104 protein-coding genes (1 of these 104 running past the window's edge) are annotated in these 111,599 nt (G+C 68.0%); 48 read left to right on the top strand and 56 right to left on the bottom strand.

Annotated features, from left to right (window positions below; all coding sequences use genetic code 11):
- Both AC1DW3_RS13485 and AC1DW3_RS13490 read right to left on the bottom strand, forming a co-directional pair.
- The coding region (locus AC1DW3_RS13485; protein ID WP_477931830.1) for a hypothetical protein at positions 1-615 on the bottom strand (615 nt) is incomplete at its 3' end.
- Positions 616-967: 352 nt separating this feature from the next.
- The gene (locus tag AC1DW3_RS13490) at positions 968-1,435 is read right to left on the bottom strand and encodes a hypothetical protein (RefSeq protein ID WP_477931831.1); all 468 of its coding nucleotides are present in this window, start codon (positions 1,433-1,435) and stop codon (positions 968-970) included.
- Between the two features lie 131 nt (positions 1,436-1,566).
- Between AC1DW3_RS13490 and AC1DW3_RS13495 the strand changes: the two genes are divergently transcribed.
- A complete protein-coding gene (locus tag AC1DW3_RS13495; protein ID WP_477931832.1) occupies positions 1,567-2,517 on the top strand; it encodes an ABC transporter substrate binding protein in 951 nt (316 codons plus the stop codon).
- A complete protein-coding gene (locus tag AC1DW3_RS13500) occupies positions 2,514-4,868 on the top strand; it encodes a hybrid sensor histidine kinase/response regulator (protein ID WP_477931833.1) in 2,355 nt (784 codons plus the stop codon). The genes AC1DW3_RS13495 and AC1DW3_RS13500 overlap by 4 nt, the downstream gene beginning before the upstream one ends.
- Before the next feature lie 2 nt (positions 4,869-4,870).
- Here AC1DW3_RS13500 and AC1DW3_RS13505 read toward each other — a convergent pair whose 3' ends face one another.
- Positions 4,871-5,605, bottom strand: coding sequence for a response regulator (locus AC1DW3_RS13505; RefSeq protein ID WP_477931834.1), 735 nt, complete (start codon positions 5,603-5,605; stop codon positions 4,871-4,873).
- 288 nt (positions 5,606-5,893) lie between these two features.
- Between AC1DW3_RS13505 and AC1DW3_RS13510 the strand changes: the two genes are divergently transcribed.
- Positions 5,894-6,538, top strand: a complete 645-nt coding sequence (locus AC1DW3_RS13510) for a helix-turn-helix transcriptional regulator (protein ID WP_477931835.1) — start codon at positions 5,894-5,896, stop codon at positions 6,536-6,538.
- A 96-nt stretch (positions 6,539-6,634) separates the two neighbouring features.
- Here the strand turns inward: AC1DW3_RS13510 and hslU are convergent, their stop codons facing one another.
- The 5 genes from hslU to AC1DW3_RS13535 form a co-directional block, all read right to left on the bottom strand.
- Complete coding sequence (gene hslU, locus AC1DW3_RS13515; RefSeq protein WP_477931836.1) at positions 6,635-7,948, bottom strand: ATP-dependent protease ATPase subunit HslU; 1,314 nt, start codon at positions 7,946-7,948, stop codon at positions 6,635-6,637.
- The gene (hslV, locus tag AC1DW3_RS13520; protein ID WP_477931837.1) at positions 7,945-8,511 is read right to left on the bottom strand and encodes an ATP-dependent protease subunit HslV; all 567 of its coding nucleotides are present in this window, start codon (positions 8,509-8,511) and stop codon (positions 7,945-7,947) included. Before hslV ends, hslU begins: the two co-directional genes overlap by 4 nt.
- Before the next feature lie 42 nt (positions 8,512-8,553).
- A complete protein-coding gene (locus AC1DW3_RS13525) occupies positions 8,554-10,305 on the bottom strand; it encodes a hypothetical protein (protein ID WP_477931838.1) in 1,752 nt (583 codons plus the stop codon).
- An 18-nt stretch (positions 10,306-10,323) separates the two neighbouring features.
- Positions 10,324-10,989: an RNA polymerase-binding protein DksA gene (gene dksA, locus AC1DW3_RS13530; RefSeq protein WP_477931839.1), complete on the bottom strand. Its 666-nt coding sequence runs from the start codon at positions 10,987-10,989 to the stop codon at positions 10,324-10,326.
- Between the two features lie 130 nt (positions 10,990-11,119).
- Positions 11,120-12,175 carry a CobW family GTP-binding protein gene (locus AC1DW3_RS13535; protein WP_477931840.1) on the bottom strand — a complete coding sequence of 352 codons (1,056 nt, stop codon included), beginning with the start codon at positions 12,173-12,175 and terminating at the stop codon, positions 11,120-11,122.
- A 115-nt stretch (positions 12,176-12,290) separates the two neighbouring features.
- Here AC1DW3_RS13535 and AC1DW3_RS13540 point away from each other — a divergent pair, with 115 nt between their 5' ends.
- From AC1DW3_RS13540 to AC1DW3_RS13570, 7 genes are read left to right on the top strand one after another with little or no spacing between them, the layout of a single operon-like run.
- Positions 12,291-13,172: an HlyC/CorC family transporter gene (locus AC1DW3_RS13540; protein ID WP_477931841.1), complete on the top strand. Its 882-nt coding sequence runs from the start codon at positions 12,291-12,293 to the stop codon at positions 13,170-13,172.
- Complete coding sequence (gene lnt, locus AC1DW3_RS13545) at positions 13,169-14,611, top strand: apolipoprotein N-acyltransferase (RefSeq protein WP_477931842.1); 1,443 nt, start codon at positions 13,169-13,171, stop codon at positions 14,609-14,611. The genes AC1DW3_RS13540 and lnt overlap by 4 nt, the downstream gene beginning before the upstream one ends.
- 29 nt (positions 14,612-14,640) lie before the next feature.
- Complete coding sequence (gene glyQ / locus AC1DW3_RS13550; protein ID WP_477931843.1) at positions 14,641-15,573, top strand: glycine--tRNA ligase subunit alpha; 933 nt, start codon at positions 14,641-14,643, stop codon at positions 15,571-15,573.
- Complete coding sequence (glyS, locus tag AC1DW3_RS13555; RefSeq protein ID WP_477931844.1) at positions 15,573-17,705, top strand: glycine--tRNA ligase subunit beta; 2,133 nt, start codon at positions 15,573-15,575, stop codon at positions 17,703-17,705. Before glyQ ends, glyS begins: the two co-directional genes overlap by 1 nt.
- Positions 17,706-17,712: 7 nt before the next feature.
- Positions 17,713-18,357, top strand: a complete 645-nt coding sequence (gene gmhB / locus AC1DW3_RS13560; RefSeq protein WP_477931845.1) for a D-glycero-beta-D-manno-heptose 1,7-bisphosphate 7-phosphatase — start codon at positions 17,713-17,715, stop codon at positions 18,355-18,357.
- Entirely contained in the window at positions 18,357-19,160 is an 804-nt protein-coding gene (locus AC1DW3_RS13565) for a lysophospholipid acyltransferase family protein (RefSeq protein WP_477931846.1), read from the top strand. The genes gmhB and AC1DW3_RS13565 overlap by 1 nt, the downstream gene beginning before the upstream one ends.
- A 5-nt stretch (positions 19,161-19,165) precedes the next feature.
- Complete coding sequence (locus AC1DW3_RS13570; RefSeq protein ID WP_477931847.1) at positions 19,166-19,975, top strand: M48 family metallopeptidase; 810 nt, start codon at positions 19,166-19,168, stop codon at positions 19,973-19,975.
- A gap of 220 nt (positions 19,976-20,195) precedes the next feature.
- Here AC1DW3_RS13570 and AC1DW3_RS13575 read toward each other — a convergent pair whose 3' ends face one another.
- Complete coding sequence (locus tag AC1DW3_RS13575) at positions 20,196-21,266, bottom strand: MBL fold metallo-hydrolase (RefSeq protein WP_477931848.1); 1,071 nt, start codon at positions 21,264-21,266, stop codon at positions 20,196-20,198.
- 40 nt (positions 21,267-21,306) lie between these two features.
- Between AC1DW3_RS13575 and AC1DW3_RS13580 the strand changes: the two genes are divergently transcribed.
- The 3 genes from AC1DW3_RS13580 (at position 21,307) to AC1DW3_RS13590 (ending at position 23,718) form a co-directional block, all read left to right on the top strand.
- On the top strand, positions 21,307-21,720 hold the full coding sequence (locus tag AC1DW3_RS13580; protein ID WP_477931849.1) for a MerR family transcriptional regulator: 414 nt from the start codon (positions 21,307-21,309) through the stop codon (positions 21,718-21,720).
- A 136-nt stretch (positions 21,721-21,856) separates the two neighbouring features.
- Positions 21,857-22,612, top strand: a complete 756-nt coding sequence (locus AC1DW3_RS13585; RefSeq protein WP_477931850.1) for a TonB family protein — start codon at positions 21,857-21,859, stop codon at positions 22,610-22,612.
- 98 nt (positions 22,613-22,710) lie between these two features.
- Entirely contained in the window at positions 22,711-23,718 is a 1,008-nt protein-coding gene (locus AC1DW3_RS13590; RefSeq protein WP_477931851.1) for an SGNH/GDSL hydrolase family protein, read from the top strand.
- On the opposite strand, the gene AC1DW3_RS13595 is transcribed toward AC1DW3_RS13590, so the two are convergent.
- Entirely contained in the window at positions 23,680-24,594 is a 915-nt protein-coding gene (locus AC1DW3_RS13595) for a LysR family transcriptional regulator (protein ID WP_477931852.1), read from the bottom strand. The two genes, AC1DW3_RS13590 and AC1DW3_RS13595, sit on opposite strands and share 39 nt — an antisense overlap.
- A 116-nt stretch (positions 24,595-24,710) precedes the next feature.
- Between AC1DW3_RS13595 and AC1DW3_RS13600 the strand changes: the two genes are divergently transcribed.
- The 3 genes from AC1DW3_RS13600 to AC1DW3_RS13610 are packed head-to-tail and all read left to right on the top strand — an operon-like array spanning position 24,711 to position 27,126.
- Positions 24,711-25,316: an FMN-dependent NADH-azoreductase gene (locus tag AC1DW3_RS13600; RefSeq protein ID WP_477931853.1), complete on the top strand. Its 606-nt coding sequence runs from the start codon at positions 24,711-24,713 to the stop codon at positions 25,314-25,316.
- Between the two features lie 9 nt (positions 25,317-25,325).
- Positions 25,326-26,195, top strand: coding sequence for a pirin family protein (locus tag AC1DW3_RS13605; protein ID WP_477931854.1), 870 nt, complete (start codon positions 25,326-25,328; stop codon positions 26,193-26,195).
- A gap of 31 nt (positions 26,196-26,226) precedes the next feature.
- Complete coding sequence (locus AC1DW3_RS13610; RefSeq protein WP_477931855.1) at positions 26,227-27,126, top strand: LysR family transcriptional regulator; 900 nt, start codon at positions 26,227-26,229, stop codon at positions 27,124-27,126.
- Here AC1DW3_RS13610 and AC1DW3_RS13615 read toward each other — a convergent pair.
- Positions 27,123-28,034, bottom strand: a complete 912-nt coding sequence (locus tag AC1DW3_RS13615) for a pyridoxamine 5'-phosphate oxidase family protein (protein WP_477931856.1) — start codon at positions 28,032-28,034, stop codon at positions 27,123-27,125. The genes AC1DW3_RS13610 and AC1DW3_RS13615 overlap by 4 nt on opposite strands.
- Positions 28,035-28,039: 5 nt before the next feature.
- Entirely contained in the window at positions 28,040-28,666 is a 627-nt protein-coding gene (locus AC1DW3_RS13620) for a glutathione S-transferase family protein (RefSeq protein WP_477931857.1), read from the bottom strand.
- A 103-nt stretch (positions 28,667-28,769) separates the two neighbouring features.
- Here AC1DW3_RS13620 and AC1DW3_RS13625 point away from each other — a divergent pair, with 103 nt between their 5' ends.
- From AC1DW3_RS13625 to AC1DW3_RS13635, 3 genes are all read left to right on the top strand, one after another.
- Positions 28,770-29,372 (top strand): DUF938 domain-containing protein, encoded by a 603-nt coding sequence (locus tag AC1DW3_RS13625; protein WP_477931858.1) that lies wholly within the window; start codon positions 28,770-28,772, stop codon positions 29,370-29,372.
- A gap of 19 nt (positions 29,373-29,391) precedes the next feature.
- On the top strand, positions 29,392-30,132 hold the full coding sequence (locus tag AC1DW3_RS13630; protein WP_477931859.1) for a sulfite exporter TauE/SafE family protein: 741 nt from the start codon (positions 29,392-29,394) through the stop codon (positions 30,130-30,132).
- Positions 30,133-31,072: 940 nt separating this feature from the next.
- Complete coding sequence (locus AC1DW3_RS13635; protein ID WP_477931860.1) at positions 31,073-31,846, top strand: helix-turn-helix transcriptional regulator; 774 nt, start codon at positions 31,073-31,075, stop codon at positions 31,844-31,846.
- Positions 31,847-31,849: 3 nt separating this feature from the next.
- Here AC1DW3_RS13635 and AC1DW3_RS13640 read toward each other — a convergent pair whose 3' ends face one another.
- The 15 genes from AC1DW3_RS13640 to AC1DW3_RS13710 all read right to left on the bottom strand — a co-directional run bounded on the left by AC1DW3_RS13640 (position 31,850) and on the right by AC1DW3_RS13710 (position 48,768).
- The gene (locus AC1DW3_RS13640; RefSeq protein WP_477931861.1) at positions 31,850-32,209 is read right to left on the bottom strand and encodes a hypothetical protein; all 360 of its coding nucleotides are present in this window, start codon (positions 32,207-32,209) and stop codon (positions 31,850-31,852) included.
- An 8-nt stretch (positions 32,210-32,217) separates the two neighbouring features.
- Positions 32,218-32,949, bottom strand: coding sequence for an ABC transporter ATP-binding protein (locus AC1DW3_RS13645; RefSeq protein ID WP_477931862.1), 732 nt, complete (start codon positions 32,947-32,949; stop codon positions 32,218-32,220).
- Complete coding sequence (locus AC1DW3_RS13650) at positions 32,946-34,721, bottom strand: branched-chain amino acid ABC transporter ATP-binding protein/permease (RefSeq protein WP_477931863.1); 1,776 nt, start codon at positions 34,719-34,721, stop codon at positions 32,946-32,948. Before AC1DW3_RS13650 ends, AC1DW3_RS13645 begins: the two co-directional genes overlap by 4 nt.
- A 184-nt stretch (positions 34,722-34,905) precedes the next feature.
- Positions 34,906-35,943 (bottom strand): branched-chain amino acid ABC transporter permease, encoded by a 1,038-nt coding sequence (locus tag AC1DW3_RS13655; RefSeq protein WP_477931864.1) that lies wholly within the window; start codon positions 35,941-35,943, stop codon positions 34,906-34,908.
- A gap of 490 nt (positions 35,944-36,433) precedes the next feature.
- On the bottom strand, positions 36,434-38,311 hold the full coding sequence (locus tag AC1DW3_RS13660; RefSeq protein ID WP_477931865.1) for a potassium transporter Kup: 1,878 nt from the start codon (positions 38,309-38,311) through the stop codon (positions 36,434-36,436).
- A 151-nt stretch (positions 38,312-38,462) separates the two neighbouring features.
- Entirely contained in the window at positions 38,463-38,711 is a 249-nt protein-coding gene (locus AC1DW3_RS13665; RefSeq protein WP_477931866.1) for a hypothetical protein, read from the bottom strand.
- A gap of 147 nt (positions 38,712-38,858) precedes the next feature.
- Positions 38,859-39,590, bottom strand: a complete 732-nt coding sequence (locus AC1DW3_RS13670; protein ID WP_477931867.1) for a type 1 glutamine amidotransferase — start codon at positions 39,588-39,590, stop codon at positions 38,859-38,861.
- A gap of 146 nt (positions 39,591-39,736) precedes the next feature.
- Positions 39,737-40,429, bottom strand: a complete 693-nt coding sequence (locus AC1DW3_RS13675) for a response regulator (RefSeq protein WP_477931868.1) — start codon at positions 40,427-40,429, stop codon at positions 39,737-39,739.
- Positions 40,430-43,120 carry a DUF4118 domain-containing protein gene (locus tag AC1DW3_RS13680; RefSeq protein WP_477931869.1) on the bottom strand — a complete coding sequence of 897 codons (2,691 nt, stop codon included), beginning with the start codon at positions 43,118-43,120 and terminating at the stop codon, positions 40,430-40,432.
- A 58-nt stretch (positions 43,121-43,178) separates the two neighbouring features.
- The gene (locus AC1DW3_RS13685) at positions 43,179-43,310 is read right to left on the bottom strand and encodes a hypothetical protein (RefSeq protein ID WP_477931870.1); all 132 of its coding nucleotides are present in this window, start codon (positions 43,308-43,310) and stop codon (positions 43,179-43,181) included.
- 9 nt (positions 43,311-43,319) lie between these two features.
- The gene (gene kdpC, locus AC1DW3_RS13690; RefSeq protein ID WP_477931871.1) at positions 43,320-43,955 is read right to left on the bottom strand and encodes a potassium-transporting ATPase subunit KdpC; all 636 of its coding nucleotides are present in this window, start codon (positions 43,953-43,955) and stop codon (positions 43,320-43,322) included.
- A 14-nt stretch (positions 43,956-43,969) separates the two neighbouring features.
- Positions 43,970-44,725 carry a TorF family putative porin gene (locus tag AC1DW3_RS13695; protein WP_477931872.1) on the bottom strand — a complete coding sequence of 252 codons (756 nt, stop codon included), beginning with the start codon at positions 44,723-44,725 and terminating at the stop codon, positions 43,970-43,972.
- A 25-nt stretch (positions 44,726-44,750) separates the two neighbouring features.
- Positions 44,751-46,886 carry a potassium-transporting ATPase subunit KdpB gene (kdpB, locus tag AC1DW3_RS13700; protein ID WP_477931873.1) on the bottom strand — a complete coding sequence of 712 codons (2,136 nt, stop codon included), beginning with the start codon at positions 46,884-46,886 and terminating at the stop codon, positions 44,751-44,753.
- Positions 46,883-48,679 carry a potassium-transporting ATPase subunit KdpA gene (kdpA, locus tag AC1DW3_RS13705; RefSeq protein ID WP_477931874.1) on the bottom strand — a complete coding sequence of 599 codons (1,797 nt, stop codon included), beginning with the start codon at positions 48,677-48,679 and terminating at the stop codon, positions 46,883-46,885. Before kdpA ends, kdpB begins: the two co-directional genes overlap by 4 nt.
- The gene (locus AC1DW3_RS13710; RefSeq protein WP_477931875.1) at positions 48,676-48,768 is read right to left on the bottom strand and encodes a potassium-transporting ATPase subunit F; all 93 of its coding nucleotides are present in this window, start codon (positions 48,766-48,768) and stop codon (positions 48,676-48,678) included. Before AC1DW3_RS13710 ends, kdpA begins: the two co-directional genes overlap by 4 nt.
- Positions 48,769-49,173: 405 nt before the next feature.
- Here AC1DW3_RS13710 and AC1DW3_RS13715 point away from each other — a divergent pair, with 405 nt between their 5' ends.
- Entirely contained in the window at positions 49,174-49,713 is a 540-nt protein-coding gene (locus tag AC1DW3_RS13715) for a GNAT family N-acetyltransferase (RefSeq protein WP_477931876.1), read from the top strand.
- 395 nt (positions 49,714-50,108) lie between these two features.
- Here the strand turns inward: AC1DW3_RS13715 and AC1DW3_RS13720 are convergent, their stop codons facing one another.
- Positions 50,109-51,806 (bottom strand): ABC transporter ATP-binding protein/permease, encoded by a 1,698-nt coding sequence (locus AC1DW3_RS13720; RefSeq protein ID WP_477931877.1) that lies wholly within the window; start codon positions 51,804-51,806, stop codon positions 50,109-50,111.
- A gap of 151 nt (positions 51,807-51,957) precedes the next feature.
- Positions 51,958-52,392, bottom strand: coding sequence for a BON domain-containing protein (locus AC1DW3_RS13725; RefSeq protein ID WP_477931878.1), 435 nt, complete (start codon positions 52,390-52,392; stop codon positions 51,958-51,960).
- A 194-nt stretch (positions 52,393-52,586) separates the two neighbouring features.
- Between AC1DW3_RS13725 and AC1DW3_RS13730 the strand changes: the two genes are divergently transcribed.
- Together AC1DW3_RS13730 and AC1DW3_RS13735 are read left to right on the top strand one after the other, a co-directional pair.
- Entirely contained in the window at positions 52,587-54,554 is a 1,968-nt protein-coding gene (locus AC1DW3_RS13730; protein ID WP_477931879.1) for an AsmA family protein, read from the top strand.
- A 33-nt stretch (positions 54,555-54,587) separates the two neighbouring features.
- The gene (locus tag AC1DW3_RS13735; protein WP_310264112.1) at positions 54,588-54,749 is read left to right on the top strand and encodes a DUF1328 domain-containing protein; all 162 of its coding nucleotides are present in this window, start codon (positions 54,588-54,590) and stop codon (positions 54,747-54,749) included.
- Between the two features lie 57 nt (positions 54,750-54,806).
- Here the strand turns inward: AC1DW3_RS13735 and AC1DW3_RS13740 are convergent, their stop codons facing one another.
- Entirely contained in the window at positions 54,807-55,277 is a 471-nt protein-coding gene (locus AC1DW3_RS13740; protein WP_477931880.1) for a hypothetical protein, read from the bottom strand.
- A 92-nt stretch (positions 55,278-55,369) separates the two neighbouring features.
- Positions 55,370-55,825, bottom strand: coding sequence for a MarR family winged helix-turn-helix transcriptional regulator (locus AC1DW3_RS13745; RefSeq protein ID WP_477931881.1), 456 nt, complete (start codon positions 55,823-55,825; stop codon positions 55,370-55,372).
- A 193-nt stretch (positions 55,826-56,018) separates the two neighbouring features.
- On the opposite strand from AC1DW3_RS13745, the gene AC1DW3_RS13750 reads away from it, so the two are divergent.
- Complete coding sequence (locus AC1DW3_RS13750; protein ID WP_477931882.1) at positions 56,019-57,269, top strand: MFS transporter; 1,251 nt, start codon at positions 56,019-56,021, stop codon at positions 57,267-57,269.
- Here the strand turns inward: AC1DW3_RS13750 and AC1DW3_RS13755 are convergent.
- Both AC1DW3_RS13755 and AC1DW3_RS13760 read right to left on the bottom strand, forming a co-directional pair.
- On the bottom strand, positions 57,250-58,617 hold the full coding sequence (locus tag AC1DW3_RS13755) for an ATP-binding protein (protein ID WP_477931883.1): 1,368 nt from the start codon (positions 58,615-58,617) through the stop codon (positions 57,250-57,252). The genes AC1DW3_RS13750 and AC1DW3_RS13755 overlap by 20 nt on opposite strands.
- Positions 58,607-59,272: a response regulator transcription factor gene (locus AC1DW3_RS13760; protein WP_477931884.1), complete on the bottom strand. Its 666-nt coding sequence runs from the start codon at positions 59,270-59,272 to the stop codon at positions 58,607-58,609. The genes AC1DW3_RS13755 and AC1DW3_RS13760 overlap by 11 nt, the downstream gene beginning before the upstream one ends.
- A 290-nt stretch (positions 59,273-59,562) precedes the next feature.
- Between AC1DW3_RS13760 and AC1DW3_RS13765 the strand changes: the two genes are divergently transcribed.
- From AC1DW3_RS13765 to AC1DW3_RS13790, 6 genes are all read left to right on the top strand, one after another.
- Positions 59,563-62,409 (top strand): TonB-dependent receptor, encoded by a 2,847-nt coding sequence (locus tag AC1DW3_RS13765; protein ID WP_477931885.1) that lies wholly within the window; start codon positions 59,563-59,565, stop codon positions 62,407-62,409.
- Positions 62,410-62,475: 66 nt separating this feature from the next.
- On the top strand, positions 62,476-63,849 hold the full coding sequence (locus AC1DW3_RS13770) for an alpha-amylase family glycosyl hydrolase (protein WP_477931886.1): 1,374 nt from the start codon (positions 62,476-62,478) through the stop codon (positions 63,847-63,849).
- Positions 63,850-63,858: 9 nt separating this feature from the next.
- Positions 63,859-65,379 (top strand): tryptophan halogenase family protein, encoded by a 1,521-nt coding sequence (locus AC1DW3_RS13775; RefSeq protein ID WP_477931887.1) that lies wholly within the window; start codon positions 63,859-63,861, stop codon positions 65,377-65,379.
- Positions 65,373-67,415 carry a glycoside hydrolase family 97 protein gene (locus tag AC1DW3_RS13780; RefSeq protein ID WP_477931888.1) on the top strand — a complete coding sequence of 681 codons (2,043 nt, stop codon included), beginning with the start codon at positions 65,373-65,375 and terminating at the stop codon, positions 67,413-67,415. Before AC1DW3_RS13775 ends, AC1DW3_RS13780 begins: the two co-directional genes overlap by 7 nt.
- A gap of 4 nt (positions 67,416-67,419) precedes the next feature.
- Complete coding sequence (locus AC1DW3_RS13785) at positions 67,420-68,622, top strand: sugar MFS transporter (protein ID WP_477931889.1); 1,203 nt, start codon at positions 67,420-67,422, stop codon at positions 68,620-68,622.
- Positions 68,622-69,728: a MurR/RpiR family transcriptional regulator gene (locus AC1DW3_RS13790; protein WP_477931890.1), complete on the top strand. Its 1,107-nt coding sequence runs from the start codon at positions 68,622-68,624 to the stop codon at positions 69,726-69,728. The genes AC1DW3_RS13785 and AC1DW3_RS13790 overlap by 1 nt, the downstream gene beginning before the upstream one ends.
- Here the strand turns inward: AC1DW3_RS13790 and AC1DW3_RS13795 are convergent.
- The gene (locus AC1DW3_RS13795; protein ID WP_477931891.1) at positions 69,624-70,718 is read right to left on the bottom strand and encodes an alpha/beta hydrolase family protein; all 1,095 of its coding nucleotides are present in this window, start codon (positions 70,716-70,718) and stop codon (positions 69,624-69,626) included. The two genes, AC1DW3_RS13790 and AC1DW3_RS13795, sit on opposite strands and share 105 nt — an antisense overlap.
- 211 nt (positions 70,719-70,929) lie before the next feature.
- Here AC1DW3_RS13795 and AC1DW3_RS13800 point away from each other — a divergent pair, with 211 nt between their 5' ends.
- Genes AC1DW3_RS13800 through AC1DW3_RS13810 form a run of 3 tightly spaced genes read left to right on the top strand, consistent with a single transcriptional unit; the run spans position 70,930 to position 75,302 of the window.
- Positions 70,930-72,804 (top strand): TOL_0244 family TonB-dependent receptor, encoded by a 1,875-nt coding sequence (locus AC1DW3_RS13800; protein WP_477931892.1) that lies wholly within the window; start codon positions 70,930-70,932, stop codon positions 72,802-72,804.
- Positions 72,804-73,355, top strand: a complete 552-nt coding sequence (locus AC1DW3_RS13805; RefSeq protein ID WP_477931893.1) for a TOL_0243 family YfiR-like periplasmic protein — start codon at positions 72,804-72,806, stop codon at positions 73,353-73,355. The genes AC1DW3_RS13800 and AC1DW3_RS13805 overlap by 1 nt, the downstream gene beginning before the upstream one ends.
- On the top strand, positions 73,356-75,302 hold the full coding sequence (locus tag AC1DW3_RS13810; RefSeq protein WP_477931894.1) for a sensor histidine kinase, YfiR-like protein-associated: 1,947 nt from the start codon (positions 73,356-73,358) through the stop codon (positions 75,300-75,302).
- Here AC1DW3_RS13810 and AC1DW3_RS13815 read toward each other — a convergent pair.
- From AC1DW3_RS13815 to AC1DW3_RS13825, 3 genes are read right to left on the bottom strand one after another with little or no spacing between them, the layout of a single operon-like run.
- A complete protein-coding gene (locus tag AC1DW3_RS13815; protein WP_477931895.1) occupies positions 75,299-75,442 on the bottom strand; it encodes a hypothetical protein in 144 nt (47 codons plus the stop codon). The genes AC1DW3_RS13810 and AC1DW3_RS13815 overlap by 4 nt on opposite strands.
- A gap of 18 nt (positions 75,443-75,460) precedes the next feature.
- Entirely contained in the window at positions 75,461-76,450 is a 990-nt protein-coding gene (locus tag AC1DW3_RS13820) for a thioredoxin family protein (RefSeq protein ID WP_477931896.1), read from the bottom strand.
- 2 nt (positions 76,451-76,452) lie between these two features.
- The gene (locus tag AC1DW3_RS13825) at positions 76,453-77,436 is read right to left on the bottom strand and encodes an alpha/beta fold hydrolase (protein WP_477931897.1); all 984 of its coding nucleotides are present in this window, start codon (positions 77,434-77,436) and stop codon (positions 76,453-76,455) included.
- A gap of 127 nt (positions 77,437-77,563) precedes the next feature.
- Between AC1DW3_RS13825 and AC1DW3_RS13830 the strand changes: the two genes are divergently transcribed.
- A complete protein-coding gene (locus tag AC1DW3_RS13830) occupies positions 77,564-78,112 on the top strand; it encodes a TetR/AcrR family transcriptional regulator (protein WP_477931898.1) in 549 nt (182 codons plus the stop codon).
- Positions 78,113-78,117: 5 nt separating this feature from the next.
- Positions 78,118-78,537: an organic hydroperoxide resistance protein gene (locus AC1DW3_RS13835; RefSeq protein ID WP_477931899.1), complete on the top strand. Its 420-nt coding sequence runs from the start codon at positions 78,118-78,120 to the stop codon at positions 78,535-78,537.
- Here AC1DW3_RS13835 and AC1DW3_RS13840 read toward each other — a convergent pair.
- Positions 78,534-79,439 (bottom strand): substrate binding domain-containing protein, encoded by a 906-nt coding sequence (locus AC1DW3_RS13840; protein WP_477931900.1) that lies wholly within the window; start codon positions 79,437-79,439, stop codon positions 78,534-78,536. The genes AC1DW3_RS13835 and AC1DW3_RS13840 overlap by 4 nt on opposite strands.
- A gap of 98 nt (positions 79,440-79,537) precedes the next feature.
- On the opposite strand from AC1DW3_RS13840, the gene AC1DW3_RS13845 reads away from it, so the two are divergent.
- The 3 genes from AC1DW3_RS13845 to AC1DW3_RS13855 are packed head-to-tail and all read left to right on the top strand — an operon-like array spanning position 79,538 to position 80,863.
- Positions 79,538-80,275: an SDR family NAD(P)-dependent oxidoreductase gene (locus AC1DW3_RS13845; RefSeq protein WP_477931901.1), complete on the top strand. Its 738-nt coding sequence runs from the start codon at positions 79,538-79,540 to the stop codon at positions 80,273-80,275.
- A 10-nt stretch (positions 80,276-80,285) separates the two neighbouring features.
- Complete coding sequence (locus AC1DW3_RS13850; protein ID WP_477931902.1) at positions 80,286-80,651, top strand: nuclear transport factor 2 family protein; 366 nt, start codon at positions 80,286-80,288, stop codon at positions 80,649-80,651.
- Positions 80,652-80,653: 2 nt separating this feature from the next.
- Positions 80,654-80,863: a tautomerase family protein gene (locus tag AC1DW3_RS13855; RefSeq protein WP_477931903.1), complete on the top strand. Its 210-nt coding sequence runs from the start codon at positions 80,654-80,656 to the stop codon at positions 80,861-80,863.
- A gap of 83 nt (positions 80,864-80,946) precedes the next feature.
- Here AC1DW3_RS13855 and AC1DW3_RS13860 read toward each other — a convergent pair whose 3' ends face one another.
- Complete coding sequence (locus AC1DW3_RS13860) at positions 80,947-81,069, bottom strand: hypothetical protein (RefSeq protein WP_477931904.1); 123 nt, start codon at positions 81,067-81,069, stop codon at positions 80,947-80,949.
- A gap of 13 nt (positions 81,070-81,082) precedes the next feature.
- Positions 81,083-84,199, bottom strand: coding sequence for a TonB-dependent receptor (locus AC1DW3_RS13865; RefSeq protein WP_477931905.1), 3,117 nt, complete (start codon positions 84,197-84,199; stop codon positions 81,083-81,085).
- A gap of 326 nt (positions 84,200-84,525) precedes the next feature.
- Here AC1DW3_RS13865 and AC1DW3_RS13870 point away from each other — a divergent pair, with 326 nt between their 5' ends.
- From AC1DW3_RS13870 to AC1DW3_RS13880, 3 genes are all read left to right on the top strand, one after another.
- Complete coding sequence (locus tag AC1DW3_RS13870; RefSeq protein ID WP_477931906.1) at positions 84,526-85,284, top strand: GntR family transcriptional regulator; 759 nt, start codon at positions 84,526-84,528, stop codon at positions 85,282-85,284.
- A 93-nt stretch (positions 85,285-85,377) separates the two neighbouring features.
- Positions 85,378-86,538, top strand: coding sequence for a fumarylacetoacetate hydrolase family protein (locus tag AC1DW3_RS13875; protein ID WP_477931907.1), 1,161 nt, complete (start codon positions 85,378-85,380; stop codon positions 86,536-86,538).
- On the top strand, positions 86,535-88,286 hold the full coding sequence (locus AC1DW3_RS13880) for an IlvD/Edd family dehydratase (protein ID WP_477931908.1): 1,752 nt from the start codon (positions 86,535-86,537) through the stop codon (positions 88,284-88,286). Before AC1DW3_RS13875 ends, AC1DW3_RS13880 begins: the two co-directional genes overlap by 4 nt.
- A gap of 11 nt (positions 88,287-88,297) precedes the next feature.
- On the opposite strand, the gene AC1DW3_RS13885 is transcribed toward AC1DW3_RS13880, so the two are convergent.
- Both AC1DW3_RS13885 and AC1DW3_RS13890 read right to left on the bottom strand, forming a co-directional pair.
- Positions 88,298-90,982, bottom strand: a complete 2,685-nt coding sequence (locus AC1DW3_RS13885; RefSeq protein ID WP_477931909.1) for a serine/threonine-protein kinase — start codon at positions 90,980-90,982, stop codon at positions 88,298-88,300.
- An 82-nt stretch (positions 90,983-91,064) separates the two neighbouring features.
- Positions 91,065-92,660, bottom strand: a complete 1,596-nt coding sequence (locus AC1DW3_RS13890; RefSeq protein ID WP_477931910.1) for a hypothetical protein — start codon at positions 92,658-92,660, stop codon at positions 91,065-91,067.
- 166 nt (positions 92,661-92,826) lie between these two features.
- On the opposite strand from AC1DW3_RS13890, the gene AC1DW3_RS13895 reads away from it, so the two are divergent.
- Positions 92,827-93,420 (top strand): ECF-type sigma factor, encoded by a 594-nt coding sequence (locus AC1DW3_RS13895; RefSeq protein ID WP_477931911.1) that lies wholly within the window; start codon positions 92,827-92,829, stop codon positions 93,418-93,420.
- A 344-nt stretch (positions 93,421-93,764) separates the two neighbouring features.
- Positions 93,765-94,205 (top strand): hypothetical protein, encoded by a 441-nt coding sequence (locus AC1DW3_RS13900; protein WP_477931912.1) that lies wholly within the window; start codon positions 93,765-93,767, stop codon positions 94,203-94,205.
- Positions 94,206-94,461: 256 nt separating this feature from the next.
- Here AC1DW3_RS13900 and AC1DW3_RS13905 read toward each other — a convergent pair whose 3' ends face one another.
- The 8 genes from AC1DW3_RS13905 to AC1DW3_RS13940 form a co-directional block, all read right to left on the bottom strand.
- Positions 94,462-94,803 (bottom strand): hypothetical protein, encoded by a 342-nt coding sequence (locus AC1DW3_RS13905; protein ID WP_477931913.1) that lies wholly within the window; start codon positions 94,801-94,803, stop codon positions 94,462-94,464.
- Positions 94,804-94,970: 167 nt separating this feature from the next.
- Positions 94,971-95,933: a YncE family protein gene (locus AC1DW3_RS13910; RefSeq protein ID WP_477931914.1), complete on the bottom strand. Its 963-nt coding sequence runs from the start codon at positions 95,931-95,933 to the stop codon at positions 94,971-94,973.
- A gap of 7 nt (positions 95,934-95,940) precedes the next feature.
- Entirely contained in the window at positions 95,941-96,318 is a 378-nt protein-coding gene (locus AC1DW3_RS13915; RefSeq protein WP_477931915.1) for a hypothetical protein, read from the bottom strand.
- A 61-nt stretch (positions 96,319-96,379) separates the two neighbouring features.
- Complete coding sequence (locus tag AC1DW3_RS13920) at positions 96,380-97,507, bottom strand: Gfo/Idh/MocA family protein (RefSeq protein WP_477931916.1); 1,128 nt, start codon at positions 97,505-97,507, stop codon at positions 96,380-96,382.
- A complete protein-coding gene (locus AC1DW3_RS13925; protein ID WP_477931917.1) occupies positions 97,504-98,514 on the bottom strand; it encodes a sugar phosphate isomerase/epimerase family protein in 1,011 nt (336 codons plus the stop codon). Before AC1DW3_RS13925 ends, AC1DW3_RS13920 begins: the two co-directional genes overlap by 4 nt.
- A 2-nt stretch (positions 98,515-98,516) precedes the next feature.
- A complete protein-coding gene (locus AC1DW3_RS13930; RefSeq protein ID WP_477931918.1) occupies positions 98,517-99,464 on the bottom strand; it encodes a substrate-binding domain-containing protein in 948 nt (315 codons plus the stop codon).
- Positions 99,465-99,476: 12 nt separating this feature from the next.
- Positions 99,477-100,454, bottom strand: coding sequence for an ABC transporter permease (locus AC1DW3_RS13935; protein ID WP_477931919.1), 978 nt, complete (start codon positions 100,452-100,454; stop codon positions 99,477-99,479).
- A complete protein-coding gene (locus tag AC1DW3_RS13940) occupies positions 100,435-101,925 on the bottom strand; it encodes a sugar ABC transporter ATP-binding protein (RefSeq protein ID WP_477931920.1) in 1,491 nt (496 codons plus the stop codon). The genes AC1DW3_RS13935 and AC1DW3_RS13940 overlap by 20 nt, the downstream gene beginning before the upstream one ends.
- Positions 101,926-102,107: 182 nt before the next feature.
- Here AC1DW3_RS13940 and AC1DW3_RS13945 point away from each other — a divergent pair, with 182 nt between their 5' ends.
- Genes AC1DW3_RS13945 through AC1DW3_RS13960 form a run of 4 tightly spaced genes read left to right on the top strand, consistent with a single transcriptional unit; the run spans position 102,108 to position 104,335 of the window.
- Entirely contained in the window at positions 102,108-102,557 is a 450-nt protein-coding gene (locus AC1DW3_RS13945) for a hypothetical protein (protein ID WP_477931921.1), read from the top strand.
- On the top strand, positions 102,554-102,967 hold the full coding sequence (locus tag AC1DW3_RS13950; RefSeq protein ID WP_477931922.1) for a VOC family protein: 414 nt from the start codon (positions 102,554-102,556) through the stop codon (positions 102,965-102,967). The genes AC1DW3_RS13945 and AC1DW3_RS13950 overlap by 4 nt, the downstream gene beginning before the upstream one ends.
- Positions 102,964-103,908, top strand: coding sequence for a 2-hydroxyacid dehydrogenase (locus AC1DW3_RS13955; protein ID WP_477931923.1), 945 nt, complete (start codon positions 102,964-102,966; stop codon positions 103,906-103,908). The genes AC1DW3_RS13950 and AC1DW3_RS13955 overlap by 4 nt, the downstream gene beginning before the upstream one ends.
- A 46-nt stretch (positions 103,909-103,954) precedes the next feature.
- Complete coding sequence (locus AC1DW3_RS13960; protein ID WP_477931924.1) at positions 103,955-104,335, top strand: GFA family protein; 381 nt, start codon at positions 103,955-103,957, stop codon at positions 104,333-104,335.
- Between the two features lie 135 nt (positions 104,336-104,470).
- Here the strand turns inward: AC1DW3_RS13960 and AC1DW3_RS13965 are convergent, their stop codons facing one another.
- Both AC1DW3_RS13965 and AC1DW3_RS13970 read right to left on the bottom strand, forming a co-directional pair.
- On the bottom strand, positions 104,471-104,953 hold the full coding sequence (locus tag AC1DW3_RS13965; RefSeq protein WP_477931925.1) for a hypothetical protein: 483 nt from the start codon (positions 104,951-104,953) through the stop codon (positions 104,471-104,473).
- Between the two features lie 87 nt (positions 104,954-105,040).
- Positions 105,041-105,712 carry a Type 1 glutamine amidotransferase-like domain-containing protein gene (locus AC1DW3_RS13970; RefSeq protein WP_477931926.1) on the bottom strand — a complete coding sequence of 224 codons (672 nt, stop codon included), beginning with the start codon at positions 105,710-105,712 and terminating at the stop codon, positions 105,041-105,043.
- 206 nt (positions 105,713-105,918) lie between these two features.
- On the opposite strand from AC1DW3_RS13970, the gene AC1DW3_RS13975 reads away from it, so the two are divergent.
- Both AC1DW3_RS13975 and AC1DW3_RS13980 read left to right on the top strand, forming a co-directional pair.
- Positions 105,919-106,350 (top strand): ExbD/TolR family protein, encoded by a 432-nt coding sequence (locus AC1DW3_RS13975; RefSeq protein WP_477931927.1) that lies wholly within the window; start codon positions 105,919-105,921, stop codon positions 106,348-106,350.
- Positions 106,351-106,522: 172 nt separating this feature from the next.
- A complete protein-coding gene (locus AC1DW3_RS13980; RefSeq protein ID WP_477931928.1) occupies positions 106,523-107,035 on the top strand; it encodes an FxDxF family PEP-CTERM protein in 513 nt (170 codons plus the stop codon).
- A gap of 116 nt (positions 107,036-107,151) precedes the next feature.
- Here AC1DW3_RS13980 and AC1DW3_RS13985 read toward each other — a convergent pair whose 3' ends face one another.
- The 4 genes in view from AC1DW3_RS13985 to AC1DW3_RS14000 are tightly spaced (at most 57 nt apart) and all read right to left on the bottom strand, a layout consistent with a single transcriptional unit that may run on beyond the window.
- Positions 107,152-108,114, bottom strand: a complete 963-nt coding sequence (locus AC1DW3_RS13985; RefSeq protein WP_477931929.1) for an SMP-30/gluconolactonase/LRE family protein — start codon at positions 108,112-108,114, stop codon at positions 107,152-107,154.
- The gene (locus AC1DW3_RS13990; protein ID WP_477931930.1) at positions 108,111-108,941 is read right to left on the bottom strand and encodes an NAD-dependent epimerase/dehydratase family protein; all 831 of its coding nucleotides are present in this window, start codon (positions 108,939-108,941) and stop codon (positions 108,111-108,113) included. The genes AC1DW3_RS13985 and AC1DW3_RS13990 overlap by 4 nt, the downstream gene beginning before the upstream one ends.
- Positions 108,942-108,975: 34 nt before the next feature.
- Complete coding sequence (locus AC1DW3_RS13995) at positions 108,976-110,058, bottom strand: LacI family DNA-binding transcriptional regulator (RefSeq protein ID WP_477931931.1); 1,083 nt, start codon at positions 110,056-110,058, stop codon at positions 108,976-108,978.
- Positions 110,059-110,115: 57 nt separating this feature from the next.
- Positions 110,116-111,599, bottom strand: the 3' portion of a protein-coding gene (locus tag AC1DW3_RS14000; RefSeq protein ID WP_477931932.1) for an alpha-glucuronidase family glycosyl hydrolase. The gene runs 628 nt beyond the window's last position; the window shows 1,484 of its 2,112 coding nt (coding positions 629-2,112); its start codon lies beyond the right edge, outside the window; its stop codon occupies positions 110,116-110,118.

Raw genomic sequence — 111,599 nt, forward strand, 5'->3', positions numbered from 1 at the left:
GGCGTGGCCCAGGCGGCCCGCCTCGTCCAGCAGCAGCACCTCGGCGGGCTCTGGCGCGGCCTCCCAGCGCTCGGGCTCGCAGCGCGGCGCGACGTCGCGCGACAGGGCCTGGGCCAGGTGGGGCAGCAGCGACAGCAGCCGGGTCTCTTCGGCGGCCGTGAAGCAGGGCTCACCCGGCCCGCGGTAGAGCACCAATGAGCCCAGGGGCTGGCCGCCGCGCGAGCGCACGATGAGCTCGACGCGGTAGCGGAAGCCCTGGGGCCGCCAGATCTCGGCATACAGGGCCGAGCCGAGGAAGCGCGCCGTGTCCAGCTGCGTGGCGCTGTTGAGCACGGCTCCGGAGCCGAGTGCCTGGGCGAAGGAGGGCATGGCCTCGGCCTCGCGCTTGTTGTGGAACTCGTCGAAATAGAGCCTGGCGACGGCCTCATCCACCGGCCCCTCGATGCAGTAGCGCGTCAGGGCGCCATCGCCGTCACACCAGTCGAACAGGTTGCGGCTGGACGGCACGAAGGCGTGCAGCTCCGCGAGCAGCGTCGGCATGACGAGAGGTGTGGGCAGGCCCAATGCACACAGCTCGCGCAGGCGGATCAGCTCGCGGGACTTCTTCGGCGTCATGCGTCGATTCTCGTGAGCCAGCGGCGCAAGCGGCTCACCAGTCTTGGGGATGCCGCGCGAGGACCGGCCCGGCATCGTGCGCCCTCGCCAAGGCACGCGAGCTATTCGGCCAGCGGTGGGGCAGCCTGGTTCGACGCGTTCAGCTTCTCGGCGGATGGCGACGCGGTGTTTCAGGCGCAGGTGGTGCCGGAGTCGGCGGGCGGGGACGGGGGTGCTATTGGCGATGGGACTCTGAGGATTCGGGACGGCTACACAGAAAACGCGGCCCAGCAACTAAGCCCCAGAAATAGCTAACGCCCGCGACACGATCGAGGTCGATGTTTGCAGGCGTGAAAACCAACCGGTGGGCTAGTCAGGTGATGTGCCCGATCAGCCAAAGCCCCATCGCGTCGTTGGTCCAATCAACGCCTTCGTCGGTTGCAGTGCTGGCCAGCCATGCCAACGCATCGGCACGGGAAGCGAATTGCTTGGACAGCGTCAACGAGTGGTCAGGATCGTTTGTCTGCCCTCGACGTGAAGGTCCTTCGAGCCGCCATCCGGTCGCCCCCGACACATTTGCGAGCGCGCCAAGGAGTGGCGATGGCGCAGGATCTGCAAAGCGGCAAGCCCAGGCAGTGGAGCCATTGCTATCAGGCGAACAACAAGGGCACTGGCCCAGCACACCAACAGACGCTGTTGGACTCGGCGTGGGCGGCGTGGGGACGTTGGCGATCGTCGCAAACGCATATTGATTGGAGCTGGTTCCAGACGGTTCCGTTGCCAATTCCGCCAGGCGAGCGAACGGCCCCACCAAATCGGCCTGCACGTCCTTGAGTTTCATCCAGCAATAGCTCTCAGCCATGTTCTAGACCTCCACAAAATTGTGTTTACTCTCCATACGAGAGGATGGCTAGGATGTCAGCGATGAGGAGGCCAAGCAATAGAACTTTGGTACTAGTCCTTGCTGCGTTTGTGGTGGTTTCGATCTGCGCGGGCTTGTCCGTATTGCGAAGCCCGTCAGACGGCGAGGCGCGTTTTCCGATTCTCCTCATGGGCAGTGCCGGCGAGCCTGACTATTCGTTCTTTCAGGCGTTTCGACAGGAGCTGACTAGCCGGCATCCACAATTGGCGGCGCGAATTCAGTGGAACGCGCTGGTCGCCGTTGACGCCGACGATGAGTACATCCGTGAACTGCAACGAGCGGCACTACAGCGACCAGCCCTGATAGTGGCGCGCAACGGATTTCAGGCCGAGCTCGCGCACCGCTTTGCACCTGAGATCAGCCTTGTTTTTTCGTCGTACACCGACCCACGCAAACTCGGTGTCGTCTCTAGTTTGACCAGTCGAAATGAGCGTGCCACCGGCTTGTGGATCGACGACGAAATGGACGCCAAGCGGATCGAGGTCTTGCTGGACGCTTACCCAACCTTGCGACACGTGGGCTTGATTGCCGACCAGTACTGGTGGCAAGGTGTAGGCGATGGCACAAACCGCCTGCAGTCAATGGCGCTGGAACGCGGGGTGGAGCTGTCGCTGGTGCAAGTCGAGTCGGTGGAAGAAGCTTTGCGCAGCATCGACTCGCCTCAAGCGCGACACATCCAGGCCTGGTGCCTGCCGCGAACGCTACTGAGCGTAGACGGCAGACTGGTGCGTCATCTCGCAGCGCAGGGGAAGCCTGTAATGGTCGCCCATACGCCAGACATTCACATCGGGGCACATCTGTCCTACGCGCAAGACAAGCGCTTCGCCATGCCAGCCCTGGTCGACCTTGCAGCCAGGATTGCCTATGGTGAGCCCGCCGAATCCATTCCGATCCAAACGCCTCAGCGCTATCAGTTGGCCGTGCGCATCTCCGCAGATCGAAGACTGCCACCATTGGATGCTGACGTGATCCGCCGTGCAGACGTAGTGATCCGCCCATGAATACCGACCTCGACGCTCCGCGCTGGTTGTCGCCACTGGCGCGTCGTTACGCGCTGCGACTTTGTGGCTTGACCTTGCTGATGCTGCTGGCGTCAGGCGCTATCGAAATGGTCTTCAGCTATCGCGAATCGCGCGAGCACATCACCCAGATTCAGGCGGTGCAGGCGGAGAGCGCCGCGCGCGAGATTCGTGTGTACTTGGAAACCATCGAAGCTGGGTTGCGAGACGTTGCCAAGATGCCCTGGGGCCAACCGGACTTTGGCCCTCGACAGCGTCGTGAGGAGTTCTATCGGCTGATGCAACTGGTACCCGCCATCGTTGAGCTGCAGGCCGTCGATGCCGACGGCAAAGAACGCATCTGGGTGTCACGCAGCGAGCCTGTGCGTCAGGACTCGGACCGGCGCATCGAGGAGCCCGATCTCGCCATCGTCTCCGAGCGCGAACCGGTGCGGCACGGCCGGACATTCTTCTCAGCTGGTCAAGCACCCCAGTTGCGGATCTCGGCCTTTGATGGCGCGGGAGCAATCATCGGCTTGGTCGACTTGCGCCTGCTTGGCGAGATCGTCAGTCGCATGGGCACGACAAACAGCGGGCAGGCCTACATCGTGGATGAAGGCGGGCATCTAGTTGCTCATACTCACCCAACGGAAGTGTTGCATCGCGTCAATCTAGCGCAGACTGAGCCAGTTCGAATGGCCCGCGACGCATTGAAGACTGGAGCCCGTCTGTCCGGTTTTGCCAGCACAGGCTCTGCGGGGCGACCGGTCATTGTGTCAGCCGCTGCAGTACCAGACACGGGCTGGCTGGTGTTCATGGAGCAACAGCGCCGAGAAGCACTGGAGCCTGCATTCGCTACGCTGGCTCGCACCCTGCTGCTTATGCTCGTTGGCGGGGGCGCGACAGCAGTGATCGGCCTGCTGTTTGCACGCAGCATGGCGGCACCCATCGTGGCACTGAAGCAGGCCACAGCCCGGATCGTGTCCGGCCAGCTCGATGCCGAGGTGGTGGCACCCTATGCTTCGAGGAGGCGCGATGAGGTCGAGGATCTGGCGGTCGATCTGAATCAGTTGACTCGGCGGCTGCGCGAGTTTTACGCCAGCCTCGAAGCCAAGGTCGCCGAACGCACACAAGAGCTGTCCGACGCCCGCGACGTGCTCGAAGACCGCGCCCACGAGATCGACCTGCTGAACCAGCGCCTGATGACCCAGCTCGACGAGCTGTCCCTGCGCAAGGAAGAAGCCGAACGCGCCAACACCGCCAAGACCCGCTTCCTGGCCGCGGCCAGCCACGACCTGCGCCAGCCCATGCATTCCATCAGCCTGCTGATCGGTGTGCTGCGCACCCGCCTGGCCGACCCGGCGCAGATCGACCTCGCCGACAAGGTGCAGTCCTCGGTCACCACGATGGAAAACCTGTTCGGCAACCTGCTGGACATTTCAAAACTCGACGCCGGCGCCGTGCATCCCCACATCGAGGACGTGGACCTGGGCTGGCTGCTGGAGCGCGCCGTCGAGACCTGGTTGCCGCAGGCCCAGGAGAAGGGGCTCAGCCTGCGATTGCGGCACGGCCGCTGGGTAGTACGCGGCGACGCGACGCTGCTGGAGCGCATCGTCGGCAACCTGCTCGCCAACGCCATCCGCTACACGCGCAGCGGTGGCGTGCTGGTTGGCTGCCGGCGCCGCGGCGAGCAGTGCGAACTGCAGATCTGGGACACCGGGCCGGGCATCGCGGAAGAGCACCGCGAGGCCATCTTCGAGGAGTTCTTCCGCATCGGCGCGCCCGGCACCGGCCAGGAGAAGGGCCTGGGGCTGGGCCTGTCCATCGTGCAGCGCTGCGTGCACATGCTGGGCTATTCGATCGCCGTGCAGAGCCGCGAGGGGCGGGGCTCGGTGTTCAAGGTGACGTTGCCGCTGGCGGCCGGCACCATGGCGCCGCATGCCACCAACAGCACCATGGACTCGCCGCCGCAGGCGCTGGAAGGGAATTTCATCGTCGTCATCGACGATGAAGCCACCAACCGCGAGGCCGTGCGGGACGGCCTGCTGGGCGCAGGTTGCCACGTGGTGATCGCGTCCAGCGGCGACGACGCGCTGACGCAGTTGCAGGCCCATCTGCGCACGCCCGACCTCATCCTGACCGACTTCCAGCTCGGCGCCTCGGGCGACGGCCTGGACGTGATCCGCCGGCTGCGCGCCCACTACGACGAGGAGATCCCCGCGCTGGTGGTGACTGCCAATACGGATACCCGCCTGGTGGCCGAGGCTACGGCCCTGGGCGCCGGCCTGTTGCACAAGCCGGTTGGGCTTCAGCGCCTGCTGATGGCACTCAAGGACTCGCTGGAAACGGCCTGAGGCTAGGCGTCGAAACGCAGGCCGATGCGGCCCGCAGCCACGATGGCCTGGGTGCGGGTGGTGACGTTCAGGGCCCGCAGCACGGCCGAGGTGTGGGCCTTCACGGTGCTGAGCGACAGGTCGAGCTCGCGGCCGATCAGCTTGGCGGGCTTGCCCTGCAGCAGCAGATGCAGCACTTCGGCCTGGCGGGGTGTGAGGCCCAGATCGGCAGGGCGGCGCGGCGCTATGCCCGCCGCCGGGGATTCGGGCCCCGCTGGCGAGGCGCTGAGCATGGGCGTGACGGCGGCCGAAGGCGTCGTCATCATCGTGGCCGGCGGCGTGGCCGGGGCCGGGTTGCGCGCCGCGAGGAAGACGCTCGGCGGCAGATAGATGCCCTTGGCGAGGATGAGCTTGAGCGCGCCGATCATGACGGCCGACGTCGAGCTCTTGGGGATGAAGCCCATGGCGCCAGCATCCAGGGCCGCGAGGACGGTGTCCTTGTCGTCGGCCGACGACATGACGACCACCGGCATCTCCGGATGGGCCTCGCGCAACTGCCGCACGCCCTCCAGGCCCGAGGCGCCCGGCAGGCCGAGATCGATGAGCACGAGATCGGCGGCGCCACGCTCCGCGATCACAGCGACGGCCTCCTCGCAGCTGCCGGCTTCCCAGGTTTCCAAAGGCTGCACGAGGGGGCGCAGCAGCAGGGCAATGCCCTCCCTGAACAAGGTGTGGTCGTCGACGAGCAGGACTCTCATGGGGCGCAGAAGGTTCGAGCCGATGTTAGCGAGCAATGGGCTTCTCCAACCCGATCCGGCATTGGGCTTTGGGATAGGCCTTAGTGGCAAGCCATGCTCACAAACCCTCACAACCGAGCCGCCTCTTTCACGGGCATGACGCTTTCTTCCAGCGGCAGCGCCACGGCCTCGCGATGGCGACGACCGGGCCATTTGGCCGGGCCGTGTAGATGATGTGTGAGCGGGGCTGGGCCATCAAACTTGTCAGCAAATCAACCGCTGTCATCGCCACTGCTCGGGGAGATCTTCATGCTGACCGCCCTTCAAACCAACACCACCAATCCTCGCATTCAGGCGGGCTACACGCCGCCGGTCAACACCTGCCAGGTGCTGGCCGCCCTGCCCCAGCCGATGTTGGTCGTGCGGCCGGACCGGCGCCTGCTGTTCCGCAATCGCAGTGCCGAGGGCTTGCTGCGTGACCGGCGCGTCGACGTGAGCGCCGACCACCTGATGCAGGTCGGCCAGCTCGACGCCCAGCGGCTGGAATCGCCACTGCGCCTGGCCCAGRCGGGCTCGGCCTCCCATGTCGGCCTTTGGTTTGCACCGCAGATCAGCACCGGCTGGCTGCACTGCATGCCCCTGCCCGAAGATTTCACCGCCAGCACCGGCTGGCCGATGGAGGCCGTCCTGCTGGTCATCCACCTCGACCAGCCCGCCCTGACCCAGGCCGCCCGCATCGACGCGCTGGCGCGCCACAGCCGGCTCAGCGCCACCGAACGCCATGTGCTGATGCTGCTGGGCGACGGCATGACGGTCGAGATCGCCGCGACTCATCTCGGCCTGTGCCTGTCGACGCTGCGCAGCCATGTGCGCAACCTGCTCGGCAAGACGCAGGCGTCCACGCTGATGCAACTGCTGCGCTGGGTGGGCAGCGGCCAGGCGCTGCCGCATTAGCCCACCCCCTACGGCCTAACGGCCGCCCCCTCAAGGAGGCACTGCCAGTGGCCCGGCAAAGCCGGTTCCACGGCAGTCACTCGGTAATCCCAATCCCTAAAGAATGAAGCGCGACAGGTCTTCGTTCGCCGCCAACGCCTCCAGCTTGGCGTTCACCGCCGCCGCGTCGATCGTCACCGTCTGACCCGCGTTGTGCGGCGCATCGAAGCTGATCTCGTCGAGCAGCCTCTCCATCACCGTCGCCAGGCGCCGTGCACCGATGTTCTCGGTGCGCTCGTTGACCTCGAAGGCGATCTCGGCCAGGCGGCGGATGGCACCGGGCTGCAGGTCCAGCGTGACGCCTTCGGTGGCCAGCAAGGCCTGGTACTGCTTGACCAGGCTGGCGTGGGTGCTCGTCAGGATGGCCTCGAAGTCGGCCACGGACAGCGAATCCAGCTCGACGCGGATGGGCAGGCGGCCCTGCAGTTCGGGGATGAGGTCGCTGGGCTTGGCGAGATGGAAGGCACCGCTGGCGATGAAGAGGATGTGATCGGTCCGCACCATGCCGTACTTGGTCGACACCGTCGTGCCCTCCACCAGGGGCAGCAGGTCGCGCTGCACGCCCTGGCGCGACACCTCCGCGCCGCCGTGCTCATTGCGCGAGGCGACCTTGTCGATCTCGTCGATGAAGACGATGCCCATCTCCTGGGCATTGGTCAGCGCCGCCGCGCGGATCTCTTCCTCGTTGACGAGCTTGGCCGCCTCTTCGTCGACCAGCAGCTTCATCGCCTCGGCGATCTTGAGCTTGCGCGTCTTCTTCTGGTTGCCGCCGAACTGGCTGAACATGCCCTTGAGTTGCTCGGCCATGTCCTCCATGCCCGGCTGGTTGCCGAAGGGGCCCAGCACTTCCATCGTCGGCTTGGGGGCAAGCAGGTCGAGCTCGATGTCCCTGTCGTCGAGCTGGCCTTCACGCAGGCGCTTGCGCATGGTCTGGCGCGTGGCGTTGTCGGCGTCAGTGCCGGGCAGCAGCACGCCAAGGATGCGGTCCTCCGCAGCATCCTCGGCGCGGGTCTGGCAGCGGCGCATGGCCACCTCGCGCTCCTGCTTGACGGCGACTTCGACGAGATCGCGCACGATCGAGTCCACGTCCTTGCCGACATAGCCCACCTCGGTGAACTTGGTGGCCTCGACCTTGATGAAGGGCGCGCCAGCCAGCCGGGCCAGGCGGCGTGCAATCTCGGTCTTGCCGACGCCGGTCGGCCCGATCATCAGGATGTTCTTGGGCGTGATCTCGCCGCGCAGCTTCTCGTCGACCTGCTGGCGGCGCCAGCGGTTGCGCATCGCGATGGCGACGGCGCGCTTGGCAGCGTTCTGGCCGACGATGTGGCGGTCCAGCTCAGAGACGATCTCTTGTGGCGTCATGGAACTCATTCCAGAACCTCCAGCGTGTGGTTCTGGTTGGTGTAGATGCAGATCTCGCCGGCGATCTCCAGCGACTTCTTGACGATGTCCGCGGCGCTCAACTCGGTGTGCGCCAGCAGCGCCTTGGCCGCGGCCTGGGCATAGGCGCCGCCGGAGCCGATGGCGACGATGCCCTGCTCGGGCTCCAGCACGTCGCCATTGCCGGTGATGATGAGGGAGGCCGTCTTGTCGGCCACGGCCAGCATGGCTTCCAGGCGGCGCAGCACGCGGTCGGTGCGCCAGTCGCGCGTCAGCTCGACGGCGGCGCGCACGAGATGCCCCTGGTGCTTCTCGAGCTTGGCTTCGAAGCGCTCGAACAGCGTGAAGGCGTCGGACGTCGCACCGGCAAAGCCTGCCAGGACCTGGTCGCGATAGAGCTTGCGCACCTTGCGCGCGCTGGCCTTGACGATGGTGTTGCCCAGCGTCACCTGGCCGTCGCCACCGATGGCGACCTGCCAGCCGGTGGGTGTCTGGCGACGCACGGAAACGATGGTGGTGCCGTGATAGACGGCGGAAGAGGAATCAGAAGACATAGCCGTTCCAGTTGAGGTCCGGCCCGAGTTTCGCAAGGCCGGTCAGTTGATTCTGACCTTCACCTTGGCGTGCTCGTTGATCCCCATGGCGCCGAAGAACAGCGCGACGAGCCGGTGGGCGTCGTTGAAGACGACCATGCGGTTCTCGCTGCGGCGCTGCAGCACCCAGTTCAGCAGATCGCCGGCGGCCATGAAGTCCAGGCGGATCAGCTTGGTGCAGGAGATGTTGATGATGCTCGCGTCTCCGACCTCGCCGGACAGCGCGCGCAGGTTGTCGGAAATGTCGCCGCTCATCTGGCCCATCAGCTCGAGCATGGCCAGGCTGACCTCGGAGACGCTGGTGTCGAGGAAGGTCGACTGCGCCTCGCTCTGCATCGTGCTCGTGGCCGGGCTGTTCGTCGACGAGCCTTCGCCGCCGATGCGCACGCGGCATTTGGCGCGCTCCCACGACGGTGGCGAGACCTCGTAGGTCACGCAGTAGTCGATGGCGGCCTCGTCGAACTGGTCGGGCCGGTTGGCCAGGCGCAGGGCTTCCAGGCGCAGCATCCACATTGCCGGGTCGGTGTCGCGCTCGCCGACCGGGGCCAGTTCCTTGAGCTGGTTCAGGAAGCGGTCGCCCCCCACCCAGCGCTGGTCGACCTGCTGCTGGGCCCAGGCGCGGAACAGCTGGCGCATCTGGATGGCCGCCTCGATCTCGATGTCTTCCAGCGTGCCCCAGTCGAAGACCCAGGGCATGGGCAGGGTCTCGCTGCGCTTTTGCAGCAGGGCCACGTCCTCGGCCCTCACCGTCGAGGGCGCCGTCCAGCTCACCTGGCTGGCCTTGGCCATGGGCGAGCGGTTGGCCTGGCGCGTCGATTCGGCCACCAGCTTGGGCATGGAGAACCACTGCGGCGCCGACAGGCCGAACTGCTGGGCGTACTCGACGGCCAGCGCCTCGAACTTGCCCTGGGCACCGGTGGCGCGGTAGTGGTCGAACAGCACCAGCCAGGTTTCGCCGTGCAGATTGCGGCTGCCGCCCGGGCGCACCAGTTCGGTCAGCGCGCGCTCGCTGTTCTCGTAGTCGGCGTTGGCGAAGGCGATGACGGCCTCATCGAGCTCGGGGTCGTGCACGACCTCCTGCACCTCGACATCGGGCGTGGACTCGGCCAGCGTGAAGGACAGCGGCATGTCCAGCGGCGGCAGGTCGGGCAGGCGGCTGGGCGGCGAGTCGGACAGCGGCGGGATGGCCGCGCCCATGGTCACCGCGGCGGGTGGCGTCGGGGCCTGCAGCCGCTCCACCTCGCGTGCCGTGGAGAACTCGCTGACGCGGCCGCCATCGGCAGGCGGCGGCGCGGCCACGGTGGACGAGAAGGCCACGGGCCGCGTGCTGGTGTCGAAAAAACCGGGCTGCTGCTTGGGCACGGCCTGCGTCGTCGCAAAGCTCTCGCCCACCATCTGCTGCTCGATCTCGTCGATCTTGGCCTTCACGCCGAGATCGATCTTGGAGTTGGGCTCGCTGATGCGCTCGTCGTCGCCCAGTCGCGACGGCGACGCCGCCAGGGCTGCGAGCTGCTCGGGCGTCAGGCCCTCGCGGCGGATGCGGCGCAGCATGTCGAGCTCGCGCTTGCGCACGAAGTCATTGCGGCGCTTGCGCTCCACCATCGCGCGCAGTTCGGCCTTGGCGAGGTCGCCCTCGGGGTCGTCCTGGCGCGAATTGATCTCGGACCAGTCCGTCGTGGGGTTGGCCACGAAGCGCGCAACCTTGCGGAAGAAGCTGTCGCCTTCCTTCGGGTCTGCGGGCTTGGATTCGGACATGGTCACTTGGCTAGGGTATCAGTCCCCGAACATCTTTTGCTTGAGCTCGCGGCGCTGCTGCGCTTCGAGCGACAGCGTGGCGGTCGGGCGGGCGATCAGTCGGCCGAGGCCGATGGGTTCGCCAGTCTCGTCGCAATAGCCGTACTCGCCACTGTCCAAACGTGCGATGGATTGCACGATCTTCTTGAGAAGCTTGCGCTCGCGGTCGCGGGTGCGCAGTTCCAGGGCGTGCTCTTCCTCGATCGTGGCGCGGTCGGCCGGATCGGGGACGATGGTCGTGTCCTCGCGCAGATGCTCGGTCGTCTCGCCCGCGTTGGACAACACGCCGTCCTTCAGCTCGGTGAGCTTGGCGCGGAAGAACTCGATCTGCTTGGCATTCATGTACTCCGAGTCCGGCATGGCCAGAACCTCGGCGTCACTCAGCTCGGCGCCCGATTTGCTCTTCCAGGCGTTCACCAACTTGGGGTCGCCCTTGGCGGCCACGCGCGGCGCGGCCTCGTCGACCTGGTTGGCGCTGCGCGAGGGCGGTTTTGGCGGGGCGAAGCGATCGGCAAAGCGATTCGCAGGTGCGGGCGCTTCCAACATCGCCACGTCGGCGCCGATATCGGTCTTCTTTGCACCCTTGGATGCGGTTTTTGGGGCCGGGGTCTTGCTCACTGTCTTCTCCTCGCTCAGGGCGTGCATCGGCGCGGTGTCAGACCTTGATCCCACTGCTTTTCAGCCGGCTGCCCAATTTTGAGCGCGGCGGATTGTAGCCACAGGGATTCGTCGGTCCTCACCCCCCGGAAACGGTGCTCCGGGGGACAAAAAAACATCACGCCAAACAGCCTTCCAAGCCTTGCATCAAAACCTCTTTGGGCAGGTCGATACCAATGAACACCATCTTGCTCTGCTTTTTCTCGCCGGGCATCCAACGCGGGCCGAGATCGGAGCCCATCATCTGATGGACACCCTGGAAGATGACCTTCTTCTCCGTGCCTTTCATGTGTAGGACACCCTTGTATCTGAGCATCTTGGGGCCATAAACCTGCACGATGGCACCAAGGAAATCCTCCAGCTTGGCCGGATTGAAGGGCTTGTCCGAGCGGAAGACGAAGCTCTTCACGTCGTCGTCGTGGGCATGGTGGTGGGGGTGGTCGCAGTGCTCGCCATGTTCATGATCGTGGTGATCGTGATCATGATGATGGTGGCCATGGTCGTCCGCCTTGAGGAAATCGGGGTCGATCTCCAGCTTGGCGTTCAGATTGAAGCCGCGCAGGTCGAACACCTTGGACAGGGCCACCTCGCCGAAATGGGCGGTCTGGATGGGCGCCCGCGGGTTCATGTGCTTGATGCGGTGCACCAGGGCCTCGACGGCCGCCGGCTCGGCCAGGTCGCTCTTGCTGATGAAGATCTGGTCGGCAAAACCGACCTGCATGCGGGCTTCCTGGCGGGAATTGAGCTGCTCGTCGGCGTGCTTGGCGTCCACCAGCGTCAGCACCGAGTCCAGCAGATAGCTCTCGGCGATCTCGTCGTCCATGAAGAAGGTCTGGGCGACCGGGCCGGGGTCGGCCAGGCCGGTGGTCTCGATGACGACGCGCTCGAAGTCCAGCTCGCCCTTGCGGCGCTTGGCCGCCAGGTCGCTCAGCGTCGTGCGCAGATCCTCGCGGATGGTGCAGCAGACGCAGCCATTGTTCATCTGGATGATCTGCTCGTTGGTGTCCGACACCAGGATGTCGTTGTCGATGTTCTCTTCGCCGAACTCGTTCTCGATGACGGCGATCTTCTGGCCGTGGGCCTCGGTCAGCACGCGCTTGAGCAGCGTGGTTTTGCCGGCGCCGAGGAAGCCGGTCAGGATGGTGGCGGGAATGAGGCCTTGGGGCTTGGACATGATGGAGGACCGTTTTCTCGAAGGCAGCAGATATGGGGGCTAGGGGGCCCGAAACAAGGGGCTTGTCAAACCAATCGGCTATTCTGTCCCTTCCGCAATATCCTGACAGCTCCCCTTGAGCGAACCGCATTCAGGCAGGCCCCCAGTTCGCGGGGCCGCCAAACACCCGCCCGAGGCCCGTGGCCTGCTGGAGCGCATGCTGGAGTTCCTGCACCCCGGCCCCGACTCCAAGAGCGAACTGATCGATACCCTGGCCGACGCCGAGCAGCGCGAGCTGATCGAGCCCGAGTCGCGCCAGATGCTGGAGGGCGTGCTGCGCATGGCCGAGCTGTCGGCCGGCGACGCCATGGTGGCCGCGCCGCGCATGGACCTGCTGGACATCGACGCGCCCTACGACGAACTGCTGGGCCTGGTCATCGACAGCGGTCATTCGCGCTTCCCCGTCTTTGAGGGCAGCCGCGACAACATCATGGGCATCCTGCTTGCCAAGGACCTGCTGAAGATGCAGCGTGCCCCGGAGCTGAATCTGCGCGCCTTGCTGCGCCCGCCTGTTTTCGTGCCCGAGAGCAAGGGCTTGAACGAACTGCTGCGCGACTTCCGTTCCAACCGCAACCACCTGGCCATCGTCATCGACGAGTTCGGCAACACCGCCGGCCTCATCACCATCGAAGACGTGCTGGAGGAGATCGTCGGCGAGATCGAGGACGAGTTCGACGACAAGGATGGCGAGTCCGGCATCTACACGCTGGCCGACGGCAGCCAGCGCATCGCCGGCGACGCGACCATCGCTGCCGTCAACGGCAGCTTCGGCCTGGCCTTGCCGGACAACGACTTCGACACCATCGGCGGTCTCGTCGCCCATGAGCACGGCCGCGTGCCGCGCCGCGGCGAGGTCGTGACGGTTTCGGGCCTGAACTTCGCCGTCATGCTGACCCGGGGCGGCGCCGTGCGCTGGTTCAAGGTCACGCGCGCACCCGAAGACGAGACCGAAGCGTGAAGGGCGCCAGAGCCGCGGCCATCGCGCTGGTCGCGGGCCTGCTGCACACCTGCGCCTTCGCCCCCACCGGGGCCTGGTATCTGCAGCTCATCGCGCTGGCGCTGCTGTTCGCCGTCCTCGAGAGCGCCACGCCCCGGCTGGCGGCGCGGGTCGGCGCCCTGTTCGGCTTCGGCTGGTTCGCCTCGGGCCTGTGGTGGCTGCACATCAGCATGCATCAGTTCGGCGGCATCCCCTGGCTGCTGGCCGCCTTGGCGGTGGCGCTGCTGGCGGCCATTCTGAGCGCCTATTACGCGTTGGCCCTGGGCCTGACGGCCAGGCTGGTCGCAGCGGGCCGCTGGCGGCTGCTGGCCTTGGTGCCGGCCTGGCTGCTGGCCGAGCTGGCAAGGGCGACCTGGTTCAGCGGCTTCCCGTGGATCGCCTCCGGCTATGCGCACACGGTCGGCCCGCTGGCCGGCTGGGCGCCCTGGGTGGGCGTCTACGGCATTTCCGCGCTGGCGGCACTGGCGGCGACGGGCCTCGTGCTGCTCAAGCGCGGCGCCACGGCCTGGGCCGCCGCCGCGATAGCCGTCCCCTTGGCCGGCCTGCTGCTGCCGCAGGACTTCACGACCTCCACGGGGCGCTTGGCCCTGTCCCTCGTGCAGCCCAGCATCCCGCAGGACCAGAAGTTCGACGCCGCCCGCTTCGCCACCAACCTGGAGGTGCTGGCCCGGCTCATCGAATCGGCGCGCGGCCAGGTCGTCATCACGCCCGAATCCGTCGTGCCCCTGCCGCTGGCCGAGCTGGACCGCGCGACGCTCGTGCGCCTGTCCCGCCCCGACCACCCGGCGCTGCTCGGCGCCTTCCTGGGCAATGCCGACGAAGGCTTCGTCAACTCCGTCGTCGCCCTGGGCAGCGACTACCACTACGGCAAGCGCCACCTGCTGCCCTTCGGCGAATTCATCCCGCCCGGCCTGGGCTGGTTCGTGCACGCCATGAACATCCCGCTGGACGACCAGGCCCGTGGCGACCACCAGCGGCCCTGGGCTGTCGCCGGCCAGCGCCTGCGGCCGCTGATCTGCTACGAGGATCTGTTCGGCGAGGACGTCGTTCAAAGCGCCGTCGGGCCTGACGCGGCCACCGTCTTTGTCAACGTCAGCAACCTGGCCTGGTTCGGCACCGTCATGATCCAGGACCAGCATCTGCAGTTCTCCCAGATGCGGGCGCTGGAATTCCAGCGTCCCGTCGCCCGCTCGACCAACACCGGCGCCACCGCCGTCGTCGACCATCAAGGCCACATCACGGCGCGCCTGCCGGCCCTGGCGCGCGGCGTGCTGGAGGCCGAGGTCGAAGGCCGGAGCGGCAGCACGCCCTACGCCCGCTGGCTGGCGGCGCTGGGCCTCTGGCCCCTCTGGGCCGTCGCCCTGCTTACCCTGATCGGGTTGCAGAGGGCGGCCCAATAGAATCGACCACCCCTCTTCTGCCCGAGCCCATGCTGACCTTCCAGCAAATCATCCTGACGCTTCAGGACTATTGGTCCCAACAAGGCTGCGCCCTGCTGCAGCCCTACGACATGGAAGTCGGCGCCGGCACCAGCCACACCGCCACCTTCCTGCGCGCCCTCGGCCCCGAGCCCTGGAAGGCCGGCTATGTGCAGCCCAGCCGCCGCCCCAAGGACGGCCGCTACGGCGACAACCCGAATCGCCTGCAGCACTACTACCAGTACCAGGTCGTGTTGAAGCCCGCGCCGGCCAACATCCTCGAGCTCTATCTCGGCTCGCTGGAGGCGCTGGGCTTCGACCTGAAGAAGAACGATGTGCGCTTCGTCGAGGACGATTGGGAGAACCCCACGCTCGGCTGCTGGGGCCTGGGCTGGGAGGTCTGGCTCAACGGCATGGAAGTGACGCAGTTCACCTACTTCCAGCAGGTCGGCGGCATCGACTGCAAGCCCATTACCGGCGAGATCACCTACGGGCTGGAGCGCCTGGCCATGTATCTGCAGGGCAAGGAATCGGTCTACGACCTCGTCTACACCGACGGTCTGACTTACGGCGACGTGTTCCACCAGAACGAGGTTGAGCAGTCGACCTACAACTTCGAGCACAGCGACGTGGACTTCCTGCTCGGCGCCTTTGCCGCGCACGAAAAGCAGTCCAAGCACCTGATGGAGCAGCAACTGGCCCTGCCCGCCTACGAGCAGTTGCTGAAGGCCGGCCACAGCTTCAACCTGCTGGACGCCCGCGGCGCCATCTCGGTCACCGAGCGTGCCGCCTACATCGGCCGCATCCGCAACCTGGCCCGTGCCGTGGCACAGAGCTATCTCGACAGCCGCGCGCGCCTCGGTTTCCCGATGGCGCCCAAAGCCTGGGCTGACGAAGTCGTCGCGCAGATCGAACTGAAGAACAGCAAGAAGGCGGCCGCTTGATGAATCTGCTCGTTGAACTGTTTGTCGAAGAGCTGCCTCCCAAGGCGCTGAAGAAGCTGGGCGAGTCCTTCGCCGGCGTGCTGGCCGACAGCCTGAAGGCGCAAGGCCTGGCTGGCGCCGATGCCGCCGTCACGTCCTTCGCGTCGCCGCGCCGTCTCGGCGTGCACGTCACCGGCGTCGCCAGCAAGGCCGCCGACAAGGCCGTGCAGCAGAAGCTGATGCCCGTCGCCGTCGCATTGACCGCCGACGGCCAGGCCACGCCGGCCCTGCTGAAGAAGCTGGCCTCCATCGGCGCCGGTCCCGAGGTCGTGCCGCAACTCAAGCGCCAACCCGATGGCAAGGCTGAAGCGCTGTTCTGGGACAGCCTGCAACCCGGCGCCACGCTCGCTCAAGGTTTGCAGAAGGCGCTGGACGAGACGCTCGCCAAGCTGCCCATCCCCAAGGTCATGAGCTACCAGCTCGCCGATGGCTGGACCGACGTGAAGTTCGTGCGCCCGGCCCACGGCCTGATCGCGCTGCACGGCACGGACGTCGTGCCCGTCCAGGCCCTGGGCCTGACGTCCGGCCGCACGACCAGCGGCCACCGCTTCGAGTCGGCCCAGGCCACGGTCAGCATCGAATCCGCCGACAGCTACGCGACGCAGTTGCGCGACCAGGGCGCCGTCATCGCCAGCGTCGCCGAGCGCCGCGCCGAGATCTCGCGCCAGCTCAAGGGCGCCGCCGATGCGCTGAGCCTGACGCCCATTGACGACGAAGCCCTGCTCGACGAAGTGACCGCCCTGGTCGAGCGCCCGAATGTGCTGACCTGCGCCTTCGAGGCCGAGTTCCTCACCGTGCCGCAGGAATGCCTCATCCTGACGATGAAGGCCAACCAGAAGTACTTCCCGCTGCTGGACTCGCATGGCAAGCTGACGCGCCACTTCCTGGTGGTGAGCAACATCGCCCCGGCCGACGCCAGCGCCGTCACGCAGGGCAACGAGCGCGTCGTGCGCCCGCGCCTGGCCGATGCCAAGTTTTTCTTCGACCAGGACCGCAAGAAGAAGCTCGCCGACCGCCTGCCCGGCTTGGCCAAGGTCGTCTATCACGGCAAGCTGGGCTCGCAGGGTGAGCGCGCCGAGCGCGTGCGGGCGATTGCCCACGCCATCGTCAACCAGCTCAGCATGGCGACCCTGCCCTACACCGTCGACGCCGACGACGAGTTCAAGGTGCTGGACAGCAAGGTGCAGCAGGCGGCGCAGCTCGCCAAATGCGACCTGCTGACCGACATGGTCGGCGAGTTCCCCGAGCTGCAGGGCATCATGGGCGGTTACTACGCCCGCCACGAGGGCCTGCGCGACGGCGTCGCCATCGCGATTGAAGACCACTACAAGCCGCGCTTCGCCGGCGACGCGCTGCCGCGCAACCACACCGGCACCGTCGTGGCCCTGGCCGACAAGCTGGAGACGCTGGTCGGCCTGTTCGGCATCGGCCAACTGCCCACCGGCGACAAGGACCCCTTCGCGCTGCGCCGCCATGCGCTGGGCGTCATCCGCATCCTGGTCGAGAAGAACCTGCCGCTGGACCTGCCGGCGCTGGTCGATGCCGCCGTGCCGGCTTTCGGCGAGCTCATCGACAACCCACGCGAAGCGCTGCTGTCCTTCTTTGCCGACCGCCTGGCCGTCAATCTGCGCGACCAGGGCTACAGCGCCCAGGAAGTGGACGCCGTGCTGGCCCTGAACCCCACGCGGCTTGGCGATGTGCCCAAGCGCCTGGTGGCCGTGCGTGCCTTCGCCGCGCTGGCCGAGGCCGCGTCGCTGGCCGCTGCCAACAAGCGCGTCGGCAACATCCTGAAGAAGGTCGAAGGCGAGCTGCCAACGGCCCTCAGCCAAGACCTGCTGAAGGAAGCCGCCGAACAGGCCCTGGCCCAGGCGATTGCCGAGGTCCAGCCGGCTGCTGACCTGCTGTTCGAGCAGCATGACTACACCGGCTCGCTGCAACGCCTGGCGGCGCTCAGAGGCCCGGTCGACGCCTTCTTCGACGGCGTGATGGTCAACGCCGAAGACCCGGCCTTGCGCGCCAACCGCCTGGCGCTGCTGGGCCGCCTGCACGCCGCCATGAACCGGGTCGCCGACCTGTCCCGCCTTGCCGCATAAGAGCTCCATGCGCGCCGACCACGCCCACGGCATGAAGCTCGTCATCCTCGGGCGTGACGGCACGATCAATCGCTACCGCGACGATCACGTCAAGGCCCCCGAGGAACTCGACCCGCTGCCCGGTGCGCTGGAGGCCGTCGCCCGCCTCAACCATGCCGGCTGGCATACCGTGCTGGCCACCAACCAGGCCGGCATCGGCCGCGGCCTGCTCGACATGGCCTCGCTGAATGCCGTGCACATCCGCCTGAACCAGCTGCTGGCCGAAAAGGGCGGGCGCCTCGACGCCGCCTTCTTCTGCCCGCACACGCCCGAGGAAGGCTGCGACTGCCGCAAGCCGCTGCCGGGGCTGATCCAGCAGATCGGCGAGCGCTTCGATGTCGAGCTGAAGTCTGTCCATATGGTCGGTGCATCGCTGACCGACCTGCTGACGGCCCAGAACGCCGGCTGCATGCCGCATCTGGTGCTGACCGGCCCCTTTGGCAGCCTCAGCACCGAGGAGCTCGCCAACCTGCTGGTGCAGGTGCCCCAGGCCCGTGTGCACGACGACCTGATGAGCTTTGCCGAAACCATCGTCCAGGAAGAGCGCCGCCGCGTCGCCGAGCAGCGCGGCCAGGTCTTGACCCCCGACACCCAGGCCGGAGACCTGAACTGATGTCCACCTTGCTGAGCGCCATCCGCTCGCTGATCTTCGTCATCGTCCTCATCGTGACGGTCATCCCCTGGGCGACCGGCGTGCTCATCCTGTCCATCTTCCGCCGCGGCGACCCCATCTATTGGGCCTGCGCCAACTGGCTGAAGATCGCCATCTGGAGCGCACGCTGGATCTGCGGCATCCGCTGGCGCATCCATGGCATGGAGAACCTGCCGCCCGCGTCGGACCGCCGCGCCGGCGTCGTGCTGCTGTCCAAGCACCAGAGCACCTGGGAGACCTTTGCCTACCCGGCGCTGCTCAGCCATCCGCTGGCCTATGTGTTCAAGCGCGAGCTGCTCTATGTGCCCTTCTTCGGCTGGGCGATGGCGCGCATGGACATGATCCACATCGACCGCGGCCGCCGCACCGAGGCCTGGAACAAGGTGCTGGCCCAGGGCAAGCGCCTGGGCGGCCAGGGCAACTGGGTCATCATGTTCCCGGAGGGCACGCGCATCCCGCGCGGCGAGGTGGGCGACTACAAGACCGGCGGCACCCGCCTGGCCCTCGAGGCCGGCCTGCCCGTCGTGCCCATTGCCGTGACGGCGGCGCGCTGCTGGCCGCGCAAGAGCTTCCTGCTGCGCCCCGGCGTCGTGGACGTCTCCATCGGCCGGCAGATCCGCCCCGAAGGCCGCGAGCCGGCCGAACTGATGCGCGAGGTCAAGGACTGGATCGAGAGCGAGATGCGCCGCCTCGACCCCGAGGCCTATACCCACCACCCTTCGCCCGCCGGCGCCGCCGGCGACGCGTCTGCGACCCAACGCTGAGCCCCATGCCCGCCAAGCGCCCGGCCCCCCTCCTGCAGGACAGCCAGCTGTCGCTGTTCGATGTGGAGCCGGCAATCACGCCGGCCGAGCCGGGTGCACCGCGTGCGCGGCGCGAGCTGCTGCTGGGCCAGCACCGCATCGGCTACGAGCTCAAGCGGGCGCGCCGGCGCAGCATCGGCTTCGTCGTCGGGCCGCAGGGCCTGCGCGTCAGTGCGCCGCGCTGGGTACCGGTGGCCGAGATCGAGCGCGCCCTGCATCACAAGGGCGAGTGGATCCTGCGCAAGCTCGTCGAGCAGCGCGAACGCCAGCAGCGCATCCAGGCCTCGCGCATCGAATGGCTGGACGGCGGCCGTCTGCCCTACCTCGGCGAAGCCCTGAGCCTGGTGATCGCCCCTGCCGAGCGCGAGGTCGTCTGGGACGCCGCGTCCCGCCAGCTGCGCCTGCCCCTGCCCCACGGCGCCTCGGCCGAGCAGATCCGCGACCTGGCCCAATCCTGGCTCCAGGCCCGTGCGAAGGAAGACTTCCTGCCGCGCTGTCACCAGTTCGCCGACCTGCTCGGCGTGTCGATGAAGACGCTGCGCCTGTCCTCGGCGCAGACGCGTTGGGGCAGCGCCAGCGCCGACGGCTCCATCCGCCTCAACTGGCGCCTCATCCATTTCGCGCCGGCCATCATCGACTACGTCGTTGCCCACGAACTGGCCCATCTGCGCGAGATGAACCACAGCCCGGCCTTCTGGGACACCGTGCGCTCCGTGCTGCCCGACTTCGAGCGCTCGCGCGATGCGCTGCGCGAGGAATCCATCGTGGTCCAGTAGGCCCCTCGTCCGGAGCCCCGATACCCGCCGCAATGGTTTGCATGTGAATACTACCGAGCGACAGTCACCCTGCCGCCTTCACAAAGCGCAACACTTCGTCTGACGCTGTCACACAGGTACCCCAGAGCCGGCACAGTCCGGAGGGAGCGAAGGTACCGAGCTAAGCCGGACCGCCGCCGCACGATTCACCTCGTCGGCGGCGTTTCTCTTTGTGCCGGCGTCAGGCGGGCAGGAAGCGGTAGACGCCGTCGGCGCCCAGTTCGCGCCTGAGCTCGCCCTTCAGCCACAGCGCATGCAGGTGCGCAATCGCCTCGCCCATCGCGAAGGTGGTCTGGTGCAGGTCGAGCTTGCGCTTGAACAGCACGGGCAGCAGGCCGGCCGCATGCGTCGGCTCGGCGCGGCAGGCGGCGGCGACCTCGGCGAGGCGCTCGACATGGTGCTCCTGCAGTTGGTCGATGCGCTCATGCAGGCCCGTGAAGGGCTTGCCGTGCGAGGGCAGCACCAGCGTGTCGGCCGGCAGTTCCAGGTAGCGCTTGAGCGAGTCCAGATAGAGCGTCAGCGGGTCGGCCTCGGGCTCGACGTCGACGACGGAGACATTCGTCGAGATGCGTGGCAGCACCATGTCGCCGCTGATCAGCAGCTTGGCTTCCGCGCAGAACAGGCTGATGTGCTCGGGCGCATGACCGTAGCCGGCGATGCAGCGCCAGCTGCGCCCGCCGATGTCGACCACGCTGCCATCCATCAGCCGGCGGTAGCTGGACGGCACGACCGGCACCATCTTGGGGTAGTAGTCGGCGCGGGCGCGGATCTTCTCCAGCGACTCGGGGTCGGTCAGGCCATGGCTGCCGAAGAAGGCGGCGGCCGACGCGCCCCCCATGCCCACCGTCGAACTGCTGGCCAGGCGGGCCAGGTTGAAGTCGGTCGCGCTCATCCACAGCCTGCAGCCCCATTTCTCGGTCAGCCAGTGGGCCAGGCCGAGGTGGTCGGGGTGGAAGTGGGTGGCGATGACGCGCAGCACCGGCAAACCGTCCAGATGAGCGGCAAACACCTGCTCCCAGTTGGCGCGCGTGTCGTCGCTGGCGATGCCGCAGTCGACGATGGTCCAGCCCTGGATCTCACCCTCAGGGCCGTCCTGCCGATCGCGCAGCAGCCACAGGTTGATGTGGTCCAGCGCAAAGGGCAGGCCCATGCGCACCCAGCGCACGCCAGGCGCCAGGTCCAGCGCCTCGCCGGCTTGGGGCAGGGTATCGCCCAGGGGGTAATGGAGTTCGGATTCGCGTGGATTGCCCATGGCCGACTTAGACTGACGTTTACGTCAACTGAGTGTAGCCATGCCCCCTCGCCGTCCTGTCGCCGCCGCGACCGAAGCAGTGCAGCCGACCTTCACGATCACCGAACTCGCCGCCGAGTTCGACATCACGCCGCGCGCCATCCGCTTCTACGAGGACATGGGCCTGCTGGAGCCCGGCCGCAAGGGCCGCAACCGCATCTATACGCCGCGCGACCGCACGCGGCTGAAGCTGACGCTGCGCGGCAAGCGCCTGGGCCTGGCCCTGCAGGAGATCAAGCAGCTCGTCGACATGTACGACAGCCAGGCCAGCGCCGCGCCCCAGTTGCGTGCCTTCCTCACCATCCTGGCCCAGCACCGCGATCAGCTCGAGCAGCAGCGCCATGACATCGAAGTCACGCTGGCCGAGATCCAGCAGCACGAGAAGCGCTGCCGCGCGTTGCTCGGTCAAGCGTGACGCTTTGCCGGGAGCGGCCTCTAATTGCGTCGCATGGAGGACAAACCCCGCTGACGCCATCCCACACTCTGACTAGAGTCCGCCCCTCGACCGAGGTGGTATTGGCCACCGGCCGGAACGTCTTTGTGGAGCCGTCATGACACTCGGACCGCGCCCTGCCCTGGCGCTTGCCCTGCCCGCTATCGCGGGCGCCCTGCTGATGCTGGCTCAAACTGCCAGCGCCCAACAAGAAGCGCCCAAGGCCGAGAGCCTCGAGCGCGCACAGAAGGCTGCCGACGCGGTCTTCCACTGGATCAAGCTGAACGCCGACAAGGGCGCGAGCCGCGACAAGCCTGCCGCGGCCCCGGCCCCGGCGCCGGCCCCCGCACGCAAGCCCACCCCCGCGCCCGTGGCTGCAGCGCCCAGGCCCGCGCCGTCGGCCGCACCCAGTGCCGCACCGACCGCCACGGCCGCCGCTGTCCCCACCGCGATCGCCGCCGCGCCTCAGGCCGCACCGGAGCCCGAACCCGAGATCGATCGCACGCCCGTGGTGCTGGCCTCGGCCGCACCCACGCCCGCGCCGGCCGCCCCGCTGGCCACCGCCGCGCGCGCGGCCGAGCCGCCGCCCAAGCCGGCCGAGGAAGAGATCGAGGAGCCGCTGAAGCTGCTCGCCAAGGTCGAACCGGCCATCCCGCGCCAGATGCAGCAGCAGGGCAACTTCCGCAATGGCTTTGCCCAGGTGCAATTCACGGTCGGCCCCGACGGCTCGGTGCAGCAGGCCGCGGTCATCAAGGCCAGCCACTCGCGGCTGGGAACGGCGGCCGTCGAGGCCGTGAAGCAATGGCGCTTCGCGCCCATCCGCAAAGCACGAGAGGCGGCCGTCGAAGTCGCCTTCAAGAGCGACACGGACTGATATCAGGCTCGGGCGTCTACGGGTTGACGCTGAGCCGAGGGGCAGGGATGCTGCGCTCGAGCCGTTAGAAGTCCTGCGGCCGAAATCAGGGAGTCTCCATGTCCATCCGTCTGCTCGCCCGCACCATTGCGGGCATTGGTCTTTGTGCCGCCGCATTCGCGGCCTCGGCCGCCCCCTATTCCAGGCTCGTCGTCTTCGGTGACAGCATCTCCGACAGCGGCAACAATTTCCTGCTGCTGTCCCAGGCCGGCCAACTCCAGCCCGTCAACATCACCGGTGACAGCTACTACAGCAAGATGCCTTCGGCGGCCGGCACCTATTCCAATGGCGCCGTCTGGACCCAGTACTTCGCCCAATCGCTGGGCCTTGCACCGCTGACGCCTTCGTTGGCGGGCGGCTCCAACTTCGCCTTCGGTGGCGCCCAAACCGGCCTGGACGGCACCGAGACGCCGCAAGGCTTCCCGTTCAGCATGAAGACCCAGCTGAATATGTACTTCGGCGCCACAGGTGGCGTTGCCGACCCCAATGCCCTCTATGTCGTGGCCGGCGGCGGCAACAACATCCGTGAGGCCCTCGAGGCCATCGGCAAGGGCGCCGACCCCAACGCGACGGCCGCTGCCACGGTGGCCGGCTATGCCGCCGACATGGCCGGCATCGTCGGCAACCTCAAGCTGGCCGGCGCCCAGCATGTGCTGGTGCTGAACACGCCCAACTTCGGCCTCACGCCGTTGGCCAATGCCATGGGCGTCAGTGCCCAGGCCTCGGGGCTGAGCTTCGCCATGGACGCCGCCCTCAACGGCGCGCTGGCCGGCAGCGGCGCGCAGATCTTCGACATGTATGGCTTCATGACGGCCGCGGTGGGCAACGCCGCACAGCTGGGTTTCAGCAACTGGACCCACGCCTGCGGTGCCGCCGTCAACGCCTGCGACGTCAACACCTCGCTGTTCTGGGACGGCATCCACCCGACCGCGCTGGCCCACCAGCAACTGGCCGCCGCGGTGCTCGCCGTGGCCGTGCCCGAGCCCGACGTGGCCGCGCTGTTCGTGCTGGGCCTGGGGGTCGTGGCGCTAAGGGCCAGGCGCCGGGCAGGTGTCCAGCAGGGCTGACATCGCTTCGAGAAACACCCGGGTGCGCAGCGGCATCAGCCGCCGCTCCGGGAACACCGCCCAGCAGCTCGAGCCGGGCAGATGCCAGTCCGGCAGCAAGCGCTGCAGGCGGCCCAGTTCCAGCGCCTGCCTGACGATGAGGCGGTCGATGCCGGCGATGCCGACGCCGCCCTCCGCCAGTTGCGCCAGCAGGCTGGGTGCGTTGGCCAGCGTGCGCTGGGCCGGCCGGGCCAGATAGGGTTCGGCACCCTCGCGCAGCAGCCGCCAGGGCACGGACTCGCCGGTGCGGGTCAGCAGCATCAAGCCGTGCATCGAATCCAGTGCCTGCGGCAGCAGCGGTTCGCCGACGCGGGCCACGTAGGCCGGTGAGGCATACAGGCCCCAATGCGTCGTCGCCAGCTTGCGCGCGGCGAGCTGGCTGTCCTCGTCCAGCTGGCCCATGCGGATGACGAGGTCGAAACCCTCGCCGATCAGGTCCACGCGCCGTGGCGTCAGGTCCAGTTCCAGCTGCACCTCGGGGTAGGCCAGCGCGAATTCGGCCAGCATGCCGGCAGCCACCTGCTGGGCGAAGTCCGCCGGCATGCTCACGCGCAGCCGGCCGCTGGGCTTGCGCTGGCGATGCAGGGCCAGGGCCAGCGCGCCATCCACCTCGGACGCGACGGTGCGGGCATGCTCCAGCACGCCCGCGCCGAAGTCGGTCAGCGTCAGTTTGCGCGTCGTGCGCTGCAGCAGCTTCTCGCCCAGGCGGGTCTCCAGCGCGCCGATGCGCCGCGACACGGTGCTCTTGGGCCAGTGCACCCGCTCGGCGGCGCGGCTGAAGCTGCCGGCCTCCATGACGCGGGCAAACAGCAGCAGGTCGTCGGCATCGGATTCCATTGTTTGACCTTAATTGATCCACCAGCGGAACAATCTTATGCAATTCGACGACTTCTGGACTTGATTGGCGACTCCTAGAGTTCAACCCATCGCAACCCCTCCTCTCGGAGCCCCAGATGAACATCCTGCAAATCAACGCCAGCGCCCGCCGTGCCACCGATGACCAAGGCTCGGTCTCCACCCGCCTGGCCAATGAACTGACCGCCGGCCTGCGTGCTGGCAACGCCGCCGCCACGGTCACCGTGCGCGACCTGACGCTGACGCCCCAGCCGGTGCTCGACGAAGTCGCCCTCGGCGCCCTGTTCACGCCGGCCGACCAGCGCACGCCCGAGCAGGCCGCCCGCGTCGCGCTGGACGACGCCCTGATCGCCGAGCTGCAAGCCGCCGACACCGTCGTCATCGGCGTGCCCATGTACAACTTCAACGTCACGGCCCAGTTCAAGAACTGGATCGACGCGGTCGCCCGCGCCGGCGTCACCTTCAAGTACAGCGAGAAGGGCCCCGTCGGCCTGCTGACCGGCAAGAAGGTCTTCATCGTCACCAGCCGCGGCGGCATCCACCGTGACCAGCCCAGCGACCAGATGACGCCCTATCTGCGCACCGTGCTGGCCTTCCTGGGCATGACCGACGTCGAGTTCGTCTACGCTGAAGGCATGGCCTTTGCCGCCGAACAAGGCCTGGCCGCCGCCCGTACTCAAATCACGCAACTGCTTGCCGCTTAAGGAACCATCATGAGCACCGTCGTCACTTCCCTGTTGACCCAACCGCGTGAGGTCGAGCGCCTCGTCGCCGGTCAGCCGACCAGCGACGGTGCCGGTGTCAAGCTCAACCGCGTGCTGACGCAGAACCTGCAGCGCCGGCTGGACCCCTTCCTGATGCTGGACGCCTTCGGCACGGACAACCCCGACGACTACATCGCCGGCTTCCCCGACCATCCGCACCGCGGCTTCGAGACCATCACCTACATGCTCAATGGCCGCATGCGCCACCGCGATTCGGCCGGCAATGAAGGCCTGATCAGCGACGGCGGCGTGCAATGGATGACCGCCGGCCGTGGCGTCATCCACAGCGAGACGCCCGAGCAGAACGCGGGCCGCATGGCCGGCTTCCAGCTCTGGCTCAACCTGGCGGGCAAGGACAAGATGAACGCGCCCTGGTATCGCGACATCGCCAGCGCCGAGGTGCCCGAGTTCGAGAGCGACGGCGTGAAGGCGCGCGTCATCGCCGGCGAGAGCCATGGCGTGACCGGCGCCGTGCAGCGCGACAACACCGAGCCGCTGTATCTGGACCTGCACTTCGCGCCCGGCGCCCGCTTCGAGCAGCTGCTGCCGCCCGAGTTCAACGCCTTCGTCTACGTCTACGAAGGCGCGTTGAAGTTCGACAGCGGCTGCCTGCAGCCCGAAGGCCGCATGGCCATCCTGGCCAACACGCCCGGCAGCGACGGCGTGCGTTTGAAGGCCGGCGACAAGCCGACCAAGGCCTTGCTGATCGCCGGCAAGCCGCTGGGCGAACCGATCGCGCAATACGGCCCCTTCGTCATGAACACGGAAGCGGAGCTGGTACAGGCGGTACGCGACTTCCAGGCCGGAAGACTCGCCTGAGCGCGGATCCTGCCGGGCCAAAATGCCCGGCATGGATCGTCTGCAAGCCATGGAAGTGTTCGTCGCTGTCGTCGACAGCGGCGGCTTTGCGAGTGCGGCGCGCAAGCTGGACCTGTCGGCCCCTGTCGTCACCCGCGCCGTCGCCGAACTGGAGGCGCGCCTCGGCCTGCGCCTGCTGACGCGCACGACCCGCAGCGTGCGCGTGACCGAGGCGGGCGCCCGCTACGCCGACGACTGCCGGCGCATCCTGGCCGACGTCAGCGAATCCGAAAGCGCCACCAGCGACAGCCGCAGCCAGCTCAAGGGCCTGCTCAGCGTCACGGCGCCGGTATTGTTCGGCAACCTGCATGTGACCCCCATCGTCACCGACTACCTGCGGCGCTACCCCGACGTCGACGCGCAATGCGTCTTCGTCGACCGCGTCGTCAACCTCGTCGATGAAGGCCTGGACGTGGCCGTGCGCATCGGCGAACTGCCCGACTCCTCGCTGCGAGCCGTCGGTGTCGGCCAGGTGCGGCGCATGCTGCTGGCCTCGCCGGACTATCTCGCCGCGCACGGCCGGCCACAGCGCCCCGAGGAGCTGTCCCGGCACACGCTGATCCAACCCACCCAGGTGGCGCCCTACCCTGAATGGCGCTTTGCCGAAGGCGGCAAGCCGCTGGTGCAGCGCATCCGGCCGCGGCTGCGCACGACGACGAATGATGCGGCGCGCTCTTTCGCGATGGCCGGTCTCGGCATTGCGCGCCTGCTCAGCTACCAGGCTGCCGATGCGCTGGCCCGCGGAGAGCTGCTGCCGCTGCTCGAGGAGTTCGAGCCGCCGCCCATCCCGGTGCACGTCGTGCATCACGAGGGCCGGCACATGATGCAGAAGGTGCGCGCCTTCGTGGACCTCGCGGTGGACAACCTCCGAGCCAACCCCGCTCTGCGCTAGACGTTCTGCGGCGCCCAGTCGCGAAAGCGCCAGCGCAGCGGCAGCGCGTCGCGCAGCCACCAGCCCTCGTCGAGGTGGAAGCGCCAGGCACGCTCGGCCTTGTCGAGCGCGGCCAGCTCCGGCCCTTCCCAGACGATCTCCGCACGGCCCGTCAGCGTCAGCAGATCACCGCGCTCGAAGTCGATGAAGAGCAGGCCGGCGCGGCCGTCGAGCTGCAGATTGCCCAGCGTCATGTACATGCGGTTGCCGGAATAGTCGGGCACCAGCAGCGTGCGGGCGTCCTCCTGCATGACGAAGCCGGCGGGACCGCCACGATGCGACACGTCCGCCCCCGCCGGGCCCGCATGCGTTGCGACGAACAAGGTGTCGGCGGCGGCGATCAGCCAGGCCGCGTCGCCGTCCAGACTGTCCACGCGCTCGATGGCGCGCGGCCGCGTGTCGCTCGCATCGCGTGCCCACTCGAACTCGCGGCCCTGGATGTATTGCGGGCAATTGCCCACCGTCTGGCTGACGCGCAGGCGCAGGCCTTCCGGGCCGGCCGCCACCAGCTCGCCGTTGACGCGGTTGCGCCGCCGCGTGTGCAGCTCGATGCCCAGCAGCCCCAATGGCGCACCCGGGGTCATGCCGGTCGCGGCCGGGTCGCCCGGCATGGGCGTGGCCGCGAAGGTCAGATGCCAGGCATCCGGCGCCTGCACAAAGCCCGGCTGCCCGACCAGCACCGTGGCCCAAGGGCGGCCGGCTGGATCGACGCTGCCGGCCAGCATCAGCGGCAGCTGCTCGTAGAAGCGCTGGTGCTGCTCGGGCATGTGGTCGCGCACAACGCGGCGGCCGATCTCGTCCATGCGCTCGGCGACACCGAGGCGGGTCTGCACGGCGACTTCGCCGGCATGGAAGGGGGCTGCATTCATGGCGATCAGGCCGCGGCGCGCAGGCCGGCCGCGGTGGCCTTGAAGGGGACGAAACCCGGCAGCGCCTCGATGCGAGCCAGCCACGCGCGCAGCGCCGGATACGGCGCCAGGTCCACATTGCCCTCGGGCGCATTGACGATATAGCTGTAGCCGGCAATGTCGGCCAGCGTGGCGGCGTCGCCCACCAGGAAGGAGCGCTGCGCCAGCTCGTTTTCCATCACCTTGAACAGCGCATGCGCGCGACCTATGACTTCATCGACATCGAAGCGCGCACCGAACACGGTGACCAGGCGCGCCGCGGCGGGGCCGAAGGCGATCAGGCTCGACGCGACCGACAACCAGGCCTGCACGGCGGCACGGCCGGCGGCATCCTGGGGCAGCCAGCGGCCGGTGCTGTCGTACTTGGTGGCCAGGTAGACCAAGATGGCCGTGCTGTCCCAGACGCAATGGCCATCGTCCTCCAGCAGCGGCAATTGGCCGAAGGGATGGCGGGCGATGAACTCGGGCGTCTTGTGGGCGCGAGCCGCGAGGTCCACGTCGATCAGCTCGTGCGGCAGCCCCAGCAGGGACAGGGCGAGCTCGGCGCGGTGGGCGTGGCCGGACAGGGCGTGGCGGTACAGCTTGAGGGTCATGCGGCCTCCTTGAAACAATGGAGCTCACTGTGCCCAGCTTCAGGCCGCCGAGAAACGGCGCGCGCCGCAAGTCATTCTTTCCGCGGCTGGCAAGATTAGGGCGATGAACGCACGCCGCCACAGCCCCGCCGCCGAACGCAACGGCCCGCCCATCCTCGCGGCCCTGCAGCGCCTGCTGCCGGCGCAAGGCGTCATGCTGGAGATTGCCAGCGGCACAGGCCAGCACGCCGCCTTCTGCAGCGAGGGCCTGCCCGGCTGGCAGTGGCAGCCGAGTGATTTCGACGCGGCTGCCCTGCCGTCGATTGCCGCCTGGTGCGAAGGCCTGGCCCGGGTGCGCCCGCCGATCACGCTGAATGTGCTGGATGAGGTCTGGGCCGGTGTGCCGGCCCAGGTCGACGCGATCTACTGCGCCAACATGATCCACATCGCGCCCTGGGCCTGCACGGCGGGGCTGATGCAGGGCGCCGCCCGGCATCTGGCGCCCGGCGGCCTGCTCATCACCTACGGCCCCTACATCCTCGACGACATGCCGACGGCTCCGAGCAATCTCGCCTTCGACGCCGACCTGCGCCAGCGCAACCCCGCCTGGGGCCTGCGCCGCTTGGCGGACGTGGCCACGCAGGCTGCGGCCGCCGGCCTTTGCCTGCGCGAAACCCTGGCCATGCCGGCCAACAATATGCTGCTGACCTGGGCGCGCGCCATTTGACGGCCGCGCCCGTTCAAACATGCTCCTTGGACTCCTCGTGCTCGCCGGCCTCTGGGCCGGCCTGCAGAACTCGCTGGCCGGTGGTGGCTCCTTCGTCACGCTGCCGGCGCTGATCCTGTCGGGCATGTCGCCGCTGGCGGCCAACATCACGTCGACCGTGGCCTTGTTTCCCGGCCAGCTCAGCTCGGGGTGGGCGGGCCGGCGCCTGGTCGTCGGCACCGCGACGCTGTCCTTCCGCGCCCTCGTCATCACCAGCCTGCTGGGCGGCGCGGTCGGCGCCTGGCTGCTGCTGAACACGCCGTCGTCGGTGTTCGCGCGCCTGGTGCCCTGGCTGGTGCTGTTTGCCACCAGCGTGTTCGCCTGGGGCAGCTTTTTGCGCAAGCCGGTGGCGGAGGGCCATCACTTCAGCGCCCGCGCGACCGCCGCGATGCAGTTCCTCATCGCCATCTACGGTGGCTACTTCGGTGGCGGCATCGGCTTCCTGATGCTGGCCGCGCTGACGGTGGCGGGCATGCCCACGCGCAATGCCGGCGCGACGAAGAACGTGCTGGCCGGCATCATGAACGCATCGGCGGTGGCCTTGTTCGTGCTGTCGCCCGAGGTGCACTGGCTGCAGGCCATCGTGCTCGGCAGCAGCGCCGTCGTGGGTGGCCTGGCCGGCGCCTGGGCCCTGCATCACGTCAACGAGAAGGCGCTGCGCATCGCCATCGTCGCGCTCGGTGTGGCGCTGACGGTTGGTCTGTTCCTGCGACCGCTTTGAGCGGTCCGTTTGCGAAGCTCGCGCCTCATCGATGCATTGCCGGGGGTCCGTCCCGGCGGCCGGGTAACTTTCTTCTGCGGGGCCACAAGAAAGTCACCAAAGAAGAGGCCCTGAACCGCACACCACCGCGACGCCGCCATCAGCGGCGCGCGAAAACGACCACCGGCATTGAGGCAAGAAGCGAGCCGCGGCGCTCTCGCACACGACTTGTGACGAGCCGGATTCATCGCACCAGCACCCCGTTCGACGCGCGGCTGCACGCCGGGCTCATCGGGAAATACGAACAGCCGCGTCGCTCGGGCGACGCCGCATTGGGCTGTTCTGATGAGCCCGGCGTGCAGCCGGCGTTAACTGGCCTGACGGTCCGATCGCTGGCGCTCTTCACAAGTCGTGTGCGAGAGCGCCGCGGTTCGCTTGTGGGCACGGCCCACGCCGAGCTTGCGAGCGCATGACGCCACTCGAGTGCGGATTGCATTGAGCGCTCCTCTTTTGGTGACTTTTCTCTGGCGCGTCAGAGAAAGCCGAAGGCTTCGCCAAAAGTTACCCGCCCTCGCGGGGCGGACTCCCGCGGCACTGCATCGGGTCGAGAGGCTCTTCACAGAGTTCTCAAGTGCATTTGCGAGCGGTGCGGGTGTTAGCCTGCACCGCAGGGCCTGAACTCAGACGCAACGGCAGACGGGCTGGCAGGCACAGTTCGGCCCGCAGGCACAGCCGGCAGAGGCTGCCGCAGCGGCCAGTTGGGTCGCAAGCGACTGGCAGCCGCAGGTGCAGGAAGCGCCGGGGCAGTTGGCGCAATGGCAGGTGGGAATGGTGGGGTTTTGCATGGATAACTCCGTGAGGTGACAAGAATGCGGACCGATCGGCCCGTGAAGAGAATTCTGTTCATCGCAGGCCTTGCCCGCTTGAACGAAAGGGCTGATCTGCAAGGACGGAGAACGCCTTGAGCAACAGGCCCATCGTCGGCATCGGCCGCGTGCTGCTATGGAGCGGTGGCAGCCTGTGGATCGGCCGCGCCACGGGCCAGGCGCAGGCCCATGCCCATCACGCCATTCAGATTTCCATGGCCCTCACCGGGCGGCTGCGCTTGTGCAGCGACGAGCAGCCATGGCAGGCGCACGCCGTCGCCATGGTCAGCCCGCACCAGCGCCATCAATTCGATGGTGGCGGCGAAACGGTGGCGCAGATCTTTGTGGAGCCCGAGACCGCGCAAGGTCGTGCCCTGCTGCAGTTGTACGGCGCAGCGCCCATCGTTGACCTGCCCATCGACTCGATCGAGCCGCTACTCGCCGCCTTGCTCGACGCATTCACCGCCGACGCGCCGGACGAAGCCCTCGTCGCCATCAGCCACCGCCTCGTCGACACGCTTTGCGGCCAGGCACTGCCTGCACTCAGCGTGGACCCGCGCATCAGCCGCGCCATCGAGTTCATGCGGGGCCGCCTGAACGAGCCGGTGACACTCGCTCAGGCCGCCGCCGCGGCGCACCTGTCACCCAGCCGCTTTCGCCACCTCTTCGTCGCGCAGACCGGCATGTCGCTGCGGGCCTATCTGCTGTGGGCCCGCGTCGAAGCCGCGGTCGGCGCGGCGATGGGCGGGGTGTCGTGGACTGAAGCGGCGCAGGACTGGGGCTTTGCGGATTCGGCCCACCTCAGCCGGACGTGCCGGCGCATGTTCGGCATTGCGCCGACGATGTTGGTTAGGCCTGAGCAGCGGTAAGGGCTAGCGGGCGCCTGCCTGCGCGCGATGAAGCACCGACGAATAGCAGGTATCGCTGAAACCAGGATGCAAGGTTCGAATCACTTCGGATGCGTTCTGACCTTGGCCGCGATGGAAGAGCTCAGCGAAGTGCGTGTCGGAAGACTCCAAGCGCTCGCCCCCCCGCAACGCTTGAGCGAGCTGCGCCTCGCTAGCCTCCGGGAACAACTCGCTGAGGTCTATCGGCGGCGGCGGGCAAACGAAACCCGAACGTAATCGGCTCTGATTGAAGACAAGCGAATGAAATGCAGCATCCAACAGCGAGGGCTTGCACATCTCAACGATGCGCTCACGCCATTCAATGCCTTCCGGTTCTCGGTCCATTTGAAGAGCTAATCCTTCCGCCCCGCCCCCAGATAGGTCTCAATCACCCTCGGATCCGCCGCCAACTGATCCGCCGGCCCGCTGAGCCCGAACTCCCCCGTCTCCAGCACATGCCCATGATCGGCCACGCGCAGCGCCGCGCGGGCGTTCTGTTCGACGAGCAGGATGCTGACGCCACTGGCGCGCAGGTCGTCCACGATGGTGAAGATCTCGCGCACGATGAGCGGCGCGAGGCCCAGGCTGGGCTCGTCCAGCATCAAGAGCTTGGGCTGACCCATCAGCGCGCGGCCCAGGGCCAGCATCTGGCGTTCGCCGCCGGACAAGGTGCCCGCGGCCTGCTTGCTGCGCTCCTTCAAGCGCGGGAAGCGCGCGTAGACGCTTTCCATGCCGTCGCGCCACTTGCGGTCGCCCAGCTTCTTGGGCCGCCAGCCGCCGAGCAGCAGGTTGTCTTCGACCGTCATGGTGCCGAACAGCTCGCGCTTCTCGGGCACCAGGGCCAGGCCGGCGAGCACGCGCTCTTCCAGCGTCAGCCTGGCGATGTCTTCGCCGGCAAAGCGCAGCGTGCTGCTGCGCGACGGGATCAGCCCCATCAGCGCGCCCAGCAGCGTCGACTTGCCCGCGCCGTTGGGGCCGATGACGGTGACGACGCTCTTCTCGGGCGCGGAGAAGCTCAGGCCATGCAGCACCTCGGCGCGGCCATAGCCGGCGTGCAGGTCGGCGACTTCGAGGAGGGCGCTCATTCATCCGCTCCCAGATAGGCCGCGCGCACGGCCGGGCTGGCCTGCACTTCGGCCGGCGTGCCGTCTATCAGATAGCGGCCGAACTCCATGACGACGATGCGGTCGGTCAGCTTCATGACGAAGTCCATGTCGTGCTCGACGAGCAGCAGCGACAGGCCCTCGGCCTTCAACTGCTTCAGCACCTCGGCGAGCGCTTCCTTTTCCTTGTGGCGCAGGCCGGCGGCGGGTTCGTCCAGCAGCAGCAGCGAGGGGTCGCTGGCGAGTGCCCGGGCGATCTCGACCAGGCGCTGCGGGCCCAGGGCCAGGTTGCCGGCCAGCTCGTGCGCCTGCTCGGCCAGGCCGATGCGGCGCAGCTGGCGCATGGCCTCGGCGCGCGCCTGCGCCTCCTCGGCCCTGTTCAGGCCGAGCATCGCGCGGACGGTGCCACTCCTGGTGCGCAGATAGGTGCCGAGGGCGACGTTCTCCAGCACCGTCATGTCGGGCACCAGCTTCACGTGCTGGAAGGTGCGGGAGAGGCCCGCGCGGGCGATGTCGCGGCTCTCGCGGCCGTCGACGCGCTGGCCCAGCAACTCGACCTCGCCGCTGGTCAGCGGCAGCACGCCGGAGACGAGGTTGAAGGTGGTGCTCTTGCCGGCGCCGTTGGGGCCGATGAGACCGACGATGTCGCCGGCGCGGATGGTGAAGCTGATGTCGTTGACGGCAACGAGGCCACCAAAGGTCTTCCTGATCTTGCGCACGTCCAACAGCGGCGCGCCGGGCTGCGGGTGGCTGCGCGCGCTCAGGGCCGGCACGCTCTCATCGACGGCGCGCGCGGCGCGAGCCGGCAGCCAGCGTGCGATCAGCGGCCACAGGCCATCCGGCGCGAAGCGCAGCACCAGCACCAGCACGACGCCGAAGACGATGATCTCGTAGTTGCCCGAGCCGCCAAACACCAGCGGCAGCACGACCTTGAGCTGATCCTCCGCCAGCTTCACCAGCGCCGCGCCGGTGAAGGCGCCGCCCACGGTGCCGATGCCGCCCAGCACGGCCATGAAGAGGTATTCGATGCCGAACTTGATGCCGAAGGGCGAGGGGTTCACGCTGCGCTGCATGTGGGCATACAGCCAGCCCGACACCGAAGCCAGCAGGGCCGCGACGACGAACATGATGAGCTTGTAGCGAAAGGTCGAGGCGCCCATGGCCTCGGGCATCGTCGAGCCGCCGCCGCGGTTGGTGTTGAGCGCGCGCATGATGCGGCCGGGCCGCGAGTCCAGCAGCCGCGTCACGCCCAGGGCCGCGAGCAGGGCCGCCAACCAGATCAGCAGGTAGATGCGGCGTTCGCTCTGGAAGCTGAAGTCACCGAGGGTGATGGCGGGCAGGCCCAGCAGGCCGTCGTACTTGCCCAGCTCTTCCAGGTTGCCAACGAGGTAGTACAGCGCCAGGCACCAGCAGATGGTGGCCAGCGGCAGGTAGTGGCCCGACATGCGCAAGGTCAGCGCACCGATGACCAGGGCCAGCACCAGCGTGACGGCGAGTCCCGCCACCAGGCCCAACCAGGGCGACATGCCCAGCGCATTGCACAGATAGCCGGTCGCATAGGCACCCACGCCGGCAAACGCGGCCTGGCCGAAGGAGGTCAAGCCGCCGACGCCGGTCAGCAGCACGAGGCCGAGCACAACCAGCGAAAACAGGCCGATGTAGTTGAGCTGGGTGATCCAGAAGTCCGGCACCGGCGCGAAGGGCAGGACCAGCAGCACGACGGCGGCGGCGATGGACAGATGTGTGCGGTTCATGTCAGCTATCCGCTCCGCACTCGCGGCCGGGTATTGCGGGCCGAGCGCCGGGCCRCTCCCTAGCCGGCCCGCGCTGGCGATGTGCTCGCGGCTCGACGCCGCGAGCATCGCCGTCCCCTCGGGGGACCGACCAGGCTTGCCCGCGTTCAGCGGCGCAGGAGTGGGCGAGAGGCGCACGTTTCATTCAATGCTCCTCATGGTGCGGGTCCACGAAGGACCGCCAGAGGAGGATGGGCAGGATCACCGTGAAGACGATGACCTCCTTGAAGGCGCTGGCCCAGAAGGAACCGAAGCTTTCGATCAGGCCCACGCCGATCGCGCCCGCCAGCGCCATCGGGAAGCTGGCCAAGCCACCGAACACCGCCGCGACAAAGCCCTTCAGGCCGATCAGGAAGCCGGTGTCGTAATAGATGGTCGTCGACGGCGAGATCAGCAGACCCGACAGCGCGCCGATGAAGGCCGCCATCGTGAAGCTCAAGGAGCCGGCGGCATCACCCGAGATGCCCATCAGCCGCGCGCCGGTGCGGTTGATCGACGTGGCGCGCAGGGCCTTGCCCATCAGCGTGCGCTCGAAGAAGACGAACATCGCGACCAGCAGCGCGATGGAGGCGCCGAAGATGATCAGCGTCTGCCCCGTGAAGGAGAGCGGCCCGACGTCGTAACGAGCCTCCCAGAAGGCCGGCGTGCGATAGCCCTCGGCGCCGAAGAAGACCAGGCCCACGCCGGTCAGCGCGAAGTGCACGCCGACGGAGACGATCAGCAGGGTCAGCACACTGGCACCCGACAGCGCGCGATAGGCCAGGCGGTAGAGCAGCGGGCCCATGGCGGTGACGATGGCCAGCGTCAGCAGTACCTGCACGATGAGCGGTGGCTGTTGCGGCGCCATCCAACGCGCAAAGGCGGCAATCAGCAAGGGCGGATTCAGGGAGGTGAACACTCGCATGACGATGCGCCGCATCGACCAGCGCTCGCGCACCGCCTGAATCCCGTCTAGCACTGCGCCCGCCACAGCCAGTATCACCAGCAGCCAGACCGTGCCCGGCACGCGCCCCATCTGCAGCGCCGCCAGCGTCAGCGCCCCAAAGGCGACGAACTCGCCCTGCGGAATGAAGATGACGCGGGTGACCGAGAACACCAGCACGAGGGCGAGGGCGACGAGGGCGTAGATGGCCCCGTTGGTCAGGCCGTCGAGGCCGAGGATGGCGGCAATCGTGAGGTCCATGGCGGCGCGTGGTGAATGCCTGCCCATGGTATCGGCGATTTACCGACCGAACGGTCGGGAAATCACTCAGTGACGGCACCGGCGGTCTCAGTCGCCGGGTGGAAGCTGATACCAAAGCTTCGAACTGAAGGTCAATGTATCGAACCGGACCCTCGAGCTTCAGCGAATGCGCATGGCAAAGTTTCGAAGGCCGTGGGCCGCAAGAGGCACATGAATCGGAGGCGAAGACAAGAGTTGCCGGAGGCAGCTTTGCGGCGGAAGGCACCGCTTAGCTTCTCGCTGGGCGTCCACTGCCGGCCAGGACCTGACATCGAGCCTGTCAGGCGCCCAAGAGCTTCTGGCCAACTCCGTCACCCACGACGAAGAAGCAGGAGATTGCCGCGAACATGCCGGCGTAAACAAGCCAACCCTGCCAGGTCAACGGCCAGGACCAGCCCAAGCCACTTTCCTTGGCTTTGAACCAATATTTCCGTTCTGGATTCATGACGTCCTAGATCTGGATGCGTGTTCCCAGTTCGACGACGGCGTTGTCCGGCAGTCGGAAGAACTTGGCGACGCCGCTGGAGTTGCGGCTCAGCGCGGAGAAAAGGCGTTCGCGCCAGTTCGCCATGCCGCCGCCGGGCGTCGGCACCACGGTCTCGCGGCTGAGGAAGTAGCTGGTCTCGAAGGGCTCGACACGCAGACCCTTGGGCTCGCACAAGGCCAATGCGGCGGGGACGTCGGGCTCTTCCATGAAGCCGTAGTGGACAAGGACACGCCAGAAGCCGGGGGCGAGCTGGGCCAGCTCCACGCGGCCGGCCTCGTCGACGCTGGGGCGGTCGTGAAACTGCACGTTGAGGATGACGTTGGTCTCGTGCAGCACCTGGTTGTGCTTGAGGTTGTGCAGCAGGGCCTGCGGCACAAGCGTGGGGTCGGCCACGGTGTAGACGGCCGTGCGCTGGGCGCGGTGGGCACCGCCGTGGGCGAGGCTTTCGATGAAGGGCTCCAGTTCCAGGCCTTCGTTGCGCAGGCTGTCCATCAGCAGCTGACGGCCACGGGCCCAGGTGCTCATCATGACGAAGAGCATCAGCCCCAGCGCGAGCGGGAACCAGCCACCATCGAAGAACTTGATGGCGCAGCCGGCTACGAGCAGCGCGTCCACGGCCAGGAAGAACACGGTAGCGCCGATGGCCAGCGGTGCGGGCAACTTCCAACCGTCGCGGATGACGAAGAAGGTCAGCACGGTGGTGATGAGCATGGTCAGCGTCACGGCGATGCCGTAGGCGCCGGCCAGGGCCGAAGAGCTTCCGAACATGAACACGGCGCCCAGCACGCCGGCCAGCAGCGCCCAGTTGACGGCGGGCACATAGATCTGGCCCGACTCGCTGGCGGAGGTGTGGCGCATCGTGAGGCGAGGCAGGAAGCCGAGCAGGATGGCCTGCTTGGTCATGGAATAGGCGCCGGAGATGACCGCCTGCGAGGCGATGACGGCGGCCAATGCGGCGAGGCCCACCATGGGCAGCACCAGCGAGGCCGGGAAGAGGCGAAAGAAGGGGTTCTCGATGGCCGTGGGGTCACCGATCAGCAGCGCGCCTTGGCCGAGGTAGTTCAGCGCCAGCGCGGGGAATACGAGGCCCGTCCAGGCCAGGCGGATGGGCTTGACGCCGAAGTGGCCCATGTCGGCATACAGGGCCTCGGCGCCGGTCAGCGCGAGGACGATGGCGCCGATGGCCGCGAACAGATGCCAGCCGCGCTGACTGAGGAAGGCCCAGGCCTCCAGCGGGTTGAGCGCCGCGAGGATCTGCGGCTGCTGGGCGATATGGACGACGCCAATGGCCGCCAGCACGCCGAACCACAGCACGATGACCGGGCCGAAAACCTTGCCGACTGCGGCCGTGCCGTAGCGCTGCACGACGAAGAGCCCCACGATGATGGCCGCCGAGATGGGCAGCACATAGGGCTTGAGCGTGGGCGTGACAACCTCCAGCCCCTCGATGGCGCCCATCACGGAGATGGCCGGCGTGATGACGCTGTCGCCATAGAACAGCGTGGCGCCGAACAGACCCAGCAGCAGCAGCGCGCTGCGCAGCCGGGGCCGTTGCTGCACGGCGTGCGCTGCGAGCGCGGTCAGCGCCAGGGCGCCCCCTTCGCCGCGGTTGTCGGCGCGCAGGATGAGGATGACGTACTTCAGCGTGACGACGAACATCAGCGCCCAGACGATGACCGAGGTCGCGCCAATGAGGTTGTGATTGTTCAGCGCTACGCCCGTTGCAGGCAGGAAGACTTCCTTGAGCGTGTAGAGCGGGCTGGTGCCGATGTCGCCGTAGACGACGCCGATGGCACCGAGTGTCAAGGCGGCCAGGCCGCTGCGTTTGTTTTCAATGCTCATGCGGTATGGACCCGGAGGGGATGCCGCAGTTTCGAGGTTTTCGTATAAAGAACTTATAAAGACGATCGACAGCCAACAGCAAGCTCCGAGGATCGCCGCTGCCGAGGCGGGGCGGCTGGTCGATACGACTTTGTCACCCACCCCTGGTACGTCATTGACCGCCCCAGCGCCACCGTGGTGGTTCACCTTTGAGCCAGCAGACGACGATGAGCGCCAGGCTGATCAGTACGGTGTAGGCGATGAAACCGATCAGCCCCAACCGTCCCTGAAAGATCGCACCCACGGCGACGAGCACCGCGAAGACGGTCAGAACAACCCAGCCCTGCCAGGTTCGCGGAACGCCCCAGCCCCAGCCGTAGCGCTTGGCGGGGAACCAGTAGTCAGCTTCCTTGTTCGTCATGACTGTCTTTCTTTGCAGGATCTGGTGAGTGGATTCCTTGCGCCATCACTGGGCGAGTCTGCCGGCGCAGCGACACCAACCCTTCTGGCTCTGAACTGAAGGCAAGCCATTGCACGTCGGTGCTACCCCTCGGGATGCGATGCGGGTTCAGTGCCAGTTGACAGCCAGTGCTCGCCGCGAAGAAGGTCCGAGCAGCCTCGACGTCCACTCGCTGTAGACCCGCCTCGCGATGCGATGCAGTTCGGCCACGCGTTGCGGCAGATCCTTGAGGATGAGGGCCGGCGACTGCACGGCCGGACCCTGGACGCGCGACAACTCATCGGCGCTCTGGCTGCACCAGTCACGGACGATGCCCTCGTCCACCTCAAAGTGGCATTGGAAGGCCAGGGGGGGTCCGATCTCGAATCCCTTGTTGAGGCAGTGCGGCCCATAGAGCAGGCGCCGCGCTCGAGCAGGAATCTGAAACGTTTCGTAGTGCCAGTTGAAGGCAGTGACCTCCTGGGCCTGCAGCAGCGGCCGGCCGGCCGGAGTCACCTGCAGGCGGCTCCAGCCGATGTTGGCAAAGCCGGTGCGGCTCACGCGGGCTCCCATCGCGCGAGCCAGCATCTGGCCGCCGAAGCAATGGCCCAGCATCGGTACATCGGCGTCAAGCGCACGCCGCACCAGGTCCAGCTCGGCCTCGATCCAGCCGAGCGGCTCATTCACGCTGCGGTTGCTGCCCAGCAGGACGATGCCGCTGTAGTCGCTGGCCTGATGGGGCACGAAGTCACCGTGGTCGGGCATGACGATTCGGGTGTCGATGCCAGACTGCGTCAAATGATCGAGGAGCTGCCCGGGGCGTTGGGTGCTGTCGTGCTGAAGGATGAGTACCGGTCTCATGAAGCTGGCTCACGTGCGGGTGTGCCATCTGTGGATGGAGACGCCAATCTAGGACTTCCGGTATTAGGTTCTTATAAAGATTCGAAGCCAGGATAGAAAGAACGCCTCAAGGCCGATGGCGACCGCTCAGCCGCGGACTCGCCGGGTCAGGCCTTGGGATTCAACCGGTAGCCCACGCCTGCTTCGGTGATCAGCCAGCGGGGCCGGTTAGGGTCCGCCTCGACCTTCTTGCGCAGATTGGCCATGTGGACGCGCACATAGTGCAAATCCTCCATATGGTCTGGCCCCCAAACTGCCTTCAACAAGTGCTGGTAGGTCAGGACGCGGCCGGGTGCCGCACAGAACTCCTGCAGCAGCCGGTACTCGATGGGCGTGAGATGCAGGCGTTGTCCATCGCGGCTCACGTGTCGAAGGCTCCGATCCACCACGATGTCCCCGAAGCCGAACACCGGGTCTCCATCATTGCCCCCGCCACCATGCCGGCGCAGTTGCACCCTCACGCGCGCGAGCAGCTCGGCCACTCCGAAAGGCTTCACGAGGTAGTCGTCGGCGCCGGCGTCCAAGGCCTGAACCTTGCGCTCCTCGCCCTCGCGGGCCGAGAGCACGAGGATGGGCGCGCTCGACCAACCGCGGAACTCACGGATGAAGTCCAGGCCGTCTCCGTCGGGAAGGCCCAGGTCCAGCACAACCAACTCAGGCCGGCGGGTGGCCGAGTCGATGAGCCCGCGTTGCAGCGTCCCCGCCTCGAAGACCTCCAGGCCTTCGCTTTCCAGCGCCATGCGAACGAAACGCCGGATCTCCGGCTCGTCTTCGATCATCAACACGCGTGCCGCAGCCATTCATGCCTCCTTCACTGATGCCGGAGGCTGGCCGAGAGGAAGCTCGACCCGCACGCAGGCGCCGCCACGGGCGACATTGTGGGCAGTGATACGCCCGCCGTGTGCTTCGACAATGGCTTTGCAGATGGCCAGCCCCAGGCCCACGCCGGGCGTCGCGCTCTCGCGGTCGCCACGCTCGAACTTGTCGAAGAGCTGAGTCTCGCGGCCGGCAGGGAAGCCCGGACCGGAGTCCGCCACGTCGATTTCCAGTTGTCGGCCCGCGACGCGAGCGCCAATACGGATGGGGCTGCCCGGCGGTGTGTACTTGGCCGCGTTCTCCAGCAGGTTGACCAGGACGCGCTCGATCAGCACCGCATCCAACTGGACCAACGGAAGATCCGTCGGCAGATCAACTGCAACCTCACGACCCGCAAGCACTTCGTCCAAGCTCGCCAACGTCGTGCCGACGACTTCCTGCAGTGGCATCCACTGGCGATTCAACTGCACGCTGCCGGACTGGAGCCTGGCCATGTCGAGCAGGTTGCTGACCAGCGCACTCATGCGCAAGGATGAACGGCGCATGGCCTCGGCCACCTCGGCCTGGGCTGGGCTCAGGGTGGGCGGAGCGAGCTTGAGCGCGTCCGCGAGGCCCACCAGGGCGGCCAGTGGTGTGCGCAGGTCGTGGGAAATGGCAGTCAGCAGCGAATTGCGCAGCCGCTCGGATTCGATCTGCAGCGTGCTGTGCTGAGCCACCTCGATGTAGTGGATGCGCTCCAGAGAAATGGCCAACAGTGAGGCGCAGGTGTCCAACAACTCGCGCTCATCCGGCAACCAGCGCCGGCCCGTGCTTTCCACGGCAAGCACGCCACGCAGCCGCATCGGGGCCGTCAACGGCAGCATCAGGCAGGCGCTGGCGGGCAAGGTGTCCGTGCCCTGTCCCGCGGGCTGGCCATGATCAAAGGCCCATTGGGCAACGCCCAGATCCGGCTGAACGCTGGCGCCAGGCAGCACGGCCAGCACCTCGCGCCCGGTCGATGCCACCAGCGGTGGCGCCAGCACGGCCGAGGCGATGCCAAACTCCGCGCGCAGGAATCGCGCCGCGATCTCCGCCACCTGTTCGGGGACGAGGGCGGCGCCCAGGTCCCGCGACATGGCGTACAGCCCGCGCACACGGCGCTCGCGCTCCTGGGCCGCCTTGGCCTGGGCCTGCAGTCCAGCCGCCAGTTGACCGATGACCAGGCCGACGAGCAGCAGCACTGCGAAGGTGACCAGGTACTGTGCATCGGTCACGGCGAAAGACCAGCGGGGCTCGACGAAGACAAAGTCGAAGGCCGCCACGCCGAGAAGCGCCGACAGCGCGGCCGGCGCTCTACCGAACCTCAGTGCAACGCCAACGACGTTGAGCAGATACAGCATCGCGATGTTGGTCGGTGCGATGAACTCCAGCAACACCTGCACGATCAGCGTGGTCAAACCAACACCGACGAAGGACGCCGCATAGCCTCGCAGCGCGTGCGGTGCCAACCACCCACGCGCCTGCTGTACGGGTGCTTCACGCTCGCGCGTCGCGGTAGGCAGCGCCACCTGCAGCACGTCCATCTCTTGCGCTTGCCGATTCAAAGCCTCGGCCAACGAAGGCCGGCCGGGCCAGCGCCAGGCGTTCTCGCGCCGGCCAACGACCAGTCGCGACAGGTTGTGCTCGCGCGCATAGCCGACGAGGGCCGCCGCGACCTCGGGCGCCGAAAGCACGGCCGTGCGGGCACCGAGAGATTTGGCCAATTCGAGCGTCCGCTGCACCCTGAGCCGCGCCGCGTCGCCCAGCGCACGTGCCGTCTCCACATGCACGGCGTGCCAATCCAGCCCGAGCTGCTGGGCCAGCCGCGCGGCACTGCGCACGACCTTGTCGCTCGCGGCGCCGGGGCCGACACAGGCCAACAGCGATTCGCGATTGGGCCAGACCGCCGCGGCGCTGTGCTCGCGCCGATAGGCCTGCATCTGGTCGTCGACACGGTCGGCCGTGCGGCGCAAGGCCAGCTCTCGCAGCGCGAGCAGGTTGCCCTTGCGGAAGAAGTTCCTCGACGCGCGCTCGGCCTGGGCCGGCAGATAGACCTTGCCCTCCTTCAGCCGCTGCAACAGGTCGTCAGGCGGCAGGTCGACGACGACCACCTCATCGGCTTCGTCGAACACCTTGTCCGGCAAGGTCTCCCAGACGCGGATGCCGGTGATGCCGCCCACGACGTCGTTCAGGCTCTCGAGGTGCTGGACGTTCAGGGTGGTCCAGACCTCGACACCCGCCTCGCGCAGCTCCAGCGCGTCCTGCCAGCGCTTGGCATGGCGAGAGCCGGGTGCATTGCTGTGCGCGAGTTCGTCCAGCAGCAGCACGCCGCCGGGCTCCTCGTGCCCCCAGGCCAGAGCGGCGTCGAGGTCGAACTCGCGCAGCGTCTGGCCGCGGTGTTCAATCTCCTTCAGCGCCAGGCGCTGCAGATCCCGCGCGATGGCCTCGGTGTCGGCACGGCCATGCGTCTCCACGACGCCCACCCGCACCGGCCGGCCCTGCAGCTTGGCCGCGTGGGCCGCTGCCAGCATGGCAAACGTCTTGCCGACGCCCGCATTCGCCCCGAAGAAGATCTTCAGCCGGCCACGCTTCGCGGCGGCTTCATCGAGCTGAACTTTGGCCAGCAGGGCATCAGGGTCGGGGCGCGTATCGGTCACGGCAGGGTCACAGCCTTTTTGGCGGCTTGGGGCGCTCGAAGCCCCGGGAAATCGTTGTTCATGACGCGCGTGAAACGCGCTTCTTCCTGGCACGAACGTCGCGTCGTGCCATCCATTCCATCAGCCCCCAGACCGCTGCGAGCGGGAGGGCAACGACGCCCATCGCCAGCAGCGCGTACAGGTAGTCCACCGTCGCCCCTCAGCGAGCGGCCGCCGGTGCAGTCAACGCATCCAGTGCGAGGTTGAGTCGCAGCACGTGGACGCGCGGTTCGCCAACGAAGCCCAGCCAGCGGCCCTCGGTGTGCAGTTCCACGAGTGCTTGCACCTTCTCGACCGGCAGACCGCGCACACGGGCCACGCGGGCGACTTGATAGTCCGCTGCGGCGCGGCTGACGTGCGGGTCCAGGCCGCTGGCCGACGTCGTCACCAGGTCCACCGGCACGGGCTTGGTGTTGCCCGGGTCGGCGGCGCGCAGCGCTTCCACGCGCGCCTTGACGGCGTCCACCAGGGCCGGTGCGGTCGGCGAAAGGTTGGACCCGCCCGAGTTGCCGGCGTTGTAGGGCATGGGGCCGGTGGCCGACGGGCGGCTCCAGAAGTGGCCGGGGTCGGCGAAGGTCTGGCCGATCAGCGCTGAGCCGACCGTCTTGCCGTCATGGACGATGAGGCTGCCGTTCGCTTGACTCGGGAAGATCGACTGGGCCACGCCGGTGACGACCAGCGGGTAGGCCAGGCCGGTCACCAGGCTCAGCACGACGAACAGCGTCAACGCAGGGCGCCACAGCGGCACTTCCGTCGTGGCTGCCGAGGTGGCGGGAGTGGAAAGAGTCGTGGTCATGACGAAACTCCTGTTCAGAAGGTCTTCTTCAGGCCGACCACCAGCGTGGTCTTGCCCAAGAACTTGCCGTTGGCCGGGCTGGCGTAGAAGGTCTTGTCGGCATCGGTGCCGACGACGGCACCGCTCAGCACCAGGCCAGAGAAGTCCTTGGCCAGCGTCAGCGAGTAGTCCGTGTACGAGCCGACCGCCAGATGCTTGATGGTTTGATGGCCGACGTGGGGCGACAGCGTGATGCCCTGAATGCCCACGTCCGCGAGGTCGAAGTTGGCCGTGACGTCGAAGTAGCCGCTGTTCTTGCTATTGACGTTGCCGAACAGGTTGGTCGTGCTGTGCGAGTACTTGGCCGTGACGGGGCCGTAGGTCAGCGCACCGTAGACCTCGAAGGTGTTGGCACTGGCGAAGCCGGCCACGTTCTTGAGCTTGTTGCTCGGGTAGAGGTAATACAGGCCACCGACGTCCAGCGTCAGGCCCTTGGCCACCTCGGTCTTGTAGCCGCCGTAGAGGTCGATCTCGACATCGCCRCCGCCGCCGGGGATGTCCTTGATCCACTTGATGGTCGACGCCCAGGTGCCGACGTAGAAACCACTCGGGGCCGCGTAGTCGATGCCGCCCTGCAGCGCAGGCTTCAGGCGGGTCTGGGAAATGCCGCGGTAGCGGTATTCGCTGACGGCGCCGACGTTGAACGACAAGGGATCGGCCGGTGCCGCGGCCTCCTCGGCAAATGCGGGAACGGCGGCGGCGAGGACGAGCAGGGAAACGAGAGTTTTCATGATTGGGGGAGAGAGATAGCGACGCTCAGGCAAGGCCGAGCGCAACAAGGATGAGGTCGATGGCTTTGATGCCGATGAAGGGCACGATGACGCCGCCCAGGCCGTAGACCAGCAGGTTGCGGCGCAGCAGCGCAGCGGCGCCGATGGCGCGATAGCGCACGCCCTTGAGGGCCAGCGGGATCAGCACGACGATGATCAGCGCGTTGAAGATGACGGCGGAGAGGATGGCCGAGTTGGGGCTGGCCAGGCGCATGACGTTGAGCGCCGCCAGCTGCGGATAGGTCGACACGAAGGCCGCCGGCAGCACGGCGAAGTACTTGGCCAGGTCGTTGGCGATGGAGAACGTCGTCAGCGAGCCGCGCGTCATCAGCATCTGCTTGCCGGTCTCGACAACCTCGATGAGCTTGGTCGGATTGCTGTCGAGGTCGACCATGTTGCCGGCCTCCTTGGCAGCCTGTGTGCCGGTATTCATCGCCACGGCCACGTCGGCCTGGGCCAGGGCCGGCGCGTCGTTGGTGCCGTCGCCCGTCATGGCCACGAGGCGGCCCTGGGCCTGGTACTCACGGATCAGTGTCAGCTTGGCTTCGGGTGTGGCTTCGGCGAGGAAGTCGTCCACGCCGGCCTCGGCGGCTATTGCCGCGGCCGTCAGCCGGTTGTCACCCGTGATCATGACGGTCTTGATGCCCATGCGGCGCAGTTGCGCAAAGCGCTCCTTGATGCCGGGCTTGACGATATCCTTCAGCTCGACGACGCCAAGCACCTGAGCATCGTCGGCGACGACCAGCGGCGTGCTGCCGCGGCGTGCGGCCTCGTCGACCGCGGACTGCACGCTGGTGGGCCAGCGGCCGCCCAGGGCCTCGACGTGGGCACGAACCGCGCTGCCGGCGCCCTTGCGGATCTGCCGGGCGCCGAGGTCCACGCCGCTCATGCGCGTCTGGGCCGTGAAGGGCACGAAGACGCTGTGCTCCGCAGCTGCGGCCTTGGCACCGAACTTGCGCTCGGCGAGCGCCACGATGCTGCGGCCCTCGGGCGTTTCATCGGCGAGCGAGGCCAGCCGAGCCACCTCGGCCAGTTGGGCTTCACTGGCGCCGTCCACGGGCCAGAAGGCATCGGCCTGACGGTTGCCGAGGGTGATGGTGCCGGTCTTGTCCAGCAGCAGCACGTCCACGTCGCCGGCGGCCTCGACGGCGCGGCCCGAGGTCGCGATGACATTGGCCTGCAGCATGCGGCTCATGCCGGCCACGCCCACGGCCGACAACAGGCCGGCGATGGTGGTCGGAATCAGGCAGACCAGCAGCGCCACGAGCACGACGAGGCCGACCGGCTGGCCCGAGCCCGCCACCGCCACGCTGAACTGCGAGAACGGCAGCAGCGTGGCGCACACGCCCAGGAACACCAGGGTCAGCGCGACCAGCAGGATGGTCAGCGCGATCTCGTTGGGCGTGCGCTTGCGCTGCGCGCCTTCGACCATGGCGATCATGCGGTCGACGAAGGTCTCGCCCGGGTTGACGGCGACGCGGGCAACGACCCAGTCCGACAGCACGCGGGTGCCGCCGGTCAGCGCCGAGAAGTCGCCGCCGCTCTCGCGGATGACGGGGGCGGATTCACCGGTGATGGCGCTTTCGTCCACTGACGCCACGCCGTCCACGACCTCGGCATCGGCCGGCACGACGTCACCGGTCTCGATGATCACCCACTCGCCCTTGCGCAGCGTGCTGGCCTCGCGGGGATGCCATTTCAGGCCTTCGCGGGCCGTGCCGGGCTTCCAGCCGTCGATGACCTTGGCCCAGGTCTCCTTCTTCAGGCCGCGCAGCGACGCGGCCTGGGCCTTGCTGCGCCCCTCAGCCAGCGCTTCGGCGAAGTTGGCAAACAGCACCGTGAACCACAGCCACACCGTCACGGCGATGACGAAGCCGTTCGGTTGCGCGATAGACAGTGCCGTCGTCAGCAGGCTACCCAGGTAGACCACGAACATGACTGGGTTGCGCAGCTGCGTGCGCGGGTCCAGCTTGGTGAAGGATTCGCCCAAGGCCTGGCGAGCCAGCTTGGAATCGAACAGGGAAAAACCAGCGCGACTCTCAAGAGAGCGACGGGCCGCTCCCGAGCTCTCTTGACCTCCTTGGGGGGCCTGGCGCGCAGCGACAGGTTTGGGGGCACTCATGACTTGCTCCAAAGGATCAGGTGATCGACGACGGGCCCCAGGGCCAACGCCGGCACGTAGTTCAGAAGGCCGACCAGCAGCACGACGCCGATCAGCAGCGCGATGAACAGCGGGCCGTGCGTGGGCAAGGTGCCCTCGCCGGGCGCCAGGCGCTTCTTGCCCACCAGCGAGCCGGCCATGGCCAGTACCGGCACGATGACGCCGAAGCGGCCTATCCACATGACGAAGCCCAGCAGCAGGTTGTAGAAGGGCGTGTTCGTCGACAGGCCGCCAAAGGCGCTGCCGTTGTTGTTGCCGGCGGACGAGAGCGCGTACAGCACCTCGCTGAAGCCGTGCGCGCCAGGCGCCGCGATGCCGGCCTTGCCGGGCTCCATGATGACGGCCAGGGCCGTGCCGATCAGCACCGCCAGCGGCGTCAGCAGGATGGCCAGCGACACCATCTTCATCTCATGGGCTTCGATCTTCTTGCCCATGTATTCCGGCGTGCGGCCGATCATCAGCCCCGCGACGAAGACGGACAGGATGGCGAACACCAGCATGCCGTACAGGCCCGCGCCGACGCCGCCGAAGACCACTTCGCCGAGCTGCATCATGACCATGGGCACCGCGCCGCCCAGCGGCGTGAAGCTGTCGTGCCAGGCGTTGATGGCGCCGCAGCTCGCCGACGTCGTGATGACGGCAAAGAGCGACGAGGCCTCGATGCCGAAGCGCACTTCCTTGCCTTCCATGTTGCCGCCCGACTGGCCGGCACTGGCCACGGCATCGACGCCCAGCTTCGTGAATTGCGGGTTCCCGGCCTGCTCGGCTGCCGTCGCGATGACGACCGCGACGACGAAAATCGCCGTCATCGCGCCCAGCAGCGCCCACCCTTGGCGCATGTCGCCAACCTGGCGGCCCATGACGAAGCACAGCGCGGCCGGAATCAGGAAGATCGACAGCATCTGCAGCGCATTCGTCGCCGCGCTCGGGTTCTCGAAGGGATGAGCCGAGTTGGCGTTGAAGAAGCCGCCACCGTTGGTACCCAGCATCTTGATGGCGAGCTGGGAGGCGACGGGGCCGACGGCGATGCTCTGGCTCTGGCCGGACTTGTCCTCCATGACGGGTTGGCCGTCGCCGCCCTTGAGCGGTTGGCCGGACTCGTCGAGCTTGGGCTCTTGCCAACTCTGCGCCTCGACGGTCGTCACGTCCTGGTAGGGCTTGAACGTCTGCACGACGCCCATGCCGGCCAGCACGAGAGCGAAGACGAGGGACAGCGGCAGCAGCACCCACAGCGTCGCGCGGGTGAGGTCGGTCCAGATGTTGCCGATGGCCTTGCCGCTGTGACGGGCAAAGCCCCGCAGCAGTGCGATGACGACGGCGATGCCGGTGGCTGCGGATAAGAAGTTCTGCACCGTCAGCGCGAGCATCTGCGTCAGATAGCTCATCGTCGTCTCGCCGCCATAGCCCTGCCAGTTCGTGTTGGTCACGAAGCTGACGGCGGTGTTGAAGGCCGAGTCCGGTGTGACCGCGCCCATGGCCTGCGGGTTCAGCGGCAGATACTGCTGCAGGCGCTGCAGCGCATAGACGGCCACGACACCCAGCCCGTTGAAGATCAGCAGGCCCAGCGCGTAACGCAGCCAGCCCTGCTCGGCGTCGGCATTCACGCCAGCCAGCTTCAGCAGGCCGCGTTCGGCGCGGCGCAGCCACTCTATGCGGCCTTCCATGGCCGCATGAATCCAGCGCGCGAGCGGCCAGGCCAAGGCCAGCAGCACGACGAGGAAGGCGATCAGTTGAATCCAGGCGGAGGTGTTCATGTCAGGTCCTCCGGAAACAGCAGGGCCCAGAACAGGTAGATCACGAGCACGATCACCAGTCCAGCCGAAACCCATTCAAAAACGCTCATGCGCGGCCTCCGTTGCGTTGACCGCGAAGACGCTCGCAGCCCCAAGCCGCCAGCGCCGTCACGAGGGCGAGGGCGACGCCCAGACCCAGAAAAACGATGTCCATGACACCTCCTATTGATGGGAGGAATTCTGGGAAACAGGACGTCAAAACGCTGAATAGATCAGCGCCGTCCATATCAAGATCGCATCAAGAAGCCGCCTGCAACCCTGTCCGTCAGAGCAGAAATCGGGCCGAGAGCCTCAAGAGGACAGTCGCGCACGACCACACGCGGCCGGGCACGCCGTGCCCATGCCTCAGCGTTCTTGATGCGAACTTGATGCGGCAAGCCAAAGTCTTGATCCGACTTTGACGCGCGCGGCGCTGCAATGCCTCCATCGCCAAAGCGCTTGCAGGAGGTGTTGCGATGAAAGGCTATCGAATACAACGCGTCGAAGACGCCGATCCCGTGATCGACCTCAGGTCGATGCTCAGGAGTGTTTTCGGCGGGAGCCCGGAGGTGCGGCAACCGGCGCAGCTACAGGGCGGCATCAGCTTCGAAGCGATTGCAGACAGGCGCATGGTCGGGTCCATCACACTGCAAAAGCCCGAGGTGCCGGCCACAGGCGACGGCCGCTGGCGCCCCGAGGTGGCAACGCTGCAGCGTCTGGAGGTGGAGCCCACGCACCAGGAGCTGGGCTGCAGTGAAGCCCTGCTCGACGTGGCTCAGCAATGGGCCCGAGCCAACGAGTACGCCGCGCTGGAAGTGGTGGTTCCCTCCATACCGGCGAGTGGCGCTGACTTCTACCTCGCGAATGGCTTTCACATCGTGGATGGCACGCAGGAGTCCGGCTCCGACGCATTGAGCGTCGTGTTGAGCCTGCCGCTGTCCGAAGCAAAGCCACACACCGACGCCTGGTACTCCAAGCACCACGGCGCCTGGTTCGCGTCCATGGCTTCCCATTGAGGGGCGGAACGTGAGCGGGCCGGGCCTCTCGTCACCTTCGCCGCTCGGGCTGACGCAGCCTACGCGCTGCAGGAGGCCTTCCACCCCACTTACGGCCAGTCTCAGTCTTGAAGCTGTACAGACCCACGGTCGCTTCCAAACAGCAACCTGCAGCTTGGTCTGGGCCAAATAGGATCAGACGGTAGCGCTGGCGCTGTACGGCCTGCCGGCGCGGCCGACCATACAAGGGCGCCTCGCATCGCAAGCAGCTTGGACCTCGGGTCCACTTCCAAACTTTGACATTCAACGCGGCCCACTGTTGCGCGCACCCGCGCAGAGACTTCGACACTTGGCGCGCCTGCCGGATCGAGGCGGCGACTCAGTCGTCATAGAGCGCCGAGTTCGAAACTTTTTTATCAGCTCCCTCCCGGCTTGTCCTTGCCCTCTTGCGGCGTCTTGGCCAGCGTCCAGCGTCCGCCGCCGGTCAGCTTCAACACATGGCGGTGGAAGCCCGCCACCGCCGCGCGGTGGGCGATGCTGATCAGCGTCGTGCCGCGTTCGCGCAGGCGCTCGTAGAGGCGCTTCTGATTGGCGTCGTCCAGCGCGCTGGTGGCCTCGTCCAGGATGGCCAGGCGCGGCGCATGCACCAGCAGTCGCGCGAAGGCCAGGCGCTGCTGTTCGCCGCCGCTGAGCAGCTTCTCCCAGTCCTCGCTGCGGTCCAGGCTGCCCTCGCCTTCGGCCAGATGGCGCAGCTGCACCTCGTCCAGCACCTTCAGCAGCGCGTCGTCGTCGAGCTTGGTCTGGGTGCTGGGGTAGATCAGCTGGCTGCGCAGCGTGCCGACCTGCAGATAGGGCCGCTGCGGCAGGAAGAAGACGTCCTCGCGCGGCGGATGCGAGACCTGGCCGCTGCCTTGCGTCCACAGCCCGGCGATGGCGCGCAGCAGCGAGCTCTTGCCGCAGCCGCTGGCGCCGGTGATGAGCAGCGAGCCGCCCTCGGGCACGCGCAGCGACAGCTTCTCGACCAGCACGCGGTCGCTGCCCGGCGCGTTCACGGTGAGGTCCTTGATGTCCAGCTCGTGCCCTTCCTGGCGGTCAATGCCAGGCTCGGGCGGCGCGGCGTCCAGCACCACCGCCATCACATGCAGGCGGTCGATGCCGGCAACGAAGCGCGAAAGGCTCTCGAAGTTGTCGATGATCAGCGACACCGCGCCCAGCACCGCCGCGAAGGCGCCGCCGGCCTGCACGGCCTGGCCCACTTCCAGCCGGCCGCCCAGCACATCGGCGGCCAGCACGACGGCGGGCACCAGCAGGCTGATCTGGCTGAAGCCGCGCTGGAAGAGGTTGAGACCGAACTGCGCGCGGATGAGCCTGCGCGTGTTCAGCAGCGTCGCGCGCAGGCGCTGCTGCAGTTGGTGGCGCTCCTGGTCCTCGCCGCCGTAGAAGGCGATGGACTCGGCGTTCTCGCGCACCCGCATCAGCCGAAAGCGCAGGTCCGCCTCGCGCTTGAGCTGCCAATAGTTCAGGCGGATCAGCGGGCGGCCGAACAGGCCCAGCGACAGCAGCGTACCGGCCAGCGCATAGGCCACCAGAAAGCCCACCAGCGTGTGCGACAGCGACCACAGCACCGTGCTGAAGGCCACCAGCTGCATCAGCGAGCCCAGCAGGATCAGCAGGAAGTGCAGAGAGCGGCCGGTGAAGGTGTTGATGTCCTCGGCGATGCGCTGGTCGGGGTTGTCGATCTCGTCGCCGGCGATGTGGAAGTAGCGCCGCTCGCGCAGATAGCCGTCCAGGAAGCGGTTGGTCAGCCAGCGGCGCCAGTCGTTGGCATAGGCGTCGCGGGCGTAGTAGTAGATGGCGAACACCGGCACCGCGAAGGCCATGATCCACAGCATGGCGCGCACCGCGGCCCAGAAGCGCGGCTCGTCGCGGGCGGCCAGTGCCGACGTGAGCTCGCCGGTCTGGTTGTTCAGCATCACGGCGAACTGCGTGTCCGCCAGCATCAGCACGATGAGGCCGACCAGGAAGGTCCAGGCCCAGACGCGCCGGTCGCCCACCCAATAGGGCTTGGCCACGGTCAGGAAACGTTGCAACGCGGACACGGGAGCGGCGGCCATGAGAGAAGGTGTGAGTTATGTAATCAAGGCTAGCGAGGGCGGCATGGCCAGCCTGTCGGACGGCATGCCGAGCGGGCAAAGCAAAGGCGCCCTCGTGGGGCGCAAAGCAAAGGCGCCCTCGTGAGGGCGCCTTGCGATGGAGCGGCGGCGATCAGCCGTTGCGCGTGACGACCAGCTGGTTGTTGACCTGCTTCACGCCGTCGACGGCGGACGCCAGCGTCGTGGCGCGTTCGCGCGACTTCGCGTCGGGCGCCTGGCCGGACAGCGTCACTTGGCCGTCGCGGGTGTCGACGTTGATCTGCGTCGCCTTGAGCTGGTCATCGGCCACCAGGGCGGCGTTGACCTTGGCCGTGATGCCCATGTCCGCCGTCACCTGGGCCGTCTTGTCGGCGGCGTCGCGGGCGGACATGCGGGCGTCGGCCATCAGCTCGCGGCTCTCGCGCTTGGTGTCGGCCGCGGCCTTGTCGACGCGCTGGCCGGCGCTCAGTTCATCGTCGGGTTGCTGGCGGCTGCAGGCGCCGAGGGCGGCGACCAGGGCAAGCGCGGCCAGCAGGGGCAGTCGGGCGGTGGTATGCGGCTGTTTCATCGGGAGGTCCTTTCCGGTGCAAGGCCATGAAGGCCGGTCCCCCTACTCTGGGCGCTGGTGGGCGCAGCGGCCTTCGGTGCAGGCGCCAATCGCCTGTCGGACCGAGCCGACAAGGCCGGTGTCAGCCCGCGTCCTACAGGCTCGGGACCCCTCGTCCCACGCCGGCTGGGGCCTGCGACCCCGAGCATGGCCGCATGAGAGTCGCCGTCACCATTGCCGGCGCCGTCGTGCTGGTCGTCGTTGCCGTCGTGGGCATGGACCTGGCCGGTTGGCCCGGGCTGGCACCCCGCCTTGCCGCTCAGGCCGAGCGTGGCCTCGACATGGACGACGGCGCCCGCCTCCACCTGCTTTGGAAGCCCCGGCTCGAGGCGCCCCGGTTGCGCGTCAGCGGCACGCACGGCGAGGCTTTGGCCGATGCCCAGGACGTGCTGCTGAACTGGCAATGGGGCGACATCTGGGCCTGGCGCCGCGGCGCGCCTTTGCGGCTGCGGCTGGTGCAGGCCGAATCGCTGTCGCTGAACTGGCAGCGCGACGCTGCCGGCCACACGGCCTGGCCGGTGCAGCCCTCGGGGGCCCGCGACGAACCGGCCGAGATGCCGCAGATCGATCACCTCGTCGTCCGCCATGGCAGCGCCCACCTGGACGACGCGCCGCTGCTGCTGCAGGGCGACGCCAACTTCGCGACCCAGGCCGACGGCCACTGGACGGCCGACCTGAAGGGCAAGCTGCGCGGCCAGCAGCTGGCGCTCAAGGCCGAGGCCGGCGCCGGGCTCGCCCTGCTGGCTCCGGCCGACGCCGGCCTGCCGCCCGTGAAGCTGCGCGCCGAGCTGACCCAGCGCGACGGCCGCATCGCTTTCGACGGCACCGCCGCCTCGCTGCTGGACGCCCGCGCGCTGGACGGCCAGCTGCAGGTGCGCGGCAATTCACTGGCCGACGTCGGCCGGCCCTTCGGCATCGCCCTGCCCAGCACACCGCCGCTGGAGCTGTCGGGGCGGCTGCAGCACGCCTCGGGGGTCTGGCAGCTGGGCAACGCCAAGGCCCGCGTGGGCCGCAGCCAGCTGGCCGGCGACTTCAGCTATGACATGCGCCAGAAGCGCCCCCTGCTCAGCGGCATGCTGCGCGGCGGGCCGCTGCGCCTGGCCGACCTCGGGCCGGCCGTCGGCACGGACGCGCCGCCCAGCCGCCCGGGCCGCGTGCTGCCGGACCGACAGCTGGACCTGCCATCGCTGAACACGATGGACGCGCGCGTCGCCATCTCGCTGAGCCAGCTCGACCTGGGCACAGCCAAGCTCGCGCCGCTGGCGCCGGTGAACACCAGCGTGGTGCTGGAAGGCGGCGTGCTGACGCTGGAGAACTTCAACGCCGGCGTGGCCGGCGGCGAGTTGGCCGGCTCCCTGCGGTTGGACACCCACCCCAGCCCGCCGGCGTGGCAGGTGCACGCCAACGTGCGCGGCGTGGCCATCGAGCAGTGGTTCAAGTTCCAGGCCAAGAGTCTGAGCGACCATCCCATCACCGGCCGCATGCGCGGCGACGTCGATGTACAGGGCCACGGGCGCAGCACGGCCGAACTGCTGGGCAGCCTGAACGGGCCGCTGCGGCTGCAGCTCGACAAGGGCAGCATCTCCCATCTGCTGACTGAAGCCACCGGACTGGACCTGGCCCAGGGCCTGGGGCTGCTGCTGCGCGGCGACAAGAACCTGGCGCTGAACTGCGCGCGCGTGGATGGCAACTTCAAGGCCGGTGTACTGAGGCCGCGCTCGGCCGTGGTGGACAACCGCGACAGCCGCATCGACATCGACGGCCGTGTCAGCCTGGCCGACGAAACCCTGGACCTGCGCCTGGTGGCCCGACCCAAGGACTTTTCGCTGCTGACCTTGCGCTCGCCGGTGCGCGTGCAGGGCACGCTGGGCGACCCGCGAGTCGCGCTGGAGGGCAAAGCCCTGGGTGGCAAGGCCATTGCCGCCATCGCCCTGGGCGCGCTGGCGCCACCAGCCGCCCTGCTGGCCTTCATCGACCCCGGCGAAGACCTGCCGCCCGTGAGCTGCGACGGCCCCGCTCCGGCAACGCGTGCCGATGCGGCGAGGCCAGCTGTAACGGCGTCGGCGCCTTCCTACCCGGCAGCGCGGCCGGGGCCGGCACCCCGGCAACAGGCCACGCCCTAGATTAGCGATGCCAACAGTCCAAGGAGAAACCTCATGCTGCGTTACGCGATCATCTTCTTCGTCGTCGCCCTCGTGGCGGCCCTGTTCGGCTTTGGCGGCATTGCCGCCAGTGCCGCAGGCATTGCCCAACTGCTGTTCTACGGCTTCATCATCCTGGCCATCATCAGCCTGGTGGTGGGCCTGATCCGAAGGTAGATGTGAAAACGGCGCGGCTTCAGGGCCGCGCCGTTTTTTTTCGTCCGTACTTTTCAGTCAGCGGCCACGGTGGGGTTGCTCATGGACCGCGTCGAGGAACTCACGCAAGGTGCCGACGCAGGGGCCCTGCGGGCACAGGAACAGCCCTTCGGCCTCGGCCGGCACATCGGCCGGGAAGCCCAGCGTGCCCAGGGAGTTCATCGCGTCCCCACACAGGGCGACGGTGCGGCCGCAGCGCCAGGCCATCTTCAGCAGGGCCTGCAGCCGGGCACAACCGGTGGGTGCAGCCCAGGCGTCGGAATTCAGCACGATGAGGCCGTCGGCCCAATCGGCCTCCACGGGCGGCTCGCCGAACTCATCGTCCAGCCGCCAGTCCACGCGGCTGACGCGGGCATCCCCGCCCAGCACCGACAGATCATCCTCGCTCGCCTGCATCACCTCGGCCGTGCCGACGACGCAGATCATGACCTCGGGGGCCCGAGGTGCGGTTTCCTGAAGTTCGGGCGGGCAGTCCGTCGTCGCATTCATGATGCAGCTCCGCGGTTGAGGATGCTGCAACTCTGGCGCCGCCATGCCGGCCACGTCGTGAGCCTGCGGCGCAACCCCGTGTAGGACGTCGCCTAGGGCTCCAGCCGCCGCACCACCATGTCGTCGACGTTGTCGGCCAGCCGTGCCAGCAGGCCGGCCAGGACCTCCACCTCCGCGTCGCTGAAGCCCTCCAGGGACTCGGCGCCGAGCGCCTGCATGACAGCGCGGGCCTTGGGCATGCGATCGCGACAGGCGGCGGTCAACGAGATGAGGCGGCTGCGGCCGTCCTCGGGGTCGGGCAGGCGCTCGACGAGGCCGTCCCTTTCCATGCGGTTGAGCAGTTGCGCCATGCTGGGCTGCTCGACGTTCGCCAGGCGCGCCAGCTCAGCCTGCGAGCGCGGCCGGCCGTCCTTGAGTGCCATCAGCACCGGCAGCTGCCCGAGGGCGAAGCCCTGGTCGCGCAGCAACTGGTCGGCCACGCGCTGGAAGGCGCGGTGCACATGGCCGATCAACTTCAGCGGGGGCATGGACGGGCGGGGTTCAGACATGGCTGTCTCGCAATGAACGCTCAGGAATCGTCGACGAACAGGCATTGACTTTACATAGGCTCCTATCTTAATATGAATAGGAGCCTATTCAATTCGTCGCGTCTGCTGCCATCCCTGGACACCCGCCTGACGACACTGCTGCCGCGCCGGCCCCCCGCCCATTCCCCTGCCCCGCCTGCCAACCGAGCCCTCCATGCCCGAAGCCACCACGACCAGCGCCACCGCCCCGCCACCCGCCTTCACGCCCTATCAGCGCTTCGCGACGGGGCTGCTGACCCTGCTGCAGTTCGCCGTCATCCTGGACTTCATGATCATGTCGCCGCTGGGCGCCATGATCATGCCGGCGATGGCCATGACGGCCCAGCAGTTCGGCCTCGTCGTGTCGGCCTATGCCTTCAGCGCCGGCATCTCGGGCCTGCTGACGGCCGGCTTCGCCGACCGCTTCGACCGCAAGAAGCTGCTGCTGTTCTTCTACGGCGGCTTCCTGCTCGGCACGCTGTGGTGCGGCCTGGCCACCAGCTTCGAGTCGCTGCTGATGGCGCGCATCGTGACCGGCCTGTTCGGCGGCGTCATCGGCTCCATCGTCATGGCCATCGCGGCCGACCTTTTCGAGCCCGCGCTGCGCGGCCGCGTCATGGGCCTGCTGCAGGGCGGCTTCGCAGCCAGCCAGGTGCTGGGTCTGCCCTTCGGCCTGTATCTCGCCACGCACTGGGACTGGCACGCGCCCTTCATGGTGCTGGTCGCCTTCGGTGCCGTCGGCGGCCTGCTGATCGCCTGGAAGATGCAGCCGGTGGATGCCCACCTGAAGCTGCAGAACGACCGCAGCGCCTTCGCCCACCTGTGGCACACCGTGGCCAAGGCCCGCCATCTGCACGCCTTCGCCATCACGGCGCTGCTGACGACGGGTGGTTTCATGATCATGCCCTTCGCCAGCGCCTTCTCGGTGAACAACGTCGGCATCGACCTGGCCCATCTGCCCGTCGTCTACCTCGTCACCGGCATCAGCACGATGTTCGTCGCGCCGCTGGTGGGGCGCCTCACGGACCGCCTCGGTCCGCTGCCGGTGTTCTTCACGGGCAGCGCCATCACCATCGCCATGGTGGCGCTTTACACGCGGCTGGGCCCCTCGTCGCTGACGACGCTGGTCGTCGTCAACGTGGTGCTGTTCGCCGGCATCTTCTCGCGCATGGTGCCCTGGCAGGTCGTCGTGGCCGGCATCCCGGCGCCGGAGCAGCGCGGCGCCTTCACTGCCATCAATGCGGCCCTGCAGCAGCTGGCCGGCGGCCTCGCCGCGCTGGTGTCCGGCCACATCGTGACCATTGCCGCCGACGGCAAGCTGCAGCACTTCCCCTGGGTGGGCAACGTGCTCATCGGCACGACCTTGATCGTCTGCGTGCTGCTGTGGCAGCTGCAGAAGGATGCGCCTAGGAAAACCGCACGGTGACCAGCAGGCCGCGGCCATCGGGCCCGGCATCCAGGCGCAGGCTGGCGCCATTGCGCGCCGCCGCCCGTTCCGCGATGGCCAGGCCCAGGCCGCTGCCGCTCTGGGCCTGGCCGGGGATGCGGTAGAAACGTTCGAAGACCCGCTGGCGCAGCGCCTCGGGGATGCCGGGGCCCTGGTCGCTGAAGCTCAAGGAGCAGCCGCCATCGACGCCCGGCTTCAACAGCACGGCAATGCGGCCGTGCTCAGGCGAGTACTTGATCGCATTGCTGATGAGGTTGTCGACCAGCGCCCACACGGTCTCCTGGTGCAGGGGCCGGTCGCAGCCGCCCTCGGCATGGAAGTCGATCTCGATGCCGCGTTGCACCGCCAGCGGCGCGGCGGCGGCGAGGCGGTCGCGCACCAGGGTCTCCAAAGACAGCAGGGGCAGCACCGCGTCATCGCCCGCATCCGAGCGCGCACGCTCCAGCGTCAGCAGCTGCTGCACGAGATGGTTGGCGCGCGCCACGCCATCGCGCAGCCCGGCGCTGACCTCGGCGTGGCGCTGCGCGTCGCCATTGGGCGTCTGCAGCAGATGGGCGTTGATCTGGATGGCGGCAAGCGGCGTCTTCAGCTCATGGGCCGCGTCGGACAGGAACTCGTGCTCGTGCTCGATGCGCCGCCTCAAGCGCGCCATCAGGTGGTTGATGGACGCGACCAGCGGCGACAGTTCGCGGTAGGTGGACACGGGCAGCGGCGTCAGGTCCTGGTCGGAGCGGCTCTCGATGACCGCGGCGATGGAGCGCAGCGGCTTCAGGCCGATGCCGACGATGAGCCAGGCCGGCAGCAACAGCAGCGGCAGGCTGAAGATGCTGGAGCGCAGCAGGAAGCTGACGCCCGAGAAGCTCTGCATCCAGCGGTCGTCCACCTCATGGCTGCGCTCGACGACCAGGCCGGTGGCCTCGTCCTTCTCGATGGCCCGTACCCAGGCGTTGGCATCACGCGCCTCGGCGCTGTCCGGCATGGGCAGGGCGTCGGGCAACGCGGGCATGGAGTTGTAGAGCAGGCTGCCGCGCTGCCAGACCCTCACCCGCACATGCGAGTGGTAGTCCAGCTGGCGGAACATCTCCGCACGCACGGCCTCCAGCTCCTTCGCGGCCTGGGCGACGCGCTCGGGCTGCGCGGCGATCTCGGTCAGGTGCAGCAGCAACTCGCGCGCGTGCGCGCCGTTCTCGCTGGCGGTGCGCGAGCGCTGGGTGATCTTGGCCTCCAGCGCAACGTAGAGAAAGCCGCCCAGGGCCACCACCAGGATGACGGCGCTGAAGCCCAGCATCAGACGCCGGAACAGCGATGACTGCTGTTCAGCCTGCACGGCCGCTCTGCATCATGTAGCCGACGCCGCGCACGGTGCGGATGTGGCCGTCGCCGATCTTCTTGCGCAGGTTGGAGATGTGCACGTCCAGCGTCGCACCGTCGCTGAAGGGCAACACGCGCCGCTCCAGCTCGGCCCGCGTCAGCACGCGGTCGCTCTGCTTCATCAGCGTCAGCAGCAGTGCGTACTCGGTCTTGGACAGCGTGATGGCCGAACCATCCAGCGTCACGCGCATGCGCTTCTCCTCGAGCGCCAGGTTGCCGAAGTTCCACAGCGCCTCGGCCTCGCCATGGGCGCCGCTGCGGCGCAGGATGGCGCGCAGGCGCACCAGCAGCTCGGGGATCTCGAAGGGCTTGATGAGGTAGTCGTCGGCGCCGTTGTCGAAGCCCTTGAGGCGGTCCTGCAGGCCATCACGCGCGGTGATGATGAGGACGGGCACCGTCAAGCCGGCGGCACGCAGGCGCTTGAGCAGCTCGTTGCCGTCGCCATCGGGCAGGCCGAGGTCGAGCAGCACCGCGTCGAAATCCTCGGCCTGCAGCCGCTCGACGGCGTCGTTCGCCATGCGCACCCAGACGACCTCATGGCCTTCATCCTTGAACACCGTCAGCAGGGCCTGGCCGATGTTCAGGTCGTCTTCGATCAGATAGATCTTCACGCGGAGAAGTCTAGCGGCGCATGCCCTGACTGTGGCTTGGGCGAAACGCGCACGCCGTCACGGAATCGGCCGGGAGTGCCGATGGATAAAGGCCAAACCTGAAATCTTCAGGATTTCTTCAGCGCCGTTTGAAAGTTGTCTATAGAGATCCTTCAGCGGCTCACGCTCCGGATTGCGCGGCCTCTCGTCAAAACGGAGCATCGCGGCCGTTCGCTCACCGAACCGGGCTTGAGACCCCGTCGGCGCAGCAGAACCGGAACCGACCACTACAACATTCGAGAGGCAAACCCATGGCTCATCCGACAGCCGCACGAGCGCCGCGCCAGCCGCGAGCACGCGGGCTCCACACCACCCTCCCCCGTCTTCTGCCGATCACGCAGGCCTGCACTCTGCTGCTGCTCGGCGCCCAGGTCGCGCAAGCCCAGGAGGCTGCGCCGCAGACGCTGGAAACCGTCGTCGTCACCGGCATCCGCAAGAGCGTCGAAGACTCCATCGCCACCAAGCGCAACAACAGCTCCATCGTCGAGGCCATCTCGGCCGAAGACATCGGCAAGCTGCCCGACGTGACGGTGGCCGAGTCGCTCGGCCGCATCAGCGGCATCGCCGTGCAGCGCAGCAAGGTCAACGGCAAGGCCGCCGGCGTCAGCGTGCGCGGCATGGCGCCGGCCTTCGGCGGCTCGCTGTTCAATGGCCGCGAGCTGGCCTCCACCAGCGATGCGCGCAGCCCCGAGTTCGACCTCTTCCCGGCCGAGCTGCTGAGCAGCATCCTGATCTACAAGACGCCTGACGCCGGCCTGGTAGGCCAGGGCCTGTCGGCCACCGTCGACCTGCGCACCATCCGCCCGCTGGACTACGGCAAGCGCACCATCGCCGTCAGCGCGCGCAAGGAGCGCATCGGCGAGGACTCCGGCGTGGAGGTCGGCTCGGGCAATCGCACCAGCCTGGTCTATGTCGACCAGTTTGCCAACAAGACCCTGGGCGTGGCCGTGGCCCTGAGCCGCTCACGCGAGGACAACGGCGGCGAGCAGCGCTTCGACAGCTGGGGCGGCTGGGCGCCGCAGATCGACGTCAACGGCCAGCAGATCACCGTGCCGGGCGGCTTCAAGTACGAGACGCAGCGCCGCCAGAGCACGCGTGATGGCGCGACGCTGACGCTGCAATACAAGCCGAGCAGCGAGTTCAAGACCACGGCCGACGTCTTCTACGGCGCCGGCACCGAAAAGACCAAGCAGACCGGCCTGGAAGGCGCCATCGCCTTCGGCGCAGGCGTCTACGACCCCAACGGCCAGCTCAGCAACGCCACCATCGCCAATGGCGTCGCCACCAGCGGCACCCTCAACAACTACAAGGGTGTGGTGCGCAACCACATGTTCTCGAACAAGGACCGTCTGCTGGCCCTGGGCGTGAACAGCGAGCTGAAGACCGGCGACTGGCGCTGGGAGGCCGACCTGTCGCGCTCCCATGGCGTCAAGAACATCAGCAACTTCGAGACGACGGCCGGCCAGCCGGGCAACACGCCGCAGGCCCAGTTGGCCACCATCAGCTGGACAGGCTTCAACGGCAGCAACTTCGCCGACGTGAAGTACAAGACCAGCGGCAACTTCGCCGATCGCAACTTCGCGCTGCTGACCGACGTCGACGGCTGGGGCGGTGGCCCCGCCACGCCGCAGGCCGGCTATGCGGCATTGCCCACCATCGACGACAAGCTGACCAGCCTGCGCCTGACGGCCCACCACGACCTGGAGTGGGGCCCCATCGTCGGCGGCAAGGTCGGCATCAACCTCAACAAGCGCGACAAGGCCCGCCTGGGCGACGAGGGCCGCTTGTCCATCCTCAACGGCAGCGACGGCTATGCCAGCGCCAAGATCCCCGGCACGGCCACGGCGCTGGCCGGCGCCTCGGGCATCGAGGTCGCGTCCTGGGACCCGACCGGTTCGCTCGGCAGCATCTACGCCATCAACCGCTGGGTGGACGCGACCGTGCTGTCGCGCAACTGGACCGTCGGCGAGAAGGTCGCCACCGCCTTTGCGCAGGCTGACCTGAGCGGCGACCTCGGCGGCATTCCCTACAGCGGCAACATCGGCCTGCAGCTGGTGCACACCGACCAGAACGCCACCGGCAACCAGGTCGACCTGGCCAAGTGCACGGGCATCACGGTGGACACCTGCCCCTATGTCGTGCGCACCGACGGCACCAGCTACAACCATCTGCTGCCTTCGCTGAACCTGACTTTCGACCTGGGCGACCAGCAGCTGCTGCGCCTGGGCGCCGGCAAGCAGGTGGCGCGCGCCAACCTCGACAACATGAAGGCCAGCCTGGACTTCGGCGTGCAGAACGCCACCGCGGTGTCGCCGGCCTTGACGGGCTTCTCGGGCAACCCCCAGCTCAAGCCCTATGCGGCCAAGGCGCTGGACGTGTCCTATGAGAAGTACTTCGGCAAGCATGGCTACGTCAGCCTGGCCGGCTTCTTCAAGAAGCTGGACAACTACGTCATCAACGCGCCGCGCGAGTTCGACTTCAAGCCCTACACCAGCGCCACGACGCCGCTGCCGGACAAGGGCCCCTACAAGGGCTCGACCGTCGGCTTCCTGACCCAGCCCGTCAACGGCCAGGGCGGCAATATGCATGGCTTCGAGCTGTCGGTGAACCTGCCGGCCAGCATGCTGTCCAGCTGGCTGGACGGCTTCGGCACCCAGCTCAACCACTCGCACACCGCGAGCTCCATCCGCCTGCCCACCAGTGGCTTCGTGTCGCCGCAGAACGGCCCGGTGTTCAAGGACTCGGTCAGCGAGATCGGCCTGCCAGGCCTGTCCAAGAACGTCACGACGCTGCGCCTGTACTACGAGAAGCACGGCTTCCAGCTCGCCTGGGCCGCGCACAAGCGCTCGGACTTCATCGGCCAGATCCTGGACTACCGCAGCGACTCGCAGTTCACCTTCATCAAGGGCGAGACCATCGTCGATGCGCAGGTGGGCTATGAGTTCCAGGAGGGTTGGCTCAAGGGCCTGTCGGTGTTGCTGCAGGGGCACAACATGACCAACACGCCCTTCCAGGAGTACACGACGGACCGCAACATCATCACCAACAAGGTGGTCTACGGGAAGACGTATCGACTGGGCTTGAACTACCGCTACTGATAGCCCCCGCGCCGCGCCCGCCGTCACCGGCTGGGCGTGGCCTTCTTTGCTTCGACCCGCCTCATCGTGACCTCCTCACTCCGCGCACTCGCGCACCTCCTGCTCGCGCTCGCCTGCGCTCCGGCCTTCGCGGCACCGCTCACCACGTATCAGCCCAAGTCATACGTTCACGTCCAGCACCCTGCCTGGGCACGCAACGCGACGCTCTACCAGATCAACACGCGCCAGTTCACCCCCGAGGGCACGCTGCGCGCCGCCGAAGCCCAGCTGCCGCGGCTCAAAGACCTCGGCGTGGACATCCTGTGGCTGATGCCCATCCACCCCATCGGCGAAAAGCAGCGCAAGGGCAGCCTCGGCAGCCCCTATGCCGTGAGCGACTATCTGGCCGTCAGCCCCGAGCTCGGCACACTGGCCGACCTGAAGCGCTTCGTCGCCTCGGCCCATGCGCTCGGCCTCAAGGTCATCCTCGACTGGGTCGGCAACCACACCGCCTGGGACAACGTGCTCGTGAAGAGCCACCCCGACTGGTATGCCCGCAACGAGCGCGGTGAATTCACCCCCACGCCCTGGTACGACTGGGACGACATCATCGACCTCGACTACGACCAGCCCGCCTTGCGTCGCTACATGACGCAGGCGCTGACTTACTGGGTGCGCGAGGCCGGTGTCGACGGCTACCGCGTCGATGCGGCCGGCCTGTCGCCGCTGGACTTCTGGGAGCAGGCCGCCAAGGAACTGCGCGCCATCAAGCCCGTCTTCCTGCTCGCCGAATGGGAAAGCCGCGACCTGCACGCCAAGGCCTTCGACGCCACCTATGCCTGGAGCTGGTGGGACGCGATGAAGCTGATCGCCGAAGGCCGTGCCGACGCGACCTCGCTCTACCCCTACTACGCGTGGAACCGCAAGTTCTACCCACGCGAGGCCTATCGCCTGCTCTACACGACCAACCACGACAAGAACGCCTGGGAAGGCACCGAGCACGAGATCTTCGGCGCCGCCGTGGACGCGGTGACCGTGCTGAGCTTCATCAGCGAAGGCCTGCCGCTGATCTACAACGGCCAGGAGGCCGGCAACCGGCGGCGCCTGGCCTTCTTCGAGCGCGACCCGATCCACTGGAAGGACGCACCTGAAGGTGACCTGCTGAAGCGCCTCATCGCGCTGAAGAAGCGCAACACGGCGCTGTGGAATGGCGCGGATGGCGCCGTCATGGAACCGGTCGCCAACAGCGCAGCCAAGCAGGTCTTCAGCTTCGTGCGCGGCAATGGCAAGGACAAGGTGCTGGCGGTCTTCAATCTGTCCGCAAAACCCGTCGACGTCGCGCTCAAGGGTGCACGCCACGCTGGCCGCTATGTCGACTTCAACGGCGGCGCTGAGGTCAAGCTGGAAGACGGCGCCACGCTGAGCCTGCCCGCCTGGGGCTGGCGCGTCCTCGTGCAGTAGGGAGGCTCCATGCAGCAGCAGAACCTGAACACCGTCGTCATCGTCGGCGGCGGCACGGCCGGCTGGATGACGGCGGCCGCACTCGCCAAGGTGACGAACGGCCGCGTGACGATCAAGCTCGTCGAGTCGGAGGAGATAGCCACCGTCGGCGTCGGCGAATCGACGATCCCGCTGATCCGGCAGTTCAACCAGCTGCTGGGCTTGGACGAGAACGAATTCATGCGCGAGACGCAGGCCACGTTCAAGCTCGGCATCGAGTTCCGCGACTGGGGCGCCATCGGCGACCGCTATCTGCACGCCTTCGGCCAGATCGGCCACCGCTCCAGCATCCTGCCCTTCCACCATTACTGGCTGCGCATGCACCAGGCCGGCCGCGCGCCAGACCTGTGGGCCTATTCCATCAACGGCTCGGCAGCGCGCGCCCACCGCTTCATGCGCGCGGACGCCAGCCTCGGCCATTCGCCGCTGGCCGAGATCGTCCATTCCTTCCACATCGACGCCGGCCTCTACGCCCGCAGCCTGCGCCGCCATGCCGAGAAGCTCGGCGTGCAGCGCACCGAAGGCCGCGTGCTGGATGCGCAACTGCAGGAAAACGGCCATGTGCGCAGCGTTCGCCTGGCCAGCGGCGCGACGCTGGAAGGCGAGCTCTTCATCGACTGCTCGGGCTTTCGCGGCCTGCTCATCGAGCAGACGCTGAAGACCGGCTACGAGCACTGGAACCATTGGCTGCCCTGTGACCGCGCCGTCGTCGCGCCGAGCGCTTCCAGCCCCGACCTGCTGCCCTTCACCCGCGCCACCGCGCGCCCCGCGGGCTGGCAATGGCGCATCGGCCTGCAGCACCGCGTGGGCAACGGCCATGTCTATGCCAGCCAGGCCATGAGCGACGACGAGGCCGCGGCGCTGCTGCTGCGCAACCTCGACGGCGAGGCGCTGGCCGAGCCGCGCGTGCTGCGTTTCGAGAGCGGCCGCCGGCGCAAGGTCTGGAACCGCAATGTCGTCGCCGTCGGCCTGTCGTCGGGCTTCATGGAGCCGCTGGAGTCGACGTCCATCCACCTCGTGCAGTCCGCCATCTCGCGCCTGATCCAGTTCTTCCCGGACCAAGGCTTCAACGCGGCACACATCGCCGAGTTCAACCGGCAGAGCAACTTCGAGACCGAACGCATCCGCGACTTCCTGATCCTGCATTACCACGCGACCACCCGCAGCGACACCGCCTTCTGGAACCACTGCCGAACGATGGACCTGCCCGACACGCTGCAGGACAAGCTCGACCTCTGGCGCGCCAGCGGCCGCATCGTGCGCCACGGCGACGAGCTGTTCTCCGAGGTGGGCTGGCTGCAGGTGCTGCATGGCCAGGGCATCCGGCCCCAGGGCCATCACCCGCTGGCCGAAGCGCTTTCCGAGAGCGAGATCGGCGACTATCTGGACGACACCCAGGCCGTCATCCAGCGCTGCGTCGCGCAGATGCCGGGTCATGCCGAATACATCGCGGCCCATTGCGCCGCTGTCCAGGAAACCGAGACATGCTGACCCGCTGCCTGTTTGCCCTCCTTTCCCTCGTCCTCTGCGCCGGCGCCCACGCCGACGAAACGCTGGCCACCGTCACCTCGCCCGACAAGCAGCTCGTCGTCACGCTGCAGCTGACCGGCGAGGGGCGCCTGGCCTACCGCGTGGACCGCGCTGGCAAGCCCCTCATCAACACCTCGCGCCTGGGCCTGCTGCTGACCAACGCCCACCAGCTCGACGGCGGCTTCAAGCTGGTCGGCCAGAAGGTCACCGAGCACGACGACACCTGGGAGCAGCCCTGGGGCGAGAGCCGCCGCGTACGCAACCACTACCGCGAGCTGATGGTGGAGCTGTCGCAGCCGGCCCAAGGCGGGCGCGGCATGGGCCTGCGCTTTCGCGTCTTCGACGACGGCTTCGGCTTTCGCTACGAGCTGCCCGAGCAGGCGCAGCTGCCCATTGCCCGCATCAGCGACGAGCTGACCGAGTTCGACATCGCCGAGCCCGCCACGGCCTGGTGGATCCCGGCGGGCGAGGCCCTGGTGCTGGAGTACCCGGTGCAGCGCACGCCGCTGGCCGAAGTGGGCCTGGCCAACACGCCGCTGACGATGCGCACCCGCAGCGGCCTGCATCTCGCGCTGCACGAGGCGGCGCTGGTGGACTACGCCTCGATGTGGGTGCGCAAGGTGGGCGGCCAGAAGCTGCGCGCCCAACTCGCGCCCAGCGCCAGCGGTGCATCGGTCTTCAAGCACGGCGCCTTCGCCACGCCCTGGCGCACGCTGCGCGTGGCGGCTTCAGCCGGCGCTCTCTACGAATCCAATCTCGAACTCAACCTCAACGAGCCCAACAAGCTCGGCGACGTGAGCTGGTTCCAGCCCGGCAAATTCGTCGGTGTCTGGTGGGAGATGCACCTGAACAAGTCSAGCTGGTCCAGCGGCGCCACGCAYGGTGCGACGACAGCCAACACCAAGCGCCACATCGACTTCGCAGCCAAGCACGGTTTCCGCGGCGTGCTGGTGGARGGCTGGAACMTCGGCTGGGACGGCAACTGGGTCGGCAGCGGCTCGGCCTTCGACTACGTCAAGTCCATGCCCGACTTCGACCTCGAAGCCGTCACGGCCTACGCCAGGTCCAAGGGCGTGCACCTGGTCGGCCACCACGAGACCGGCGGCAATATCGCTCGCTACGAGGCGCAGATGGACGCGGCCTATGCCCTGTACGCCAAGCTGGGTGTCGACGTCGTCAAGTCCGGCTATGTGACCGACGCCGGCACGGCCCAGTTCGCCAATGCCAGCGGTGGCGGCACCCACTTCGGCTTCACCGAGTCGCAGGAAGGCGTGCGCCATTTCGTCAAGGCGGTGCAGGAGGCGGCCAAGCATCGCATCGCCATCGACACGCACGAGCCCGTCAAGGACACGGGCCTGCGCCGCACCTACCCGAACTGGGTGTCGCGCGAGGGCGCGCGCGGCCAGGAGTTCAACGCCTGGGGCGACCCCATCAACGCGGTGGACCACGAGGTCAACCTCGTCTTCACGCGCATGCTCAGCGGCCCGATGGACTACACGCCGGGCATCGTCAGCCTCAACGGCGCCGGCGACCGCAGGCTGAACTCCACGCAAGCCAAGCAGTTGGCCCTCTATGTCGCGCTGTACTCACCCGTCGTCATGGTGCCCGACCTGCTCGAGCACTACGAGCGCTGGCCGGCCGCCTTCAAGTTCATCAAGGATGTGCCGACCGACTGGGAGACGACGAAGGTGATCCACGGCGAGCTCGGCGAGGTCGCGACCATCGCCCGCAAGGACAGACGCAGCGAGGACTGGTATGTCGGCGCCATCACCAATGGCGACGGCCGTCGGCTGACGCTGCCGCTGGGCTTCCTCACGCCCGGCCGCCGCTACCGCGCCGAGATCTATCGTGACGGCGACAACGCCGACTACCGCGACGCGCAGCACCGTTTCGATCTCGTCACCGAGCAGGTCACCGTGCAGTCCACCGACACGCTGCCGCTGCGCCTCGCGCCCGGCGGCGGTCAGGCCATCCGATTCGTTGCCCTAGCCCCCTGAGCCCATGTCCGTCCCCTCCTCCGCCCTGCCACTGCCCGCTCAGAGCCGCGCACCGCTCGCCATCGTCACGCTGCTGTTCTTCATGTGGGGCCTGCTGACGGCGCTCAACGACGTGCTGATCCCGCACCTGAAGGCCCTCTACACGCTGAGCTATCTGCAGGCCATGCTGGTGCAGTTCTGCTTCTTCGGCGCCTACTTCCTTGTCTCGCTGCCGGCCGGGCGATTGATCAAGCGCCTGGGCTACCAACGCAGCGCCGTCGCCGGGCTCGTCGTCGCAGCCATCGGCTGCCTGCTCTTCCTGCCGGCTGTGAGCGCCGGCTACGCCCTCTTCCTGTTCGCCTTCTTCGTGCTCGCCGCCGGCATCACGGTGCTGCAGGTCGCGGCCAACCCCTATGTCACGGCGCTGGGTGACCCGCGCACGGCGTCGGCCCGGCTCACGTTGACGCAGGCCTTCAACTCTCTCGGCACGACCGTGGCCCCCTCGCTCGGCGTGCTGATCCTGCCCGCGGCTGCCACAGATGCCGGCGGTGACGTCAACGGCCCCTACCTCGCATTGGCCGCCACGCTGCTGGTGCTCGCCGGCCTGTTTGCCATCGCCCGCCTGCCGCGCATCGCCGACGAAAGCGCACCGACGACCGAGTCGGCCGTCGCCGTGGCGCGCGCCCACGCGCACCTGTTCTGGGGCGTCGTTGCGATCTTCCTGTACGTCGGCGCCGAAGTCAGCATCGGCAGCCTGCTCATCAACTTCATGCAAGAGACCGCCGGCCTCAGCGCCGCGCAGGCTTTCCCCTACCTGAGCCTCTACTGGGGCGGCTCGATGGTCGGCCGCTTCGTCGGCGCGGGCCTGATGCGCTTCATGGCGCCGGGCCGCCTGCTCGCCGTGCATGCACTGCTGGCCGTCGCGCTGATCGCCGTCGGCATGACGGCCCACGGTGCCCTCGCGATGTGGGCGCTGCTGGCCGTGGGCCTGTGCAACTCCATCATGTTCCCGACCATCTTCAGCATGGCCGTGCACCGCCTGGGCGCGCAGGGGCCCCAAGGTTCGGGCCTGCTGTGCATGGCCATCGTCGGCGGCGCGCTGCTGCCGCTGCTGCAAGGCCACGCGGCCGATGTCATCGGCCTACAGGCTTCCTTCGGCGTGCCGGCACTGTGCTACGCCGGCATCGCCTTCTATGGCTGGCGCTTCGCCGGTCTGTTCAAGAGCTGATGGACACCCAACCCTGGCCGCGGCTGCTTGCCTGCTGGCGCGACGGGCGGCTGCACACGCTGCTGCTGCACGCCGACGGCCGCCGCGCCCATGTGCGCGACGAGCCCGTGCAGGACGGTGCCCAACTGGCACCCGCCCTCGCCGATGCCCTCGCCGCGCTGCACCGGCCGGTGCACCACGCGGTGCTGATGACGGACACCGAGCTGGCGGCGGACCAGCTGAGCCGACGGCTGGGCCTGGCCACGCTGTGCACCGTGCCCTGGGCTCGGGCGCTCAGGCTCGCACCGGAAGACGCCTCCGGCTGGAGCGGCGCCGCCCGCGCGCTGGACCTGGCCCTGCACACCCCCGCCACCGGCGCCGTCTGTGCACAGATCCGCGGCGCCTATGCCCACCTGACCCGCTGCGAGCGCCGCGTCGCCGACGTCGTGCTCGCCAACCCCCGGGTCGCCCTGGAAACGGCCACGGCACGCCTGGCCGAGGCGGCTGAGGTCAGCCAGCCCCAAGTCATACGCTTCTGCCGCGCCCTGGGCTACGACGGCGTGAAGAGCCTCAAACGCGCGCTGGCCGAGAGCCTGGCCGCCGGTGGTGACGAAGTGCCCGTCGGTCACCCGTTGCTGGCGCGCAGCACCCAGGCCCTGCGCGGGCTGAACCCCGCCACCCTGATGCTGGCCACCGCGACCTTGGCCAGCGCCCACCAGATCGACGTGCTCGCCGACACGGCCCATGCGCCGTTGCGCGACTTGGCCCTGCAGGCGCTGTGGCGGGCCGGCATCCCAGCGCGGCCGCTGCTGCCGGGTGAGCTGCCGCCGGCCACGCCCGCCGTCTGTCTGGCCCTGGGCAGCGCCGCGACGCCAAGCCCCGGCGCACCCGGCGTCTGGATCACCGAGGGCGCCCAGGCCGGCAGCACGGCCGTGCAGCTCATCACCGGACTGGAGGCCGAGCTGGCACCTGCCCTGCTCGCCACGCTGGCCCTGCAACTGCTGCTGGCCGACGTGGCCGCATCAAGGCGGCGCCGGCCGCAGCGTCTGCGCGAAGAAGCACAGCACAGCCTCGACGGTCCGCTCGTGCGTGGCCCGCCGCGGCGGGCCGGCCTCAGCGCAGAGTAGCGGCAACATGCCGCGCCCGGCCGGCGTGCACAGCGACAGGAAGTCGTAGTGCCCGACACCGGGCAGTACCTGCAGCCGCGACCCCTTGATCTGCGGCTGCAGCCAGGCCGCATTGGTCGGCGTCGGCACGACGACGTCGGCGTCACCCGCGATCTGCAGCACCGGCACCGTGATGCGCGCGAGGCTGTCCGGCGCCAAGGCTTGGGCCAGGGCCGGCGCCAGCAGCACGCCGGCCTTGATGCGCGCATCGCGATAGTCGCCGGGCTCCCCCAGCAGCAGGCGCTCGGCGCCAACGCGCCTGAGCTCCTCGTGCTGGCGCAGGTAGTTCAGGTCGAACTCGACCTGCGGGTCGCAGATGCTGTCGCGCTGCGGGCTGCTGCAGAAACTGCGAAAACGCGCGAAGTCGGCCTTGGCGCCAAGCAACAGTGAGGCCGTCCAGCCACCGATGGAAAAGCCCGCCACCCCGATGTGCTCGCGGTCGATGCGCGGGCTGAGGGCGGCGTCGCTCAACAGGCGGTCCAGGGCGAGGCGCAGGTCGGCGGCGCGCTCCCACGGTGCGTAGGCGCCGGCCGGCGTCACGCCGTCGATGCCGTTCGTGCCGGGATGGTCGACAGCCACCGCCACATAACCCGCGCGCGCCAGCGCCTCGCCCAGCCAAGTCAGCTGGCGCGCCGCGCCGCCAAAACCATGGGACAGCAGCACCAGCGGGTGGCTGGCCTCGTCGACCCAGGGGGCCCGCGCCGCAACGCGGCCGGCACTGAAGGCCGGCCCGGCCATGACATCGGCCTCCTTGGCATCGGCCCGCGCCGGATACCAGACCAGGGCTCGCAGTTCGGGCGTGGCGGCGCCGCTGCGCAGCGCGGCCGCGGCATAGGGCCAGCTCAGGCTCAGCTCGCCGGCCTTGGGCGGCGTGGGGCCATCGGCAGCACGGGCAATGCCAGCCATGGCAAGCAAGCAGGCCGCCAGGCCGAGGGTGAGTTTTCGGGTCATGACGAAGCAACTGAGGGCAGAGCGCCCAGGCTAGCTGTACCGGTGAAATGAGTCGTTCGTCACGGGTTCTCGTCCGGCACCACACCTCACCCGGGCTTGCGTTGCCCCCGCCCGGTCGCTGCGTTATCGTCGAGCGACCAGGACACCGTTGGGAGGGTGCATGGGACTGTCGCCGGGCCGGGCATGTTGCATTGCAGCAGCCGCGCTATGGGTGGGGCCTGTCGCAGCCCAGGCTGCTGCCCTGGTCGACCTGAGCCTGGAGGAACTGGGCAACGTCACCATCACCTCCACCGCCAAGCGTGAGCAGCGCCTGGGCGACGCGGCGGCCTCCCTCTTCGTCATCACGGCCGACGACATCCGCCGCTCCGGCGTCACCCGCCTGCCCGAGGCCCTGCGCCTGGCGCCGAACCTGCACGTCGCCGAGACCTCCAGCGGCGACTATGCGATCAGTGCACGCGGCTTCAATGCCAGCTCGGCCAACAAGTTGCTCGTCCTCATCGACGGGCGCTCGGTCTACACACCGCTGTTTGCCGGCGTGTTCTGGGACGTGCAGGACGTCGCACTGGAGGATATCGATCGCATCGAGGTCAGCAGCGGCCCGGGCAGCACGCTGTGGGGCGTCAACGCGGTCAACGGCGTCATCAACATCATCACGCGCAGCGCCGCGGCCACGCGCGGCACGCTGGCATCCCTGGCCGCCGGCAGCAAGGAACGCGCCGCGGTGCTGCGCCATGGCTGGTCGCTCGGCAATGACGGCGACATGCGGCTGTACGTCAAGCACACCAGCCAGGATCGCACCGAAACGGCGGCCGGCGCGCCCGTGGAGGACGCGGGCCACATGCTCAGGGGCGGCTTTCGCGCCGACTGGGGCCGCAGCAACGACCGCGTCACGCTGCAAGGCAATGCCTACCGCGGCAACCACGGCCAGCCGCTGCCGGGCAGCATCGACGTCACGGGCGTGAACTTCGCGCTGGACACCATCCGGCTCTCCGGTGCCAACCTGCTGGCGCGCTGGGAACGGCCGGTCGGCGGCGGCGAGCTCACCATGCAGGGCTATCTGGACCGCACCGCGCGCGTCAACCCGCCCACCTTCGACGAGACGCTGCAGATCGCCGATTTCGAAGTGCAGTACACATTGCGGCCCACGCCCGACCACACCGTCGTGCTGGGCGCCAACCATCGCCGCTCGCAGGACCGCGTCGGCCACGGCGCACCTGAGTTCGCCTTCCTGCCCGAGCGACTGAACCAGGCCTGGACCAGCCTGTTCGTTCAGGACGAGGTCGCGGTTGCCGAAGGCCTGCGCGTGACGCTCGGTGCGCGTATCGAACGCAATGACTACACGGGCAACGAGTTCCTGCCCAATCTGCGCCTGGCATGGAAGCCTTCGCCCGGCCAACTGTGGTGGGCTTCAGCCGCACACACCGTGCGTGCACCGTCGCGGCTGGACCGCGACATCTACATCCCTGCGCAGCCGCCCTTCCTGCTCAACGGCGGCGCGGGCTTTCGCGCCGAGACGGCCAATGTGCTGGAGCTAGGCTACCGCGGCCAGCCACTGCCCGCACTGACGCTGTCGGCCACGGCCTTTCATGGCGACTACGACCATCTGCGCACCCAGGAGTTGGCGCCCAGCCAGACCTCCGTGTACTTCGGCAATGGCATGCGGGGCCGCGTCAGCGGGCTGGAGGCCTGGGCCAGCGTGCAGGCCGCGCCCTGGCTGCGCCTGCATGGCGGCCTCACGCTGCTGGAGCCGCACCTGCGGCTCAAGCCCGACAGCATCGACACGGCCAACTCCGTGGCCGCCGCTGAGGGCGCCATGCCGCGCCAGCTGTGGCGGCTGCGCGCTGCCTTCAACCTGCCGCGCGACGCCGAGCTGGACCTGATGCTGCGCCATGTTGCTGCGCTGCGCGCACCCGATGTGCCGGCCTACACGGCCCTGGACCTGCGGCTGGGCGGGCGCTTTGGCCCCGACGTCGACATCGCGCTGACGGCGCAGAACCTGTTCGGCAGCCACGGCGAATTCACCGCCGTGCAGACACGCACCGAGTTCCGCCGCAACGTGCTGCTGCAGATGCGAACGCGCTTCTGATGACGGCCTCCGTACTCGCTCGCCGAACGCTGCTGCTCGCGGCGCTGGCTGCCGCCGGTGCGGCGCATGCGGGCGAGGACGACGGCCTGGTCGAATACCAGGTCAAGGCCGCCTTCGTCTGCAAGTTTGGCAACTACATCGACTGGCCGCCGCAGACGCTGGGCGCGGCCGGCGAGCCGTTTCGCATCGGCGTGCTGGCCAGTGAGGCGGTCGTCGAGGAGTTCCGCCGCACCGCCGTGGCGACTTCAGTGGCCGGGCGGCCCGTTGAAGTGCGCCGGCTCGTGCGCGGCGAGGTGCCTGAGGGCGTCCACGCGCTTTTCGTGTCACGCGGCATGGCCTCGCATGCCCCCGGCCTGCTCACGGCCCTGCTGGGCCGGCCGGTGCTAACTGTCACGGAGCTTGACCCCGGCGCAGCAACAGGCATGATCAATTTCGTGGTCGTCGACGACAAGGTGCGTTTTGACATCCTGTTGCCCCTGGCGACGCAAAGTGGCCTCAAGATCAGCGTACGCCTGCTTGGCGTCGCGCGTCGGGTTGAAGGCAGGTCATAGATGTTCAGGCTCTCACTCCAGCGAAGACTGCTCGGCGTCACGATGTTGACGGCCCTGGTCGCTTTGCTCGTCGCGCTGGGCGCGATGGTGGTCTATGACCTGCGGGCCTATCACGAAGGCTGGGTGGCCGATCTCAAGGCTCAGGCCGAGCTGCTCGGCCATTCGACGGCACCGGCGCTGGAGTTCGACGACGTCAAGGTCGCCAGCGAGAACCTCGCACTGCTGCGCTTGCAGCCGCGTGTGCGGGCCGCCGCCATCTACGGTGCGCAGGGCGAACCTTTCGCGTCTTACACGGCCCCAGGCGCCGATGCTCCGCTGCCCGCCCGTGCCGGCAAGAACGGCGTGCACCGTGCCGACCGCGACATCGCCGTCGCCCTGCCCATCGTGCAGGATGGGCGCTCCATCGGCAGCGTCTATCTGCGGGCCGAGTACGCGCTCTACGACCGCGTGCTGACCTATCTGGGCATCGCCGCCGTCGTCGCGCTGGTCGCCCTGGGCATCGCCTTCCTGCTGTCCATGCGGCTGCAGCGTGCCGTCGTGCGGCCCATCCTGGCCATCAGCGACGTGGCACGCGATGTCATGCAGCGCCAGGACTACTCGCGCCGCGCGCCCAAGCTGACCGACGACGAGGTCGGCGTGCTGGCCGATTCCTTCAACGGCATGCTGGGCGAGATCGAGAGGCACGCCCAGGAAATCATGCGGCTCAACGAGCAGCTGGAGGCGCGGGTGCGTGAACGCACGGCCCAGTTGCAGTCCTCCAACGAGGAGCTCCAGCTCGCCACCGCCGTGGCCGAGAAGGCCAACCTCGCGAAGTCCGAGTTCCTGTCCAGCATGAGCCACGAACTGCGCACGCCGCTGAACGCCATCATCGGCTTCGGCCAGCTGCTGGGCACCAACATCGCCGACGCCAAGCCCGAGCGGCGCCAGGAGTTCGTCGACCACATCGTCGGCGCGGGCAAGCATCTGCTGACGCTGATCAACGAGATCCTCAACCTCGCCCGCATCGAGAGCGGCCATGTGGAGTTGTCGGTCGAGCCGGTGCCGCTGGACGATGTGCTGGCCGAATGCCGCAAGATGATCGAGCCCCTGGCCAACCAGCGCGGCATCGCCGCGGCCTTCGCCAGCAGCAGCGGCTGCGTCGCGCTGGCCGACCGCATGCGGCTCAAGCAGGTCGTGCTCAACCTCGTCAGCAACGCGATCAAGTACAACCGCCCGGGCGGGTCCGTGCACGTCGACTGCGACCGGCCCGATGCCCGGCATGTGCGCATCTCGGTGAGGGACACCGGCGCCGGCCTCGAGCCCGAGCAGGTCAAGGCGCTGTTCCAGCCCTTCAACCGCCTCGGCCAGGAGGGCGGGCCCGAACAGGGCACGGGCATCGGCCTGGTCGTCACCCAGCGCCTCGTCGAGCTGATGGGCGGCCATATCGGCGTGCGCAGCGTGCCCGGCAAGGGCAGCGTGTTCTGGGTCGACCTGCGCGCCAGCGAACTCCCCGCGGTGCCGCACGCCGAGACCGACTGGGGCGACCTCGCGAGCCTGACGGCCGCGCCGCGTGCGGGCGAGGCGCCGGCGACCGTGCTCTATGTGGAGGACAACCCCGCCAGCCGCCAGCTTGTCGAGGAACTGCTCGCCGCGCGCGGTGACATCCGGCTGCTGACGGCCCACGACGGCCAGCTCGGCGTCGAGATGGCCCGCCAGCACCTGCCCGATGTCATCCTGATGGACAACAACATGCCGCGCATGACCGGCCGCGAGGCCCAGTCCATCCTGCACATGGACCCGCGCACGGCCCATATCCCTATCATTGCACTGACCGCCAATGCCATGCCGGACGCCGCGGCGGCCGGGCTGGCGGCGGGCTTCTTCCGCTACCTGACCAAGCCCCTGGAGCCACGCCGGCTGCTGGAGGCGCTGGACAGCGCGCTGGCCTCGGCGCGGGCGCGCCGCTAGGCGGGCGCCGCGAGGCCCTGCTGCTGCTGGGCGCGAAAGCGCCGCTGCGCCAGCACCAGCATGCGGCCGAAGGAGACAGCCGGCCGTGGCGCCGGCTGCAGGGCCTGGGGCGGTTGAGGCGGTTGGGGTGAGGTGTTCATCCGAAGTCCTCTCAGAGGTCAACCGAAAGTGAAGGCATAGGCGCGCGCACCGGGCGCCTCGAAGCGGATCTCGAAGGTCCGCTCGCGCACCGGCCCGCGCTGGCGCACCAGCTGATAGAGGCGTTCGCCGCTGGCCATGCCGCGGCCATCGGCATCGACGTCCAGGCCCGCGTCGGGGCCGGGCGGCCTGCCGTCCAGCGTGATGCGAAACGGCAGCGGCCGGCCATCGGCCGCCGGCCCCAGCACGAGGTGCAGGTCGCGCGCGTGAAAGCGCAGCGTCACGCTGCCCGCTTCACCCGACAACTCGGCGTACTCGGGCCGCACGGTCCAGTCGCCGGCGAGGCGCCATTCGTTGAGCCGCGGGGCGCCGCCGCCATAGCGCTTGAGGCGGTCGGGCAGGACGCCGGGGCCCGCGCCATGCGCATGGCCCAGATAGGTCTCGGGTGAGCGCACATTGGCCAGATCGGGGGCGGCGCCAATGCCCTGGAGCGCGATCTGGGCCATGCCGGCTTCCGGCGGCTTGCCGCTTTCACGCAGCAGTTCGCGGATGAGCTGCTCGGCGCGCTCGTAGTCGCCCTCGCCGAACTGCTGGTGGCGCACACGGCCCTGGGCGTCGAGGAAGTAGAGGGCCGGCCAGGCCTGGTTGCGAAAGGCCCGCCATATGGCGAAGTCGTTGTCCAGCACGATGGGGTAGTCGAGCCTGCCGTCCATCGCCGCCTGGCGCACGCGCTTCACATCACGCTCGAAGCCGAACTCCGGCGCATGCACGCCGACGACGACCAGGCCCTGGGGGCCGTATTTCTGGGCCCAGGCACGCAAGTACGGCAGGGTGCGCTGGCAGTTGATGCAGGAATAGGTCCAGAAGTCGACCAGCACGACCTTGCCGCGCAATGCGTTCAAGGTCAGCGGCGTCGAGTTGATCCATTCGCCGCCGCCCTGCAGGCTGGGCTGGGCGGCGATGGAGCCCGTGAGGAGCAGGGCCAACAGGGTGGCGAGGAAGCGCTTCATGCTCAGGCCCGGCCGACGTCGATGACGGCCTGCGCAAAGGCGGCCGGCGCTTCCTGCGGCAGGTTGTGGCCGATGCCGCCCTTCAACTCGCGGTGCTCGTACTTGCCTGTGAAGCGCTTCGCGTACGCAGCCGCAGGCGGGTGCGGCGCGCCATTCGCGTCGCCTTCCAGCGTGATGGCCGGCATGGCGACGCCCTGCACCGCCGCGAGCCGCGCTTCGAGCGCGTCATAGCGCGCCTCGCCTTCGGCCAAGCCCAGCCGCCACCGGTAGTTGTGCACGGTGATGGCAACGTGATCTGGGTTGTCGAAAGCCGGCGCCGAACGTTCGAAGGTGGCGTCGTCGAAGCGCCAGTCGGGCGAGGCCTGGCGCCAGATCAGGCGGGCGAAGTCGCGATGGTTCTTCTCGTAGCCGGCACGGCCGCGGTCGGTGGCCAGGTAGAACTGGTACCACCAGGCCAGTTCGTCGCCAGGCGCCAGCGGCTGCGGGCCGGCCTTGACGTTGGTGACCAGATAGCCGCTGACCGACACCAGCGCCTTCACGCGCTGCGGCCACAGCGCCGCCATCACGCAGGCGGTGCGGGCGCCCCAGTCGCAACCGGCAACGACGGCTTGCTGGATGCCCAGTGCATCCAGCAGCGCGATGGCATCGGCGGCGATGGCCGTCTGCTGCGCGTTGCGGGGCGTCGCGTCCGACAGGAAGCGCGTCGAGCCATAGCCGCGCAGATACGGCACGACGACGCGATAGCCCTGGGCCGCCAGCAGCGGCGCCACTTCTTCATAGGTGTGGATGTCATAGGGCCAGCCGTGCAGCAGCAGCACCGGCGGGCCGTTGCGCGGGCCGAGGTCGGCATGGCCGACGTTGAGCACGCCGGCATCGATCTGGCGCAGCGCGCCGAAACCGCGCGGGGCGGAGGCGAACGTCGGCAGGGAAGTCGAGCCGGCCACGGCAGCTGCGGCGGCAAGGAAGGAACGGCGGTGGAGATGCATGGGCGTGGACTGCGGGTGGCGAAATCGATGGAAGCCATTATTCTTGACTGATCGTTCAAAAACAAGTCCAATTCGATTCATGGCAAGACCTTCCGAATTCGACAGAGACGAAGTCCTTCATCGTGCGATGGAGGTTTTCTGGTGCCAGGGCTTCGAGGCGACGGGCATGCCCCATCTCGTCGAGGCCATGGGCATCGGCCGCCAGAGCCTCTACAACGCCTTCGAGAGCAAGCGCGGCCTCTTCCTGGAGGCGCTGCGCCTCTACCAGGCCGAGCGGTCCAAGTCGCTGCAGAAGGTGCTGGCTTCCGCGCCGTCGCCACTCGCCGGCGTCGAGACGCTGCTGACCTCGATCGCGACCTCCAGCGGCGTGGCGCGCACGCGCGGCTGCATGTCGGTCAACACCGCGGCCGAGATCGGCACCAGCGATGAAGAGGTCGCCGCCATCCTGCGACAGGGCGCGCAAAGGTCCAAGGCGGATCTGGCCGCCACGCTCGCCCAGGCCAAGGCGCTGGGCGAACTGCCGGCCACGCTGGACGAGGCCGCTGCCGCCGACTTCGTGCTGACCGTCATGCGCGGCCTGCGCCTGAGCGCCAAGGCCGGGGCGAGCGTCAACGAAACCCGCAATGTCGTGCGCATGGCCCTGTCGGCCCTGCGCCATTTCCAACCCGAGGCCTGATCACCATGCGCACCATCGACAAAGTCGTCTACACCGCCCACACCCACACCGCCGGAGGCCGCGACGGCTGGGGCAAGTCCAGCGATGGCGCCCTCGACGTCAAGCTCAGCCCGCCCGGCTCCAACAAGCCCGGCACCAACCCCGAGCAGCTCTTCGGCATCGGCTACTCGGCCTGCTTCATGGGCGCGATGCGACGCGCCGGCGCGCCGCTGGGCATCCGGGTGCCGGACGAGGTCAGCGTCGATGCCGATGTGTCCCTCGGCACGACGGCCGACCAGGGCTTTGGGCTGGCCGTGAAGCTGACCATCGACCTGCCCGGCCTGGATGCAGCGCAGAAGCAGCAGCTCGTCGACGGCGCCCACCAGATCTGCCCCTACTCGCACGCGACGCGGGGCAATATCGACGTGCGCTTCGAGATCCTCTAGGCGCTTGCCAACAGGAAATCCACGAAGCACCTCACCCGCAGCGGCACATGCCGCTGGTGCGGGTAGAGCAGGTTGAAAGGCCGCGAGCGGCCGCCGAAGGGCTTCAGCAGCTCGACAAGGCGGCCCTGGCGCAGCTCTTCCTCCACCGTGAAGCGATAGGCCTGGAAGATGCCGGCGCCATGGCGCGCCAGCGTCACGCCGGCCAGCACATCGTCGGAGCAGCTGCTGCCGCCGGTGGTCTGGCGCTCGACATCCTGGTCGCCGTCACGGAACAGCCAGGGGATGGTGCGGCCGCTGCTGGGCAGTTCGAACTGGATGCAGTCGTGCCGGGCCAGGTCATCGGGTGACTGCGGTTCGCCGCGACGGCGCAGGTAGTCGGGCGCGGCGACCAGAACCAGCTCCGCGTCTTCCAGGTGCCGCGCGATCAGCGTCGAGTCGGCCGGCGCCCGCACGCGCACGGCCAGGTCATAGCCCTCGGCCGCGAAGTCGATGTTGCGGTTGCTGACGTGCACGTCCACACGGATGTCCGGGTAGCGCTCGCGGAAGGCGGGCAGGCGCGGCAGCAGGCGATGGTGACCGTAGGTTGTCGGCACGCTGATGCGCAGCAGGCCGCTCGGCGCCGCCTGGCGACCGCTGACTTCGCGCTCGGCCTCCACCAACTGGTTCAGCACCTGCCGGCATTGCTCGTAGTAGGCCTGGCCCGCGTCGGTGAGGCGGATCTGGCGCGTCGTGCGCACGAACAGGCGCACCCCCAATCTCTCCTCCAGCCGCGCCACCGTGCGGCTGACGGCCGCCGGCGTCACGCCCGCCGCGGTGGCTGCGGCCGTGAAGCCACCGAGCTCCGCCGCCGTGCAAAAGAGTTCCAGGCTGCCCAGCATCAGGTCGTCGAACTGCCGATTCATGGATTACATGACGTAAATACTGAAGTGGTCTGGATCTTATTTATTGATCTCGACGTCGCCAATAGATTTGAGTCCATCGCAACCCAACGGAGTCCTCCATGAACCACTCTCCTCGTACCGTCATCGTCACCGGCGCTTCCAGCGGCATTGGCCTGGCCATCGCCGCCGCCTTCCTGAAGCAGGGTGACAAGGTCGTCGCCAACGGCCGCAGCGCCGAGCGCCTGCAGCAGGCCGCCGACGAACTCGGCAAGCCCGACAACCTGCTCACCGTCGCCGGCGACGTGGCCGACCCGGCCACCGGCACGGCCCTCGTGCAGCGCGCCATCGAACGCTTCGGCCGCGTCGACGTGCTCGTCAACAACGCCGGCATCTTCAACGCCAAGCCCTTTGTCGACTACACGCCGGCCGAGCTGGATGCCCTCGTCGACACCAACCTCAAGGGCTTCGTCTACCCGTCCCAGGCCGCCGCTCGTCACATGGTGGAGCGCAAGGCCGGTCACATCATCAACATCACGGCCGCCATCGCCTCCCAGCCCATCCAGGGCGTGCCGGCGGTGTTGCCGGTGCTGATCAAGGGCGGCATCAACCAGGCCACCCGCGCTCTGGCTCTCGAGCTGGCGCCGCACAACGTGCAGGTCGCGGCCGTCGCACCCGGCATCGTCGACACGCCGATGTACACGGCCGACATGCACGGCTTCCTGAACACGCTGCAGCCGGCCGGCCGCATTGCTACCGCGCAGGAGATTGCCGATGCGGTGCTCTATCTGGCGGGCGCTGCCTTCACGACCGGCGTCGTGCTGCCGGTGGACGGCGGCATGAGCGCGGGCAAGTGGTGAGGTGGCCGACATGAACGACCGCGAGGAGTTGCTGGCGCTGTTGCAGCGCTATTTCGACGGCCTCTACCGCGGCGACGTGGACCTGCTCGCGCAGGTCTTCCACCCGCAGGCCAGGCTTTACGGCGAGGTCGGCGGCCAGCTGCTGCTGCGCGACGTCGAGCCCTATCTGCAGGTGGTGGCGACCCGGGCCAGCCCGCAAAGCAGGGGCGAGGCGCAGCGCATGGAGTTGGTGGCGCTGCGCATCGACGGCGCCGTCGCGCTGGCCACGGCGCGCTGCGACATGCTGGGCTTCAACTACCTCGACCAGCTCAGCCTGCTCAAGCACGACGGCCGCTGGTCCATCGTCGCCAAGCTCTACACCCATCTGGAGAACTGACCATGCCCTATATCCGCATCGAGGTCACGCGCGAAGGCGTAACGCTGGCGCAGAAGAAGCAATTGATCGCCGAGGCCACGGAGATGATGGTCCGCGTGCTGGACAAGGACCCGGCGGCCACCTTTGTCGTCATCGACGAGGTCGACACCGACAACTGGGGCGTCGCCGGCCGCACCGTCACGGAACTCCGGCAGGCCCAAATAAAAAGATGAGGGCTGCGCCTCGGCCGGCGAAGACCCTCATCGAACCCCCAGCGGGCCACACCCGGACCGCTGGCGGAGACACACACGATGAATCAGAAGCTGGCGCGCAGACCCACCTGGTAGGTGCGACCCAGCTCGTAGATCGCATAGGGCGCGTTGGCGAACTGGAAGTTGGTGCGCTGCGAGGCACGCGTCAGGCGGAAGACGTCGAACATGGCCTGCCTCTGGTCAGAACTTCATCTGAGCGGTCAGCTGGTAGGTACGGCCCGGATCCCAGTAGCCACGCACGGCGAGCTCTTCCTGGATGTAGGACTTCTGCGTGGCCTTGTTCAGGTTGGCAACGTCAAAGTTGAGCGACACGCCCTGCTTCCAGCCCACCCAGTCGCCGATTTCCAGGCGGGTCGAGAGGTCCGCCTGGTAGTAGGCCTTGTTGTACTTGAACATGGTGCCTGCCGGGATGGAATCCGTGTTCTTCGACTCAAACGGAGTCCGGGCCTGATAACTGTTGCTCAGGCGGATGGAACCGCGGCTGTTTTCGAAGTACACGGTCAGGTTGGCGGTATACGGCGCAGCGCCAACCGGCACCTGGCCACTGGTGCCGGCGTCCTGCTTGCTGCGGGTGTAGTTGGCGTAGAAGCCGAAGCCGTTGATCGGCAGGAAGCGGTCCAACGATTGCGCCCAGCTCAACTCCCAGCCCTTCAACTTCATGACGTCAGCCGTGTTGACCGGCTGCGACAGCGGAATGTTGAACTTGTCGGGGCCGCCGGCCGCCGTCACCGCCAGGTCGATCGCGCTGCCTGCCGTGTACTGCAACGAGTCGGCACCGAACTCTTGGCGGATCTGCGTCAGCGTCATCTGGCGCACGACCGTGCGCGGGAAGTTCTTGATCTTCTTCTCGAAATAGGCCGCCGCGACATAGCTGCCCTTCTTGTCCGTGTACCACTCCCAGCCCAGGTCCATGTTCTTGGACTCGAAGGGCTTCAGCCCGGGGTTGGTGGCGTTGGCATTCGACAGGGCCACGTCATTCGACGAAGCCCTCAGCGGCTGCAGCGCCTTGGGATCAGCACGGGTGATGGCCTTCGAAGCCGCCGCGCGGACAATCATGTCGTCGGCCAGGTTGTAGGCCAGCGTGCCGCTGGGCAGGTTGTTGCTGTATGAAGTCCGGCCCGTCGTCTCCGTGACGAGGTAGGGGTACAGGCCACCGTTGGTCTGGCCTGCACTGCGCGGATCGACGATGTTGCCGGTGTACGCGCCGACGGTCTGCATCGTGTGCGCGCGACGCAGGCCCAAGTCATAGCGCAGCAGGCGATCGAAGATGCGCGTCTGGCCGGCCACCTCGATGTAGCTGCCGAAGACCTCTTCACTGAAGTCCTGCGGGGACGCACCGCTGAGGCCGTTGCTGCCCGCGCTCTGGGCCATGCTGGCGGTGATGCTTTCGTAGCCGGTGGCCCCGGCGAAGCGGTTCCAGTCAATCACCACGAAGCCGTTGGGGCCGGGTACCAGGTACTTGGAAATGTCCGGCACGGCCGAGCCCTGGTAGGCCAGCGGGGGGCCACCGGCCGTCGCGCCCTGGCCGTAGCCAGGGTATTGCGTCGCCGGGTTGGCCGTGATCGGAATGATCGCGCAGCCATTCGGGTTGGTGGTGTTGGGCGAGAACATGCGGACGTTCAGGTTGCCGCCGCAGACGACGTTCTGCAGACGGCCATCGTCGGTGTACGGCGTGATCAGGCGGTGGTAGGTGTCATAGGCCATGCCGCCCTTGACGGTCAGGCTGTCGTCACCCCAGGCCAGGTTCCAGCGTGCCCCCCTCGTCTTGATCAAGCGGTCTTCGCGATTGATGCTGATCTGGGCGCCCGTCGCGTTGCCGTGGTGGTCCCAGGTGTAGCCGGCCGGGCTGTTGGGGTCGAAGCCGTTGGGCGTGTAGACCGGGAAGTTGGCGTTGGAGCCGATGCTCACCGTGAACGGCTTGGCCGCGTCAGTCGGGACCAGGAGAGTGGGTGCGAGGCGGCTGAATCTGCTGCTGGCCTGATTGGCCTGAGCGTCCAGCGTCCACTTGTCCGAGATGCGCCATTCGAAGCCCGGGTTCAGGGACGTGAAGCTGCTCCTCTCGTCCATCCGGCGGTATTCAAGGAAGCCGGTGCCGTTGAGGAGAGTGCCGCCCGTCACGAAGCAGTAGACCGCGCAGTCGCTGCGGTCATAGGTCATTGCCGTAGGGATGACGGCGCTGTTGCGAACGTTGATGTCGAAGTCGACCCGCTCCTGCTTGCTGGTCTTGCTGCCAGTCAGCAAATCAAGGTAGGCATCGAAATCGTCGGTCGGGCGGAACTCGAAGCTCAGCAGGCCATTGTTGCGGTTGCGCTCACCCGTGAAGTTCACCGGGCGCGGCAGGCGCGGCAGATAGCCGTTGTCCAGTTGCTGGATCGTGGTGCCCGGGTTCAGTTGCTGCAGCAAGGCCCTGTCGACGGGCTGGCCAGCCGTCAACGTCGTCGAACCATAGGTGCCTGCAGCCGCAGCAGGCACGGCCGTCGGGATGCCCCAGGCACCATTGGTGGTTGAGGTACCCGCGCCGGTCTGCAAAGGGTTGGTCAGACGGGGCGTGACCCAGTCGGTACCGTCTTCGAAGCCGCGCGTCGTGATCTTGTTGCGGGCGAAGGACACGCCGGCCAGCACGCCAAAGGTGCCGCCGAAGGTCGTGCTGTAGAGCGCCGTGCCGCGCGTGCTGGGATCGGGCGCGGGATCGTTCTTGGCCAGTTGCAGCTTGACGGTGCCGCGCGTGCCGGGCTTGTCGAACGGGCGGGCGTTGCGCATGTTCACGACGCCTGCAACACCGCCTTCCAGCATCGCCGCCGTGGGGCTCTTGGACACGGTGATGCGCGAGAAAAGGTCGCCCGGCATGAAGTCCAGGTCGACTTCGCGGTTGGCGCTACCGGCACTGCTGAAGCTCGTGGAGGCCGATGCGACGGGGTTGCCGTTCATCAGGATGCGCGTGAAGTTGGAACCCAGGCCGCGGACCTGGATGTTCAGGCCTTCGCCCGTCACGTCGCGGTTCACCTGGACGCCGGGGATGCGCGAGATCGACTCGGCCAGGTTGTTGTCCGGGAACTTGCCGATGTCTTCGGCGTGGATCGAGTCCGACAGGCCGATGTTCTCGCGCTTCGAAAGCGCCGAGGCAGCCAACGAGCTGCGGATGCCGGTCACGACGACCGTCTCCAGTTGTTGGCTCGTTGCCGCCGGCGCGGTCTGCGCATAGGCCTGCGTGATCAGGCTGGCCAGCAGCGTGGTGCCCAGGGCCAGCTGTCGATCCAGACGGGCGCGGCGGCGCGGCGTCGAAGTGGTCTTGCTCATCTTGTCTTTGTCTCCTGATTGGTTCTATGACGCCTCCACCATCAAAATGGTAGCGCGCACATTTTCAATTTACGCCCACAGGAAACCCCAGTCAACGAGGGTGTGTACTAATGTATTAGTGACTCGTCGCACGGAAAGTCCGCTTGGAAATTGCCGTCCAATCGAAAACCGGATAGCGCTCTCAAGGGCGGCGGCCGGCTGTCAATCCATCGATGGCAGTACGGCGGCAGCCTGGCGGCCGGAGCACCTTTGTCATATGCAGCAGATCAGCCATGCCCGCCGAGAGGGCCAGGCCTATTCGGCGCGGCACGGTTGGCTCGAACCCCATGCGCCGGACGCTTCCAGCCCGCGATGACAATGCCCCCTGCCCGCGCAACAGCGGCAGATTTGGCCTTCAACTTGAGATGAACTTCACGCTAGATCCCACCCGCCACGCGGCACCCCAGGTCGTCGAAGCACTTAGAGCGGCCATCATTTCCCTGGAGTTGGCGCCCGGGAGCGCCCTTGACCGCGGTGAACTGGCGCAACGCTTCGGCGTCAGCCAGACGCCGGTGCGCGACGCGCTCATGCGCCTCAGCGAAGAAGGCCTGGTGCTCATCCGCGCGCAGTACACGACGCAGGTCAGCCGGATCGACGTGCCGGCGGCCCGCGAAGCGCATTTCTTGCGCCGATCCATCGAAATCGAAATCGCGCGCCTGCTGGCTCTCTCCCATGACCAGGCGGTGATCGACGACCTGCACACGCAGCTGTCGCGCCAAGCGGGGCTCGCCGCCAGCAAGGACTATCCCGCCTTCATCGCCGCCGACAAGGAGTTCCACCGGCTGATGTATGTGGCCGCCGGGTTGCCGCGGCTGTGGTCGGTGGTGACGCGCATGTCGGGCCACATCGACCGGCTGCGCCTGCTGCACGCGCCGGCGCAGGGGAAGGTTGAGTCCATCCTGGCCGGCCACAAGGCCATCCTGGAGGCCATCGAATCGGGCGATGCCGAGGTGACCCAGCAAGCCGTTCGCGAACACCTGTCGGGCACCCTGGCCTCGGTGGACGAGATCCAGCAGCGCTATCCGGAGTACCTCATCCTTTCCTGATCAGGAAGGTGCTGCGGGGGCCGCCCGGCTTGGCAGCGTGTTAGGTAGCGCTCACAATTTGGGACCGACACCCGCCCAGGCCGCCCCCGCCGCATGACCCAGATACACGACACCTTCCTTCCCGCCGACGCCGACCGTGCGYTGCTGCTCGGCCGCGTCTGGCGCACCGACACCAACGGTCCGGCCCTGGTGGCCGTGCGCCACGGCGAGTTCGTCGACCTGTCGGCCCACGCGGCGACGATGGCCGAGCTGCTGGACCACCCCGAACTGCTGCACATCGCCCGCAACGCGCCCGGCCAGGTGCTCGGTCCCGTTCAAGCCCTGATGCAAGCAGCGCTGGCCGACCCGGCCAGCCCTCAACTGCTCGCCCCCTGCGACCTGCAGGCCGTCAAGGCCTGCGGCGTGACCTTCGCCGTCAGCCTGCTGGAGCGTGTCATCGAGGCCCAGGCCGGTGGCGACGCGGCCCGCGCCCACGCGCTGCGCGAGCAGCTGAAGGCGACGCTGGGCGGCGACCTGTCTGCCATCCGCCCAGGCTCCGAAGCCGCGCAGAAGCTGAAGGCCGAATTCGTCGCCCGCGGCGCCTGGTCACCCTATCTGGAAGTGGGGCTGGGCCCGGACGCCGAGGTCTTCACCAAGGCCCAGCCGATGTCGTCCGTCGGCTTCGGCGCGGCGGTCGGCCTGCACCCGGACTCGCAGTGGAACAACCCCGAGCCCGAGGTCGTGCTGGCCGTCAACGGCCGCGCCGAGGTTGTCGGCGCCACGCTGGGCAACGACGTCAACCTGCGCGACATCGAGGGCCGCAGCGCCCTGCTGCTCGGCAAGGCCAAGGACAACAACGCCTCCTGCGCCATCGGCCCCTTCATCCGCCTGTTCGACGAACACTTCACGCTGGACACGGTGCGACAGGCCGAGGTCAGCCTGCGCATCGAGGGCGAAGACGACGGCTTCGTGCTCGACGGCGTCAGCCGCATGCAGGAGATCAGCCGCGATCCGCTGGAACTGGTGGGCCATGCCTGCGGGCCGCATCACCAATACCCCGACGGCTTCATGCTCTTCCTCGGCACGATGTTCTCGCCCATCCAGGACCGCGGCGCGCCGGGCGCCGGCTTCACGCACCGCCTCGGCGACCGCGTGACGATCGCGAGTCCTGCCCTGGGCGCCCTCGTCAACACCGTGCAGCGCAGCGACGCACTGCCGCCCTGGACCTACGGCGTCGGCGCGCTGATGAAGCATCTGCGGAGCCGTGCTCGATGAAGCGGCTGCGCTCGCAGGACTGGTTCGACAACCCCGACCACGTCGACATGACGGCGCTCTACCTGGAGCGCTTCATGAACTACGGGCTCACACCGCAGGAGCTGCGCTCGGGCCGGCCCATCATCGGCATCGCGCAGAGCGGCAGCGACCTCAGCCCCTGCAACCGCATCCATCTGGAGCTGGCCAAGCGCGTGCGCGACGGCATCCGCGACGCCGGCGGCATCGCGATGGAATTCCCGCTGCACCCCATCTTCGAGAACTGCCGCCGCCCCACCGCGGCGCTGGACCGCAACCTGGCGTATCTGGGCCTCGTCGAGATCCTGCACGGCTACCCGCTCGACGCCGTCGTGCTGACGACGGGCTGCGACAAGACGACGCCGGCCCAGGTCATGGCCGCCTCCACGGTCGACATCCCCGCCATCGTGCTGTCCGGCGGGCCGATGCTGGACGGCTGGTTCGAGGGCCAGCTCGTCGGCTCGGGTGCGGCCATCTGGGCCGGCCGCCGGCGCCTCGCCGCCGGCGAGATCGACGAGGAGACCTTCATCGAGATCGCCGCCGCGTCGGCACCCTCGGCCGGCCACTGCAACACCATGGGCACGGCCTCGACGATGAATGCGCTAGCCGAGGCCCTGGGCCTGTCGCTGACCGGCTGCTCGGCCATCCCGGCGCCTTACCGCGAGCGCGGCCAGATGGCCTACGAGACCGGGCGGCGCAGCGTCGCGATGGCGCGCGAGGACCTGCGACCGTCGAAGATCCTCAGCCGCGACGCCTTCCTCGACGCCATCGTCGTCAACGCGGCCATCGGCGGCTCGACGAATGCCCAGCCCCATCTGATGGCCATGGCGCGCCACGCCGGCGTCGAGCTGACGGCGGCCGACTGGACCGAGGTTGGCCAGCGCGTACCACTGCTGCTGAACATGCAGCCCGCCGGCCAATTCCTCGGCGAACGCTTCCACCGCGCCGGCGGCGTGCCGGCCATCATGTGGGAGCTGCAGCAGGCCGGCCTGCTGCGCACCGCGCGGCCGACGGTGACCGGGCGCACGATGGCCGCCAATCTCGAGGGCCGCGAGACGCAGGACCGCGAAGTCATCTTCCCGGTCAGCGCGCCACTGAAGGCCGAGGCCGGTTTTGTCGTGCTGCACGGCAACCTCTTCGACTTCGCCATCCTGAAGGCCAGCGTCATCTCGCCGGCCTTCCGCTTGCGCTATCTGAAGGACGGCGCGTTTGAGTGCCGAGCCATCGTCTTCGACGGCGCCGACGACTACCACGCGCGCATCAACGACGCCACGCTGGAGATTGACGAGGGTTGCATGCTGGTCATGCGCGGCGCCGGCCCGGTGGGCTGGCCGGGCTCGGCCGAGGTCGTCAACATGCAGCCCCCCGACGCACTGATCCGCCGCGGCGTGATGAGCCTGCCGACGCTGGGCGACGGTCGCCAGTCCGGCACGTCCGACAGCCCGTCCATCGTGCACGCCTCGCCCGAGAGCGCCATTGGCGGCGGGCTGGCCTGGCTGCGCACGGGCGATGTCATCCGCGTCGACCTGGACGCGGGCCGCTGCGACGTGCTGCTCAGCGACGAGGAACTGTCACGCCGCCGCTCCGAGGGCCTGCCAGCGATGCCGGCCAGCCAGACGCCGTGGCAGCAGATCTACCGTTCGACGGTGGGGCCGCTGTCGACAGGCGCCTGTCTAGAGTTGGCCGTGCCCTATCGCGGCGTGGTGGACACGCCGCCGCGGCACAACCACTAGCCACCGCGCGGTCAGGTCTCCAGCCGGCCCTTCAGCGCGGCGTGGTCGGCGGCCAGCGGCAGCACCCGGGCCGCAGCCGCCAGTGCGCCCAGCGCCTGCTGGCGCAGCGCCTCGCCATCGGCCGGCTTCAGYGCCACCAGCCAGGCGGCCGCCTCGGCCCAGGCCAGCCGCGCCGGGCGGCCCAGGTTGGGGTCGTCGAACAGCGGCTGCAGCCGGGCCAGCACCTCACGCAATTCCGCTTGCGCGCCAGGCTTGTGAAGCTCGGCCAGCAGGGCGCCGTGCACGGCTTGCAGGGCACTCAAGCGCAGGTCGGCCGCGGGACTGGGCGCCGCGCCGGGCGCTGCCTTGTGTGCGGCCAGGCCCTGTTCGACCACCGCCAGCGCCTGGACAGGCTGGCCATTGCGCCACAGCGCGAGCCCATGCTGGGTGGCCAGCGTCCGCGGCATCTGGGCCCACTTGCTCTTGGGGCCCTCCTGCCGGGCCAGGCGCTCGTTCTCGGTCCAGGCCAGCGTCGAGGCCTCGAGCGCCGCGGCCCATTCGCCGCGGCGCAGCTGCACCAGCGACAGGTTGTTGGCCTCCTGCAGCAGGCCATCGTGCCAGGCGATGTTGGCGGGCTCGGCCTCGACATTGGCGCGGCGCAAGGGCATGGCGGCCTGCAGTTGGGCCAGGGCGTCGTCGAGCCGGTCCAGGCGCAGCAAGGTCTTCGCGCGGGAAGCCAGCGCGACGCCGAGCTGGTGGCGCAGGTAGACCTCGGTCTTCATCTCGCCGGGTGCAGCGCGGGCGTCGCTCTCGGCCTGCATGGCGGTGTCGGCCAGCAGCTCGCGGTAGACCGGTTCGGCCTTGGCGTACAGGGCCAGGGCTTCATCCAGCTGGCCGGCCGCGCTCAGCGTCTGGCCGAGGCTGAGGGTGGTGTTGGCCAGCTCCACGCCCAGGGCGGCGCGGCCCAGCACGTCACCGCTGGCGAACGGGCGGGCCTCTTCAAGGCGCTGGATGGCGAGCCGGATGTTGGCCACCGCACGCTCGCTCTGGCCGGCGTTGCGCAGCCGGACCGACTGCACCTGGAGCACCCTGGAATGCCACTGCGCAAAGCGCCAGTCGCGATGCTGGCTGGCCCACAGGCGTTCGCCCAGCTCGATGGCGCGCTGCGCCATCGCATCGGTCTGGGGACCGAGTTCGGCCGTGCCGTTGGTGTCGTTGCCCAGCAGATCGGCGCGGCGCGCGAGGATGGAGGCGCTCAGCGCCTGCAGGTCGCCATCGGGCTGTTCGCCCTGCACCAGCGGGTCGAGCGCGGCGAGGGTCTGCGCCAGCAGCGCATCCTGGGCCTTGCGGCCGCCAGGCAGGTAGGTGATCGCATCGCCGAAGCGGAACACCAGGTCGGCCGTGATGCCCTTGACGGCCGCCAGCCRCAGCTCGGCCGCCGCGCGAGCCTGCTTGGCCACGTGCGCCTGCCAGGATGCCGCCGCCAGGCCCCCGGCCAGGGCCAGCACGACGCCCAGGCCCAAACTCACCGGCAGGCGATTGCGCCCCACGAACTTGGCGAGCAGATAGCCGCGGCTGGGCGCGCGGGCGCTGACCGGGTAGCCCGCCAGCGTGGCGCGCACGTCGGCGGCGAACTGGTCGACGCTGGCGTAGCGGCGGTCCACATCCTTCTCCAGCGCCTTGAGCAGGATGTTGTCCAGGTCGCCCTTGAGGCGCTGCCGCGTGGCCAGCCAGGCGGGGGCATCGGGCGCCGCAGCGTCGGGACTGCTGAGTTGCGAGGGGCGGGTCGGTGCTTCGTCCAGCACCGCGCGCGCGGCCTCGGCGGGGCTGCGCGCGCTGCGGCCGTAGGGGCGCTGGCCGGTCAGCAACTGGTAGAGCAGAACTCCCAGTGAGTAGACATCGGTGGCCGTGCCCACCGGCTCGGCGCGCACCTGCTCGGGGCTGGCGTAGTTGGGCGTGAAGGGGCGGGCCGCGCCCAGCGTGCTGTCGTTGCCATGGCTGCTTTCGGCCTCGGCCGGGTCGAGGGCCTTGGCGATGCCGAAGTCGAGCAGCTTGACCTGCCCGTCGCGCGTGACGAGCACGTTGCCGGGCTTGAGGTCGCGGTGCACGAGCAGGTTGCGGTGAGCATGCGCGACGGCGTCGGCCAGTTGCAGGAAGAGCGCGAGGCGCTCCTCGATGCGGCGTGGGCGCGCGGCTTCGTCGATGGGCAGGCCATCGATGAACTCCATGACGAAATAGGGCAGCCCGTCGGCGCTGAGACCAGCGTCGAAGAGCTGGGCGATGTGCGGGTGATGCAGCCGTGCCAGCGCCTGGCGCTCCTGCGCGAAGCGCTGCAGCACGGCGTCGCTGTCCATGCCGCGCTTGATCACCTTGATGGCCGCGCGGCCCTCGAAGCTGCCGTCGGCGCGGCGTGCCTCGTAGACCTCGCCCATGCCGCCGCTGCCGATGCAGCGCACCACCGCCCACGCGCCGAAGCGCTCGCCGTCGCGGGACAGGCTGGCGGCCACGCTCTCGGCGATGGGCCGCGACAGCAAGGGCTCGCCGTCGGTGTCATCGGCGTGGTGGGCCAGCAGCGAGTGCAGCTCGGCCTTCAGCGCGGCACTCACGGCCAGCCCGTCGACATGCGCCGCACGCTCGGCCGCGGGCAGTGCCAAAGCCTCGTCGAAGAGGCTTCGCAGGGCGGCCCAGTCGGCTGGCGTGGGAGTGGGGGTGGTCATCGGCGGGCTCGGGTGGGCGGTGGCGACGCGACTGTAGTGACGGGGTGGCAGGTCCGGGAGCGGGGGAACCGCCCCCGTGCCATCACTGCTTGACGAGGCTGTTGCACTGCGCGAGCGACTTGACCGGTCGCGGCGCGCGGTGGCTGGCGTCGGCGCTGTACGAGGCCGGCACGTTCAGCGCCGCGTTCGGTGCCTGGTAGGCCAGCGTCACCCAGGTTTGCTCACCGGCGCTGAAGTAGTCCTGTGCCTGCACCGCCACGCTGTCGCCAAAAGTGACGATGACGTCGTCCTCGTCGCCGGCGAGGCGCGTCGTCACGTCGACATTGCCGCTCACCAGGTGGAAGACGCCGCTGCTCGACACGTCCAGCGTGCAGCTGCTGCTCGTGTAGTGGCCGACGAGTGCCGCCGACATATTGGCCGCGGTGGCGCCGTTCAGCGTCGCGACGTTGGCGCTGCCTGCGCTGGTCGGGTTGGGGTTGGTCAGCCAGCACTCCACCCGGTCCGTGGCGTCGCTGAAGCCGAAGCCACCCTGGCGCGCCACGCCCTGCGCCATCACGCCCTTGACGAGGGTGAGCTGGGCGTAGCGGTCGTTCGGTACGTCGCTGGCCTGGACCCGCGTGAGGCTGACGACGTTGAGGATGAGGTCGCCCACGTCGCCGTTGACGGCGGCCTGCAGGCTGCGTCCACCGGCCGAGACGGTCAGCATGCCGTCCTTGGCCACGGCGATGCTGCAGGAGGTGGTCTCCTGCGTCGCCTGGCCCGGCGTGAAGACGCGGCCCAGCTGCCCCTGCCACGTGCCGATGGCCGGCGCGACGTCTGCAGCCACCGCCTGCCCCTTGGGCGTGAGCACGATGGCATGCGGCGCCGGTGGCGTGGGATCGTTGCCCGTCAGCGCGGGCGGCAAGCGGTAGATGCCGCCGGTGGCGGCGCTGAAGTCGGCGATCAGGTCGATGTAGGTCTTGTGGCTGGCGAGCGCAGCGGCCATGACGCTGTCCAGCAGCGCGTCCGTAGCGTCGCCGGCCCTGGCGTCGAACACGACGGTGAAGGGGTCGAACGGCCCGGTGGGCAGCACGTAGCTGCCGGCGGTGAGGGCGGCAATCAACTGGGTGAGCGCTCCGGCGGTGTCGAGCCGGGTGCCCACCGGTGCGGCGGCCAGGCCCGCGAACCAGGTCGCGGGCGGCATGCCGGCAGCGCGCGCAATCGTCAGGTCGGTGAGCGTGGTGATGTTCACGCGCCCGGCGGCCACGGCAATGCTGTGCAGCGAGAGCGCATTCGGCGCGCCACCCACCGTGCCGCCCGACACCTGCAAGGCGCAGGGCAGCGTGTTGGCCGGCACGTCGACGGTCCAGGTGCCGGTGGCGCTGGTCGGCAGCGAGACCGTGGCCGGCCCGCTGGTGCAGGTGGCCGTGACCGTGCCGCCGACCACGGGCGCGCCGCGCGCGGCCACGCCGGTCAATGTGGCCTTGATGACCGCTGGAGCGGGCGCTGGGACAGGCGCCGGCGCTGGTGCGGGCGCGGGGGTGGGCGCAGGCGCCGTGGGGACCGGTGCAGGGGCCGGTGCTGCGGGCGCCGTGCTGCCACCCCCTCCGCAGCCGGCCAAGGTGGCAACGGCCACGGTGGCCGCCGCGATCACGAGGCCGCGCAGGCCGTGGGGAGTTGGGCAAGGGGTCGATGTCATGGTGGAGTCCGGTGTGAGGGGGTCGCGCCCCTCGCCGATTCGAGAGGCATGCCGGGGTACGCCGTGCGGCGCGGCCAAAAGGCTCATCGGGCGTGAAAACAGGCACGCCTCAACCGAGCAATCCCTCGCAGGCGTGTCGCGGCGCCGCGCGCAAAATGCGCTCGCCATGACTGCCGCTCCCGCTTCGAATCCCGCCGCTGCCGACGTCACCGAGTGGCTGCGCCGGCTCGACACGGACGCGGCCGGCGCATCGAACCAGCTCTTCGAGCTGCTGTACGGCGAGCTGCACCGCATAGCGCGCGCCCACATGGGCCGCGAGGCGAACGCCCACACCTTGAGCCCGACGGTGCTCACGCACGAGGCCTGGTTCCGCATGGCCGAGCAGACGCGCACGCAGTGGGCCAACCGAGCGCATTTCCTGTCGGTGGCGTCGACCATGATGCGGCGCATCCTGGTGAACCACGCGATGGCCAAGCGCACCGAGAAGCGCGAGGCGCAGCTGGTGTCTCTGTCGATCACCGATGCACCGGAAATCGGCGTTCAGGCCGAACCCGACGTGGTGGCCGTGCATGAGGCCATCCTGGCCCTCGAAGCCGTCGACCCGCGGGCGGCCCGGGTGGTGGAGCTGAAATTCTTCGGCGGGCTCGAAAACGACGAGATCGCGCAGGCGCTGGACCTGTCGCTCGCCACCGTCAAGCGCGACTGGACGCTAGCCCGCGCCTGGCTGCGCCGCGAACTGGGCGCCGCGCCACTCGCCTGACCCTCTCGACTTCCTTGAGCTGGCGGTGGCTTGCCGCGACGTGGTGGACACGCCGCCAAAGCACAACCATTGGCGCGCCAACCGAGCGGAGTCGCTGCGATCTGAGCGAAGACCAGGATGGGGCATGCTCCAGGCTGATAGGAGCCGTTCGAATCGGATAGGCCGCCGCATGGCTGCAATCTCCAAGAGTCGGCATTTAAGGATGTCCGCAGCTTTGTCGACGACCACCCCGACCCGGGCCCTTGACGACGACTCGCCAGGCCTCCAGGCAAAATCAAGATGATCGGGGCGAGCCTGGCGTCAGGCCTGCCGGGAAGCCCACCTTGAAGAATGGAGCAGCATCAATGGCACTGACGAAGAAGGGCGAGTTCTGGTACGGGACGACGTCCGGCGACACCCAGGCCGAGCTGCGCAGCTACAGCGTTGCGAATCGCCATGAGGCCGTCCGTTTTGCCGCGTCCAAATGCGACTGCGGGTGCCGGACCTTCGCGCTGCAGAGCGACGAAGAAGCTGGCGTGGCGATCCGCACCTGCACCGACTGCGGGCAGGAACACCTGATGGGCGACAGCGCGGACTACGTTGAAGAGGCCGCGCCCGAGGTGCACGAGTGCGTGTGCGAGAACGAGGTGTTCGAGCTGATGTCCGGCGTTTCCGTGTACGAGGGCACACATGACGTGCGCTGGTACTACATCGCTTGCCGCTGCGTGGAATGCAATCTGGTCGGGGTCTTCGCAGACTGGAAGTGTGAAGCGGGTGATGCGGCGGCCTTCCTCGCCAAGGTATGAGCGGCCGAAACCTGCAGAATCAGGCTCGCAGGCTCGGGGTCGTGCAAGGCTCAGAGTCAGGGCTTAAGTTTCAAGGCCTAGCTTGAGCAATGCCTGACCCTCTCGCGCGGAGCGCCAAGACCCGGCACATCGACGGCGCCATGAAAGCACTACCGCGCGAGCGGCCGAGGGGTGTTACGAAGTGGTCGGTGGACTTGGCGGTATCAATGACAGCCAGCGCTGCAAAACGGACGTCGGCTTGAGCGAATGCTCGCCGTCATCGCCTTCGTTTCAGGCCTACATGGGCACCATAGACGGCAGCCGGAATCGTGACCAAGATGGCCATCACGGTGAACCACAAAGGCTGGGTCAGATCGGACAGAAGCAGTCCCACGATCACACTGAGCACGCCGAAGGCCGCGGCGTTCCAGTACGGAAGTGTCGGCGCGAGGCGAGCGCAGACGCCGCCGCCTACGGCCGTCGTCAGGGTCCCAAACACGAACGTCATTGCCAGGTATGCAGGCTGTGCAGCCAGCGCTGCGACATCGGCTGATGTGCTGGTATCGCCGGGCCAAAGAACCAGCACGGCGATGCCCGTCATCAAGTCCAGTGCAAGCATGGTCACGAGCCCTAACGCCAGGGCCCGCACGCTGAGGCGAGGTATTTCCATTGAATTCTTGTCGGCTGAATTGCGGTGGGCACAGTGAATCAAACCCGCCAAGGATATGGCCACGCCGCCCAGGCATAACCGGTGGCGACGGGCCGCAGCCCGTCACTGCCGGTTCATCAACCGCCGCTTCCCTCGAGTTGAACCTGCTCGGCCGTGCAACTGCCACCCTCGTTCCTGACCCGATAGATGGCCCTCGGTCCGTCGCGCCCTCCGATCGGCGCGTGAAAGACCACGGCGCTGCCGTCGCGAGAAATCAGCATCTCGCGTTCGTCCATCCATTGGCCGCTGACCTTGCAGCGGCGCTTGCCACTGAAGATCTCCATCGTTCCGAAGCTTTGGCCCGTCGGCCCGAAGAAGAGATGCGAACGCACGCAGGTGAGCGGGTCCTTGTCCGCGCAATGGATCATGAAGGTCGAGGCGTCCACCAGCCCTTGCAAGCCCGCCGGGAGGCTGCCCTGCAAGGCCTGGAAGCTGAGTGGCTTCGTTGGATGATTCAGGAACAGAGTGCCTTGAACGTGATCGAGCTGGGTCGCGCGGCCGTAGATCTGCTCATGCAGCAAGGTCTTCTGCTGGCCCTGGAGGCGGCGCCACAGGCCGAAGCGCCCGCCGGGCTGCGTGGCTTCCAGGAAGACATGCTCGTCATCGCCGAGTTCCAGCGGAAAGCCCATCCGCGCTGCGCCGGTGTAGAGCACCGTGCGCGCGTCGCTCTGCAGATCGATACGCACCAAGGCGCTCGCCTGCTGCCGATTCAGCGTTGTCACGACCAGGTGGTCTTCGCTGCGGCCGTAGGCGATGTTGAAGGTGTCGTCCGGCAGCGGCACCGTCCGGATCGACGTGACCGTCTTGCCGGAAAACGTCAGCAATCTCGCCTCGGCCCTGGGCGCCTTGCCTGGCCAGGTCACCAGCAACCGCTGCCCGCTCGGGCTCAGGGCCAGTTGCGCATCAACCGGAATATTGCCGAGGTCGAACACCGGTGGCGGCGGCGCGGCGCATCCGGCCATGAGGGCCGCGGTCAACAGCCAGGCCCCCAATGCGCGCGCCGGCGAACGGTTGGACTTTGCTTCGTCGCCGGAATTCATAGGCTCACTACTGGGCATGCGCACCCTCAAAGCGCTTGTAGACAAGAACACCCAGCAAAAGGCTCACCGGACTTGCCAAAACCCAATAGACACCGAGCAGTACGCCAGCCGCAGCGGGAACACTCAAGGCGCCCATGCAGAGATACGCCAGAGCCAGCATTGCCGGAGCTCGCCATGTGTTTGCTGGAGCGAAATGCACGCAGAGGCAACCGGCCAAAGCAGTAATCAGAGCGCCGGCCCCCTGGGATACACACCAACCCATGGAGTAGAACGCGAACGGCCCGGTGGCCAAGGGGTTCAGAACGCCGCTCGACTCCGCGGCATTCCGGTTGATGGCTGCCACCGAGTACGCGAATGCGAGGATGGCCGCCCACTTGAAGATCAACGCGATGGCAACGCCACGGACATGTGTTCGTTTGCGCACAGGGCCACCGCTGAGGCGCGCTTCAGTCTGCCTGAAAGTCAACCCACTGCCCCTTCGACGCCACCGCGCGTTCGACAAAACGCACGCCACGTGCGCCGTCCTCGACACGCGGGTAGTCGCCACTGCGAGTGCCCGCGTGCAGGTCGCCGGCGAGTTCCGTGTAGAGGTTGGCAAAGGCCTCGATGAAGCCCTCGGGGTGGCCGGGCGGCAGGCGGCAGGCGCGGCGTGCGGCTTCGCTGAGGTGGGCCGAACCTCGGGTGAGGCGGCGTGGCGGTTCGTCCAGCGGCGAGTGGATGAGCAGGTTCGGGTCTTCCTGCCGCCAGTCCAGGCTGCCGCGTTCGCCGAACACGCGCAGGCGCAGGTCGTTCTCGTGGCCCACCGCCATTTGCGAAGCCAGCAGCACGCCGCGCGCACCGCCGGCGAGGCGCAGCAGGATGCTGGCGTCATCGTCGAGCTGGCGGCCGGGGCCGAAGCTGCTGAGCTCGGCGCAGAGCTGCTCAATGGCAAGGCCGGCAACGGTGTGCAGCAGGTTCTCGGCATGCGTGCCGATATCGCCCAGCGCGCCGCCGGGGCCGCTCTGCGCCGGGTCCATGCGCCAGCTCGACTGCTTGTTGCTGGCGCTTTCCAGCGCGCCGGCCAGCCAGCCCTGGTGATACTCGACGATGACCTTGCGGACCTTGCCGATCACGCCCGCCCGCACCAGTTCGCGGGCCTCGCGCACCATGGGGTAGCCGGTGTAGTTGTAGGTCACCGCGAAGGCGGTGCCACGGGCCTGCACGAGCGCCACCAGCTCCTCGGACTGGGCGCTGCCGTGCACCAGCGGCTTGTCGCAGGCGACGTGAAAGCCCGCGTCGACAAAGGCGCGCGCAACGTCGAAATGCAGGTGGTTCGGCGTGACGATGACGACGAGGTCGACGCGCTCCTCGGCCGGGCGGCGCATCTCGTCGGCCAGCAGGGCGCGCCAGTCGGCATGGATGCGGTCATCGGCCAGCCCCAGATCGCCGCCCGAGGCCAGCGACCTCTCGGGCGTGGCCGACAGCGCGCCGGCCACCAGCTCGTAGCGGCCGTCCAGCGCCATCGCATGGCGGTGCACGGCGCCGATGAAGGCATCACGACCGCCGCCAACCATCGCAACCCTCAACTTCCTCATCCCGCCATGCCCTTCGAGAAGGCCGCGTCAAACGCGCCATGCGCCGGCGGAAAGTCCAGACGCCGGCAGTAGGCCGCGCTCTCGGTGGCGCCATGCACGCGGTCCATGCGGCTGTCTTCCCACTCCACCGACAACGGCCCCGCATAGCCCACGTCGTTCAGCGCCACGATGATGGATTCGAAGTCGATCATGCCGCGGCCCACACTGCGGAAGTCCCAGCCGCGGCGTGGGTCGCCGAAGCTGGTGTTGCCGCCGAAGGTGCCGACCGTGCCGTCGCCGCGGCCCCACCAGACGTCCTTCATGTGCACATGGAAGATGCGCGGGGCGAACTGGCGGATGAAGCGCACATAGTCCACGCCCTGGTAGGCCAGGTGGCTGGGGTCGAAGTTGAAGCCGAAGCGCGGGTGCTGGTCCAGCGCTGCCAGGGCGCGCTCGGACGTGGCGATGTCGAAGGCGATCTCGGTGGGATGCACTTCCAGCGCGAAGTTCACGTCCTGCTCGGCGAAGACGTCGAGGATGGGTGTGAAGCGGCGCGCGAAGTCGGCAAAGCCGGCGTCCCAAAACGCCTGCGAAGTGGGCGGGAAGGCGTAGGCCGCGTGCCAGATGGACGAGCCGGTGAAGCCGGTCACGCGTTGCACACCAAGTTTGGCGGCGGCACGCGCCGTGTCGGCCAGCTCGGCCGCGGCGCGCTGGCGCACGCCTTCGGGATCGCCGTCGCCCCACACATGCGCCGGCAGGATGGCCTTGTGGCGCTCGTCGATGAGGTCGCAGATGGCCTGGCCGATCAGGTGGTTGCCGATGGCGTAGACCTTCAAGCCATGTTCGGCCAGCAATGCCCGTTGGCCGGCCGCATAGCCGGGTTCCTTCAAAGCACGCTGCACATTGAAGTGGTCGCCGCCGCAGGCCAGCTCCAGGCCGTCATAGCCCATGCGTTTGGCAAGGGGCGCCAGCTCGGCCAGCGGCAGATCAGTCCATTGGCCCGTGAAGAGAGTGAGAGGTCTTGCCATGATCAGAACGGACTATCCGGGAAGTAGAAGTCCTTGGCGTTGTCCCGGGTGATGAGCACCGAGGGCACGATGGTCTTGGCCGGCAGCTTCTGGCCCTTGAGGCGCGCCTCGGCCGTGAGCTTGATGGCGTCATAGATGAACTTGGGCGAGTAGGACACATTGGCCTGGATGCGCGGGTCGCTGCCGTCCTTGAGGATCTTGACCATGCCCTTGGCGCCGGCGCCGCCGAACACCAGCTTGACGTCGCTGCGCTTGGCCTGGTCGATGGCCCTCAGCACGCCGAAGGCCATGTCGTCGTCGGCGGCCCAGACGGCGTCGATCTTCTTGTAGCGCGTCAGGAAGTCCTGCATCACCTTGAAGGCGTCATCGCGGTTCCAGTTGCCATGCTTGGCGTCCAGCAGCTTGATGCCCGGGCTCTTGGCGATCCCGGCCTTGAAGGCATCCATGCGCTCGTTGTCGATGGTGGTCGGGATGCCGCGCAGCGCGACGATGTCGCCCTTGCCACCCAGCTGCTTGGCGATGAACTCGGCCGGCACGGCGCCGAAGGCGGTGTTGTCGCCGGCCACATAGGCGTCCTGCGCGGAAGCATCCGTCAGGCCGCGGTCCACCACGGTCACATAGACGCCCTTGCCGTGCAGCTGCTGCACGGGCTTGGTCAGCGCGGCCGACTCCTGCGGCAGGATGACGAGGGCGTTGATCTTGTTCGTCGTCAGCAGGTCCTGCAGCTGGTTGGCCTGCTCGCCGGCCGAGGCCGCGGCCTTGACGGTGATCTTGAGACCGGGGTTGGCCGCCTCCAGCTCCTTCTTGGCCTGGTTGGCCCACCAGACGATGCCGGCCGTGAAGCCATGGTCGGCCGAGGGGATGGCCACGCCCAGATGAACGGGCGCCTGGGCCTGGGCCGCAAAGGCGGCCGTGAGCGCCAAGGCGGTGGCGAGTCTGCGGGTCAACATGCGGAAGTCTCCTTAGCGTTGCCGTCTTTGCATGAAGGCGACGGCGATGATGACGGTGCCCTGCACGGCGGCATTCAGATGGATGCTGATGAAGCTGGTGAGGTTGAGCACATTGCCGATCACCGACAGCAGCAGTGCGCCCACCACCGTGCCGGCGATGCTGCCCGAGCCGCCCTTGAGGGCCGTGCCGCCGATGATGACGGCGGCGATGGCCTCCAGCTCCCATAGCAAACCCGTGGTGGGCGAGGCCGAGCCCAGCCGCGGCACATAGAGCAGCGTGGCGACGCCGACCATGGCGCCCAGCACCACATAGCTGCCCAGCTTGACCGCATCGACCTTGACCGCCGCATACCGCGCCACCTGCTCGTTGGAGCCGATGGCCTGGACATGGCGGCCATAGGCGGTGCGCTGCAGCAGGGCCGCCGCGGCCACAGCCACGACGGCGAACACCCAAACGGGCACCGGCACGCCCAGCAGCGTGCCGTAGTAGACCGGGGCGTAGGCGTCGGCCAGCTCGTTGTCCAGCGTGATGGCGCCGCCATCCGCCAGCCACGTCAGCACCGCGCGGAAGATGCCCAACGTGCCCAGCGTGACGATGAAGGGCTCGATGCGGCCGCGCGTGATCAGCCAGCCATGCGCAAAGCCCAGCAGGCTGCCCAGCAGCACGGCGCCGCTGGCACCGGCCACCACCGCCAGCCCCGGTGCCACGCCACGGGCGCCGAGCGCGTTCATCAGCAGGATGACGCAGCCGGCGATCAGCGCGGCCATGGAGCCGACGGAGAGATCGATGCCGCCGCCCACGATGACGAAGCACATGCCCACCGCGATGATGCCGGTGAAGGTGGTGCGGGTCAGCACATTGAGGGCGTTGTCGACGGTCGCGAACTCGGGGTTGAGGAAGGTGGCAACCAGGCACAGCACGACCAGGCCGGCAAGAGGCCCAAGGCCACGAAGGCGCGCGGCGATGGCGTCAGTGCGTTCCAGTGGCATGGGCGATCAGCAGGTCTTCGGTGGCCTCGTGGGCATCAAGCACGGTCTGCAGGCGGCCGGCACGCATGACGGCGATGCGGTGGCAAAGGCCGATGAGCTCCATCAGCTCGGAGGACACGACGATGACGGCAAGGCCATCGGCCGCCAGGCGCTGGATGAGGCCATAGAGCTCGCGCTTGGCGCCCACGTCCACGCCGCGCGTCGGCTCGTCGAGGACGACGATGCGCGGGCCGGGGTGCAGCACCTTGGCCAGTGCCAGCTTCTGCTGGTTGCCGCCCGACAGCGAGCGCGCGGGCACATCGAGCGAACCCGCGCGGATGCCGAATTCATCGACCGCACGCCGCAGCGCCGCGGCCTCGTCGGCCGGCCGCAGCCAGGGCCTGGCGTAGCGTGACAGCGCCATCAGCGTGAGGTTCTGGCGCAGGCCGAAGTCCAGGTGCAGGCCCTTGCCCTTGCGGTCTTCGCTGAGATAGGTGAGGCCGTGGTCGGCGGCCTCGCGCGGGTTGGCTAAGCGCACGGCGTGGCCGGCGATGTCGACTTTTCCGGTCGTGCCCGGCCGCAGGCCGATCAGGCCTTCGAACAACTCGGTGCGGCCCGCCCCCACCAGGCCCGCGAAGCCGAGGATCTCGCCCGGCGCGACCTCGAAGCTCACGTCGTGCGCCCAGCCCGGCACGCTCAGGCCCTGCACCTTCAGCAGCGGCTCCGCGTCCGGCCGGGCGGACTTGGGCGGGAACAGATCGCTCAACTCGCGCCCCACCATCAGGCTGGCCATCTGCGCCCGGCTGAGGCTGGCCGTGGGGGCGCGCGTCACGAAGCGGCCGTCGCGCATGACGACCACTTCGTCGGTCAGGCGCTCGACCTCCTCCAGCTTGTGCGAGATGTAGATCAGCGTCACGCCGTCGGCCTTGAGGCTGTCCACCAGGCCGAAGAGCTGTTCGGCTTCGGTGCTCGTCAGCGTCGCCGTGGGCTCGTCCATCACCAGCACGCGGGCGCGGCGCTGCAGCGCCTTGGCAATCTCCACGCGCTGCTTCTGCGCCAGGCTCAAGGCCCGCACGGGCGTGTCGGGCGAGCAATCCAGGCCCATCTGGGCCAGCAACTGCGCGGCGCTCTTGCGCATGGCGCGGTCGTCCAGCAGCCAGCCGCGCTTGAGTTCATGCCCGAGGAAGATGTTCTGCGCCACCGTGAGGGCCTCGGCCAGCGCGAACTCCTGGTGGATCATCGCGATGCCCTGCGCCTCGGCCGCACGCGGGCCGTCGAAGCGCACCGCCCTGCCATCCAGCCTCAGCTCGCCACCGCTCGGCGCCTCGTAGCCCGCCAGGATCTTCATCAGCGTGCTCTTGCCCGCGCCGTTCTCGCCCAGCAGGCCGACGGCGCGGCCTGCAGTCAGCTCGAAGCTCACGTCATGCAGAACGGCCACGCTGCCGAAGGATTTGGCAATGGCTTGAAAGCCCAGGGTATGGCGCACGCTCATGGCGAGTTGCTGACACTGACCCGAAACGCAACCATCCCCAGTCCCTGACCCGGATTCGAGGCGACGATCATCACATGCTGGAGCCACTTGTCGCTGCGCCGGACGGTGCCACTTGGGCGTTCCCCCACCCTAAGATGCGCCGCTTGCTGGCCCGACCGCGGGGAGACCTTGTGCGCAGAATCGTGACGATAGCCTTGGCCGGCATGGTGGCCGGAGCCCTGGACATCCTGGCCGCGTTCGCGAGCTACACCTCGCACGGCGCCACGGTGCCAGGCATCCTGAAATACATCGCCAGCGGGCTGGTCGGCGCCTCGGCGATGAAGGGCGGCCAGGAGATGGCGGCCCTGGGCCTGCTGTGCCATTTCGCCCTCACCACCGCGATGGCGGCGATCTACTTCTTCGCGGCGCTCAGGCTGAGCGTGCTGACGGATCGTCCCTGGCTCTGGGGCAGCGTCTACGGCGTGCTGACCTGGGTGGCGATGGTCTACGTCGTCGTGCCGCTGTCCGGGGTCAGCGGCTGGAAGTTGCCGGAGGGATGGAACATCGTCGCCGGCCTGCTGGCGCACATCTTCTACGTCGGCGTGCCCATCGCCCACATCACGCAGCACGGCCTGCGCGGCACGCAACGATGAGAAGCGTCTTCCACCTGGCCTATCACGTCCGTGACCTGGACACGTCTCGCGCCTTCTATGGCGAACTGCTCGGTTGCCGCGAGGGCCGCAGCACCGACACCTGGGTCGACCTCGATTTCTTCGGCCACCAGATCTCGCTGCATCTCGGCGAACCCTTCCCGGTCGCGAACACCGGGCGCGTGGGCGGGCACCTGGTGCCGATGCCGCATCTCGGCCTGGTGATGGCCATGCCCGACTGGCGCGCGCTGGCCGATCGCCTCACGTCTCGCGGCCTGGACTTCGTCATCGCGCCCAGCCTGCGTTTCGTCGGGGAGCCCGGCGAGCAGGCCACCATGTTCTTCCTCGACCCCAGCGGCAACCCCATCGAGATCAAGGGCTTCGCCGACCTCGACAAGGTCTATGCGACGTGACCGGTGTGCTGCCCTTCATCGCAGCGCCCGGCTCGCCCTTCGAAGCCGAGTGGATCGCCGCCTTGCAGGCGGCCATGCCCGACGAAAGCATCGTGCCATTCGCTGCGCTGGACGATGCCGAGCGCCAGGCCTGCACGGTCGCGATCGTCGCCAACCCGCGCCCCGAGGACCTGCGCCGCCTGCCGCGGCTGCAATGGGTGCACAGCGTCTGGGCCGGTGTCGAGCGCCTGCTGGCCGAGCTCGGCGACACGGAGCTGAAAGTCGTGCGCCTGGTCGACCCGCAGCTGGCGCAGACGATGGCCGAAGCCGTGCTGGCCTGGACGCTCTATCTGCACCGCGACATGCCGCGCTACGCGCAACAGCAGCGCGAGCGCCTCTGGCAGGCCCTCGACTACGTGCGGCCGCAACACAAGACCGTGGGCCTGCTCGGCCTGGGCGCCCTCGGCGAAGCGGCGGCACGCCGGCTGGTGGCCGCGGGCTTCAAGGTGCAGGGCTGGAGCCGAAGCCTGCGCGAGGTTAGTGGTGTGACTTGCCACGCCGGCGACGGCGGACTGGCGGCGGTGCTGACCAGCAGCGACATCGTGGTCTGCCTGTTGCCGCTGACGGCTCAGACGCGCGGGCTGCTGAACGATTCGACCCTGGGCCGAATGCGCCACCAGGCCTCGTTGATCAACTTCTCCCGCGGCGCCGTCGTCGATGACGAAGCCCTCAGACGCGCGCTCGACCGCGGCGCCTTGCGCCACGCGGTGCTCGATGTGTTTGCCACCGAACCCTTGCCGGCCGAAAGCTGGCACTGGACGCATCCTGCGGTGACGGTGCTGCCGCATATCTCGGCGCCCACCGACCGGCAGACGGCGTCCGGCATCGTGGCAGCCAATATCGCCGCCTACCGAAGGGACGGCGTGATTCCTGCCCATGTGGACCGCGGCCGGGGCTATTGAGCGCAGGCATAGTGCTGGCGACTTGCCGCCTGACATCTGCCCGCCCATGACCCAGCCTCTTTCCGCCCGTGGTTCCTGCTACTGCGGTGCCATCTCCGTCACGGTCTCTTCCCCGCTGCGTCGCCCGGTCAATTGCCACTGCGGGGAGTGCCGTCGCCTATCCGGTGCGGCATTCACGACATGGATCACGGCACTGCGCGATCAAGTCGTGATGAACAACGCCGAAGGGCTGAGCGTGTTCAAACCGACGCCCAACTTGCAGCGCTCGTTCTGCAAGCAGTGTGGGTCGCATGTCTTCACGGCAGACGTGCGGCTGCCAGCAGTCTTCGGGTTCCCGGCGGGGGTCTTCGAAGGCGAAGCCGTCGAGCCCCCGGACCACGACTACTTCCTCGAGGACAAGGCCAACTGGTACGGCTCCGCACCTTGAGCGTCGAGAAGGCTGCCGATGGCGTGCCGGTCCAACAAGGGCGCGAAAGAAAGGACAGCTTCAGGCTGGAGGCGGCCATCCACCGCGGCTACGAGAGCCATTCGATTGCCCCGCAGAAAGGGCAAGGGCGCGCTTTCATTTCTGTTTCTTCTGCTTCTCTTCGGAGATGACGGCATCGCTCTTCAGCGTCAAGACGGACACCTTGACGTCACCATAGACACGCTCGATGACCAACTCGCCGCCTTTGACCCTCATCGAGCATACGGTTTGGTCGAAGGTGGCGCTGCCATCGGGATGCGACCCCCTGCTGTCCTTGCAGGCCAGGCTTGGGTACTTGCTCGAAACAGTTCCAACAACTTGGCTGAAGCTCGTTGATTGGAACAAGAACATCAGCGACTGAAGCTTGTTATCAGTTCCAAACTCCGCCGATGGACCTAAATGAACGTAATAGGAAAGGACGCCTCCGATGGTTATGCTTTTCCAATCGGGCGCCAATTGCTTCACCTGCTCTGCGCTGCCGCCCAGCTCGAAACCACTGAGGTTCACAACTGGCTCTGGCGCTTTCTTGGCGCATCCTGCAAGTAGAGCCAGCGCTACCGCGATCCACGTCGTCTTCATCTGAAACCGTCCCTTCTTGATGAAGACGCACAGTTTGCCAGCCCCGTCCGCTCACGCTGCAAAGCCGCCCCCGCCAGCTTTGCCCCGTCACCCGCCAAAGTACCGCCAGTTGCCCTCCGACACGACTTCGGCCTTGCCGTCCACCACCTKGATGGCGGTCTGGTCGTCGATGGCGTAGGACGGGCMGCCGATGTCGGCGGCCCAACGCTGCGCACAGGCCATGGTGTTCTCGTCGAAACCCGGGTGGTCCAGGTGCGGAAAGATGGAGAAGTCGACGAGGCCGAGCGCCTTGTCGTCACCGGTGATCGGCGGCCTGGTTTCCACGAAGGCGTCGCCCACGCGCGGCGTCATCACCATGCTGCCGGCGCTCAGCCCCACCCACACGGTGCGCTCCAGCGACGGCAGCACGGCCGCGAGCCCCGACTGCCGCATCCAGTGGCACAGGTACAGGGCATCGCCGCCCTCCACCAGCAGGGCGTCCGCCTCCCGCACCCAGGGCAACCAGCGCGCTTCACCGATGGTGGGCAGCGCGGTGAGCTCCAGCACGCCCAGCGACTTCCATCCCAGTTCCGCCATCGGGCAGCCGGACTGTCCCGTGATGAAGCGCCACGCGCCAGCGGGGGTGCCCTGCGGGTGCCCGTACAGCGCGGTGGGGATGATCAGAGCGCTGCAGTCGGCGATGGGCTTGCCCAGCAAGTCCACCAGCGCCTTGCGAATGCTGGGGTTCCTGACGCCCCCTGAAGTGAGAAGCAGCTTCATCGCGCGAGTTCCTTTTCGTCCAGTCAGTTGTGTGACCCCACCTGCGACGATCCGACCCGCCTGGAATCGACAGGAAAAGACAAGGACAAACCCGCCATCGCTGCAAAGCGCCCAGTCCCATTGTCTTTGCGCCCCCTGCTGGGCATCATCGGCAGCAGCGCTCGTCGCTCGCTGGCGAGAGCAGCCACCAATGCCGGGAGGTCTCCATGGGAATGCATGTCGCAACGCTGCAAGGCAGCGCAGAACCCGAAGCCCTGATGGACGTCAACACGACGCCGCTGATCGACGTGATGCTGGTGCTGCTGGTGATGCTCATCATCACCATCCCGACCCAGTTTCACGCCATCAAGCTGGACATCGGGCTGAGCAAGCAGCAGACGCCGGCCTCGGTCGTGCATACCGTGGCCATCGACTTCGACGGCAGTGTCTATTGGGATGGCCAGGCCTTGGACGGCCGCGCCGCCGTCGACGCCAAGATGCAGGCAGTGGGCGCCCTGGCCGAGGCCGAGCAGCCCGAAGTGCATATCAAGCCGAACAAGCTGGTGGACTACAGCGCCGTCGCCGCCGTGATGGCCTCGGCGCAGCGCTACAGCGTCAAGAAGATGGGCGTGGCCGGGAACGAACAGTTCGGCAGCTGACTGCCGGTCGGCCCGGCGGGCTGGCCAGTTTTGGGCCAATACCGACAACTTAGGGATGTCGGACTTCCTTACATCGCTGAAGGCCCAGCGCAAGCAAATCACTGTGGCACCAGGGTTTTCTCTGATGGCACGATGCTTGCTCATACCTGCCGGTCTTTCTTTGGGAGTAAATATGTTGAAGTCTCTTGCCTTGGCCTCCGTGCTGTCCTTGGGCAGCCTCGCGGCTCAGGCTACCCCCTTCGTGCTGGGCACCGGCACGCTGGGCGCTACAACCGTCAATAGCGGCAACGTCGCCGTCGTGCCCGGCCTGGTGAACGACACCTTCACCTTCTCGCTCGCATCGGCATCGGCCGTGCAGAGCAACGTGACCACGTTCTTCGGCGGCCTGACGCCGGCGTTCTACAGCATCGTCAGCACCGGCGCCGATCACGTCGTGGGCGGCACTGATGACACCGTCATCACCGGCTTTGCCTTCACGTCCACGTCGACCGCTCATTTCACGAATCTGAGCGCCGGCAACTACTACTTCAACGTGTTCGCCCTGGCCACCCAGGCGCCGTCGGCCTACGCGATTTCGGCCTCGGCCACCGCGCTGCCGGTTCCGGAACCCGAGACCTATGCCATGCTGGCCGCCGGCCTCGGCGTCATCGGTTTCGTGGCTTCGCGCCGCCGTCGCGATCTGTAATCGAACTTGATCCGGGCGCACCTCGCGGTGCCCCGGATGCTCAAGCCCCCAAAGCCCCGGCGCTTCAAGCACCGGGGCTTTTTTTGTCCTCAGCGCTGCGCGCTCCGCGGGAGCCGCTAGGCCACCGCGCCGCGTGTGTTGACGTACAGCGCGTACAGCGAATGCGTGCTCGCCATGAAGAGGCGATTGCCCTTGGCGCCGCCGAAGCAGAGGTTGGCGCAGCGCTCGGGCAGGTGGATATGGGCCAAGGGCTTGCCCGTCGCGTCATAGACCTTGACGCCGTCGAGCCGCGACGCCTCCGCGCCCGCGCTGCCGTCGCTGCCGAAACCGCACCAGAGATTGCCCTGCACGTCGACGGCCATGCCGTCGAAGGCGCCCGGGCAGCCCGGGTCGATGAGCAGGCGCTTGTTGCTCAAGGACGCGCCGTTGACGTCATAGGCCCAGATCAGCCGGTGCGGCTGGGCACGGCTCTCGATGACGTAGAGGGTTTTGCCATCCGGGCTGAAGGCCAGGCCGTTGGGGCCCTTGAGGTCGTCGATCTGCAGCGTCAGCTCGCCCGTCACGCCGTCGATGCGGTAGACAGCCGGGGTCAGCTCCGACTCGGCCTTCTCGCCTTCGAAGTCACTCAGGATGCCGAACAGCGGGTCGCTGAACCACAGGCTGCCGTCGGCATGACAGGTGATGTCGTTGGGCGAGTTCAGGCGCTGGCCGTTGAAACGATCGGCCAGCACGGTGATGCGGCCGTCGTACTCGGTGCGCGTGATGCGCCGTGTCAGGTGCTCGCAGCTGACGAGTCGCCCCTGCCGGTCCCGCACATGACCGTTGGCGTTGTCGCTCGGGTTGCGGAACTCGCTGACGGCGCCGGTCGTCTCGTCCCAGCGCAGGATGCGGTTGTTGGGGATGTCGGAGACCAGCAGATAGCGGCCGTCGCCGAACCACACCGGCCCCTCGGCCCAGGCCAGGCCGGTGGCGAGCTGCTCGACGCCGGCGGCAAACAGGCGCAGCGCCAGGAAGGCCTCGTCCAGCACCTCGATGGCCGGGTCGGGCCGGCGCGCATTGGGCGTGAAGGCGATCTTCATTCCTTGGGCGCCTTCTCGAACGGCCCGAGGGTGACGAACTGGCCGCCCTGGCAGCGCACTTCGGGGCGGCTGGGGTCGACATAGGGCTGGGCCGCCTCGACCTCGGCGCGCCAGGGCTCCGAGCTGTCCTGGGGCTTGAAGCCGATGTGGTTGGACTTGCTGTTGTCCCACCAGGTTGAGCGGTTGTCGCTCATGCCGTAGATGATGCTGTGGCCGACGACGGGCGCGCTCAAGGCGGCGACGAGCAGGCGCTCCAGGTCGTCGAAGCTGAGCCAGCTCGACAACATGCGGCGGTCGGTCGGCACGGGCCAGCTCGAGCCGATGCGCACCGACACCGTCTCCAGGCCGTAGCGGTCGAAATAGAACTGCGCCAGGTTCTCGCCAAAGGCCTTGGACAGGCCGTAATAGCTGTCCGGCCGCGGCGCGGCCTGGGGCGTCAGCGTCTCGCCCTGACTGTAGAAGCCGGTCACATGGTTGGAGCTGGCGAAGACGATGCGCTTCACGCCGCGCTGGCGCGCCGCCTCGTAGACGTTGTAGGCGCCGACGATATTGGCCGGCAGCACGACGTCGAAGGGCTTCTCGATGGACACGCCGCCGAAGTGCAGCACGGCGTCGACGTCCTTCAGCAGGGCCTGCATCGCGGCCAGGTCTTCCAGCGGCGCCTGCACGACCTCCTCGCCGTCGCCGGCCGGATCCATGCCCGCGAGGTCGGACAGGCGCAGCACGTCGCAGTAGTGCTTCATGCGCGGTCGCAGCACACGGCCGAGGTTGCCGGCGGCGCCGGTCAGCAGCAGGCGCTTGAAGCGCGGGGCGGAAAGTGGCGTCATGAAAAAAAGGCCCTCGACGGGCCGGAGTCAGGCTTCACGCACCCTTGCGCAGCGGCGGGCGCAAACGCGGGGCGGCGTCGGACTGGCGTCGGACCAGTTCGAAATCCTTGAGCTCATGCTCGCAGGGCAGAGGCTCGCCACTGCGGCGCGCACGGATGTGGCGCACCAGCAGGTCAACAGCGGCGCCGGCCATCTCCATGATGGGCTGGCGCACGGTGGTCAGTTCGGGCCAGATGGTGGTGGCCAGCGGCGCATCGTCGAAGCCGACGACGGTCAGGTCGCTGGGCACGTCCAGGCCCATGCGGTGGGCAATGGCGACGGTGGCAGCGGCCATGTCGTCGTTGCTGGCGAAGATGGCCGTCGGCCGCTGCTCCTGCGACAGCAGGAACTCGGCCGCGTCCAGGCCCGAGCGGTAGGTGAACATGCCCTGAGCGACGACCTCTTCCTCGGCAATGTTCAGGCCGGCGTCGGTCATCGCGGCATGAAAGCCGGCGAGGCGGCGCGAGCTGCTGCTCTGGTAGGGGTCGCCGATGATGAAGCCCAGGCGGTGGTGGCCCAGGTTCAGCAGGTGGCGCGTCATCTCGTAGGCGGCCTGGTAGTCGTCGATGCCGACGGCGCAGACGTCCTCGGGCGGCTGGCCGGCGGAGACGACGACGGCCGGCGTGTCGGTCTCGGCCACCAGCTTGAGCAAGGGCTGGGAATCGCAGAAGGGCGGCGGCAGGATCAGCCCATCGATGCCATTGGCGATCATCTCGGCGACCGGTTTTTCCTCGCCCTCGCGCGCGGCCTCGCAGCGCTGCACGACCAGTTGCACGTGGCGCAGGCTGGACTTGTTCAACAGGCCGATCAGGAACTCGTTGAGGTAGCCCGCCGTCGGGTCGATGTAGAGCATGCCGATGCGGATGGGCTCCGAGCCGGCCAGGTGGCGGGCCGCCTGGTTGGGCATGTAGTTCAGCTCGGCGACGGCAGCCTGCACCTTCTCGCGCGTGCCGGGGCGCACGTTCTGCTCGCCGTTGATGACCCGCGACACCGTCATCGGCGACACCCCGGCGAGCTGGGCCACGTCGGCGATGGTGGCGACCTTGGTGCTGCGTCCAGCACGTGCGGATGGCTTCAAAGGTTTATTTCCTCGAATGATGGTCGGGCTGTTTGCGCAATCATATTTGGTGAGGGTCTAGCCCCCACGGCCCGGTGCGAAATTGAAACGCCGGGCCTTGTACTCGTCCAGGGGGTGTGCAGGCGCCCGCGTGCCGGCGGGCAGTGGCAGGCCCGAGGCGGACTGGAAATAGGCGATGCAGGCATCACGCCACCAGCGCGCCTCGGCCTCCTGCACGGCGAGATGGGCGGCGACGTCGGCATGGCGCTCGGGGTCGATATCGCCCTTCAGCGCAGCCCATTGCGAACGCATGTCGGCCACGCTCGCCACGCCGCGGTCGTAGCGCGCGACCAGCTCGGCCCACAGCGTGCGGCCCGAGGCCATCCGGTAGTCCCATGGCAGGTGATGAAACCACAGCAGCCAGTCCTCGGGCGTCGTCTCGGGCCTGGCAAGGCGGGCGGCCCAGTCGGGCGCGTACTGGGCCACGGCGTTGCTGCCGGTCGGACTGCGGTCGAAGCCGATGCCGTCGCGCCCGGCGCGGTGGAAGTAGACGGGGTTCCAGTCGGCACGCTCGAGGTTGTCGACCCAGGGCGCCGGGCCGTGGTGATGGCCGGTGCCCATCAGATGGTGCAGACCCAGCGGCGTCATGTAGTCGACGACGGCCTCGCGCGAGGCCAGCATCATCGCGACGATGCTGTCGACGGCGCGCGGTGCGCTGGTGAAGGTCTGCTGCACCCACTCGCGGGCCACGCGGCCTGCGGCCAGGTCGGGGTCCCAGGCCAGACGGCCGAAGGCGTACCAGTTGGCCTGGTCGAAATGCGAACCGCTCCAGTTGCGGTCGCTGCCGATATTGGCAACGCCGGCGATGGCCTTGACGTGCTGCGCCACCGTGGTGTCGTCGGGCCTGGCGCGCAGCACCTCCTCGAACAGCGGGCCCAGATAGACCAGATGGGTCGAGAAGCCCAGGTACTCCTTGGTGATCTGCAGTTCCAGCGCCAGCGGCGTCTTCGGCATCGCGCCGAACAGCGGGTGGAAAGGCTCGCGCGGCTGGAAGTCGATGGCACCGTTCTTGACCTGGACGATGACGTTGGCGGCGAACTGGCCGTCCAGCGGCTGGAACTCGCTGAAGGCCTGTTTGGCGCGGTCGCTGGCGTCGGGCGCATAGACAAAGGCCCGCCACATGACGAGGCCGCCATGCGGCGCCAGGGCCTCGGCCAACATATTGGCGCCGTCGGCGTGATGGCGGCCATAGTCCTGCGGCCCCGGCTGGCCCTCGGAATTGGCCTTGACGAGTAAGCCGCCGAAGTCGGGAATGACTTGGTAGATCTCGTTGGCCTTGGCCTTCCACCAGGCGCGCACGGCCGGGTCCAGCGGATCGGCCGTCTTCAGGCCGCCCAACTCCTTGGGCGCCGAGAAGCGCGCCGACAACCAGACCTTGATGCCATAGGGCCGCAGCACGTCGGCCAGCGCCGCGGCCTTGGCGAGGAAGGGCGCGGTCAGCGAATCGGCCTTGGCGTTGACGTTGTTCAGCACCGTGCCGTTGATGCCCAGCGACGCGTTCG

Source organism: Roseateles sp. P2_H4, from assembly GCF_056403315.1.

What these genes read in the sequence shown, in the direction of transcription:
- AC1DW3_RS13845 (WP_477931901.1), top strand. Translation starts at nt 79,538, where the DNA reads ATGAACCACTCTCCTCGTACCGTCATCGTCACCGGCGCTTCCAGCGGC.
- AC1DW3_RS13900 (WP_477931912.1), top strand. Translation starts at nt 93,765, where the DNA reads ATGGCACTGACGAAGAAGGGCGAGTTCTGGTACGGGACGACGTCCGGC.
- glyS (WP_477931844.1), top strand. Translation starts at nt 15,573, where the DNA reads ATGAATCTGCTCGTTGAACTGTTTGTCGAAGAGCTGCCTCCCAAGGCG.
- AC1DW3_RS13890 (WP_477931910.1), bottom strand. Translation starts at nt 92,660, where the DNA reads ATGACATCGACCCCTTGCCCAACTCCCCACGGCCTGCGCGGCCTCGTG.
- AC1DW3_RS13715 (WP_477931876.1), top strand. Translation starts at nt 49,174, where the DNA reads ATGAAAGGCTATCGAATACAACGCGTCGAAGACGCCGATCCCGTGATC.
- AC1DW3_RS13720 (WP_477931877.1), bottom strand. Translation starts at nt 51,806, where the DNA reads ATGGCCGCCGCTCCCGTGTCCGCGTTGCAACGTTTCCTGACCGTGGCC.
- AC1DW3_RS13960 (WP_477931924.1), top strand. Translation starts at nt 103,955, where the DNA reads ATGACCCAGCCTCTTTCCGCCCGTGGTTCCTGCTACTGCGGTGCCATC.
- AC1DW3_RS13815 (WP_477931895.1), bottom strand. Translation starts at nt 75,442, where the DNA reads ATGAACACCTCACCCCAACCGCCTCAACCGCCCCAGGCCCTGCAGCCG.
- AC1DW3_RS13595 (WP_477931852.1), bottom strand. Translation starts at nt 24,594, where the DNA reads ATGGAATCCGATGCCGACGACCTGCTGCTGTTTGCCCGCGTCATGGAG.
- AC1DW3_RS13895 (WP_477931911.1), top strand. Translation starts at nt 92,827, where the DNA reads ATGACTGCCGCTCCCGCTTCGAATCCCGCCGCTGCCGACGTCACCGAG.
- AC1DW3_RS13820 (WP_477931896.1), bottom strand. Translation starts at nt 76,450, where the DNA reads ATGAAGCGCTTCCTCGCCACCCTGTTGGCCCTGCTCCTCACGGGCTCC.
- AC1DW3_RS13980 (WP_477931928.1), top strand. Translation starts at nt 106,523, where the DNA reads ATGTTGAAGTCTCTTGCCTTGGCCTCCGTGCTGTCCTTGGGCAGCCTC.
- AC1DW3_RS13625 (WP_477931858.1), top strand. Translation starts at nt 28,770, where the DNA reads ATGAACGCACGCCGCCACAGCCCCGCCGCCGAACGCAACGGCCCGCCC.
- AC1DW3_RS13500 (WP_477931833.1), top strand. Translation starts at nt 2,514, where the DNA reads ATGAATACCGACCTCGACGCTCCGCGCTGGTTGTCGCCACTGGCGCGT.
- AC1DW3_RS13840 (WP_477931900.1), bottom strand. Translation starts at nt 79,439, where the DNA reads ATGAATCGGCAGTTCGACGACCTGATGCTGGGCAGCCTGGAACTCTTT.
- AC1DW3_RS13735 (WP_310264112.1), top strand. Translation starts at nt 54,588, where the DNA reads ATGCTGCGTTACGCGATCATCTTCTTCGTCGTCGCCCTCGTGGCGGCC.
- AC1DW3_RS13810 (WP_477931894.1), top strand. Translation starts at nt 73,356, where the DNA reads ATGTTCAGGCTCTCACTCCAGCGAAGACTGCTCGGCGTCACGATGTTG.
- AC1DW3_RS13775 (WP_477931887.1), top strand. Translation starts at nt 63,859, where the DNA reads ATGCAGCAGCAGAACCTGAACACCGTCGTCATCGTCGGCGGCGGCACG.
- AC1DW3_RS13575 (WP_477931848.1), bottom strand. Translation starts at nt 21,266, where the DNA reads ATGGGCAATCCACGCGAATCCGAACTCCATTACCCCCTGGGCGATACC.
- AC1DW3_RS13790 (WP_477931890.1), top strand. Translation starts at nt 68,622, where the DNA reads ATGGACACCCAACCCTGGCCGCGGCTGCTTGCCTGCTGGCGCGACGGG.
- AC1DW3_RS13925 (WP_477931917.1), bottom strand. Translation starts at nt 98,514, where the DNA reads ATGGCAAGACCTCTCACTCTCTTCACGGGCCAATGGACTGATCTGCCG.
- AC1DW3_RS13950 (WP_477931922.1), top strand. Translation starts at nt 102,554, where the DNA reads ATGAGAAGCGTCTTCCACCTGGCCTATCACGTCCGTGACCTGGACACG.
- AC1DW3_RS13825 (WP_477931897.1), bottom strand. Translation starts at nt 77,436, where the DNA reads ATGCATCTCCACCGCCGTTCCTTCCTTGCCGCCGCAGCTGCCGTGGCC.
- AC1DW3_RS13615 (WP_477931856.1), bottom strand. Translation starts at nt 28,034, where the DNA reads ATGAATGCAGCCCCCTTCCATGCCGGCGAAGTCGCCGTGCAGACCCGC.
- AC1DW3_RS13660 (WP_477931865.1), bottom strand. Translation starts at nt 38,311, where the DNA reads ATGAGCATTGAAAACAAACGCAGCGGCCTGGCCGCCTTGACACTCGGT.
- AC1DW3_RS13795 (WP_477931891.1), bottom strand. Translation starts at nt 70,718, where the DNA reads ATGACCCGAAAACTCACCCTCGGCCTGGCGGCCTGCTTGCTTGCCATG.
- AC1DW3_RS13525 (WP_477931838.1), bottom strand. Translation starts at nt 10,305, where the DNA reads ATGTCCGAATCCAAGCCCGCAGACCCGAAGGAAGGCGACAGCTTCTTC.
- dksA (WP_477931839.1), bottom strand. Translation starts at nt 10,989, where the DNA reads ATGCACGCCCTGAGCGAGGAGAAGACAGTGAGCAAGACCCCGGCCCCA.
- AC1DW3_RS13570 (WP_477931847.1), top strand. Translation starts at nt 19,166, where the DNA reads ATGCCCGCCAAGCGCCCGGCCCCCCTCCTGCAGGACAGCCAGCTGTCG.
- AC1DW3_RS13865 (WP_477931905.1), bottom strand. Translation starts at nt 84,199, where the DNA reads ATGAGCAAGACCACTTCGACGCCGCGCCGCCGCGCCCGTCTGGATCGA.
- hslV (WP_477931837.1), bottom strand. Translation starts at nt 8,511, where the DNA reads ATGTCTTCTGATTCCTCTTCCGCCGTCTATCACGGCACCACCATCGTT.
- AC1DW3_RS13535 (WP_477931840.1), bottom strand. Translation starts at nt 12,175, where the DNA reads ATGTCCAAGCCCCAAGGCCTCATTCCCGCCACCATCCTGACCGGCTTC.
- AC1DW3_RS13655 (WP_477931864.1), bottom strand. Translation starts at nt 35,943, where the DNA reads ATGGACCTCACGATTGCCGCCATCCTCGGCCTCGACGGCCTGACCAAC.
- AC1DW3_RS13935 (WP_477931919.1), bottom strand. Translation starts at nt 100,454, where the DNA reads ATGCCACTGGAACGCACTGACGCCATCGCCGCGCGCCTTCGTGGCCTT.
- AC1DW3_RS13940 (WP_477931920.1), bottom strand. Translation starts at nt 101,925, where the DNA reads ATGAGCGTGCGCCATACCCTGGGCTTTCAAGCCATTGCCAAATCCTTC.
- AC1DW3_RS13910 (WP_477931914.1), bottom strand. Translation starts at nt 95,933, where the DNA reads ATGAATTCCGGCGACGAAGCAAAGTCCAACCGTTCGCCGGCGCGCGCA.
- AC1DW3_RS13710 (WP_477931875.1), bottom strand. Translation starts at nt 48,768, where the DNA reads ATGAGCGTTTTTGAATGGGTTTCGGCTGGACTGGTGATCGTGCTCGTG.
- hslU (WP_477931836.1), bottom strand. Translation starts at nt 7,948, where the DNA reads ATGAGTTCCATGACGCCACAAGAGATCGTCTCTGAGCTGGACCGCCAC.
- gmhB (WP_477931845.1), top strand. Translation starts at nt 17,713, where the DNA reads ATGCGCGCCGACCACGCCCACGGCATGAAGCTCGTCATCCTCGGGCGT.
- AC1DW3_RS13855 (WP_477931903.1), top strand. Translation starts at nt 80,654, where the DNA reads ATGCCCTATATCCGCATCGAGGTCACGCGCGAAGGCGTAACGCTGGCG.
- AC1DW3_RS13650 (WP_477931863.1), bottom strand. Translation starts at nt 34,721, where the DNA reads ATGAACCGCACACATCTGTCCATCGCCGCCGCCGTCGTGCTGCTGGTC.
- AC1DW3_RS13745 (WP_477931881.1), bottom strand. Translation starts at nt 55,825, where the DNA reads ATGTCTGAACCCCGCCCGTCCATGCCCCCGCTGAAGTTGATCGGCCAT.
- AC1DW3_RS13740 (WP_477931880.1), bottom strand. Translation starts at nt 55,277, where the DNA reads ATGAATGCGACGACGGACTGCCCGCCCGAACTTCAGGAAACCGCACCT.
- AC1DW3_RS13725 (WP_477931878.1), bottom strand. Translation starts at nt 52,392, where the DNA reads ATGAAACAGCCGCATACCACCGCCCGACTGCCCCTGCTGGCCGCGCTT.
- AC1DW3_RS13870 (WP_477931906.1), top strand. Translation starts at nt 84,526, where the DNA reads ATGCGCCGGACGCTTCCAGCCCGCGATGACAATGCCCCCTGCCCGCGC.
- AC1DW3_RS13640 (WP_477931861.1), bottom strand. Translation starts at nt 32,209, where the DNA reads ATGGACCGAGAACCGGAAGGCATTGAATGGCGTGAGCGCATCGTTGAG.
- AC1DW3_RS13490 (WP_477931831.1), bottom strand. Translation starts at nt 1,435, where the DNA reads ATGAAACTCAAGGACGTGCAGGCCGATTTGGTGGGGCCGTTCGCTCGC.
- kdpB (WP_477931873.1), bottom strand. Translation starts at nt 46,886, where the DNA reads ATGAGTGCCCCCAAACCTGTCGCTGCGCGCCAGGCCCCCCAAGGAGGT.
- AC1DW3_RS13985 (WP_477931929.1), bottom strand. Translation starts at nt 108,114, where the DNA reads ATGAAGATCGCCTTCACGCCCAATGCGCGCCGGCCCGACCCGGCCATC.
- AC1DW3_RS13765 (WP_477931885.1), top strand. Translation starts at nt 59,563, where the DNA reads ATGGCTCATCCGACAGCCGCACGAGCGCCGCGCCAGCCGCGAGCACGC.
- AC1DW3_RS13585 (WP_477931850.1), top strand. Translation starts at nt 21,857, where the DNA reads ATGACACTCGGACCGCGCCCTGCCCTGGCGCTTGCCCTGCCCGCTATC.
- AC1DW3_RS13600 (WP_477931853.1), top strand. Translation starts at nt 24,711, where the DNA reads ATGAACATCCTGCAAATCAACGCCAGCGCCCGCCGTGCCACCGATGAC.
- AC1DW3_RS13590 (WP_477931851.1), top strand. Translation starts at nt 22,711, where the DNA reads ATGTCCATCCGTCTGCTCGCCCGCACCATTGCGGGCATTGGTCTTTGT.
- AC1DW3_RS13805 (WP_477931893.1), top strand. Translation starts at nt 72,804, where the DNA reads ATGACGGCCTCCGTACTCGCTCGCCGAACGCTGCTGCTCGCGGCGCTG.
- AC1DW3_RS13930 (WP_477931918.1), bottom strand. Translation starts at nt 99,464, where the DNA reads ATGTTGACCCGCAGACTCGCCACCGCCTTGGCGCTCACGGCCGCCTTT.
- AC1DW3_RS13630 (WP_477931859.1), top strand. Translation starts at nt 29,392, where the DNA reads ATGCTCCTTGGACTCCTCGTGCTCGCCGGCCTCTGGGCCGGCCTGCAG.
- AC1DW3_RS13920 (WP_477931916.1), bottom strand. Translation starts at nt 97,507, where the DNA reads ATGAGGAAGTTGAGGGTTGCGATGGTTGGCGGCGGTCGTGATGCCTTC.
- AC1DW3_RS13880 (WP_477931908.1), top strand. Translation starts at nt 86,535, where the DNA reads ATGAAGCGGCTGCGCTCGCAGGACTGGTTCGACAACCCCGACCACGTC.
- AC1DW3_RS13675 (WP_477931868.1), bottom strand. Translation starts at nt 40,429, where the DNA reads ATGGCTGCGGCACGCGTGTTGATGATCGAAGACGAGCCGGAGATCCGG.
- AC1DW3_RS13905 (WP_477931913.1), bottom strand. Translation starts at nt 94,803, where the DNA reads ATGCTTGCACTGGACTTGATGACGGGCATCGCCGTGCTGGTTCTTTGG.
- AC1DW3_RS13610 (WP_477931855.1), top strand. Translation starts at nt 26,227, where the DNA reads ATGGATCGTCTGCAAGCCATGGAAGTGTTCGTCGCTGTCGTCGACAGC.
- AC1DW3_RS13505 (WP_477931834.1), bottom strand. Translation starts at nt 5,605, where the DNA reads ATGAGAGTCCTGCTCGTCGACGACCACACCTTGTTCAGGGAGGGCATT.
- glyQ (WP_477931843.1), top strand. Translation starts at nt 14,641, where the DNA reads ATGCTGACCTTCCAGCAAATCATCCTGACGCTTCAGGACTATTGGTCC.
- AC1DW3_RS13620 (WP_477931857.1), bottom strand. Translation starts at nt 28,666, where the DNA reads ATGACCCTCAAGCTGTACCGCCACGCCCTGTCCGGCCACGCCCACCGC.
- kdpA (WP_477931874.1), bottom strand. Translation starts at nt 48,679, where the DNA reads ATGAACACCTCCGCCTGGATTCAACTGATCGCCTTCCTCGTCGTGCTG.
- AC1DW3_RS13965 (WP_477931925.1), bottom strand. Translation starts at nt 104,953, where the DNA reads ATGAAGACGACGTGGATCGCGGTAGCGCTGGCTCTACTTGCAGGATGC.
- AC1DW3_RS13860 (WP_477931904.1), bottom strand. Translation starts at nt 81,069, where the DNA reads ATGTTCGACGTCTTCCGCCTGACGCGTGCCTCGCAGCGCACCAACTTC.
- AC1DW3_RS13990 (WP_477931930.1), bottom strand. Translation starts at nt 108,941, where the DNA reads ATGACGCCACTTTCCGCCCCGCGCTTCAAGCGCCTGCTGCTGACCGGC.
- AC1DW3_RS13785 (WP_477931889.1), top strand. Translation starts at nt 67,420, where the DNA reads ATGTCCGTCCCCTCCTCCGCCCTGCCACTGCCCGCTCAGAGCCGCGCA.
- AC1DW3_RS13605 (WP_477931854.1), top strand. Translation starts at nt 25,326, where the DNA reads ATGAGCACCGTCGTCACTTCCCTGTTGACCCAACCGCGTGAGGTCGAG.
- AC1DW3_RS13565 (WP_477931846.1), top strand. Translation starts at nt 18,357, where the DNA reads ATGTCCACCTTGCTGAGCGCCATCCGCTCGCTGATCTTCGTCATCGTC.
- AC1DW3_RS13670 (WP_477931867.1), bottom strand. Translation starts at nt 39,590, where the DNA reads ATGAGACCGGTACTCATCCTTCAGCACGACAGCACCCAACGCCCCGGG.
- AC1DW3_RS13975 (WP_477931927.1), top strand. Translation starts at nt 105,919, where the DNA reads ATGGGAATGCATGTCGCAACGCTGCAAGGCAGCGCAGAACCCGAAGCC.
- AC1DW3_RS13835 (WP_477931899.1), top strand. Translation starts at nt 78,118, where the DNA reads ATGCGCACCATCGACAAAGTCGTCTACACCGCCCACACCCACACCGCC.
- AC1DW3_RS13580 (WP_477931849.1), top strand. Translation starts at nt 21,307, where the DNA reads ATGCCCCCTCGCCGTCCTGTCGCCGCCGCGACCGAAGCAGTGCAGCCG.
- AC1DW3_RS13730 (WP_477931879.1), top strand. Translation starts at nt 52,587, where the DNA reads ATGAGAGTCGCCGTCACCATTGCCGGCGCCGTCGTGCTGGTCGTCGTT.
- AC1DW3_RS13665 (WP_477931866.1), bottom strand. Translation starts at nt 38,711, where the DNA reads ATGACGAACAAGGAAGCTGACTACTGGTTCCCCGCCAAGCGCTACGGC.
- AC1DW3_RS13645 (WP_477931862.1), bottom strand. Translation starts at nt 32,949, where the DNA reads ATGAGCGCCCTCCTCGAAGTCGCCGACCTGCACGCCGGCTATGGCCGC.
- kdpC (WP_477931871.1), bottom strand. Translation starts at nt 43,955, where the DNA reads ATGACCACGACTCTTTCCACTCCCGCCACCTCGGCAGCCACGACGGAA.
- AC1DW3_RS13750 (WP_477931882.1), top strand. Translation starts at nt 56,019, where the DNA reads ATGCCCGAAGCCACCACGACCAGCGCCACCGCCCCGCCACCCGCCTTC.
- AC1DW3_RS13830 (WP_477931898.1), top strand. Translation starts at nt 77,564, where the DNA reads ATGGAGGTTTTCTGGTGCCAGGGCTTCGAGGCGACGGGCATGCCCCAT.
- AC1DW3_RS13850 (WP_477931902.1), top strand. Translation starts at nt 80,286, where the DNA reads ATGAACGACCGCGAGGAGTTGCTGGCGCTGTTGCAGCGCTATTTCGAC.